This is a genomic window from Pseudomonas sp. M5 (assembly GCF_016907075.1).
GTDB classification, from domain to species: Bacteria; Pseudomonadota; Gammaproteobacteria; order Pseudomonadales; family Pseudomonadaceae; genus Aquipseudomonas; species Aquipseudomonas putida_E.
The window spans coordinates 3,142,501-3,257,843 of the sequence record NZ_JAFBBH010000001.1; the positions used below are offsets into that span (position 1 = coordinate 3,142,501).

The following is a 115,343-nucleotide window of genomic DNA, read 5'->3' on the forward strand; positions in this document are numbered from 1 at the left end:
TTTCACATCCAACTTAACAAACCACCTACGCGCGCTTTACGCCCAGTAATTCCGATTAACGCTTGCACCCTCTGTATTACCGCGGCTGCTGGCACAGAGTTAGCCGGTGCTTATTCTGTCGGTAACGTCAAAACACTAACGTATTAGGTTAATGCCCTTCCTCCCAACTTAAAGTGCTTTACAATCCGAAGACCTTCTTCACACACGCGGCATGGCTGGATCAGGCTTTCGCCCATTGTCCAATATTCCCCACTGCTGCCTCCCGTAGGAGTCTGGACCGTGTCTCAGTTCCAGTGTGACTGATCATCCTCTCAGACCAGTTACGGATCGTTGCCTTGGTGAGCCATTACCTCACCAACTAGCTAATCCGACCTAGGCTCATCTGATAGCGCAAGGCCCGAAGGTCCCCTGCTTTCTCCCGTAGGACGTATGCGGTATTAGCGTTCCTTTCGAAACGTTGTCCCCCACTACCAGGCAGATTCCTAGGCATTACTCACCCGTCCGCCGCTGAATCAAGGAGCAAGCTCCCGTCATCCGCTCGACTTGCATGTGTTAGGCCTGCCGCCAGCGTTCAATCTGAGCCATGATCAAACTCTTCAGTTCAATACTGCTTGGGTTTTTAAGAAACCCTAAACTTGGCTCAGCAATCTCAAATGACTATGTGATTTCTCGCATGGCCACTTGTGATGCTGATAATCTTCCTGACTATCAGTCCATACTCACAAGCACCCACACGAATTGCTTGATTCGATTTGTTAAAGAGCGTTTGGTTAAGAGCTTTTCGTCTCAACCGAGGCGCGCATTCTACGCTTTCCTCAGAGCCTGTCAAGCGTTTATTTTGAAGTTTTTTGCGAGAAACTCGTTCAACTTCAAACACTTGGCTCGCTGCGATCTCTCGTAGCGGGAGGCGAATCATACAGCGTTTAGAAGCGCTGTCAACCACCATTTCAACCGCTATCGATCAGACGACCGAAGCACCACCAGCACTACCTGGATTAAGCAACTCTTTGAATTTCAAGGAGTTTCTCGTTCCGACTACGCTGGAAGTGGGGCGCATTATAAGGGGATTAGAACGCCCGTCAAGGCTTAATTTCAATAAACCTTGATATCGCCTAAAACAAAGCGGGGAGGCCTGTAGGCCTCCCCGCTTCTATATATAGCTACGCCACCAGACACTCACTCCGCCTTGAGCGTAACCCGGGCAAACGCCTTCTTGCCCGCCTGACACACATGAGTGGCGCCAATCGCAAACAAGAAGTCACGCTCGACCACCACGCCATCAACCTTGACCGCACCACCATTGAGCAGATCGCGCGCCATCGCCGAGTTCTTCACCAGGCCAGCACGGTTCAGCACAGCAGCGATCGGCAAGTCTTCAGCCGCGGCCACTTCAATCTCAGGCAGATCTTCCGGCAACTCTCCCTCTTTCATGCGATTACCCGCCGCACGGTGGGCGTTGGCAGCCGCCTCTTCACCATGGAAACGCGCAACGAGCTCTTCCGCCAGCTTGATCTTGATGTCGCGCGGGTTCGCACCATTGGCGACATCAGCACGGTACTGCTCGATCTCCTCCATGGAGCGGAAGCTCAGCAATTCGAAGTAACGCCACATCAGCGTGTCCGGGATCGACACCAGCTTGCTGTACATCACCCCAGGCGCTTCCTGGATACCTACATAGTTGCCCAGCGACTTGGACATTTTCTTAACGCCGTCCAGCCCTTCGAGCAGCGGCATGGTCACGATGCTCTGCGCTTCCTGGCCGTAGGCGCGCTGCAGCTCGCGCCCCATCAGCAAGTTGAACTTCTGGTCGGTACCACCCAGCTCCACATCAGCCTTGAGGGCTACCGAGTCGTACCCCTGCACCAGCGGGTAAAGGAACTCATGGATGGCGATCGGCTGATTGGTGGTATAGCGCTTGTCGAAGTCGTCGCGCTCAAGCATGCGCGCCACCGTGTACTGCGACGCCAGGCGAATGAAGTCCGCCGGTGTCAGCTTGTCCATCCAGGTGGAGTTGAACGCGACCTCGGTCTTGGCCGGGTCGAGAATCTTGAACACCTGCTGCTTGTAGGTCTCGGCATTATCCAGCACCTGCTCACGGGTCAACGGCGGGCGCGTCGCGCTTTTGCCACTCGGATCACCGATCATTCCAGTGAAGTCGCCGATCAGGAAGACGACCTGATGACCCAGCTCCTGGAACTGGCGCAGCTTGTTGATCAGCACGGTGTGCCCCAAGTGCAGGTCGGGCGCAGTCGGATCGAAACCTGCTTTGATACGCAGAGGCTGGCCGCGTTTGAGCTTCTCGACCAGTTCCGACTCGACCAACACTTCTTCCGCACCGCGCTTGATAAGCGCCAGCTGCTCTTCAACCGACTTCATAGACAGACCCGCAAGGCTCAGATTCAAGGGGAGCCAACCATACAAGATCGGCCATCAAATACAAGTTTCGCAACGGGATGTGACCTGACCGCAGCCTCGCGGCGTCTACGCGCCCTTGCGTGAAATTGGATTTGGTTATATTTTATACAGTTATTTCATCTTCATCATGTCATTCATCTTTTCCATATTCACTTTTCTTCAAAAAGCCACCTTACCTATGACCGACGAAACGCCTAAAGCGCCACCGCTTTATCCGAAAAGCCATCTGCTGGCCGCCAGCGGCATCGCCGCCCTGCTCAGCCTGGCTCTGCTGGTATTTCCGTCCAGCGAAGTCGAAGCCAAGAAGACCACCCTCAGCCTCGAGCTGGAAAGCCCGGCAGAGCAACTGAAGGGCGAGCCCGGTGCCGCGCCACTGGTGCAGAGCGAAGCAGATCAAGGCTCACCGTTCGCACAAATCGAAGGTGCCGACTCCAAAACCGAGCAAGCTACTCAAGAACTCCCAGCCCTAGAACAGAAACCAGAGGCCAAGGAGCCTGGGCATCGCGAAGTCACCGTGGCGCGTGGCGATACACTGTCCACCCTGTTCGAAAAAGTCGGCCTGCCAGCCAATGCGGTGCACGACCTGCTGGCCAGCAATAAGCAGGCCAAGCAGTTCAGCCAGCTCAAGCATGGCCAGGTGCTGCAATTCGAACTCGACAAGGACGGCCAACTGGCCAGCCTGCAAAGCAAGGTCAGTACCCTCGAGACCATCCGCCTGACAAAGACCGCCAAGGGCTACAGCTTCGACCGCGAAATCAGCAAGCCGTTGGTACGTACTGCCTACGCCCACGGCGTGATCAAAAGTTCGTTGTCGGCCTCGGCCCAGCGTGCCGGCCTGTCGCACAGCCTGACCATGGACATGGCCAAAGTACTGGGCTACGACATCGATTTCGCTCAGGACATCCGCCAGGGTGACGAATTCGACGTCGTCTACGAGCAGAAAGTCATGGATGGCAAGGTGATCGGTACAGGCAACATCCTGTCCGCCCGCTTCACCAACCGCGGCAAGACCTACACTGCGGTGCGCTACACCAACAAGCAGGGCAACACCAGCTACTACACAGCCGACGGCAACAGCCTGCGCAAGGCGTTCATCCGTACCCCCGTGGACTTTGCCCGTATCAGCTCGCGGTTTTCCGCTGGCCGCAAGCACCCGATTCTGAACAAGATCCGCGCACACAAGGGCGTCGACTATGCCGCGCCACGCGGCACACCAATCAAGGCAGCCGGTGACGGTCGCATCGAGCTGGCCGGCCGTCGCGGTGGGTACGGCAACACAGTGATCATCGCCCACGGCAACCGGTACAAAACTCTCTACGGGCACATGCAGGGCTTTGCCAAAGGCATCAAGACCGGCAGCAGTGTGAAGCAGGGGCAGATCATCGGTTATATCGGTACCACCGGCCTGTCTACAGGGCCGCACCTGCACTATGAGTTCCAGGTCAATGGCGTCCACGTCGACCCGCTGAGCCAGAAGGTACCGATGTCCGATCCGATCGCCAAGGCCGAACGTCAGCGGTTCTTGCAGCAGAGCAAGCCACTGATCGCGCGCATGGATCAGGAAAAGGCCACCATGCTCGCAGCGAACAAGCGCTGAGCTATGGCGCTCTACCTGGGAGTAATGTCTGGCACCAGCCTCGACGGCCTGGACATTGCACTGATCGAGCAAGGCGAGCAGCTGAAGCTGCTCGCCACCCACTACCTGCCAATGCCCGCCGACCTGCGTCAGCAACTGCTAGCCCTGTGCGCCAGCGGCCCTGACGAAATCGCACGTGCAGCGTTGGCGGAAAACCGCTGGGCCAGCCTGGCCGCGGAAGGTATACAGCAGCTACTGAAAACACAGGGGCTGCAGCCTGACGCCATCCGCGCCATCGGCAGCCATGGCCAGACCATCCGCCACGAGCCTGCCCGTGGCTTTACCGTGCAGATCGGCAACCCGGCATTACTCGCCGAGCTGACCGGGATCACAGTGGTAGCCGACTTCCGCCGGCGCGATGTGGCTGCTGGCGGCCAAGGCGCTCCGTTGGTGCCCGCGTTTCATGAAACCCTGTTCGGCCGTCTTGGCCAGCGGCTGGCAGTGCTCAACGTAGGCGGTTTCAGCAACCTCAGCCTGATCGAGCACGACAAGCCGGTCCACGGTTTCGACTGCGGCCCCGGCAATGTATTGCTGGATGCCTGGGTCGAGCGTAAACGCGGCCAGGCTTATGACGCAGACGGCGCCTGGGCAGCTACTGGAGTGGTCCAGACCGATTTGCTGGACGCGTTGCTGAGCGACCCTTTCTTCGCCGGCAGCGGCCCTAAGAGTACTGGCCGCGAAGTGTTCAACCTGCCTTGGCTGGATGGCCATCTCGCTCGCATGCCGCATTATCGTGACGAAGATGTTCAGGCCACGCTGCTTGAGCTGACGGCGCGCAGCATCATCGAGTCCTTGCGCGATGCACAGCAAGGCACAGAAGCGCTGCTTGTATGTGGCGGCGGTGCACGCAACGGTGCATTGATGGCTCGCCTTGACGCGCTGCTACCCGATGCCCGGGTCACCAGCACCCAGGCATATGGCGTAGACCCCGACTGGGTCGAGGGCATGGCATTTGCCTGGCTGGCCCACTGCTGCCTGGAAGGCATCGCCGCCAACCGCCCCAGCGTGACGGCAGCCAAGGGGCTGCGGGTTCTCGGCGCGATCTACCCGGCCTGACCTTGCGATCGCAACGAAAACGCCGCGCAAATGCGCGGCGTTTTTTGTACCACCGGGCTTCAGATCGAGAAGGAAGAGCCGCAGCCACAAGTGGTAGCGGCATTCGGGTTCTTGATCACGAAGCGCGAGCCCTCAAGGCCTTCCTGGTAATCCACCTCCGCGCCCGCCAGATACTGGAAGCTCATAGGATCTACCACCAGAGATACACCTTCGCGCTCGACGATGGTGTCATCTTCGGCCACATCTTCATCGAAGGTGAAGCCGTACTGGAAACCCGAGCAGCCGCCACCGGTCACGAAAACCCTCAGCTTCAGGCGATCATTGCCTTCCTCGCAAACCAGGGTCTTCACCTTTTGCGCGGCGCCGTGAGTAAATTCCAAAGCCGTGGGGGTGAAGGTTTCGACGCTCATGTTGATTCTCCCGGCGCAGTAGCCGCCATAAAACTCGATGACGCGCATTATCCGCTTCTCCGAGAAAATCGGTCAACAATACGTAAGCAGCAAGTGACAAGCTCCAAGCTGAACGCAATACGCTCACTTGCAGCTTAGAGCTTGCCGCTTGCCGCTTGTGGCTGCTGTCAGGGCAGCAGGCCCGCATGGGACAGGCCCATGCGCTCGTCCAGGCCGAACAGGATGTTCAGGTTCTGCACCGCCTGGCCTGACGCGCCCTTGACCAGGTTATCGATGACCGACAGCACTACCACCAGGTCACCACCTTGCGGGCGATGAACGGCGATACGGCAGACGTTGGCACCGCGCACGCTACGGGTTTCCGGGTGGCTGCCCGCTGGCATCACGTCGACGAACGGCTCGTCTGCGTAGCGCTTCTCGAACAGTGCCTGCAAGTCGACCGACTTATCGGCCACTGTCGCGTACAGGGTCGAGTGAATGCCGCGGATCATCGGGGTCAGATGCGGCACGAAGGTCAGGCCGATGTCCGTGCCTGCAGCCAGGCGTAGGCCTTGGCTGATTTCCGGCAAGTGACGGTGGCCCTTGACCGCGTAGGCCTTCATGCTCTCGCCAGCTTCGCAGAACAGCGAACCCACGGCGGCGCCACGACCGGCGCCGCTGACACCCGACTTGCAGTCGGCGATCAGGCGCAACGGGTCGGCCAGGCCAGCTTCAAGCAGCGGCAGGAAGCCCAACTGGGTAGCGGTCGGGTAGCAGCCCGGCACAGCGATCAGGCGCGCCTGGCGAATTTTCTCACGGTTGACTTCAGGCAGGCCGTAGACCGCATCCTTGAGCAACTCCGGCGCGCCGTGCGGCTGCCCGTACCATTTTGCCCACTCGGCAGCGTCCTGCAGGCGGAAGTCGGCGGACAGGTCAATGACCTTGGTCCCGGCAGCCAGCAACTCACCGGCCAAAGCGTGGGCGACACCGTGCGGGGTGGCGAAGAAGACCACGTCGCAGGCTGACAGAGCCTTGCTGTCCGGCACGCTGAAAGCCAGGCCGTCATAGTGGCCGCGCAGGTTCGGATACATGTCGGCGACCGCTACGCCCGCCTCGGAGCGCGAAGTGATGACCGCCACCTCGGCCTGTGGATGCTGTGCCAGCAGACGCAACAGTTCGACGCCGGTGTAACCCGTGCCGCCGACGATACCGACCTTGATCATAACGCTTGCCCCTTATCAACGAGCCGTCTGGAAAGCGCACGATGATAGGGGCGCAAGGCGCCTGTAACAACTCTTCGGGTGACCCTTCGGGCGCTTGGCCTCTACTATCTGACGACCGTGAATACCTGAAGGAACTCTCTCCATGCTTTACCTATGGATAAAAGCGCTGCACATCGTCAGCGTCGTCTGCTGGTTCGCCGGTCTGTTCTACCTGCCCCGGCTATTCGTCTACCACGCCCAAAGCCAGGACAGCATCAGCCAGGACCGCTTCGTGACCATGGAGCGCAAGCTGTACCGCGGCATCATGAACCCGGCGATGATTGCCACCTACGTGTTCGGCGCCTGGATGCTCTATCTCACGCCAGGCTGGCTGAGCCAGGGCTGGCTGCACGCCAAGCTGACACTGGTGCTCCTGCTCACCGGCTACCATCACATGTGCGGCGCCCAGCGCAAACGCTTTGCCACCGGTGCCAACACCCGCAGCCACGTTTACTACCGCTGGTTCAACGAGGTACCCGTGCTGTTCCTGCTGGCCATCGTGATTCTTGTGGTGGTCAAACCGTTCTGACGACAATCGCACTGTACAGGAGCCCCGCCCATGTCATTGCCTGCTTCGCTCGAACAACGCCTGCGCTTGCCCGTGGTGGCGGCGCCGATGTTCCTGATCTCCAACCCCCAGCTGGTCCTGGCCTGCTGCGGCAACGGCGTGGTCGGCAGTTTCCCCGCCCTGAACCAGCGCGACAGTGCCGGTTTCAAGGGCTGGCTCGAGGAGATCGAAGCGGGCCTTGGGCAGCTGCAGGCGCCAGCCCCTTATGCGGTCAATCTGATCGTCCACCCATCCAACCCGCGCCTGCAGGCTGACCTTGCCCTGTGTGTCGAGCATCAGGTGCCTATAGTCATCACCAGTCTTGGCGCGGTGAAGGAAGTCGTCGATGCCGTACACGGCTATGGCGGCCTGGTGTTCCATGATGTGACCACCCGGCGTCACGCTGAGAAAGCTGCACAGGCCGGCGTCGATGGCCTGATCGCGGTGGCGGCAGGTGCAGGCGGGCATGCTGGCACCTGGAGCCCGTTCGCCCTTGCGGCCGAAATCCGCCAGTTTTTCGACAAGACCCTGCTATTGGCCGGCTGCATCAACCACGGCCATGAAATACTCGCCGCCCAGTTGCTTGGCGCGGACCTGGCCTACATGGGGACTCGCTTCATTGCCACCCAGGAGAGCCATGCCCAAGAGGCGTATAAAGAGATGCTGCTCGGCGCCCATGCAGCGGACATCGTCCATACCTCAGCGGTTTCGGGCATACCGGCAAGCTTTTTGCGCCAGAGCCTTGAACAGGCTGGGTTTGACATGGCCGCACTGAAGGCCGGCCAGGAACAGGGCAAACTCAAGCCAATCGATGATGAAGCCAAGGCCTGGAAGACAGTATGGTCTGCCGGGCAAGGCGTCGGAGATATCCATGACCTGCCCGGCGCCGCAGCACTGATCGAGCGCCTGCACGGCGAATACAGAGCAGCCCTGGAGCGCAGCCAGGCGTTACGCGCCAAGGCCTTGTAGCAAAAGGCAACACCTGGCCTGGCCACGCTGTACACTAGGCGCCCTCTTTAGCCCTCAGGAGCCTTGCATGACCCGTTACGCCATGATCACTGGTGCTTCCAGCGGCCTGGGCTTGGCCCTGGCGGAAGCTCTGGCGCGGCGCGGGCGCAATCTGATCCTGGTGGCACGCCACCGTGAAACCCTTGAGCCGGTAGCCATCGAGCTGACCCAGCGCTTCGGCGTCGAAGTACTGCTACGCGCCTGCGACCTCAGCCAACCGCTGCGCCTGTCCGGTTTCGTACTCGAGCTGGAAGAGGGCGAGCGGCGCATCGACCTGTTGGTCAACTGCGCCGGCCAACGTACCTATGGCCCGTTTCTCGCCCACGAGTGGGCAGACGAGCAAGACCTGCTGGAGGTGAACATTCTCGCCATGAGCCGCCTGTGCCATGCCATCGGCAACCTCATGGCAGTACAGGGTGGTGGGCAGATCCTCAATGTCGCCGGCCTGGCCGCCGTAGCGCCAGGCCCCTGGATGGCCACCTATGCCGCCAGCAAGGCCTATGTGCTGCATTTCACCGAAGCCCTGCGCGAAGAGCTCAAGCCCACGGGCATCAAGGTTTCGGTCCTTTGCCCCGGCCCGGTGCGCTCTTCGCGCCGGCGTACTCCCAGGCTCGAAGGCAGCCGCCGCTGCCTCAGCCCCGAAGAGGTGGCGCTGTACACCGTGCGCGCATTGGCGAAAAACCGGGCGCTGATCATTCCGGTTCGCCGCAACCGCTGGCTGGCATTCGCCCCGCGCCTGTTGCCCCGCTGGTTGGCGCGCAAGCTTGCAGGCTTCATCCACCGCCGTTACTGCCCGGTCGGAATGGAATAGCCCACTGGGCGAGCGGCGCCTGGCTAAGTACACTCGGCCAGGACACTCACCTTGGAGCAAGTGCTGTGGACGATTTATTCATCAAGATCATCAACCGGGAAATCCCGGCGAAGATCATCTACGAGGACGACCAGGTTCTGGCCTTCCACGACATCGCGCCCCAGGCGCCGGTGCACTTTCTGGTCATCCCGAAAAAACACATCCGTACGCTCAATGACCTGACCGAAGAGGACAAGGGCCTGGCCGGCCACATCCTGTTCACCGCCCAGCGCCTGGCCAAGGAGCTTGGCTGCGACGATGGCTTCCGCGTGGTCATGAACTGTAACGAGCAAGGCGGCCAGACCGTCTACCACATCCACATGCACGTGCTCGGCCAGCGCCAGATGCACTGGCCACCGGGCTGACCCAAGGCAAGCCCACCCCGGGCGATTGAGGTAAACTGTCGGGCATCACTTCAGCGGAGGTGCCCGATGGCTACCGAACGTCACTATTCGCCGCTCGACCGCTTGTTGCTGCAGGCCGATACCGCCATGCGCACCTTGCTGCCCTTCAGCGGCCAACCCTCCCGGCCGTCTCCGGCCATTGTCCAGCCCGACGTCGAGCTCGACGAAAGCCAGACCCGCCACATCGCCGGGCTCATGCGCATCAACCATACCGGCGAGGTCTGCGCCCAGGCGCTGTACCAAGGCCAGGCCCTGACCGCCAAGCTGCCCCAGGTGCGCAAGGCAATGGAGCATGCGGCCGAGGAAGAAATCGACCACCTGGCCTGGTGCGAACAGCGCATCCGTCAATTGGGCAGCCACCCCAGCGTGCTCAATCCGCTGTTCTACGGCATGTCGTTCGGCATCGGCGCGCTCGCCGGCATGGTCAGCGACAAGGTCAGCCTGGGCTTCGTCGCTGCCACCGAGCATCAGGTGTGCAAACACCTGGACGAACACCTGGAGCAGATCCCCCATGAGGACGAAAAGTCCCGTGCCATTCTCGAGCAGATGCGCGTCGACGAAGAGCAACACGCCGATTCGGCCCTTGAAGCAGGTGGATATCGCTTCCCCGCGCCGGTACGTTTCGGTATGAGCATGCTGGCCAAGGTCATGACCAAAAGCACTTACCGCATCTAAGGGCACGCCAATGACGGACCGTATCGACGCCAAGGACCTGGCGCGCGCCGTACAAGCAGGAGTTCTCCAGCCGGGCCAGGACAAGGCCCTGCTGGACTTTCTGCGCCAGCAGCCAGCAGCTCGTGGCAGTTTCCAGCTGGCACACGTCGCCTTCTATTTCGGCGCCCTACTGATCATGGGGGCGATGGGCTGGCTGCTGACCGAAGCCTGGATGCGAATCGGTGATTGGGCGCTGCTGGCCATCGCCGTTCTTTACATCGGTCTTCTCACCCTGTTCGCCCTCAACCTGCAAAAACGCCAGCAACCCATCGCAGCTGGCGTCTTGGCGGCGGTCGCGGTAAGCATCGTGCCCCTGGCTGTCTTTGCCATCGAACGCCTGGCCGGGTGGTGGCCACTGGACGATCGGCAAACGGACTATCACCAGTACTACACCTATGTGCAGGGCGGATGGCTGATGATGGAGGCGGCCACGGTGGTCGCCGGTTTGTTGATGCTGCGCCTGATCCCCTACCCGTTTATCGTGATGCCGATTGCCGTGGCCTTATGGTTCATGTCGATGGACCTTAGCGAGTGGGTGTTCGGCTCGCCGTTCAGCTGGGAACAGCGGCGCACGGTTTCGCTGTGGTTCGGGCTCGGGCTGCTCATGGTGTTTCTGGTGGTCGACGGGCGCACGCGTGAGGATTACGCCCACTGGGGTTACCTGGCAGGGCTGGCAGCGTTCTGGGGTGGGCTGACGATGATCGAAAGCGACAGCGAGCTGGGTAAGGCGCTGTACTGTCTGATCAACCTGGGTCTGATGGCAATGGCGGTGCTGCTGCGCCGGCCGGTGTTCATGGTGTTCGGGGCGCTGGGGGTGGCGGCTTATCTTGGCTACCTGTCTTACGAGGTATTTGCCGAGTCGCTGCTGTTCCCGGTGGTGCTGACCTTGATCGGGTTGGGGGTAATCGGGCTGGGGCTGGGTTATCAGAAGCGCCGGGAGCACCTCAGCCAGTCATTGAGGCGTTGCGTACCCCGTTGGCTGGTAGTGGCTCTCCCAGCCTTGCGCAACTGAAGAGCGTCGGGGCCGCCTTGCGGCCCTTTCGCGACGCAAGGCCGCTCCTACAGACCGCGAACCTTCGAGCGGCCTTGTGTCGCGAAAGGGCTGTGCAGCAGCCCACAAGTCTCAACCCAGCTCAACGATCTCGTAGCCGTGGGTGATTTCCACGCCCGCGCGCTCCAGCATGATCGACGCCGAGCAATATTTCTCTGCCGACAGCTCCACCGCACGCTTGACCTGAGCCTCTTTCAGCCCGCGCCCTTTGACCACGAAGTTCATATGAATCTTGGTAAACACCTTCGGGTCTTCGCTGGCGCGCTCGGCCTCCAGGAAGGCTTCGCAGCTTTCCACCGCTTGGCGCGATTTCTTCAGGATACTCACTACGTCGAAGCTGCTGCAGCCACCCAGGCCGAGCAGGAGCATTTCCATCGGGCGCACGCCCAGATTGCGGCCCCCAGCCTCGGGTGGGCCGTCCATCACCACGACGTGCCCGCTCCCCGATTCGCCAAGGAACATCGCTTCACCGGCCCATTGGATGCGTGCCTTCATCTGTCCGTACTCCTGAATCTCGCAAAAGGGTGTCAGCTTAAGCCTTGTGTGGCTGTCGGAAAAGCTCCACACGTTTGGCATTTGTGCCGAAACATCCTGCAGTGTCTGATAAGCTGGCGCCAATTGACTGACGCGTCGCGTTAGCCGACTCCCCACCAGAGCCTATGGGTCGTATCGAACAGGATTTCGTGATGGTTGCCTCAGCCCTACCCGCCAAGATCAAGAACATCGACAAGCTGCTGATGCACTGCCAGCGCCGCCGCTACACCGCCAAGAGCAACATCATCTGCGCGGGTGACCGGGCCGAAACGCTGTCGTTCATCATCAAGGGTTCAGTCACCATCCTCATTGAGGATGACGAAGGCCACGAGATGATCATCGCCTACCTCAACAGTGGCGATTTCTTCGGCGAACTGGGTTTGTTCGAACCCGCCGGCAGCGATCAGCAGCGCAGCGCCTGGGTGCGCGCCAAGACCGAGTGCGAGGTGGCGGAGATCAGCTATGACAAGTTTCGCGACCTGGCCCGCCAGGACCCGGAGATTCTCTACGCCCTCGGCAGCCAGATGGCCCAGCGCCTGCGCAACACCACGCGCAAGGTGGGCGACCTGGCCTTCTTCGACGTTACCGGCCGGGTCGCCCGTTGCCTGCTGGACCTGTGCAAGCAGCCAGACGCCATGACCCACCCGGACGGCATGCAAATCAAGATCACCCGCCAGGAAATTGGCCGTATCGTCGGGTGCTCGCGAGAAATGGTCGGCCGCGTGCTCAAGGACCTCGAGGAACGCAGCCTGGTCCAGGTCAAGGGCAAGACCATGGTGGTTTACGGTACCCGTTAGTCCTTGGGCAGCGCTGCAAGCACTTCGCTGTAAGCCTTCGACAGGCGCTCGAACCATGGTACAGCGGGCGCCACTTCGTGCAGGGCAATATGACTATCGGCCCGGCAGCGCTGCTCGAGCCCGCAACATTCATTGAAATGATTGACCGCCGCGACCATCGACTCGCGCTCGTTATCCAGCAACAACGCACCATGCACCAGCACCACCGGCCGTTTTCCACCCAGCCCCTGGCGCCAGCGCTGGGCAGTCCCCACCAGCTTGCGGCCATTGAGGTTGACGTTATAGCGGCCGTCGCAGAAGGCCCCGTCGATCTCGCCCACCGAAGCCACACCGCCCCATTCGCGCAGCACATCGCACAACGGCAGGCAGAGGCGTTCATACGCGTTCTCGATACGGCCATGGTCGCCTTCGCTGCGTGGAGCGACATACACCAGCGCCACATTCACTGTCGAATGCGACTGAGGTACCGGCTCACCACCGGTTTCACGCAACAGCACTGGCCAGCCAGCGATCGCCAACTCCGAGCAGGCTGCCTCGAAGTTGTCCAGGCGGCTCATGCGCCGTGGCATGACCAGCGCATGATCCGTCGGGCGCCAGAACAGCACACCACTTTCGTTTTCGCCACGGCAGACCGCAGCCAAAAGATCTTGCTCGGCGTGCAGGCCCTGCTCGACGGTGAGGGCCAGGGGTTGATCGGTCATTGATCCACCTTCGATAAAGCCGGCGATTGCCGGCTTCAACGTTGCTTAGTCCAGTTGCTGCACAGTCTTCTTCACCTGTTCAGGGAAGAACAACCGCTGCAGTTCCAACCCCGGCTGCTCGGCCCGCATGAACGCCTCACCCACCAGGAACGAGTAAACGTCATTGATTTCCATCAACTCGACATCGGCACGGTTGAGAATGCCACTCTCGGTGATGGCCAGGCGATCCCGGGGGATGCGTGGCAGCAGGTCAAGAGTGGTCTCCAGGCTGACTTCGAAAGTATGCAGGTTACGGTTGTTGACCCCCACCAGCGGTGTATCAAGCGTTTTCAACGCACGCTCCAGCTCGTCACCGTCATGTACTTCGACCAGCACGTCGAGACCGACGTCCTTGGCGGTAGCGGCCAACTCGGCCATCTTGACGTCATCGAGCGCCGACACGATCAGCAGCACGCAGTCTGCGCCCAAGGCGCGTGCTTCGATGATCTGATAAGGGTCGACCATGAAATCTTTGCGGATCACCGGCAGCGAAACAGCGGCGCGCGCCTGCTGCAGGTACTCATCGGCACCCTGGAAGTAGTCCACATCGGTCAACACCGACAGGCAAGTCGCCCCGCCCTTTTCGTAACTGACGGCAATTTCCGACGGCACGAAGTTCTCGCGGATGACACCCTTGCTCGGCGAGGCCTTCTTGATTTCGGCGATCACCGCTGGCTGCTTGCGCTTGGCTTGCTCGATCAGGGCATTAGCAAACCCGCGCGGGGCATCCGCCCCCTTGGCTAGGTGCTCCATTTCGGCGAGGCTGACGCGCGCGCTGCGCTCAGCCACTTCCTGGAACTTGCGGGCAACTATCCTTTCCAGCACCGTCGGGACACTCATGCTTCGTTCTCCACCTTGAATACCGCTGTAAAGGCACCCAGCTCCTGCAGCTTTTCCCAAGCCAGCCCGGTGTGCAGCACATCGTGGGCCAGATCCACACCAGCCTTCAGGCTCATGGCGTGATCAGCGGCGTACAACGCAGCGCCCGCGTTGAGCACTATCATCTCGGCAGCCTTCTGGCCATTCTCGGTCTTGCGCCGGCCCAGTGCATCACGGATCAACTCCAACGACGCCTGTGGGTTTTCGACTGCCAAGCCATGCAGGCTCTGGCTCTTCATGCCAAGGTCTTCAGGCTCAACCCAGTATTCGCTGATCTGGTCGTTCTTCAGTTCGGCGACAAAGGTAGGCGCGGCCAGGCTGAACTCATCCAGGCCATCCTTGGAATGCACGACCAGCACATGCTTGCTACCCAGGCGTTGCAGCACTTGCGCCAGCGGGCGGCACAAGGCCTGGCTAAATACACCAACCACCTGGTGTTTCACCCCAGCCGGATTCGTAAGCGGGCCGAGCATGTTGAACAGGGTACGCAGGCCCAGGTCGCGGCGCGGGCCTGCGGCATGTTTCATGGCCGAGTGATGGCTCTGGGCGAACATGAAGCCGATACCGAGGCTGTCAATGCAGCGCCCCACTTGGGTAGGTGTCAGGTTCAGGTAGATGCCGGCAGCTTCCAGCAAGTCAGCGCTGCCGCTCTTACCGGAAACTGCGCGATTGCCATGTTTGGCCACGGTGCAGCCTGCCGCCGCCAGGACGAACGAGGAGGCGGTGGAAACGTTGAAGATGTTGGCGCCATCACCGCCCGTACCGACGATGTCGACTACGCCATCAAGGCTTTTCAGCTCGACCTTGTCAGCCAGCTCACGCATGACCGAAACCGCGCCAACGATCTCGTCGATGCTCTCGCTCTTCATGCGCATGCCCATCAGGAAGGCGCCGATCTGCGCCTCACTGCATTGGCCGGTCATGATCTGGCGCATCACATCGCGCATTTCTTCGGTGGAAAGGTCCAGGTGGCCGACAATACGGCTCAACGCGCTTTTGATATCCATGCTCGGTCCTTAGCGGCGGCCGCCGGTCTGCTTGAGGAAGTTGGCGAACAGCTCGTGGCCCTGCTCGGTCAGGATGGACTCGGGGTGGAACTGCACCCCTTCAATGTTCAGTGTCTTGTGGCGCAGGCCCATGATCTCGTCGACCGAACCATCGTCATGTGCAGTCCAGGCAGTCACTTCCAGGCACTCTGGCAGGGTCTGGCGCTTGACCACCAGGGAATGGTAGCGGGTTACGGTGAGCGGGTTGTTGAGCCCGGCGAACACGCCCAGGTCGCGGTGATATACCGGGCTGGTCTTGCCGTGCATGACCTGGCGGGCACGCACTACATCGCCGCCAAACGCCTGGCCGATTGATTGGTGGCCCAGGCAGACCCCAAGGATCGGCAGCTTGCCGGCGAAATGCATAATGGCCTCGATGGACACACCGGCTTCGCTCGGCGTGCAAGGGCCAGGGGAGACGACGATGCGCTCAGGGTTGAGGGCTTCTATCTCGGCAACGGTGATTTCGTCGTTGCGAATGACTTTGACCTCGGCACCCAACTCGCCAAGGTATTGAACGACGTTGTAAGTGAATGAGTCGTAATTGTCGATCATCAGTAACATCGGGCTAAACCTCTAGAATCTACTGACTTTAAAAGTCGAACCTTCCTACACCAAAAACAGACACGGCGTTGCCACTAGGGGCGCTCGGAAACGGACAGGAAGGCAAACGGGGGCGGGCCGGACAGGCCGGCAAGAGATAAAGTCAGGCGCGCCAACGCCAACGGGCGTGGGCCTTGATAACGCGCATCAAGAGTTTGCTGACGATCAACACGGGATAGGTCTCGCTCATACTTGCAGGCACAGTAGCCTACCGGCGCGGCGGGCGCAATATGCCCGTAAATACGGGAAACGAATGGACTTGGAAGGCATGCCCCGCGATTTGCTAAGGTCGATCGGGTTGTCCTCATAAAAACAATGAAAAGGATGTTCCCAGATGCGAAAAGCACCTTTGCTACGTTTCACCTTGGCTACGTTGGCGCTCGCCTGCAGCCAGGCTTTCGCAGCCCCCTCGCCTTACTCGACAATGATCGTCTTCGGCGACAGCCTCAGCGATGCCGGGCAATTTCCTGACCTGACCGGCGGTACTGCCGGTATGCGTTTTACCAACCGTGATGAGAATGGCAACTTTGCACCTGTCTCGCCGATGATCCTCGGCGCACGCCTGGGTGTGAGCGCGGAAGATCTCAATCCGTCCACGTCCCTCGGCATACGCCCCGACGGCAACAACTGGGCCGTTGGCGGCTACACCACGCAGCAGATCCTGGATTCGATCACCACCACTTCCGAGACAGTCATTCCGCCAGGCCAACCTTTTGCCGGCCTGGTACTACGCGACAAGCCCGGGTATCTGGCCAATGGCTTGCGCGCAGACCCCAATGCCCTCTACTACCTGACCGGTGGCGGCAACGACTTTCTGCAAGGCCTGGTGAGCAGCCCTGCCGATGCCGCCGTCGCAGGATCGCGCCTGGCCGCCAGCGCCCAGGCCCTGCAACAAGGCGGTGCCCGCTACATCATGGTCTGGCTGCTACCCGACCTCGGCCAAACGCCGAATTTCAGCGGCACGCCGCAGCAAAACGCCCTGTCGCAACTGTCCAGCGTGTTCAACCAGTCACTGGTCAGCCAACTGGGCCAGATCGATGCCGAAATCATTCCACTGAACATTCCCGTACTGCTGAACGAAGCACTGGCCAGCCCGACGCAATTCGGCCTGGCCAGCGGGCAGAATCTGGTCGGCACCTGCTACAGCGGCAACAGTTGCGTGGAAAACCCGCTGTACGGCATCAATGGCACCACGCCCGACCCCACCAAGCTGCTGTTCAACGACTCGGTACACCCAACCATCGCCGGCCAGCAACTGATTGCCGACTACGGCTACTCGATCCTTTCCGCACCCTGGGAGCTGACGCTGCTGCCGGAAATGGCCCACGCCAGCCTGCGCGCGCATCAGGACGAACTACGTAATCAATGGCAGGCGCCCTGGCAGGCGGCTGGCCAATGGCAGGCCTTTGTTGCCACTGGCGCGCAAGATCTGGACTTCGACGGCGAGCGCAGTTCTGCCAACGCTGACGGGCGCGGCTACAACCTCACCCTGGGTGGCAGCTACCGGCTGAACGACGCTTGGCGCTTAGGGCTTGCCGGCGGGGTCTATCGCCAGAAACTGGAGGCAGGCGAACAAGACTCGGACTACAAGCTCGACAGCTACCTGGCCAGTGCCTTCGCCCAGTTTCGTGAGGACCGCTGGTGGGCCGACGCAGTGCTGAGCGCAGGGCACCTGGACTATCACGACCTCAAACGCACCTTCGCCCTAGGCGTGAATGACCGAAGCGAGAAAGGTGATACCGACGGCGAAGCCTGGGCTGTGACCGGTCGACTGGGATACAACCTGGCAGCCGATAGCAGTGACTGGCAGCTGGCGCCGTTCATCAGCGCCGACTACGCGCGAGTGAAGGTGGATGGTTATGACGAGAAGAGCGGACGTTCGACGGCCCTGGGCTTCGATGACCAGGAACGCACTTCGCGTCGCCTGGGCGTAGGGTTGCTGGGCAGCGTGCAGGTACTGGCCAGCACCAGGCTGTTTGCCGAGGTGGCGCAAGAACATGAGTTCGAGGATGACCAGCAGGATGTGACGATGCACCTGACGACACTGCCAGCCAATGACTTCACGCTGACCGGGTACACACCGCAGAGCGACCTGACTCGTGCCAGCCTTGGGGTCAGCCATGAGCTGGTGGCGGGGGTGCACCTGCGCGGGAACTACAACTGGCGCAAGAGCGACGAGTTGACCCAGCAAGGAATAAGCTTGGGCGTCAGCGTCGACTTTTAACCGGATGGGGCCGCCATGCGGCCCCACGCCTGAGAATTACTCGGCAGGACGTTGCTCAGCCAACGCCACCGCACGGAACATCGCCCGGCGCTTGTTGATGGTTTCTTCCCACTCCAGCGCCGGCACCGAGTCGGCGACAATGCCGCCACCTGCCTGCACATGCAGTTCGCCGTCCTTGATCACGGCCGTGCGAATGGCAATCGCGGTATCCATGTTGCCATTCCAGGCAAAGTAGCCCACCGCACCACCGTAGACGCCACGCTTGACCGGCTCCAGTTCGTCGATGATCTCCATCGCGCGGATCTTCGGTGCACCCGACAAGGTACCTGCCGGCAGAATCGCCCGCAGTGCATCCATCGCGGTCAAGCCTTCGGCCAGTTGCCCGGTCACGTTGGAAACGATGTGCATGACATTGGAGTAGCGCTCGATCACCATCTTTTCGGTCAAGCGCACGCTACCGGTGGAGGACACACGGCCCACATCGTTGCGGCCCAGGTCGATGAGCATCAGGTGCTCGGCGATCTCCTTGTCGTCCGAAAGCAGGTCATCTTCCAGCGCTCGGTCGGCCTCCTCGTTGGCCCCCCTTGGACGGGTACCGGCAATCGGGCGCACGGTGACCAGATTGTCTTCCACCCGCACCAGCACTTCCGGCGAACTGCCAACAACGTGGAAGTCCCCGAAGTTGAAGAAGTACATGTATGGCGTCGGGTTGAAGCAGCGCAGCGCACGGTACAAGTCTATGGGCGCTGCCTTGAAGTCGATCGACATGCGCTGGGACGGCACCACTTGCATGCAGTCACCGGCCAGGATGTACTCCTTCACGGTGTCCACAGCGCGCTCGTAATCCTCTTGGGTGAAGGAGGAGCGGAACGCCGGCTCTGCCGCCATGGGGCCGCTCAGGTCCAGGCCGCGTCGCGGCGTGATAGGTTCGCGCAGCTTGGCCAGCAGCCCTTGCAGGCGCGCCTGGCCTTGCTCGAAAGCCTGCTCTTCGGACGGATCGACCAGTACGATCGCATGCATCTTGCCGGCCAGGTTGTCGAACACCACCACGGCATCCGAAACCATCAGCAGGATATCCGGCACGCCCAGAGGGTCAGGGTTGGGGCAAGCGCCCAGGCGCTTTTCCACGTAGCGAACGCAGTCATAGCCAAAGTAACCGACCAGGCCACCGTTGAAACGCGGCAGGCCGGCAATGTCAGCGACCTTGTAGCGGTCCTTGAAAGTTTCGACGAATGCCAGCGGGTCTTCGACATCATGGCTTTCGACCTGCACGCCATCGTGCAGAATGCTCACGTGATAGCCATGCACACGCATCACCGTACGCGACGGCAGGCCGATCATCGAATAACGGCCCCACTTCTCACCGCCCTGCACCGACTCGAGCAGGTACGAGTTGGCCTGGTCTGCCAGCTTCAGGTAGATAGAAAGCGGGGTATCGAAGTCGGCCAGGGTTTCACAGGCCAATGGAATGCGGTTGTAGCCGGCAGCGGCCAGGCACAGGAATTCTTCGCGGGTCATGAGTAGCCTCGGAGCAACAATGAGAGTCGGGCAAACGGACGGGCCGGCAAAGGCCGGCGGGCAGAAGTCAGGCGCGCCAACGCCAACGGGCCAGGGCCTTGATGACTTTCATCCACAATTTGCCGGTAACCACCACGGTGGGCTCTCTGTCTTGTGAGGCTTGAAGGTCCGCCAACGTTATCCCAGTGTCGGTGACTACGCAACCAGGCAGCAGCAGGCGCAGGTCGCCTATGACCAGGCTGGGCGCTTCCTCATCGATCGGCCGGCCGTGGTTATAGCCATAGCTCAGCCCAACGCACTGCACGCCGGCAGCCTTGGCCGCCAGCACATCACTGCGCGAGTCCCCCACAAACAGCGCCTGGCCGGGCTCGACGCCGGCCATTTTCATGACGAACAGCAACGCAGCAGGGTCGGGCTTCTTCTGTGGCAGGGTATCGCCGCCGATGATCCAGCGGAAATAACGGCCGATCTTCATCTGGTCGAGCAACGGTGCGACGAAGCGTTCAGGCTTGTTGGTGATCAGTGCCATTTCCACGCCCTGCTTGCGCAGCCAGCGCAAGGTGTCGTGCACACCAGGGTAGACAACCGTCAGATCATGGCTTTCGGCGTACGCCTCCATGAACAGTGCAAGGCCGCGCTCGGCCAGTTCATCGTCTACGGTCGCGTGGTCAAGGCCGCCGGCAAGTGCGCGGCGCACCAGCACCGGTGCGCCGTTGCCGACCCAGTGCCGCACGGCGTCAAGGCCAGCGGCCGGACGGCCAAGTTCGAGCAGCATACGGTCAACGGCTGCGGCCAGGTCGGGGACTGAATCGATCAGGGTACCGTCCAGATCGAACATCACCAGCCTGGGCAGCGTCCCGGGGAACAGCTGCTCGAAACCGCTCATGGGCGGGCCTGAGCCAGTTCGGCGCGCATCTTGGCGATCACTTCCTGATAATCCGGCGCGTTGAAGATCGCCGAGCCGGCGACGAAGGTATCTGCGCCAGCGGCAGCGATTTCGCGGATGTTGTTGACGTTCACCCCACCGTCGATTTCCAGGCGAATATCACGGCCACTGGCGTCGATCAGCGCACGGGCTTCGCGCAGCTTGTCCAAGGTGCCAGGGATGAACTTCTGTCCGCCAAAGCCTGGGTTGACGCTCATCAGCAGCACCATGTCGACCTTGTCCATCACGTACTTCAGCGCGTCCAGGCTGGTAGCCGGGTTGAACACCAGGCCGGCCTTGCAGCCACCGTCACGGATCAGCTGCAGCGAGCGGTCGATGTGCTGCGAGGCTTCCGGGTGGAAGGTGATGTAGCTGGCACCGGCTTCGATGAAGTCACCGATGATGCGGTCTACCGGGCTGACCATCAGATGCACATCGATCGGCGCGGTCACACCGTACTTGCGCAAGGCGGTGCAGACCATCGGGCCAATGGTCAGGTTGGGTACGTAGTGGTTGTCCATCACGTCGAAGTGGACGATGTCGGCACCCGCGGCCAGTACCTTGTCGACATCCTCGCCCAGACGGGCGAAATCGGCGGAGAGAATGGAGGGGGCAATAGCGTAGGGCTGCATGGCGCACCTGTTGGCAGAATCTAGGTGGCGCGCATTGTAACTCAGGGAACTGGATAGGGGCTGATTGGCATCAATCCGTGTGAAGGGGTCACTGGGACGCCAGCATCGGCCTTTTCGCAGGCAGTCCTGCGAAAAGGCCGATCAATCACGCAGGCTGCTGAGTCCTCAGCTTCTCACTGCGCCCGCGCAACCACTCCAGGGTCAGCAGCAGCACCACCGAAAAACCGATCAGCAAGGTCGCCGCCGCTGCAATCGTCGGGCTCAAGTTCTCGCGAATGCCGCTGAACATCTGCCGCGGCAGGGTGGCCTGTTCTGGCCCGGCGAGGAACAGCGTCACCACCACCTCATCGAACGAGGTCGCGAAGGCGAACAGCGCCCCAGAGATCACTCCGGGGGCGATCAGCGGCAAGGTGACCCTGCGAAACGCAACCACCGGTGAGGCCCCCAGGCTGGCAGCCGCACGCACCAGGTTGTAATTGAAGCCTTGCAAGGTCGCCGACACGGTAATGATGACGAACGGCACACCCAGCACCGCGTGCACCAGGATCAGCGAAATGAAGCTGTTACCCATCCCCAACGGGGCAAAGAACAGGTAGCTGGCTACACCAATGATCACCACCGGCACCACCATCGGCGAAATCACCAGCGCCATGACCAGCGACTTGCCCGGAAAATCGGCGCGGGTAAGCCCGATCGCTGCCAGCGTACCGAACACCATGGCCAGCAGCGTGGCCGCCGGGGCGACGATGACGCTGTTCCTCAGGGCGCGCATCCACTCGGCCGAGGCGAAGAAATCGTGATACCACTGCAGGGAAAAGCCTTGCAGTGGGTACACCAGGAAGCTGCCACTGTTGAACGACAGCGGCACGATCACCAGTACCGGCAACACCAGAAACAGCAATATCAGGCCACAAAGGATACGCAGGCTGTAGAACCACACCCGTTCCACGGGCGACATGTATGGGCTAAGCATCACTAGGCTCCTCAGCTCAGGCGCAGGCGGCTGGCACCGACCAGCCAGCTATAGATCAGGTACAGCAGCACGGTCGCCAGCAGCAACAGCCCGCCCAGCGCGGTAGCCATGCCCCAGTTGATGCTGGTGTTGGTATAGAAGGCCACGAAGTAGCTGACCATCTGGTCGTTCGGGCTGCCGAGCAGCGCCGGGGTGATGTAGTAACCGATGGCCAGGATGAACACCAGCAGGCAACCGGCGCCCACGCCCGCGTAGGTCTGCGGGAAGTACACCCGCCAGAAGCTGGCGAACGGGTGGCAACCCAAGGAGATCGCTGCACGCATGTAGCTCGGCGAAATGCCCTTCATCACGCTGTATAGCGGCAGGATCATGAACGGCAAGAGGATGTGGACCATCGAGATGTACACGCCGGTGCGGTTGAACACCAGCTCCAGCGGCTGATCGATGATGCCCATGGCCATCAATGCACTGTTGATCAGGCCGCCTGACTGCAGCAGTACGATCCATGCAGCCACCCGCACCAGAATCGACGTCCAGAACGGCAGCAACACCAATATCATCAGCAGGTTGCCCTGGCGGGTCGGCAGGTTGGCCAGCAGGTAAGCCAGCGGATACGCCAGCACCAGGCAGATGGCCGTGATCACCACACCCATCCACAGGGTGCGGGCAAAGATGTCCAGGTAGATGGACTGGTCGGGGGTGGCCTTGGCCAACTCGCCGAGGTCATCGATACGGTGGTCGACCGATGCCAGCAGGTAATAAGAAGTCACGCTGCTGGTGTTGCGGCGGATCGCCTGCCAGTAAGCCGGGTCGCCCCAACGTTCATCGAGGGCCTGCAAGGCCTCTTTGTAAGAGGCAGGTTCGGCCTTGAACGGCAGCGCCCGAGCGGTCTTGGAGAGCAGGCTGCGGTAGCCGGCCAGCTCCATGTTCAGGCGTTTGGACAGGTCGCCCAAGGTCTGGTTCTTGCGCGATTCGGCCAGGTCCTGGCTCAGGGCCTTGTAAACCTCCTCGCCAGGCAGGCTCTTGCCATCCCACTGCGACACAGCCTGGACCGTGCGCGGCAGGCCGCCGACCACTTCCGGGTTGTCGACGCTCTTGAACAGCAGCGCCGCGATGGGCACCAGGAACACCAGCAGGAGAAACAGCGCCAGCGGCGCGATGAGCGCCTGCGCCTTCCAGCGGTTGACCCGCTCGGCGTGCTTGAGGCGCTGCTTGAGACTTGGACCTGCGCCTTCGTTGAGGGGCACTGCAATGGCCATGGCGAACTCCGCAAAAACAGGGGAACAGGGAGCGCCAGCCAACGGGCCGGCGCTCCTTCGAGGCGCCTTACTTCTTCGCCGCCCAGGCGTTGAAGCGTTGCTCCAGTTGCTCGCTGTTGTCGGCCCAGAAGGCCACATCGATCTGCACCTGGTTGGCGATGTTTTCAGGCGTGGTCGGCATGTCCTTCTTCACCGCGTCCGCCAGCAGCGGCACGGCTTTGGAGTTGGCCGGGCCGTAGGCGATGTTCTCGGAGTAGGTCTTCTGCTGCTCGGGCTGAACGGTATAAGCGATGAATTGCTTCGCTTCCTCGACATTCTTGGCCCCTTTCGGGATGGCCCAAGCGTCGAAGTCGTAGATGCCACCGTTCCACACCACCTTGAGGTTGCTCTCTTTCTGCACCGCAGCAATGCGCCCGTTGTAGGCCGAGCTCATGACCACATCACCCGAGGCCAGGTACTGCGGCGGCTGGGCGCCCGCTTCCCACCACTGGATGCTCGGCTTGAGTTCGTCGAGTTTCTTGAAGGCGCGGTCCACGCCGCCCTTGGTGGCCAGCACCTGGTACACATCCTTGGGCGCAACGCCGTCGGCCATCAGGGCGAACTCGAGCGTGTACTTCGCGCCCTTGCGCAGGCCGCGCTTGCCCGGGAATTTCTTCGTGTCCCAGAAATCGGCCCAGCTGGTCGGGGCTGTCTTGAGCTTGTCAGCGTTGTAGGCCAGCACCGTGGACCAAACGAAGAAGCCCACGCCGCACGGCTGGATGGCGCCCTTCACATAATCGCTTTCGTTGCCGAACAGAGCCGGGTCGAGCTCCTCGAACATGCCTTCATCGCAACCACGGGCCAGTTCTGGCGACTCCACCTCCACCAGGTTCCAAGACACGCTGTTGGTGTCGACCATGGCTTTGATCTTGGCCATTTCACCGTTGTACTCGCCAGCGACGATCTTGCCCTTGCCGGCCTTCTCCCATGGCTCGTAGAACGCCTTGACCTGGGCCGCCTTGTTGGCGCCGCCGAAGGACACTACGGTCAGGTCTGCCGCCATGGCCTGGCCGGCGGCGAACAGGCCAAGGGCCAGGGCGGTCAGTTTCAGCTGCTTGCGCATTATTATTCTCTCCACAGTACAGGGTTGGTGAAGCAATCCATCAGTGGGCTTCGGCAATCGGATCGAGCGCGCGCGCGTGCTCCACCTCCCAGCCCAGCGGTACCACATCGCCCACGGCCAAGGCCGGGTCGAGCTCGGCAATCGGCTGTTTCACGAAAAAGTCAGCCTTGCCACAGACTTCCAGACGTACCCGTACATGGTCGCCCAGGTAGATGAACTCGGCCACGCGGCCGGAGAAGCGATTGACGCAGCTTTGGCTGTGGCCATTGAGGCGCACGCGCTCCGGGCGTACCGACAGGGTCACCGGCTCCCCAGCCTGGCCGACGTTCACCGCCAGCGCCTCGACCCGCTCGCCGCGGGCCAGCTGCACCTGGCAACGATGACCGTCACTGGCCAGCAGCGTGCCGTTGATGCGGTTGTTCTCGCCGATGAAGTTGGCGACGAAGGTGTTGCGCGGCTCCTCATAAAGAGTGCGCGGGTCGGCGATCTGCTGGATCTCGCCCTCATGGAACACGGCCACACGGTCGGACATGGTCAACGCCTCGCCCTGGTCGTGGGTTACGTAGACCACGGTTACACCCAGGCGCTGGTGGATATGCTTGATCTCCATCTGCATGTGTTCACGCAGCTGCTTGTCCAGCGCGCCGAGCGGCTCGTCCATCAGCACCAGCTGCGGCTCGAACACCAACGCCCTGGCCAAGGCCACGCGCTGCTGCTGGCCACCGGAAAGCTGGCCAGGGTAGCGTTTGGCGAAGGCATCGAGCTGCACCATGTTCAGTACCCGCTTGACCCGCTCACTGATGTCGGTCTTGCTCAGGTTGCGCACGCTCAGCGGAAAAGCGAGGTTTTCCGCCACGGTCATGTGGGGGAACAGTGCGTAGTTCTGGAACACCATGCCAATGTCACGTTTGTGCGGCGGCACGTTATTGATGGAGCGCCCGGCCAACTGGATTTCACCGGCGGTCGGGGTCTCGAAACCCGCCAGCATCATCAGGCTGGTGGTCTTGCCCGAGCCGGAAGGGCCGAGCAAGGTGAGGAATTCACCCTTGCGAATGTCCAGGTTGAGGTCTTTGACGATCAGCGATTCGCCGTCGTAGCTCTTCTGCACACCACGGAAACTGACCAGCGTCTCACCGGTGGTCGCGTTCGAATTCGCCTCGCTCATGCCTGCACCTTCTTGTTGGAATGACTGCGTAGGCAAAGACTAAAGAAGACGCAAGCGCCCGGAAATCGGGGGCGCTGAGAGAATGCCATCATCCGGCTGGAAGAATTTGTGTAGGGATTGCCCTACACCGATGGCGGGATTGGAATGCAAGTCTCAGCCAGCCAGCGGGAAAGCGGTGCCTGGCAGATAACCTATGTCGCAAACAGAACGGTCATACCAGCTTGTGCTCCATGGCGTACTTCACCAGTTCAGCCAGCGAGTTGACCTTGAGTTTCTGCATCAACCTCGCCTTGTGGGTGCTGATGGTCTTGCTGGAGAGCGCCAGCTGCTGAGCGATATCGTTGACGTTGGCACCTTGAGCCAAGCGTTCGAACACCGAGAACTCGCGCTCCGACAGCAGAGTATGCAGCGGCCGAGTTTCGGTCAGGCCAACCTCGAAGACCATGCGGTCGGCCAACGCCGGATCGATGTAGCGCCCGCCGCCGGCCACTCGGCGGATTGCGGTCAGCAGCAAAGCAGGGTCACTGTCCTTGGTGGCATAGCCGGCAGCGCCGGCCTTGAGCGCGCGCGCGGCCATCTGCGCTTCGTCGTGCATCGACAGCATCAGGATCGCCGGCGGGTTGTGCAGCGCGCGGATCCGCGCAATCGCCTCCAACCCACTGACACCGGGCATCGAGATATCCAGCAACACCACTTCGCAGGCGGTGTGGCGCAGGGTTTCCAGCAGCTGTTCACCATTACCGGCCTCCCCCACCACCTGCATGTCCTTGGCCAGGCCGATCAACTGCTTGATGCCTTCGCGGACAATGGTGTGGTCTTCGGCCACCAGCACTCGAATCACGATCGTTCTCCTAATCCAACGCTATGGTCACGCTCAGGCTGGTGCCTTCACCTGGCTCGCTATTCAACACCATGCTGCCACCGAGCATCAGTACCCGCTCACGCACCCCCACAAGGCCGAACGAGGTTGGCCGTGGCTGGTCCAGGCAGAACCCGCTACCGTCATCACTGACCGTCATACGCAGTTTTTCGCCCTCGCGCACCAGCTCTACCTCGACACTGTGCGCCTTTGCATGGCGCATGACGTTGGTCAGAGCCTCCTGCAGGATACGGAACAAGCCGATAGCTTTGGCATCGCTCAATGCTGGCAGATTATCCGGTACCTGCACCAGGCAGGGGATCTGCGTGCGCGCTTCGAAGCGCCGTGCCTGCCATTCGATGGCCGAGGCGATACCGGCGTCCAGGATCGGCGGGCGCAACGCCGTTGCCACATCGCGCACCAGCTGGAACAGCTGAGCGATCAGGCGCTTCATGCTGGCCAGGCGCTCGTTCAGCGCAGGGTCAAGCTCGGCAAAAGCCAGTTCGCACATCGACACTTCAAGCTTGAGCACGGTCAGCATCTGCCCCAGTTCATCGTGCACTTCGCGGGCGATACGGGCCTTTTCTTCCTCGCGCACGCTCTCCAGGTGTGCCGACAGTTCACGCAGTTGCTCCTGGGACCTCGCAAGCGCCAGCTCCGCGCGCTTGCTCTGGGTAATGTCCCAGACAATACCGTCCCAGACCACCCGGCCGTTGGCCAGGCGGCGGGTACTGGCCTTGATGTCGGCCCACCGCTGCTCACCTTCACGGGTGAGGATTCGCCCTTGCCAGGACCAGTCCTGATCGCTGGCAATGGCCAAGTCCTGCACCTGGTGGTAGTCAGCACGATCTTGCGGGTGGACCAGATTGCGCAAGCCCATCTGCGGGTGCTGGATCTGCGCGGGCGTATAACCCACCAACGCCTCACTGCCCTCGCTGATGTAGGGGAACTCCGGGTCCCCTTCCGCTGGTGCGGGTTCCAAACGGAACACCAGCCCCGGCACATTGCCAGCAATACCCTTGAGCCGCGCCTCGCTTTCACGCAGCGCCGCCAGGGCGCGGTGGCGTTCGGTGACATCGGCAAGGTACACCACCAGGTACTCGGCATCGCGAAAGCGCAGGAAGCTCAACGACAACTCAACAGGCAACAGACTGCCGTCGGCGCACAGGCATTGGGTTTCGAACTGCCGAGCCCCGGCCTCCCCGGCTCGCGCGGCCCGCCACAACTGCAGCCAGCGGTCCATGCTCAGGTTCGGCTCGAAGTCGCTCAGCGGACGCTCCAGCAACGCCGCCTCGGCATAACCCAGCATGCGCCCCACCGCGTGGTTGGCGTAACGCACGTGACTGTCCCAGTTGACCCAGAGGATGCCCACCGTACTCTGGTCGATGGCGAACTGGCTCAGGCGCAGTGCCTCCTCGCGCACCTGCCGCTCAGCCAGGTGCTCCCGCGCCGCCAGCAGGCTACGCTCGAGCTTGCGCTGCTGGCGGCGCTGCCACACCAGGGTGGCCCCGGCACACAGCAGCAACATGCCGAACAGCAACGCAAGGTTTTGCCAGAAACCGGTGGATTCGCTCAGACGCGGGTATTTGGGCTGCAACCAACGCTGATGCAGTTGCTCCAGCTCTTTGGCGGGCATGGCCTGCAGGCCCCGTTCAAGCACATCGGCCAGCAACGGCCAGTCACGCCGCGAACCCACGCGCAATAATTGCGGCAGGCCGATATCGCCGAGCACTGCCAGGTCACCGAACTCGCTTTCACGGGACAACCGGCTGAGCTGGGCTTCATCCAGCACCGCGTAGCTGGCCTGGCCCCCTACCACCAGTTGCAAGGCCTGGCGCTCGTTGGGCACACCTTGCAGGTTGAGATTGGCGTAATTGCCCCGCAGGTAATCGGCCAGCACGCTGGGCATGCGTACAGCCACACGCTCGTTGGCTTCAAGCTTTTCCAGCTCGACGGCCAACGCACCGGTCCGCGGCCCCACCACAAGTTGCGGCACACGCATATAGGGGTCGCTGAACAACCACAGACGCAAGCTGGCCGGTGTTTGTGTAAGGCCCGGGGCAAAGTCGATTTCACCCGCCTGCAGGGCGTGTTCGAGGCTGGCCTGGTCAGTGAAGTTACGCCAGGTGAGGTCCAGCTTGAGCGCCTGCGCCAGCCAGTTCACCAGCTCGACATTGGCCCCGTAGAGTTGCTGCAGACGGCGGTCGAATTGGGCATAGGGCGCCTGCAGCACCAGGCCGACCCGCAGGCTGCGATGGGTGTCCAGCCATTGCTGCTGGGCAGGTTCGAGTACCACCGCAGGTGCTGCCTCAGGCCTTGCCAAGGCAATCAAGGGTAGCCACAAGCAGCCGATAACCAACAGGCGACGCAATCGCTTCATCTACACGCTCGTCTTGGCAAGGGCGGCCATGCAGCATGGCCGTCGCGGGCAAATACTATTAGGCTGCCGGTATCATTCTGGCCTTGGGTTGATTCATGTTCACACTTTATCGCACGACGCTGGCAATGTGCTGCCTTGCCTCGCTCCTACCACTTGGTGCCCTGGCCGCCGACGCCGAAAAACCAGCAACCGCAGAGGCTGCCGCCGCACCTGCGCCACGCCCACCGCTGCTGGAGCGTAGCCAGGAAGATGCGCAGGCCCTTGAACGCCTGTTGCCCAAAGCCGAGCAGCAAACGCTGGAAGCCGGGTCCGACAGCTTCCTGGCCCTGTGGAAACCAGCCAACGACAGCGACCCGCAAGGCACGGTGATCATCGTCCCTGGCGCCGGAGAAACCGCCGACTGGCCCAATGCGGTCGGCCCATTGCGACGCAAGTTCCCTGACGCCGGCTGGAACAGCCTCAGCATGAGCCTGCCCGACCTGCTCGCCGATAGCCCACAGGCACGGGTCCAGGCCACGCCAGCTGCCGCACCGCAGCCAGAGCAGGGCGAGAGCGCACCGGCAAAGGAAACCCCCGTCGATGCCAACGCCAACGTGGCCCAGGCTACTGCGGCGGATGCCGACACGGCAGAAAGCACCGATGCCGAACAGGCCAGCGAACAGAACGATCAGGCTGATGCCGAACGCATCTTCGCGCGCCTGGATGCTGCGGTGGCGTACGCTCAGCAACAGAACTCACGCAGCATCGTGCTGATCGGCCATGGCAGCGGCGCCTACTGGGCAGCCCGCTACCTGGGCGAAAAGCAACCACCGCAGGTACAGAAGCTGGTGATGATCGCCGCGCAGACCCCGGCAAGGGTCGAGCACGACCTGGAAAGCCTGACACCTACCCTCAAAGTGCCGACTGCCGATATCTACTACGCAACCCGCACCGGCGACCGCAATGCCGCCATGCAACGCCTGCAGGCCAGCAAGCGCCAGAAAGACAGCCAGTACAAGCAGCTTTCGCTGATTGCGATGCCGGGGAACAAGAGCGCGGAACAGGAACAGTTGTTCCGCCGGGCCAGGGGGTGGATGAGCCCGCAGGAATGAAGTGACGGGCCAGCTCCGGCCGTTGCACCAGCAGGCTGGCTGCCACAGGTACAGCGCCGCTTGCCGGTGACAGGGGCCTTAGAGCCCCCGCCGTTTACGGATCAACGCATAAGCCTGGTGCAGCTCTCGAGTGCGTTCGGTCGCCTCCCTGAGCTGCGCTTCACTGGCACCGCTCCCGGCCAGCTTGTCCGGATGGTGCCGGCTGACCAGCCGGCGATAGGCCTGCTTGACCCGGTCGCCTTCCGTATCGGCATCTATCCCCAGCAAGCGCAGCGCAGCCGCATAGGTCATGACGCTACTGGCCGTGCTCATTTTGCGTGGCTCATATTCCAGCGACATGGCCTGCACCTGGCGCCGGCTGAGCCCCAGCTTCTGCCCCCAGTCCAGCAGCAGTTCCCGCTCATGATCCCCGGCCTTGCCGTCAGCCCAGGCCATACGCCAACACGCCCGCAACGTGCCCTCGGCCGCATGTGGCTGCAAGCGAATGCGACGCAGGTGGTGGGCCAATCGGTCCTTGCCCGCCTTGCCGCGGTTGAAGGCGGCAATCGCGCGCATCCTGGCGGCCTCGGCCAGGCCCAGCCGGACCATCTCCTGGCGCGCCTGCTGAATATGCTGTTCACCCACTCGCCCATCGCTTTTGGCCAGCCGCCCAAGCAGGACGAACAACAACTCCTCGTCACGCAGGGCCGGCCGGCCTCCCAACCGTTCGCGCATGTCTTCCCAGCTCTGCACACGCAGGCGCCGATCCATGGCTTGGCCAAGCAATGCCCCCAGCAGCGCGCCAGGGATGCTGGCGACAGCGAAACCCGCGCCTAGCCCGATTACCGTGCCTGGCCACCACATCTCAGGCACGCTCGCGTATAAGGCGTTCGGCCTCGGCCAGGCGCTCCTGGGTACCGACATCGACCCAGGCGCCACGGTAGTGCTCGCCGGTCACCTTGCCTGCCGACATGGCTTGGCGCAGAAGTGGCGCCAGTTTGAAGGCCCCCGCCTGGCAACCTGCGAACAAGGCTGGATGCAGCACTGAAAGGCCGCTGAAGGTCAGGGTGCCAGGGGTCTCGTCACCGTCCACCACCTGCCCACCTTGCAGGCGGAAGTCGCCCCGCCCGTGATGGCCAGGGTTATCGACCAGCACCAGATGCGCCAGGCCCTGCAGCGGTGCACGCAAGCGCGCGAACGGGTAATCGGTCCAGACATCGCCATTGACCAGCAGGAACGGGGCGTCGCCCAGCAAAGGCAATGCCTGGAATATGCCGCCCCCCGTCTCCAGCGGCTCGCCCTCAGGGGAGTAGCGAATGCTCAGGCCGAAGCGGCTGCCATCGCCGAGGTGATCTTCGATCTGCTGGCCAAGCCAGGCGTGGTTGATCACCACGTCGGTAAAACCGGCTGTCGCCAGCGCACGCAGGTGGTATTCGATCAACGGCTGGTCGGCCACGGGCAGCAACGGCTTTGGCGTGTGCAGGGTCAGCGGGCGCATGCGCTCGCCCTTGCCTGCGGCGAGAATCATCGCTTTCATCCACGCGCTCCGGCCTTGAGTTCGGCGATCAACTGGCCGAGCTCGGCCAGTTCAGGGCGACGGCCGACCACTTCGTCTATATAGGCGAAGAAACGCGGCACATCAGCCAGGTAGCGCGGCTTGCCGTCACGGTGGCAGATACGCGCGAAGATGCCGATCACCTTCAGATGGCGCTGCACACCCATCAGGTCGCTGGCGCGCTGGAAATCTTCGAACGACGGCTGAACCGGGATCCCGGCGGCTTGCGCTTTGTCCCAGTAGTTGCGCAACCAGCCTTCGACTCGCGCTTGTGGCCAACTGAGGAAAGCGTCCTTGAACAGGCAGGTAATGTCATAGGTGACCGGACCGTACACCGCGTCCTGGAAGTCGAGCACGCCCGGGTTCGGTTCGCTCTGCATCAGGTTGCGCGGCATGTAGTCGCGGTGCACCAGCACCTTGGGTTGGGCAAGGGCACTGTCGATCAGCAACTGGCTGATGCGCTGCCAACTGGCCTGCTGCGCCTCGTTGAAGGCCAGGCCGAGCTCACGCCCGACATACCACTCGGGGAACAGCTCGACCTCACGGCGCAGCAAGGCGTCGTCATAGCTCGGCAACGGCGCTTCCATCGGCAGGCGCTGGAACGCCAGCAGGGCGTCGATCGCGTCGGCAAACAATGCATCGGCGTTATCCGGGTTAATGATGTCGAGGTATGTCTGATGGCCCAGATCCCCCAGCAACAGGAAACCACGGTCCAGATCTTGGGCATGAATCACCGGTACATGCACGCCCGCACTGGCCAGCAGATGGTCGATGGCAACGAACGGGCGGCAGTTTTCCTGTGGCGGCGGCGCATCCATGATCACAAAACTGTGGCCTGCGCCCTGCCAGCGGAAGTAACGGCGAAAGCTCGCATCGCTGCTGGCGGCGGTCAGGCTGCCTTCGGGCACCTCGCCCCAGGCGTTGTTGCGGAAAAGAACATTGAGCTGCTCGGCGAGCCAGACAGTCAGTTGTTGCAGGCGTACATCGTGGTCAGGCATTACAAGGGTCTCCGACGGCCCTAGCCGTCAAGCGGGTCATGCTTTATTATCCAGCATCTTTTTCAGACCATCGAGAGGCGTGCGGCCCCACACGCGGGCAGATGGCACGCAGGAAGCCCGGACTAATAAGATGGCATTGAAATCCCCCGCGTTTCGTAGAAAGTTTCCGTTGCTGGTCACCGGCGGTCTGCTGGCCCTGCAATCTTTTGCCACCTCGTACGTGGTAGCAGCCGAGCAGTTCGACTGCCAAGTGTCCGCCTCCGGTGGTTGGGACTGCAAGCCCAAGAGCCCAGTCAACAACTTGCCACCGCGCCCAGTGCATGACGGCGCTGCGCTCACTTCCGGCACCGAGGCCCCATCGGCCGAGGCCGAAAGTGCTGACAAGCCGGTGCTGGTCACCGAGAGCAAAGGCCGTGGCCTGAAGTCGCGCAGCGAGGATTACAGCCATCTCGATTGGGTCCCGCGCGAAAAGCTCACCGCTGCCCAGCTGGCCGAAACCGGCCCGTACTGCGGTGGCGCGTACATCGAGCCGACTCGCCCAGGCATGGCCGACACCACGCCCAAGGACGAATCGCCGACCTACATCAACGCCAAGGTCTCCAAGTACCAGCAGGAGCAGCAGATCGCTACCCTCGCCGGTGACGTGGTCATGCGCCAAGGCAGCATGCAGGCCGAAGCCGATGAGGCCAACCTGTACCAGGCCGAGAACCGTGGCGAGCTCAAGGGCAACGTCAGGATTCGCGACAACGGCTCGCTGGTCGTGGGCGACGAGGCGCAGATCCAGCTCGACACGGGCGAAGCCCAGGTCGACAACGCCGAATACGTGATGCACAAGTCGCACATCCGCGGCAACGCCCTGTACGCCAAGCGTAGCGAGAACGCCATCATCCGCCTCAAGGATGGTACCTACACCACGTGCGAACCGGGCAGCAACGCCTGGCAGCTCAAGGGCAACAACATCACCCTGAACCCGGCCACCGGCTTCGGTACCGCGACCAACGTCACCCTGCGGGTCAAGGATTTCCCGGTGTTCTACACACCGTACATCTATTTCCCGATCGACGACCGTCGCCAATCCGGCTTCCTGCCACCGTCGTTCAGCAGCACCAGCGACACCGGCTTCATGCTGGTCACGCCGTACTACTTCAACCTGGCGCCCAACTACGACGCCACGTTGTACCCGCGTTACATGACCAAGCGTGGCTTGCTGATGGAAGGCGAATTCCGCTACCTGACCAAGTCCAGCGAAGGCCAGCTCGGCGGCGCGTACCTGAATGACAAGAACGACGATCGCAAAGAGCAGACTGATTACGAAGATCAGCGCTGGATGGTCAACTGGCAGCACAAAGGTGGCCTGGACGAGCGCCTGTTGGCCGAGGTGGACTACACCGACATCAGCGACCCGTTCTACTTCCAGGACCTGGAGTCTGACCAGATCGGCGTCGAGAGCAAAGATGCGCTGAACCAGCAAGGCGCACTGACCTATCGCGGCGACAGCTACCAGGCTCGCCTGAACTTGCAGGCCTACGAGATGGCCACCATCTCGAAGATCACCCCATATAACAAGCTGCCTCAAATCACCCTGAACGGCATGCTGCCGTACCACCCGGGTGGCTTCGACTTCAGCTACAAGACCGAAGCCGTGCGCTTTGATCGCGACCTGAAGAACGGCCCCGTCTTCAACGAAGATGGCCAGCTGGACACTACTGCCGGTCGCGACGGCCAGCGTCTTGACGAGAACATCTTCGGCCTGGCAAGGGCCAACGGTAACCGCCTGAACATCGCGCCGGCCATCAGCCTGCCGATGGAGGCCAGCTACGGCTACGTGAAGCCGAAGCTGACCTACATGTACACCAACTACGATCTGGACCTGGACAGCGAAGGTAAAAGTGACCTTGCCGATGCCGAGCAAGCCACACGCGACCTGCGCGGTGACTTCTCGAGCAGCCAGAGCCGCGACATCCCGATTTTCAGCGTAGACAGCGGCCTGTACTTCGACCGCGACACCTCGCTGTTCGGCACCAACTACCGTCAAACCCTCGAACCGCGTCTGTTCTATCTCTACGTCCCGTACAAAGACCAGATGGACATCCCGCTGTTCGACACGGGTGAAACGCTGTTCAGTTACGACTCCCTGTTCCGTGAAAACCGCTTCAGCGGCACCGACCGCATCGGTGACGAGAACAAGCTGTCGCTGGGGCTGACCACGCGGTGGATCGAAGAAAACGGCTTCGAACGCCAGTTCCTGAGCGTTGGCCAGGCTTACTACTTCAAGGACCGCAAGGTCCAGCTGCCAGGCATCGACTATCGTACCCGCACCGACTCGCAGGCAGATGTGTCGCCTTACGCCCTGCTGTACGGCTACCGCTTCAACCGCGACTGGCGCTTCAACGCCAACTACAACTGGGACCCGGAAACCAGCAGCCCACGCTCGGGTGCCGCGATGTTCCATTACCAGCCGGAAGACAACCCGAACAAGGTCGTCAACCTGGGCTATCGCTACCGCAACGACACCATCGCCTACGACTCCACCACCGGTACCTGGAAAGTGGGCGGCGGCGACTATGGCACGCCGGGCAGCGCGAACTACATCAAGGATTACTACAAGATCCAGCAGCACGACTTCTCGGTCATCTGGCCGATCGTGCCGCAATGGAGCGTGATCGCCCGCTGGCAGCACGATTACAACCGCAACCGCACCCTGGAAGCCATGGGCGGTTTCGAGTATGACAACTGCTGCTGGAAACTGCGTCTGATCAACCGCTACTGGATCGACTACGACGACTTCAGCCAGGCTACCCCACAGAACGAGAAAGGCGACCACGGCATCTTCCTTCAGATCGTGCTCAAAGGTCTCGGTGGTGTGGTAGGCAACAAGGTCGAATCGTTCCTCGACGAAGGCATTCAAGGTTACCGTACACGTGAAGACCAAGCTTATTGATCGTCTGCGCCCAGTGTTGCTGGGCGCTGTATTGCTGAGTGGCGCGGTGCATGCCGCGGTGCAACCCCTGGATCGTGTGGTGGCCATCGTCGACAACGACGTGGTCATGCAAAGCCAACTGGACCAGCGCGTCCAGGAGGTTCAGCAAACCATCGCCAAGCGCGGCGGCGGCGTACCGCCGACCAGCGCGCTGGAGCAGCAGGTACTGGAACGCCTGATCGTCGAGAACCTGCAGCTGCAGATCGGTGAACGTTCGGGCATCCGCATCACCGACGAGGAACTCAACCAGGCCATCGGCACCATTGCCCAGCGCAATGGCATGTCGCTGGACCAGTTCCGCGCCGCGCTGGCCCGCGACGGCCTGTCGTTCGACGACGCCCGCGAGCAGGTCAAACGCGAGATGATCATCAGCCGCGTGCGCCAGCGCCGTGTGGCCGAGCGCATCCAGGTTTCCGAGCAGGAAGTGAAAAACTTCCTCGCCTCGGACCTGGGCAAGATGCAGATGTCCGAAGACTACCGTCTGGCCAACATCCTCATCCCAACCCCGGAAGGCGCCAACTCGGACGACATCCAGAAGGCTGCGCGCAAGGTCGGTGACGTGTACCAGCAACTGCGCCAGGGCGCTGACTTTGGCCAGATGGCGATTGCCAACTCGGCCAGCGAGAACGCCCTTGAAGGTGGCGAGATGGGCTGGCGTAAAGCTGGCCAGTTGCCGCCGGAATTTGCCAAGCTGCTCAGCAGCATGGCCACGGGCGACATCACCCAGCCACTGCGCATCCCTAGCGGCTTCATCATCATCAAGCTCGAAGAGAAGCGCGGCGGCAGCGAAAACGTGCTGCGTGACGAAGTGCATGTACGCCACATCCTGATCAAGCCAAGCGAAATCCGCAGCGAAGCCGCCACCGAGCAGCTGGCTGAGCGCCTGTACGAACGGATCAAGGACGGCGAAGACTTCGCCGAGCTGGCGAAAAGCTTCTCGGAAGACCCGGGTTCAGCGCTTAACGGCGGTGACCTCAACTGGGTCGATCCGAACAGCCTGGTACCGGAGTTCCGCGAGCAGATGGCCAACGCCCAGCAGGGTGTCGTGACCAAACCGTTCAAGACCCAGTACGGCTGGCATGTCCTGGAAGTGCTGGGCCGTCGTGCCACCGACAGCACCGAACAGGCACGCGAGCAGCAGGCAATGAACGTACTGCGTAACCGCAAGTACGACGAAGAGCTGCAGACCTGGCTGCGCCAGATCCGCGACGAAGCCTACGTTGAAATCAAGCTGCCTGGCGCTGACCAGGCCGCACAGTGAAGCCCCTGCGCTTCGCCATCACTCCCGGCGAACCGGCTGGCATAGGCCCCGACCTGTGCCTGCTGCTCGCCGCCGAGCCCCAGCCTCACCCCCTGATCGCCATCACCAGCCGTGACCTGCTCGCCGAGCGGGCCACGCAGCTGGGGCTGGCCGTCAACCTGCTTGCGGTAGCGCCGGGCCAGTGGCCTGACCAGCCGGCGCCGGCAGGTAGCCTCTACGTCTGGGATACTCCCCTGGCCGCCCCCGTGGTGCCGGGCATGCTGGACAAGGCCAACGCGGCTTTTGTCCTGCAGACCCTGACGCGGGCCGGGCAAGGCTGCCTTGAGGGGCATTTCGCAGGGATGATCACGGCCCCTGTGCACAAGGGTGTGATCAACGAAAGCGGCATCGCCTTTTCCGGCCATACCGAATTCCTGGCAGAGCTGACCCACACCGCCCAGGTCGTGATGATGCTGGCGACCCATGGCCTGCGCGTGGCGCTGGTAACCACGCACCTGCCACTGCGCGACATCGCGGACGCTATCACCCCTGAGCGCCTGGAGCGGGTTACCCGCATCCTGCATGCCGACATGCGCGACAAGTTCGGCATCGCCAACCCACGCATCCTGGTCTGCGGGCTCAACCCGCATGCCGGCGAAGGCGGCCACCTGGGCCGCGAAGAAATCGACATCATCGAACCGGCACTGGCCCGCCTGCGCACCGAAGGCATGGACCTGCGCGGCCCGCTGCCGGCCGATACCCTGTTTACCCCCAAATATCTGGAGCACTGCGACGCGGTGCTGGCGATGTACCACGACCAAGGCCTGCCTGTACTCAAGTACAAAGGTTTCGGCGCTGCAGTCAACGTGACCCTGGGCCTGCCGATCATCCGCACGTCGGTCGATCACGGCACCGCCCTGGACCTTGCCGGTACCGGCAACGTCGACACCGGCAGCCTGCGCGTCGCCCTGGAAACCGCCTACCAGATGGCCGAGAACCGACCATGAACGAGCATTATCAACACCGGGCGCGTAAGCGCTTCGGTCAGAACTTCCTGCATGACGCTGGCATCATCGACCGCATCCTGCGCGCCATCAATGCCAAAGCCGGCGAACACCTGCTGGAGATCGGCCCGGGCCAGGGCGCCCTGACCGAGGGCCTGCTGGGCAGCGGCGCACAGCTGGACGTCGTGGAGCTGGACAAAGACCTGGTGCCGATCCTGCAGCACAAGTTTGCCGGACGCGACAACTTCCGCCTGCACCAGGGCGATGCCCTGAAGTTCGATTTCAACCAGCTGGGCGTGCCGGCACGCAGCCTCAAAGTCGTAGGTAACCTGCCCTACAACATCTCCACGCCGTTGATTTTTCACCTGCTCAGCCACGCCGGGCTGATTCGCGACATGCACTTCATGCTGCAGAAGGAAGTGGTCGAGCGCATGGCCGCAGGGCCTGGCGGCGGTGACTGGGGCCGGCTGTCGATCATGGTGCAGTACCACTGCCGGGTCGAGCACCTGTTCAACGTAGGCCCAGGTGCGTTCAACCCGCCGCCGAAGGTGGACTCGGCCATCGTACGCCTGGTACCGCATGAGGTGCTGCCGCACCCGGCCAAGGACCACCTGCTGCTGGAACGCGTCGTGCGCGAAGCCTTCAACCAGCGCCGCAAGACGCTGCGCAATACCCTCAAAGGCCTGCTCGACAGCCAGGCCATCGAGGCCGCTGGCGTGGATGGCAGCCTGCGCCCCGAGCAGCTGGACCTGGCCGCATTCGTACGCCTGGCAGACCAGCTGGCAGACCAGCAAGCCTGACAGCGCTGGCACCGGCGTCTTCGCGGGCAACCTGCGAAGACGCTGCCACAGCCCAAGACTTTAAAGCCCCCTCCCTCCCCGACACCACTGGCCCTCCCCCCCGCCAATGGCCTAGACTGCATGTATCGCCGTATTCGCTTGTTTGACCAAGGCCCATGCATGTCCGATCCCCGTTACCAGATCGACGTCAGCGTCGTGACCCGCTATCTGAAAGACCAATCCGACCCCGAAAGCGATCGCTTTGCATTCGCGTACACCATAACAGTGCAGAACAATGGCTCGATCAAAGCCAAGCTGATGTCTCGACACTGGCTGATCACCAACGGTGATGGTGAAGTGGAGGAGGTACGCGGCGCAGGTGTGATCGGCCAACAACCGACCATCGAGCCGGGCCAGAGCCACACGTACAGCAGCGGTGCAGTGATCAGCACCCGCGTGGGCACCATGCAGGGCAGCTACCAGATGTTCGCCGAGGACGGCAAACGCTTCGAGGCCGACATTGCCCCCTTCCGCCTGGCGGTGCCGGGGGCCCTGCACTGATGGCTACCTACGCCGTCGGTGACCTGCAAGGCTGCCTGCAACCCCTCAAGTGCCTGCTGGAGCGCGTCAAGTTCGACCCGGCTGTGGATCGCCTGTGGCTGGTCGGTGACCTGGTCAACCGCGGGCCTGAATCGCTGCAGACACTGCGCTACCTCTACTCGATCCGCCACTCGCTGACCTGCGTGCTGGGCAACCATGACCTGCACCTGCTGGCTGCATGGCAAAATGTCGAACGCCTGAAGAAAAGCGATACCCTGCGCGAAATCATCGAGGCGCCAGATGCCGATCAACTGCTCGACTGGCTGCGCCAACAGAAGCTGCTCCACTATGACGAGCCGCGCGGCATTGCCTTGGTGCACGCTGGCATCCCCCCCCAGTGGACACTGGGCAAAGCCCTGGAGCTGGCTGGCGAAGTCGAGGAGGTGCTGCGCGATGACGAGCGCCTGAAGCTGTACCTCGATGGCATGTACGGCAACGAGCCGAACAAGTGGAGCAAGAACCTCAGCGGCGTCGAGCGCCTTCGGGTGATCACCAACTACCTGACCCGCATGCGCTTCTGCACTGGCACAGGCAAGCTCGACCTCAAGAGCAAGGAAGGGCTGGGCACGGCACCGAAAGGTTACAAGCCCTGGTTCGCGCACAAGGACCGCCGCTCGCGGCATGTGAAGATCATCTTTGGCCACTGGGCCGCACTCGAAGGGCGCGTCGAGGAGCCCGGCATCATCGCCCTCGATACGGGCTGTGTATGGGGTGGCACCATGACCCTCTACAATGTCGACAGCGGTGAATACCTGCGCTGCGACTGCGCCGACGACGGCACCCTGCGCCCGCCGGCACAACCGACTAAACTTAACGATCAGCCCTGAAGGAAAGCCCTACCCATGAGCGAATTCAAACGCATCCCTCCCGAGCAGGCCCTGGCCTTGCGCGCGCAAGGTGCGGTCGTCGTCGACATTCGCGACCCGCAGGCCTATGCCGCCGGCCACATCGCCGGCGCCCGGCACCTGGACAATCATTCGGTTGCCGACTTCATCCGCAATGCCGACCTGGATGCCCCGACCCTGGTGGTCTGCTACCACGGCAACTCCAGCCAGAGCGCGGCCGCGTACCTGGTCGGCCAAGGTTTTTCCGACGTTTACAGCGTCGATGGCGGCTTCGAGCTGTGGCGCACCACCTACCCGGACGAGACCGCGCAAGGCACCCCAGAATAATTTTTTAATTCCACTCCAGCCCGCGCCCCACGCGGGCTCGCGCCTCACCTGACGAACGGTCGCCGACAACTTCTGCGCCGCTTGCCCTTGACCTTGCGGATAACCAACTATTCTTAAGCGCAGGCCATCCAAAAAAGGGGAGAGCCGGTACACCGGCGTGCGGGTCATCGGTAGCGTTACAGGGTGTTCTGGGGGGTATACAGCAATCGGCAAGCCCGGTTGCATGCCAGCATCAGCTGACTGATCCGGCGTCGTCTCCACGTATCGAGCGAGGTGACGTCATGAGTATTTTTAGCCACTTCCAACAACGTTTCGAGTCTACGCGCCAGGAAGAACTCTCGCTGCAGGAGTACCTCGAGCTGTGCAAAGAGGATCGCAGTGCCTACGCATCGGCGGCTGAACGGCTGTTGCTGGCCATCGGCGAGCCGGAACTGATCGACACCTCAAGCAACTCCAGACTGTCGCGCATTTTCTCCAACAAGGTGATCCGCCGGTATCCGGCCTTTGCCGACTTCCATGGCATGGAAGAGTGCATCGACCAGATCGTTTCCTACTTCCGCCACGCCGCCCAAGGCCTTGAAGAGAAGAAACAGATCCTCTATCTGCTGGGCCCGGTGGGTGGCGGCAAATCGTCGCTGGCCGAAAAGCTCAAGCAGCTGATGGAAAAGGTCCCTTTCTACGCGATCAAGGACTCGCCGGTTTTCGAGTCGCCGCTGGGCCTGTTCAACGCCACTGAAGATGGCGCCATCCTCGAAGAAGAGTACGGCATCTCGCGGCGCTACCTGAACACCATCATGTCGCCATGGGCCACCAAGCGCCTGCAGGAGTTCGGTGGCGACATCAGCAAGTTCAGGGTGGTCAAGCTGTACCCCTCGATCCTCAACCAGATCGCTATCGCCAAGACCGAACCAGGCGACGAAAACAACCAGGACATCTCGGCCCTGGTCGGTAAGGTGGATATCCGCAAGCTCGAGGAATTCCCGCAGAACGATGCCGACGCCTACAGTTACTCGGGCGCGCTTTGCCGGGCCAACCAGGGCCTGATGGAATTCGTCGAGATGTTCAAGGCGCCCATCAAAGTCCTGCACCCGCTGCTGACCGCCACCCAGGAAGGCAACTACAACAGTACCGAAGGCCTGGGCGCGATCCCTTATTCCGGGATCCTGCTGGCCCACTCCAACGAATCGGAGTGGCACACCTTCCGCAACAACAAGAACAACGAGGCGTTCATCGACCGGATCTACATCGTCAAGGTGCCGTACTGCCTGCGCGTCAGCGACGAGATCAAGATCTACGACAAACTGCTGGTCAACAGTTCGCTGGCCAAGGCCCATTGCGCACCCGATACGCTCAAGATGCTCGCCCAGTTCACGGTGCTCTCACGCCTGAAGGAGCCGGAAAACTCCAACATCTACTCCAAGATGCGTGTCTACGATGGCGAAAACCTCAAGGATACCGACCCGAAAGCCAAATCGATCCAGGAGTACCGCGATTCTGCGGGTGTCGATGAAGGGATGAACGGCCTGTCCACGCGTTTTGCCTTCAAGATTCTCTCCAAGGTGTTCAACTTCGACCCGCACGAAGTGGCGGCCAACCCCGTGCACCTGCTCTATGTGCTGGAACAGCAGATCGAACAGGAGCAATTCCCGGCGGAAGTGCGTGAACGCTACCTGCGCTACCTGAAGGAATACCTGGCGCCACGCTACATCGAGTTCATCGGCAAGGAAATCCAGACCGCCTACCTCGAGTCCTACAGCGAATACGGTCAGAACATCTTCGACCGCTACGTGCTGTACGCCGACTTCTGGATCCAGGATCAGGAATACCGCGACCCGGAAACTGGCGAGATCCTCAACCGCATTGCCCTGAACGAAGAGCTGGAAAAGATCGAAAAACCGGCTGGCATCAGCAATCCGAAGGATTTCCGCAACGAGATCGTCAACTTCGTACTGCGTGCCCGTGCCAACAACAACGGCAAGAACCCAAGCTGGCTCAGCTACGAGAAGCTGCGGGTGGTGATCGAGAAGAAAATGTTCTCCAACACCGAAGACTTGCTGCCAGTCATCAGCTTCAACGCCAAGGCCAGCAAAGAAGATCAACAGAAACACAACGACTTCGTCACGCGGATGGTGGAGCGTGGCTACACCGATAAACAGGTGCGCCTGCTGTCGGAATGGTACCTGCGGGTCAGGAAATCGCAATAAAGCGGCAAGCTGCCCCTGCAGCAAGCTCCAAGCCGCCAGCAGCAAGCTGCAAGTTGTGCGCGCTCGGTTCAAACCCGACGCCACAGCCTGCAGCAGCGCTGGCTGCTCTTTCTTGAAGCTTGTGGCTTGAAGCTTGTGGCTTGCAGTTGCAGCTGCATCCAGTCACCGGAGGGACCATGAGCTACGTTATCGACCGACGCCTGAACGGCAAGAACAAGAGCACGGTCAACCGCCAGCGTTTCTTGCGGCGCTACCGTGAACACATCAAGAAAGCCGTCGAAGAGGCCGTAAGCCGTCGCTCCATCATGGACATGGAGCACGGCGAGCAGATCAGCATCCCGGGACGTGATATCGACGAACCGGTGCTGCACCATGGCCGCGGCGGCAAGCAGACCATCGTGCATCCGGGCAACAAGGAATTCACTGCTGGCGAACATATCGCCCGGCCGCAGGGCGGTGGCGGCGGTGGTGGCCGCGGCAAGGCAGGCAACTCCGGCGAGGGCATGGACGACTTCGTCTTCCAGATCACCCAGGAAGAGTTCCTCGAGTTCATGTTCGAAGACCTCGAGCTGCCCAACCTGGTCAAACGCCACCTGACCGGTGCCGACACCTTCAAGACCGTGCGCGCCGGTATCGCCAACGAAGGCAACCCGTCGCGCATCAATATCGTGCGCACCCTGCGCTCGGCCCATGCCCGGCGTATCGCCTTGACCGGCAGCAGCCGCGCACTGCTGCGCGAGGCGCAGAAGGAACTGGCCCGGTTGAAAGTCGAGGAGCCCGACAACTTCACCGACATCCAGGAGGTCGAGCAAGAGATCGAGCGGCTCAAGGCCCGTATCAACCGCCTGCCGTTCCTGGATACCTTCGACCTCAAGTACAACCTGCTGGTCAAGCAGCCCAACCCCAGTTCCAAGGCCGTGATGTTCTGCCTGATGGACGTGTCCGGCTCGATGACCCAGGCCACCAAGGACATCGCCAAGCGGTTCTTCATCCTGTTGTACCTGTTCCTCAAGCGCAACTATGACCGCATCGAGGTGGTGTTCATCCGCCACCACACCAGTGCCCGCGAAGTGGACGAAGAAGAGTTCTTCTATTCCCGCGAGACCGGCGGCACCATCGTTTCCAGTGCACTCAAGATGATGCAGGAGATCATGGCCGAACGTTACCCGGCCAGTGACTGGAACATTTATGCCGCCCAGGCTTCCGACGGCGACAACTGGAACGACGACTCGCCCATCTGCCGTGAGATCCTTTCCAAACAGATCATGCCGCACGTGCAGTACTACACTTACGTGGAGATCACCCCCCGCGAGCATCAGGCGCTGTGGTACGAATACGAGCGTATCGGCGAGGCTTTCCCCGACACGTTCGCCCAGCAGCAGTTGGTTTCGGCCGGTGACATTTACCCGGTCTTCCGTGAACTCTTCCAGCGCAGGTTAGCCACATGAGCGCCAGAGAACAGAGACGCCAACCCATTTCCACCGGGTCCGAGTGGACGTTCGAGCTGATCCAGACCTACGATCGGGAAATCGGCCGTTTGGCCGAACGTTATGCCCTGGACACCTACCCCAATCAGATCGAAGTGATCACAGCCGAGCAGATGATGGACGCGTATGCCTCCGTCGGCATGCCGCTGGGCTATCACCACTGGTCCTACGGTAAACAGTTCCTCAGCACCGAGAAGTCCTATAGCCGCGGCCAGATGGGCCTGGCCTACGAGATCGTGATCAACTCCGACCCCTGCATCGCCTACCTGATGGAAGAAAACACCATGTGCATGCAGGCACTGGTGATTGCCCACGCCTGCTATGGCCACAACAGTTTCTTCAAAGGCAATTACCTGTTCCGCACATGGACCGATGCCAGTTCGATCATCGACTACCTGGTGTTCGCCAAGCAGTACATCGCCCAGTGCGAAGAGCGCCACGGCATCGATGCTGTCGAAGACCTGATCGACTCCTGCCACGCCTTGATGAACTACGGCGTGGACCGCTACAAACGCCCCTACCCGATCTCCGCCGAGGAGGAGCGGCGCCGCCAGAAGGAGCGCGAGGAGCACCTGCAACGCCAGATCAACGACCTGTGGCGCACCATTCCCAAAGGCGCAGAGAAAGGCGGCGACCGCGATGATGCGCGCTTCCCCGCCGAACCGCAGGAAAACATCCTTTACTTCATCGAAAAACACGCCCCGCTACTCGAGCCTTGGCAGCGCGAAGTGGTGCGTATCGTGCGTAAGATCGCGCAGTACTTCTACCCCCAACGCCAGACGCAGGTCATGAACGAAGGCTGGGCGACCTTCTGGCACTACACCCTGATGAACGACCTGTACGACGAGGGCCTGGTTACCGACGGCTTCATCATGGAATTTCTTCAGTCGCACACCAGTGTGGTGTTCCAGCCCGGCTTCGACAGCCCTTATTACAGCGGCATCAACCCTTATGCCCTGGGTTTCGCCATGTACACCGACATCCGCCGCATGTGCGAAAACCCTACCGAGGAAGATCGCCGCTGGTTCCCGGACATCGCCGGCAGTGATTGGCTGTCGACCATCAAGTTCGCCATGAGCAGCTTCAAGGATGAGAGCTTCATCCTGCAGTACCTGTCTCCCAAAGTGATCCGCGACCTCAAGCTGTTCAGCATCCTGGATGACGACCAGCGCGACGACCTGCTGGTGCCTGCGATCCATGACGAAGCTGGCTACCGGGCGATACGCGAGCAACTCGCGGCCCAGTACAACCTGGGCAACCGCGAACCCAACGTACAGATCTGGAGCATCGACCGCCGCGGCGACCGCTCCCTGACCTTGCGCCACCAGCAACACAACCGCAAACCGCTGGGTGACTCCACCGAGGAGGTGCTCAAGCACCTGCACCGCCTTTGGGGCTTCGACATCCACCTGGAAACCGTGCAAGGCGATCAAGTGGTCAAGACCCACCACATGCCACCGCGTGGCGAGCATGGCGAAGCCGGCGACTACGGCCGCATGGACCTGGCCGTCATCCATCACCTCTAGCCTGCACACCACCATTGCTGCCGACAGGGTATCCTGTGGGCAGTAATGGAGGCTGCACATGCAAATCTACAAAGTCGGCGGCGCCGTACGCGACCGCCTGCTCGGGCGCCCGGTCAGTGACATCGATTGGCTGGTGGTGGGTGCCAGCGTCGAAGAAATGCACGCCAAGGGCTTTCGCCCAGTTGGCGCTGACTTCCCGGTTTTCCTGCACCCCAAGACGGGCGAGGAATATGCCCTGGCGCGTACCGAGCGCAAGAGCGGGCGCGGGTATGGCGGTTTCACCTTCCACGCCAGCCCCGAGGTGACCCTCGAAGAAGACCTGATCCGTCGCGACCTCACCATCAATGCCATGGCCGAGGATGATCAGGGGAACGTTCTGGACCCCTTTCACGGTCGGGCCGATCTTGAGCAACGCCTTCTGCGCCATGTGTCCCCGGCATTCGCCGAAGACCCCTTGCGCGTACTGCGTGTTGCCCGCTTTGCCGCACGCTATGCGCCGTTGGGGTTCAGGGTCGCCGATGAAACACTGGAGCTGATGAAGCAGATCGCGACTTCTGGCGAACTGCAGGCGCTGACGGCTGAACGCAGCTGGAAAGAGATCGAGCGAGCGCTGATGGAAGATGAGCCACAGGTGTTCATCAACGTGCTGAGCGACTGTGCAGCTCTGAAACAACTGATGCCTGAGCTTGAGGGAGATGCAGCTGCGCTGGCGGCACTCACGCAAGCAGCCAAACATCATCAGCCACTGCACATTCGCTGGGCCTGCCTGCTGCATAGCCTGGAGCCAGCTTCGATCAAAGCGCTCAACCAGCGCTTCAAGGCGCCGCGTGAATGCCAGGAACTGGCCATGCTGGTGGGTGAATGCGCCAGCAACGGCCACAGGGCCTTGCAGCTGGAGCCAGAAGACATGCTGGCATTGCTTCAGAAGTTCGACGTGTATCGGCGACCACAACGCTTCGAGGATTTCATTTCCGTGTGCCAGATGGTTGCCCAAGGAAGCGCACAGGCTTATCCACAGGCGGATTACCTGCGCGCAGCGGCAGCGGCCGCCAGGGCGGTAGAGGCGAAGCCCCTGGTGGAAGCAGGGCTGACCGGGCAGGCATTGGGGGAGGCGCTGAAGCATCAGCGCCTGGAGGCACTGAAGGCCTACAAGGCCAATGCCGAAAACTGATCCAACTGCTCGTACCTACCCGTGAAGGGGCCAGTACGAGCAGCGATCACCCCGGCTCAGACGCTGGTAAGCTGCAAACCGCGCCATTCAAACGCGACCGGCGCCAACACCTGGTCGATATTGGCCTCCTGCCACAACCGGGCCATGCTCTTACCCTCTCCCGGATGCACCAGCTCAGGCGCCAGCAGCGCCAACGGCCATAGCACGAAAGCGTTCTTCAGAATCTCGGCCCTGGGCAACACCAGCCCATCGAACGTGCCATGCAGATCGTCATACATCAGCACATCGATATCCAGCGGCAGGCCCTTGCGGTCGGGCGCGTAGCGGCCATTGTCAGCCTCGATGAACTTGAGCCGGCGGTCCAGCTCCATCAACCCAAGGTCGGTCTTGCCCGTCACCACGAAATTGATGAATGGGCCGCTCTTGATCCCCACAGCCTGGCTTTCGAACGCCGGAGAACAACGCATGTCACAGAGGATCGCCGCCAATGCATCGAGCCCTGCGCACAGGTGCGCATGGCGATCGATGTTGCTGCCCAGGCCCAGGTAAACCGTGCTCAGAGACATCCGCGCTCGATCTCCACGCCAACACCGCCTCGGGCCGCAGGGACCGCACCCGGCTTGGTCAGCTTGAGCCGCACCCAAGGGATGTGGAACTCTTCCATCAGGGCCGCGACCAGCCGCTCGGCGAACGTCTCCACCAGCTCGAAACGCGCCTGCTCGGCAAAGGCCTGGATACGCGCCGAAACACTGGCATAGTCCAACGCCAGGTTCAGATCATCGCCAGCCGCTGCCGGGCGATTGTCCCAGGCGAAACTCAGGTCCAGGCGCAGGCACTGGCGAATATCCCGTTCCCAGTCATAGGCACCGATGACGGTATCGACTTCCAGGCCTTCGATGAACACTCTGTCCAAGCACTTCTCTCCACAGCACGACAAGGGCGACTGGCGCCGTTAGAATCAGGGCGTCCTCGCCCGGAATAGTTAGCATGTTTTGGTTACTGGCGCTGCTCGCCTACCTGCTCGGCTCGCTGTCCTTCGCCATCGTCCTCAGCCGCCTTTCGGGCAGCCCGGACCCGCGCTCCTGCGGTTCGGGCAATGCCGGCGCCACCAACATGCTACGCCTGGCGGGCCGCAAAATGGCGATCCTGACCCTGCTTGGCGACCTGTGCAAGGGCTTGCTGCCCGTAATGCTGGCACGCCTGGCCGGGCTCGACCTGCAAGAGCAGGCCTGGGTAGGCGTCTGCGCGGTGCTCGGCCACCTGTTCCCAGTGTACTTCCGTTTCCAGGGCGGCAAGGGCGTGGCCACGGCGGCCGGCATGCTCATGGGCCTGTACTTCCCCGCCGCGCTACTGGCCATCGCCGCCTGGCTGCTGACGTTCTACCTTACCCGCACCAGCTCGCTGGCCGCGCTGATCGCCACACCGCTGACCCTGCCACTGCTGGCCTGGCGCGAGCCAGCGGCCCTGCTGCCGATCAGCGTGCTGACCGTGATGATCGTCTGGCGCCACCGCAATAACCTGCGCGACCTGTTCGCCGGGCGCGAACGCCACTTCTGACGCACACGCAAGCGGCTTACAACGGTGGCAACTGCTCCATCGGCCAGCGCGCCTGCACGCTGATCGCCAGGTCCTGCTGCTGCCCGGCCAACAGCCGCTGGCAACCGGCATAGGCGATCATCGCGCCGTTGTCGGTACAGAATTGGGGACGCGCGTAGTACACGTTGCCTTTGATACTGCCGAGCATGTCCTCGAGGGAGGCACGCAATGCCTTGTTGGCGCTCACGCCACCGGCAATCACCAGACGCTTGAGGCCGGTCTGCTTCAGTGCGCGCTTGCACTTGATGGTCAGAGTCTCCACCACAGCCTGCTGGAACGCCAGGGACACGTCGCAACGGGTTTGCTCGTTGTCGTCACCAGCATCGCGGCACTGCTGCCAAGTGTTCAGGGCAAAGGTCTTCAGGCCACTGAAGCTGAACGCCAGGCCCGGACGGTCGGTCATCGGCCGCGGGAACACAAAACGCCCCGGTACGCCCCGTTCTGCCAGGCGAGCGATTTCCGGGCCACCCGGGTAATTGAGGCCGATCAGCTTGGCAGTCTTGTCGAACGCTTCGCCAGCAGCATCATCCAGGCTCTCGCCCAGCAACTCGTACTGGCCGATGCCATCGACCCGAACCAGCTGGGTATGCCCCCCAGACACCAACAAAGCGACGAACGGAAACTGCGGAGGATTTTCCTCAAGCATGGGCGCCAACAGATGGCCTTCCATATGGTGCACGCCGATCGCCGGAATATCCCATGCGAAAGCCAGAGCCTGGGCGCAGGACGCACCCACCAGCAGCGCTCCGACCAGGCCAGGGCCTGCGGTGTAGGCAATGGCGTCGATCTCGGTGGCCACGCAGCCCGCCTCGTCCAGCACCTGGCGGATCAGGGGCAGCATGCGCTTGACGTGGTCCCGTGAGGCAAGCTCGGGTACCACCCCGCCAAACACGCGGTGCAGGTCGATCTGGCTGAACAGCGCGTCGGCCAACAAACCGCGTTCGCTGTCGTATAATGCGACGCCGGTTTCGTCGCAGGATGTTTCCAATCCCAGTACTAGCATGGGCTCGTCCCTTGTGGGGGCTGATTTCGAAGCCGCGCATGATAGTCCCCGTGCCGGGTGCCGACCAGCGGTTTTCGATCAGAGGCTTTGCATTCCGGCTTGCTAAGGGTTAACATCCGCAACCCTTGAAAACCGACGTTCTCCAGCACACCTTTGTTTTGCCAGGAGCACGTCTACCCCGGTAATGAATTAAGGTAGCCCTGGATGCCAGCCGTCAAAGTTAAAGAGAACGAACCCTTCGACGTAGCTCTGCGTCGTTTCAAGCGCTCCTGCGAAAAAGCCGGTGTACTGGCTGAAGTTCGTAGCCGCGAGTTTTACGAGAAGCCGACCGCCGAGCGTAAGCGTAAAGCAGCTGCTGCTGTTAAGCGTCACGCCAAGAAAGTTCAGCGCGAACAGCGCCGCGCCGTTCGTCTGTACTAATACAGTACAGCCGTTCTACGCAAAGCTTCTGCCCTGCCCGGCTCACCGCCGGGCCGATGGCAGCGGTTTGTTTCAACCTTGAGCAGCTAGTTCAAGGCGTCCATCGCAACCTGCAATGGGCAAAGCGCATCAAAACGTCAGAGCTGGTTTCGACCAGTCGTGCACGTCCTCACTGACGAGCCCCTGGTTACCTGGAGGCTACCGACGAGCACACATTCCCTCGCACATCCCCTAGCAGCTCTTGCCCCTAACGGCGCGCTAGCGTTTAGACTTGCCAGTTGCCAGATGACGAGACTGCCATGGCCGGGCTGATTCCCCAAAGCTTCATTGACGACCTGATCAACCGCCTCGACATCGTCGACGTGGTGAGTTCGCGCGTCCAGCTGAAAAAGGCCGGCAAGAACTACTCTGCCTGTTGCCCGTTCCACAAAGAGAAAACCCCGTCCTTCACGGTCAGCCCGGACAAGCAGTTCTATTACTGCTTCGGTTGCGGCGCAGGCGGCAACGCCCTGGGCTTCGTCATGGACCACGACAACCTGGACTTCCCCCAGGCCGTCGAGGAACTGGCCCGTGCCGCAGGCATGGAAGTGCCCCGCGAGGAAGGCCGTCGCGGCCAGAAGCCGCGACAGCCTACAGACTCGCCGCTTTACCCGCTGCTGGATGCAGCCTCGGAATTCTACCGCCAGGCCCTGCGCAGCCACCCGACCCGAAAAGCCGCAGTGGACTACCTCAAGGGCCGCGGCCTGTCGGGCGAAATTGCCCGCGACTTCGGCCTTGGGTTCGCACCACCCGGCTGGGACAACCTGCTCAAGCACCTCGGCGCGGACACCCTGCAACAGAAGGTGATGATCGACGCCGGCCTGCTGATCGAAAACGCCGAAAGCGGCAAACGCTACGACCGCTTCCGCGACCGGGTGATGTTCCCGATACGCGACAGCCGCGGGCGCATCATCGCCTTTGGCGGCCGCGTTCTGGGCGACGACAAGCCCAAGTACCTCAACTCCCCGGAGACCCCGGTATTCCATAAGGGCCAGGAACTTTACGGGCTGTATGAGGCACGCAAGCACAACCGCAACCTCGACGAGATCATCGTCGTCGAGGGTTACATGGATGTCATCGCCCTGGCCCAGCAGGGCCTGCGTAATGCCGTAGCGACACTCGGCACCGCCACCAGCGAAGAACACCTCAAGCGTCTGTTTCGCGTGGTGCCCAGCGTACTGTTCTGCTTCGACGGCGACCAGGCCGGGCGCAAGGCCGCCTGGCGCGCCCTGGAGTCGACCCTCTCGGCACTGCAGGACGGGCGCCGTGCGCGCTTCCTGTTCCTGCCCGAAGGCGAAGACCCGGACAGCCTGGTACGCGCAGAGGGCACCGATGCCTTCATGGCGCGCATCAACCAGCACGCCCAGCCGCTGGCCGACTATTTCTTCGAGCAACTGAGCGTCGAGGCCGACCCGCGCTCGCTTGAAGGCAAGGCGCACATGGCGACCCTGGCTGCACCGTTGATCGAAAAAATCCCCGGCGCCAACCTGCGCCAGCTGATGCGCAATCGCCTGAAGGAAATTACCGGCCTCGATCCACAGCAGGTCGAGCAGTTGGCCCAGCAGGCGCCTGCCGCCAACAGCGTGCCGGACTATGACCCTGGCTACGACTACGACGCCATGGCCAGTTACACCCCCGACTATGGCGACATGCCGCAACACGACTACGCCCCGGCGCAGCAGGAGCAGCAGTGGAAGCCGAATAAGGGGGGCGGCAAGAAGCCGTGGAGCGACAAGCCCTGGGACAAGAACCGCAAGGGAGGCAAGCCGTGGCAGCAGCGCGATGAAGCGCCGCCACGCACGCCGGCACCGGTGGAACCCCCGACCCTGGCGGCCTTGCGCACGCTGCTGCACCACCCGTTGCTGGCCGGCAAAGTCGAGGACGCCAGCCACTTTGCCGACGAAGAGCATCTCTACAGCCAGTTGCTGGTGGCGCTGATCGAGGCCGCGCAGAAAAATCCTGGGCTAAGCTCAATGCAGCTGATCGCACGCTGGCACGGCACTGAACAGGGCCGCTTGCTGCGGGCCCTGGCAGAAAAGGAATGGCTGATCGTGGCCGACAACCTTGAACAACAGTTTTTCGACACTATAACTAGCTTGTCCGCCCGCCAACGCGAGCGCAGCCTGGAACATCTGCTCAGGAAAGCACGTCAAAGCGAGTTGAGCAGCGAGGAAAAATCTCAGCTTCTCGCCCTGCTGAGCCGGAATGTTCCCGCACAAACGCCGACCTCATCTGGCGCGTGAGGCCCATGCTCGGGTATAATCCTCGGCTTGTTTTTTGCCCGCCAAGACCTTCAGTGGATAGGGTGTTATGTCCGGAAAAGCGCAACAGCAGTCTCGTATCAAAGAATTGATCACCCGCGGTCGTGAGCAGGGCTACCTGACTTACGCGGAGGTCAACGACCACCTGCCTGAGGATATTTCAGATCCTGAACAGGTGGAAGACATCATCCGCATGATCAACGACATGGGGATCAACGTATTCGAGAGTGCTCCGGATGCGGATGCCCTTCTGTTGGCGGAAGCCGACACCGACGAAGCCGCGGCCGAAGAAGCCGCTGCTGCGTTGGCGGCCGTTGAAACCGATATCGGCCGCACGACCGACCCAGTGCGCATGTACATGCGCGAAATGGGTACGGTCGAGCTCCTGACCCGCGAAGGCGAAATCGAAATCGCCAAGCGTATCGAGGAAGGCATCCGTGAAGTGATGGGCGCTATTGCCCACTTCCCGGGCACAGTTGACTACATCCTCGGTGAATACGACCGCGTCACCACCGAAGGTGGCCGTCTGTCCGATGTTCTCAGCGGTTACATCGACCCTGACGACAATATCGCCGCTCCGACCGAAGAAGTGCCGATCCCTGGCGCCAAGGCCGCTGCCACGAAGGAAGAGGCCGAGGACGAGGAAGAAAGCGACGATAGCAGTGACGATGAGGAAGAGACCGAGAGCGGTCCGGACCCAGTCGTTGCAGCCCAGCGTTTCGGCGCGGTATCGGATCAGCTCGCCATCACCCTCAAGGTGCTGAAAAAGCATGGCCGCAGCCACGCCGAGAGCATCGGTGCAATGCAGGCCCTGGCCGATCTGTTCATGCCGATCAAGCTGGTGCCCAAGCAGTTCGAGGTACTGGTCGAGCGCGTTCGTGATGCCCTGGCCCGCCTGCGCCAGCAAGAGCGTGCCATCATGCAACTGTGCGTACGTGATGCGCGCATGCCGCGTGCCGACTTCCTGCGCCTGTTCCCGAGCAACGAGACCGACCAGACCTGGAGCGGTGACCTGGCCAAGCGCAACACCAAATGGGCTGCTGCCCTGGGTGAAAAGGACGCCGCCATCGTCGCCTGTCAGCAAAAGTTGATCGACCTTGAGACCGAGACCGGCCTGACCGTTGCCGAGATCAAGGACATCAACCGCCGCATGTCCATCGGTGAGGCCAAGGCTCGCCGCGCCAAGAAAGAAATGGTCGAGGCGAACCTGCGTCTGGTGATTTCCATCGCCAAGAAGTACACCAACCGCGGCCTGCAGTTCCTCGACCTGATTCAGGAAGGCAACATCGGCCTGATGAAAGCGGTGGACAAGTTCGAATACCGTCGCGGTTACAAGTTCTCGACCTACGCCACCTGGTGGATTCGTCAGGCGATTACCCGCTCGATCGCCGACCAGGCACGCACCATCCGTATCCCGGTGCACATGATCGAGACGATCAACAAGCTCAACCGTATTTCCCGGCAGATGCTGCAGGAAATGGGTCGCGAACCGACCCCGGAAGAGCTCGGTGAGCGCATGGAGATGCCTGAGGACAAGATCCGCAAGGTCTTGAAGATCGCCAAAGAGCCGATCTCCATGGAAACCCCGATCGGTGACGATGAAGATTCGCACCTGGGCGACTTCATCGAGGACTCGACCATGCAGTCCCCGATCGACGTGGCCACGGTCGAAAGCCTCAAGGAAGCGACTCGCGACGTGCTTTCGGGCCTGACCGCACGCGAAGCCAAGGTGCTGCGCATGCGTTTCGGTATCGACATGAACACCGACCACACCCTCGAAGAAGTGGGCAAGCAGTTCGACGTGACCCGTGAACGGATCCGTCAGATCGAAGCGAAGGCGTTGCGCAAATTGCGCCACCCGACGCGCAGCGAGCACCTGCGATCCTTCCTCGACGAGTGATGACGAACCCCGGCCCAGGCCGGGGTTTTTCTTATGTGACAAAAGGTCGTGGCAAGTAGCTACCCTTCGCGGCGATTGCCCGTCTACACTCGAATTCAGACCACCTGAATGCGAGGCTGCCATGCCGCCAATGCCGGCCATTCTGTTGCTGCTCCTGATCCTGTGGAACACAACGGCCGGCGCCCTGACCCTGACAGACGAGGAAAAAACCTGGCTCGCTGCCCACCCGCAGTTGAAGCTGGGCGTCGACGCCTCCTGGCCACCGTTCGAATTTCGTGACCAGCAAGGCCGGTACCAGGGATTGGCCGCCGATTACATCGCCATGCTCCAGGACCGTCTGGGCGTGGCATTCAAGCCGGTCGAACCCAGCACCTGGACCGAGGTACTTGAACAGGCGCGCGAAAGCCGCATCGACCTTTTACCCGGCGTCATGTCAACCCCCGAACGCCAGGGCTTCCTGGCTTTCACACGCCCTTATCTGGATTTCCCCATCGTCATCCTGGCCCATGAAGGCGGCCAGCAACCCCGCACACTGAAGGACCTGTACGGCCTGAAAATCGCTGTGGTGGAGAATTACGCTCCACACGAACTGCTGCGTACCCACCATCCAGATCTCAACCTGGTCGCCATGCCCAATGTCAGCTCGACCTTGCAGGCACTGGCCACCGATGAGGTGGATGCTGTGGTCGGTGACCTCGCCTCGAGCATCTGGAGCCTGCGTCAGCTCAAGCTGGACGGCCTTTATGTCAGCGGCGAAACGCCCTATCGCTATCAGCTGGCCATGGCCGCACCGCGCGACAAGAAGGTCCTGGTCGGCATCCTCGACAAGGTCATGGCCGACATGTCGAGTGACGAGATCAGGCAGATCCAGCAACGCTGGGTCGGCAATGTGGTCGATCAACGCACGTTCTGGAATGACATGCTCATGTACGGGCTGCCCGGCGTCCTTTTGCTGATCGCCATCCTGGCCGTGGTGATCCGCATCAACCGCCGCCTCAGCTCGGAAATATCCAGGCGCATTGCCCTGGAACAGGAACTGCGCAGCAGCGAGTACCACTACCGCGGGCTGATCGAAAGCCTCTCAGCCATCGCCTGGGAAGCTGACGCCAATGACTTCACCTATAGCTACGTCTCACCCCATGCCGAAGACCTGCTTGGCTACCCTTTGCATGAATGGCTCAAACCAGGCTTCTGGCGCAGCATCCTGCACCCGGAGGACGCACTCTGGGCCCAGGCCTACTGCGAAAGTGAAACAGCAGCCGGGCGCGACCACAGCCTCGATTACAGGGTGATGCGTGCCGATGGCCATTCACTCTGGGTGCGCAACATCGTCAGCATGATCGAGCACGGCCACCGGCCTGTGATGCGCGGGCTGATGATCGACATCAGCGAAACCAAGCGCACTGAAGACGCCCTGCGCCTGTCGGAGCAGAAGTTCGCTTCGGTATTCCAGCAATGCCCCGACATCCTGTTGATTGCGCGCCACAGTGATGGGTGCCTGCTGGAGGTCAACGAAGCTTTCGAGGAGCAGATCGGCCTGACCCCAGGTCAGGTGGTCGGCCGCACCGCTACAGAGCTGAACCTGTGGGGTGCGCAAGGTGCCGGGCCATTGCTGCTCGAGCGCCTGCACCAGGGAGGTATCCGCAACCTGGAAATGAGCTTCCGTCGCAGCAATGGCCAATTGTTCACGGGCCTGACCTCTGCCGAAACCTTCGAGCTGGATGGCACCCTGGCTTTCGTCGTGGCGGTTCGCGACATCAGCCAACTGAAAGAAACCCAGCAGCAACTGCAAACCTCCGAAGAGAAATTCGCCAAGGCCTTCCACGCGTCTCCGGACGGCCTGCTGCTGTCGCGCCAGAGCGATGGCCTGCTGATCGAGGTCAACGAGGGCTTCTGCCGGCTGACCGGCTATGACCTCGATCCTGCCCTGGACCAGACGTCTTTCGACCTGGGCATCTGGGTCGACCTCAACGAACGTAAACGCCTGATCGCTCAACTCTCCCACGATGGTTTTGTGCGCGACTTCAGCTGCCATATCCGCCGCAGCGACGGGCAGATACGCCTTTGCGAGCTGTCCGCACGGCCACTGCCGATTGCCGGCGTCGACTGCATGCTGACCATCGCCCGCGACATCACCGAGCGCCACCTGATGCAGGAAAAACTGCAACTGGCCGCCACCGTGTTCGAAAACACCGCCGAAGGCGTGCTGATCACCGATATCGACCAGCGCATCAGCGCGGTAAACCGTGCGTTCAGCGAAATCACCGGCTACAACGAGACCGAAGCCCTGGGCCAGACTCCGCGCCTGCTTGCCTCCGGTCAGCATGACAGCGCCTTTTACGCCGCCATGTGGCATCAGCTCACAGCCGAAGGCCATTGGCAGGGCGAGATCTACAACAAACGCAAAAATGGCGAACTTTACCCGGGCTGGCTGACCATCAGCGCGGTGCGCAATAGCGACCGCGAGATCACCCACTTTGTCGCCGTGTTTGCCGACATCTCCAGCCTCAAGCACGCTCAGGCCAAGCTCGACTACCAGGCTCACCACGACCCGCTCACCGGCCTGCCCAACCGCGCGCTGTTCGAAAACCGCCTGCAGGCCGCGCTCACCTGCCCGCAAGCCTCCAACCGCCAGGGCGCTGTGCTGTTCCTTGACCTTGATCGCTTCAAGCACATCAACGACAGCCTCGGCCATCCGGTCGGCGACCTGCTGCTCAAGGGCATCGCCCAGCGTCTCAAGGAGCAAGTGCGCGACGTCGACACCGTGGCGCGCCTGGGTGGTGACGAGTTCATCATCCTGCTGCCCGGCCTGCACAAACCCAGTGACGCCAGCGCCATCGCCAACAAACTGCTGTCCTGCTTCAGCGCCCCCTTCCAGGCCGGCGAACACGAGTTTTTCACCAGCGCCAGTATCGGCATCAGCCTCTATCCCCAGGACGGCACCGACGTCGCCACGCTGATCCGCAACGCCGACGCCGCCATGTACCGCTCCAAGGCCAAAGGCCGCAACCGTGTCGAAGCCTACACCCGTGACCTCACAGCCCAGGCCAGCGAACGTATTGCCCTGGAGCACGAGCTGCGCCGCGCCATAGAACGCAACGAAATGAGCCTGTGCTACCAGCCCAAGTTCAGCCTCAAGACCCAGACCCTGGTTGGCGCCGAAGCGCTGATCCGCTGGAGCCACCCCAGCTTAGGCGAGGTGCCGCCAGAGCACTTCATCCACCTCGCCGAAGAGAATGGCACCATCCTGCAGCTCGGCGACTGGGTGCTGGAGCAGGCCTGCCGGCAGATGCACCATTGGAAGAAGCATTACCAGGCCTTCGGCCCGCTGTCGATAAACCTCGCCGGGGCGCAGCTGCGCCACCATGGCCTGGCCAAGCGCATCGAGCAGTTGCTCAAGACCTACCAACTGAAGGCAGGCGACCTGCAGCTGGAAATTACCGAAAACTTCATCATGAGCCAGGCCGAAGAAGCCCTGGCCGTGCTGCACCAGCTAAAGCAGCTGGGTGTGCAATTGGCAATCGATGATTTCGGCACCGGTTACTCATCCCTGAGCTACCTCAAGCGCCTGCCACTGGACATCCTCAAGATCGACAAGTCGTTCATCCGCGGCTTGCCGGACGACCCGCACGATGCAGCCATCGCCCGCGCCATCATCGCGCTGGGGCGTAGCATGCAGTTGACCATCATTGCCGAAGGCGTGGAGAACCAGGCGCAGCAACGGTTCCTGGCCGCCGAAGGTTGTGAACAGATCCAGGGCTATATCGTCAGCCTGCCGCTGCCACCAGATGATTTTGCAGCGGCGTTTCTTCGCATAGCACTAACCGATCTTTCGGATGGCACGCTTTCGAAACCCTCGTTATAATCCGGGCACTTACTGAGGGCCTATAGCTCAGTTGGTTAGAGCAGAGGACTCATAATCCTTTGGTCCACGGTTCGAGTCCGTGTGGGCCCACCATGTAATTCAAGGGCTGCAGCGCTGCTGCAGTTTCGAGAGGGTGTTTTGGAATGTCTCCGAGGTACAGTTTCGGTACAGTCTGTACCGATGTCCTTCGGAGAACAGCATGGCAACTCTCGTAAAAACCTCTTCCGGTACCTGGAAAGCGGTAATCCGTAAAACCGGATGGCCTACAGCTTCGAAAACCTTCCGAACCAAGCGTGACGCTGAAGACTGGTCACGGCGAACCGAAGACGAAATGGTTCGCGGGGTCTACATCCAACGAAGCGGTTCCGAGCGGATGACGCTCGAGATGGCTCTCAAGCGGTATCTCGCAGAAGTCACTCCTACGAAGAAAGCCACCACCCAACGAGGCGAGATCAGCAAATCGAAATCGCTGATCGCAGATCTGGGCAAATATTCTCTAGCCGCGCTTTCGAGTGAAATTATCGCTGGCTATCGAGACAAGCGCATCGCAGCAAAAATCAGCAATAACACCATTCGGCTCGAGCTCGCCTTACTCAGTCATCTCTACTCGACTGCGATCAAGGAATGGGGAGTGGGCCTGACCTTCAACCCAGTCATGAACGTGCGGAAGCCAAGCCCAGGCGAAGGCAGGGACCGCCGCCTCTCTAAAGACGAGGAGGCTGCGCTTTTCAAGGCTGTCGACGCGCACAGTAATCCTATGCTCGGTTGGATTGCACGTATTGCACTTGAGACCAGCATGCGCTCTGGCGAGATAACCTCACTACGCCTGAACCAGGTCGATCTCGCCAAGCGGGTCGTTCGCCTAGCTGACACAAAAAATGAATCTGCTCGCACCGTCCCTCTCAATAAGAGAGCGACTCAAGCATTCCGTGCAGCGCTGGATAACGGAGTAAGACCATCAGGCTGCGCCCTAGTCTTTTTTGGCGAGCCGGGGAAAGACGGGAAGCGTAGACCCTACGCTTTTACCAAGGTATGGGGAGAGCTAAAGAAAAAGCTGGGCATGGCCGACCTGCGTTTCCACGATCTTCGTCATGAGGCAGTGAGCCGCCTAGTCGAGGGAGGCCTATCCGACCAGGAGGTCTCTGCGATCAGCGGCCATAAATCTATGCAGATGCTAAAGCGCTATACACATCTCAGAGCGGAAGACCTCGTGGGTAAGCTGGATGAGATGCAGTAGTTAGCCCGCCCATTGGCTCATAAAGTTTTCGCATGCGAAAACTTCCTTAGCCTAGATCAACCTCCACCGGTCCACCTCACGTTCCTCATCCCATCTGATGATCAGGCCGTAGCCATCGTGGCACGGCCTTCACATCGAACAGCACGCTTAGGTGAGCTTATCTCTCACAATCTCCGGGGGTGATTTGGCCACACATACAGACAGCAAAGCTCTCCGCGCCCTGCGCCCCTTCTGAGATTTCTAAGAACCATGAAATTTTTCTGGCTCTAGACTCGCAAAAACTCCGATTTTGGGGCAGTGCCTTCTCACTATTTAGGTTATTAGCCGACACGAAAGGATGTCGAAATGACCGCCAACCTAAATCACATTGAGAAGCAGCTCCTAGACCGATACGGCCCTCTCCTCACGAAGAAACAGCTCGCCGAGCTTCTTCACCGTAGTGAAAAAGGGCTGGATTACACCCTATCCCATCCTTCTGAGAGTGTTTTCGCTGCATCGCTGCACGCAATGAAGCTCCGTCTCGGTCGGCTCGTTTACTTCCGCGCTTCAGACGTAGCAGGGCTTATAGCAGGAATTGAATGATGCATATCAGCTCAAAACCCGAGTCCGGTGAAATGAGGCGAGACAGTGACTTTCCCCATTCGGCAGAGACCACTCCATCTTGCGGAAACTTGAAACGCGTTGAGAAGCTTCATCAGAGAGCTAAACAAAGAGCTAAACAGAAACGACCGAATGCGGCACTACCAAATCAGGGGAACGAACAGCGCGACGGCCGCCTACGACAAGCGGCAGAGGTGAATCATCCCTCCGCTCCCAAGCAGCTTTCCAAGCTGATTCCAGTGACGGAGGACGGTGCGCCAATTGACTCAATCGATCCTGCGCTGGACTGCAGTCGTGCACGCGACAGTCAAACCGTAATGGATGTAGCCCCCTTTCGCCTGTCAAAAACGCAGAAGCGCATCGGTGAGATCCATCGATATCAGCTAAGTGATGGCTACGTAGAGGTTTCTGCGGCGGCACACGGGATGGCCACGGTCTGGGACTACGATATTGTGCTCATGATGGTGTCACACTTGACGGACGCGATGAATCGCTACCGAAAAGGAAAGGGTGTAAAACCAAGTGAATGGTTCCGAGCGAACCTTAACGACATTCTTAAATTTACACGGCGTGGCGACGGCAGTCGTCAAGCTGTGGAGGTCGAGGCAGCGTTAGACCGGCTGCTGACTACCACCCTCAAAATTGTCCGAGAGAAAGGCAAAAATCGTAGAGCTGAGGCAGAGGGCTTGATTGCCAAGTATCGCGTGGTCTCTCGAACAGACACCGATAAGATCAATTCCGTAGAGATCAAGGCCCCAGAGTGGTTGTATAACGAGGTCATAAATCTCAAGGTTCCATTGGTGCTTGCCGTGCACCCAGATTATTTTCTGGTCAAATCAGGCATTGCCAGGTTTATCTACCGACAGGCCCGTCGAGCTGCCGGGAAGAAAACATGGACATCATCGTTCCAATTGCTCTATGAGCGCAGCGGAAGCTTAGGGACACAGAAAAAATTCTTTCAGAACCTCCGGTGCATCGTACGAAGCGACAATTTACCCGAGTACGCCCTCACTGAGGAGGAAGGTAAGAGTGGCCCGCTGCTAGTGATGAGGTATCGCAACTACCTGCCTCCCTCCCCTTGCAGGAAAGATGCATGACCAATACTACCCCGTTCGATGGCTCTATCAATGAGGTCGCCTAAACGGCAGCGCATACCTCGCTATCAGATACCGTCTATCAGGTACCTTCTGGCTGGATAATTTCCGTCTATTGGGTACCGGATACCGTCTATCAGGTACTTCTTCCCGTCTATCAGGTACCTCCGTCCGTCTATCAGGTACCTAGATAAAGCATAAGCCTCTGAATTTATTGAAAAAAAAATGGATTTTTCATCCTAAAACACTATTCAACTGACTAAACACAAGCCGCTGTGGCTTGAAAATCCACTGCAGTTATCCACAGACTGGATTGCTAGCTATCGAAAGCTCTCGCACCCAAGATTGGTCAGCGAAGGTAGGTATCAGTGATTTCCGGGCGAAAATGCCCGAGCTCCTGCGAGACGACCAGTCGCGCCTGGCTAGGATTGCCACTCAGCGCTTGTACCTCACGGTGACGCTCCTGTGCGTAAGTGTGTCTTAATCCATGGGCACCATTGCTAAACCCTAGAGCTGCCTGACTTGCCCGTGAGAACGATTGGGACCAGCTCTGTCCACCAGCGAGATCGTAGTAAGACTTGTAGTGTATTTGACGGTCCTTACGATCGACCGGAACTTGAAGCCGCATGCTTTCTAAGCGATTCGCAAGATGCTGAGGCAGACTGACCTCCCTGATAAGCCCGCCCTTCCCGATCACTGTGTACCGAACTCCTTCTCTAAATTTCTCTCGGGCCGCTGGCCGATTATCCATAGCACGCTCAGTGGCCAGTCTAATAGTCAACAGTTCATGGGCTCTTAGACCTGCTGCGGCTGCAAGCTCGGTACTAAAAGCATTACGATCGGACTGATGTGCGAGAATACGCCCCAATTGTTCGGCTGTATAATTACGGCTTTTCAGTTGCTGCTGTTTTTCTGCCTTAATGACCACCAGTCGTTGCTTATCACTGAACGTACCATTCTGCCTCAAAACTGCCTGGAGAGCTTGGCGATCACGATCCAAAGTTTTCTGTCCTACAGCTTTCGCACGCTCATAAAGATACGCCTTCGCAGCTCTCGGAGTTAATTGATGAAGCGCGCCCCTACCCGTGGTACGGAACCAGTCGGCTGCAAGTCTCAAGCTACTCTCATAGCTTAGGGAAGTTCCCAGCCCGGAGATACGCCCGGAGTTGAACATCGCTTTGCTTAGTCCCTTTGCTTGACTGGCTCCTTTTGCAAATGTTCTGCGCACCTTGGTAGAGTTTGGCTTGATTTTTTTGCTCACGTATCACCCTGATAATTCTATAAACGGAGCTAAGGGAGGTTTCGATGCCCTGCGATTGCAGCTCGACTAAAATTTCTCGTGGCTTCAATTGGGACTGAAAATAGTAGTACTGGATGACTCCCATGTATCGGTCCAAGTTTCGAGAATATGACCGACACTGCAACCTTAAAGTCACCTCCTTTTTATGGCGGGCGTAATCACTACCTGAGACGGATCTTGAGTGCTCGAGGTTTGCTGCTAAAGAACGCTTATAGGATCTAGCAATTGTAGCCATGGAGGCTTTTACCTGATATTTCTCCATAAGCCAGAGCTGAATCATTGAGAGCGTATAGCGCTGAATGCGCAACGAAAGAATTTCTGCGCTATAGCTTGCGATTTTACTACGCATAGATAAAGTGCCTTGCTGTAAGTTACAGCAACCACTTTAAGCCTTTGAATTCCAGCTGCAACCCAAAAGGGGCGCTCGAAATTCTCTGCCGTGGTTCCGATATCCAATGGATACCTAGCCCCTGTTTTTCAGTGTCGGACTTATCAGGCATCAGATGGATATACCACCGTGCCGATGCGCTTACGCACTCTCACTGTTGCTTCGCTGTCTAAACGACAGAGTTCGAAAGGAAAATCCTTTGCCAGGTTTACGCGCCTGGTACAACTCAATTTTCATGTCAGAGTTAGACAGTAGATCTCCAAGCGCTGAATCGAAGCAGTTCAGCGCCTAGCCGGTGGAACACCTTTAATCCTTGGCCAGTCAGATCAAGGTTTACCAGACAGCATCAAACGCATTAGCGGCATCAATGTCTGGTAGGCGAGGCAATGGGCAGCAATGGCTGCCGCGTCGCCCCGCACCACTCACTTAGAATTGAAATGCAATCCATTACAAGAAGCACGAAATAGCGGCCTCTCTGTGAGCTGAGTTTGCGTAGCAAGCTCGGGGTGCAGTTCGATATTGCTAGCTTGAGCCATGAGGGTCAACACCATTTATGAATTGTCACTTCGATTTTGCATTTAACCGCGGGACGCGGCTCTGTCTGGAGTGTTGAGCGAAGCGAATCACCCTGACAGAGCCGCGTGCTTCGCACGCTGCAGCGCGTAGAGCGCTGCACGTTCAGCCTAAGCTGAACGGATATCGAGCGGTGAGCTAGCTGGCAAAGGTGGGTGAAATCCGATGGGGTGTTTTGGCTTGCGGTTTATTTCCTTTGCTGCAAAGTGGAGCTTGATTCGTTTACAACCTAAGGAAGCTTGAGTGAAGGTGTTCAATTCTGAGATTAGTAGAACGAGACTGGCGACACTGGTCATTTTGGTTGTAGGGTTCACTGTCCTAGAAAACTACGCTTATGCGGAGCACGGCCTAGCGTGGGCAGGAGTGTTTTTCATTGCCGGCGTGACTGCAATAGTTACGGTTATACCTAAAAAAGACCATTCCACTACCGAGGTTTGACTTATGGGGGATGTCGGCAATTTTGGATGGCTATTCCAAAGCGGCTTAGATGCGATGATTTCTTCGCTTCTATCAATGGGCGCAAAACATGCGGAACTGGCAGAGAGTGTCCGCCAGCTCGCGCGCTCGGTACCTTATCTTTCGTTAACCTGGATCCTTTGGAATTTGGTCCGCGGTAAGCCTACCAGCATACCAGTAGGGGTTTTCATCACGTCGCTCTTCGTGTTTATTGCATTGCAAAAGCAGACCGTGACCTTTCCTGGCCGCGCTAGCATAGAGATGACAAAAGGCCAATCATTCGCGCTAGAAATTGTTCTCCCAACCTATGAGAAGCTCGTTCAAGTTTATCGAACAAAAGATAATGGACAATCTGCACTGATGATCGCCGATCTTACAGAGCGCGAAATCAGCCCGTTTATGGGAAGCGATTTAGCGAAGCTCATGAAGGACTATAAGCAAAACTGCGAACCAGGCCCTAATGACTCAGCTCAAGTCCCTGATACGACATGGCAAGCTGTCGGTTTACGAGGCGGCGGTGCACTTGGGGTTCCAGATTCTCAAGTCTCAATATTCAGCAGTTCCACTGCCGACAAGCTAGCTGGTCTGAATTTTTCATGGTTCCCTCAAATACGACAAGCAATGGCGCTAATTGATACATATAAAGCGGGCGATCGTAGAGAGGCTGGCAAAGCCGCGCTTCAAAAATTCAATAAAGACAAGTGGGTTACCGGAAATAGGTATTTATTACCTAGCGAAGCAGGATGGAAATCGCGATTATCAGGAGGTGTTGATGAACCTACTGGCTACCTTAACCCTTGGAAGGTAGAAAATGGATCACTAGCTGACCCAGCATTGTTATCAGAGCCACCGAATGTAACAAATCGATATTTCGTTCCAGAGAACTGCTATGAAGCTTATCAAGCGGCGCAAGCAGGTGCTGAAGAGGGATATCGGGCAGTGGGAGAGCGTATCCGCCCTTCTAATTTAGCTCCCAACGCCGAACCATCGATTGTAGCTGGCGTCCGAGCTTGGTCGAACATTGTCAATAAAAGCCTAAGCTCAATTTATCCAGGCTCTGAGAGCTCAAAATTTGCAGGAAAAGTCCTTGAGAACTCCTCAGAGGCAGTAGGTGCACTCAATGAAACTAAAGGTGTCCTCGCGACAGTGGATCTAGCTGCAAAGCTTCCGTGGTTTGTCTATCTAACAGCGATGGGCCAGGCCGCACTTATTCATATATTTCCTCTAGTGGCTCTATTAGCGTGTGTTTTTGGCATAGAGATACTACTCTACTGGATAAGACTGCTGGTATTTACTTACTTATCGCTTCTATTCGCCGAGGGCATTCTATATATAGTAGCTAGCCAGTTGGCCAAAATAAGTTTCATACAAGCCGCAACCGCTATTAGCAGTTCCGGTACGCCTCTGGATATCGATGGCATGAGAGGAGTATTAGCGGGAGGTGCAGGTTTCGTGATCTTGGTGGCAACCTGGGCAGCGGGAGCGGTTCTTAGGGTTCAAACGCTGCCAAAGACCGACGGTGCTAGCAGCTTCACTCAGCTAGGAAGCATAGCTGCGTCTGTTGTTGGCTCAGTAACAGGTGGATTGGCAAAAATGGCTGCACTCAAGACCACTGGTTTAAAGCAAGAGCTACTCCGGGCCAAAATTCAAAAAATACAGAGCTCTGGAGGATCACCTGGATCTTCAGCCGGCGGCTCCCCAACTAGTAAGCCAACCAACACGCCGGCGGCTTCTCGCCAGAGTCGTGAGTCAGTTGGTCAACGACTGGCTCGGCCAACTACTGCCGGTCGATCAGAAGATCAGCAGAAGAATCGCACGACTCGGGCCGATCGCGCTGAAAAGCGTCGTTCGCTCCTCAGTCCCTCGGACAGACCGTCATGAGAACCGCCACATCATTTCGGGGAAAGAGGTTCTGGCACACAAAACCCCGTGATTCGATGCAGGCTCGCCCAGTATGAGAGCATCCTCCATGAGCTTTACATTCGATTACTACCTCACCGCTACCTGCTGCGAAACCTGGGATAACCCCATCGACCTGAGGTATCTGTTCGACGGTCTCGCCCCGTGGCCGGGATTGGTGTGGGTCATACGTGGGGGCGAGTATTTCCTGTCTCCGCAGCTGACCGGGATCGGTGCTTATGAAAGGGATGAATTCGTTCCAATCGAAATTCGGCTTTTTGAGACGCCATCACTGGACACTTTGACCTTGTACCTAGTGACGGCAGAGCTGAATCGGCGAAACGGCTTCGATGACCGGGCCGCTGAAATCCACGAGGTACAGCTGCAAAGTTTGATCAATAAGCTACCCGCAGCGACGGTGTCCTACGTTGGGAGAGCATGAAATGACCTCTTCCCGAGCTGTCGTGGCATGGCTTTTTTCTATCGTCCTTTCGCATCCCCTAGCGGAAGCGCTGTCCCCTTACATCCCGTTGTTCACTCCTCACAAGCTTTACCTGGCCCTCCTGATGCTGATGACACTGCTCACTATCTACGCGCAACGCAGGCAGCAAAAAGGGCTCAGAGATGAGTTCTGGTGGGTGTTTTTGGGGCTCACAGTCGCCTTTCTTTTGTCTTGGTACTAATTGGTAGGAGCTGACCTTGCAGCAACGTCAGAAAATTTTTTGGGTATTGGTGGGCTGTGCCCTTGTGTTAACGCCTTGGGGAAAGGTGCTGGAACTCGCTTCTACAGATGTGAGCGGTTACTACATCGGTAGCAGCACCGTGAGCTCTGGCTACAAAGTGCTTAGGTTAGACAGCTCGGGGCAAGGGAGGCTGTACTCCTACGATCCCATGAAGTTTGGAATCCTAAATTCTTACCCTTTTACGTATTCGTCCAGCTTGCTGAGCATTACCGTCGAATTCGATGACGGAAACCAGACGACTCTCTCCCAAGGCTTATGGGGGCTGGAAGGGCAGCTCCATTGTACGAAAGGCGATTGTGGAGGAATGGCTAATGTCAGTCGCATAGGTGAGAGCGTCGCGGATCTTCCTGCGGGGTTTCAGCGCGCTCTATCAAAAAGAAATTATTGATTGATCAATACTTACCTATTGACGATTTCAGGTAAAACGATATCATCAATCTCGCAGCGCTTCAGAGTAGTAGAAGGGTAAAATCCAAAAAACTCTGCTGCTGGTGACAGGGGGAAGACCTACGGGCTGCCCCCTGCTCCAATTCTGATGTGTGACCTATGTCCTTAATTTTTGAAGCTGACCTTCGCCGATACCTAGCTGCTGGGCTTGTTCGAGGTATTTCAGCCCTTCGTACCAGCGAAGGGTGGTCGCTACGTATCCAATTGGGCTCCGAATTGACGTCGTTGCGCCTGCAGCGCGGTGGCCAGCGCACATTCAAGAGCCTCGACAAGCTGGCAGCCTTCCTTACCGGCCTCGGGCTTGAGCAATTAAATGTCCAGCTCATGAATTCAGTTGACAAGGGCTGAGCGAGCTTCTGCCACGCAACCTGACCACAGAGAATGAGCGGCGAGATCATGTCCCTGGAGATAGCGTGATGTTAGGAAAACTAGGTTGCCTCTTCGGCCTCTGTGTAGGGCTAAGCGGTTGCGGCAATGCTTTTGAGGGTAGCTATCGAGCTATGGAAGGCGTAATTGGGCCACTGGTAGCGATCGACGTGAAGGGCAATAAAGCCACAGTGGTTAAGGTCGACCCCTTTCGCAAACTGATCCTAAGCGAACAAACCTGGGTAGCAGAAAGAAAAGGTGAAAAGCTTCTGCTTACGGACCTCAAAGGAAAGACATTTGCCTTCAACCGCTCGGTTGATGAGAAAGGTTTGGAGTGCCTGAATTGCGGACTCGGCACAGGCATGCCTGGCTCATGGCAGCAGTTTGATCCAAACAAGTAAATTCATCAGCAAGCTGAGACATCAATGAACGACGGTTCGCTGTTCTATCGCGGTCAGGCTCACCTCCGATCGCTGACTGGACATCCTAGGAACACCAGGCCACGGAAAATGCGCCAAGCATTACTCTGGAGCACTGCGTACGACTCTGAACGTCGATCCTTTGCTGTAAAAAGATGAAGGGGTGCTAGACTCCTCGCGAGGTCTAGCACCCCGGCCTTGCACCACCATAGCCCTGACCAGTCAAGACTCGACCCTCAGCTGGTCCAGGGCTTTTCATTCTGAGGGCACCGAGGTGGGTGGATCAGCACTCGATGCCCATGACTCTTCTCCTGGCGATCCGCATACGGCCTCCTCTAATCAGGTCTTCGCCTTAGCCTTGCACCACCACGGCCCCAGCCGGTCAAGACTCGACCCTCAGCCGGTCCGGGGCTTTCATTTTGAGGGCATCGAGGTGGTGGATTAGCACTCGATGCCCATGACTCTTCTCCTGGCGATCCGCATACGGCCTCCCCTTGCAGGTAATCACCTTAGCCTTGCACCACCACAGCCCCAACTAGTCAAGACTCGACCCTCAGCCGGTCCGGGACTTTTATTTTGAGGGCATCGAGGTGGGTGGATTAGCACTCGATGCCCATGACTCTTCTCCTGGCGATCCGCATACGGCCTCCCCTTGCAGGTCTCTACCTTAGCCTTGCACCACCACGGCCCCAGCCAGTCAAGACTCGACCCCCAACCGGTCCGGAGCTTTCATTTTGAGGGCATCGACGTGGGTGGATTAGCATTCGATGCCCATGACTCTCCTAAGCACTAGCCTTAGACCTCCCCGTACGTTTGGGCTTGGTGGATGGCGCTGGCGGCGGTGGAGCTGGTATGGATGTGTTCGACGCTTGTGTGGAAGCTGCAGCAGCGGCCGCCGCTGCTACCTTCTCTGCTTCCTTGAGTGCCGCCCAATAGGTGCGTGCTGCCTCAACATCGCCAAAGGCACCGATCTCGGGAAGCCGCTCGATGAAGCGGCTATACAACCCATCCTGAACCTTGCCGTGGCTGCGCATCCATTCGACCGCCACGTTTGGGTTGGTGAGCATCACGTAGTGGAATTCACCTGACGCGCCTGGCTTAGTAGTAATGAACTGCAGCTCTCGTAGCTTTTTCATCCGCCGGCGCCAGGTATCCACAGCCCGCTCTCCGAGAAAGCCCGCTTCAGCAGCAAATGTGCTGGGATTCTCAATGGTGATGACCGGATGATCGGGCATACGCGCCCATAGACAAAACAGCACGTGGCCGGCAGGCTGTCCTTTCGAATCAGCATCGATGACTTGCATGGCAATCGGCAACGTCCGGGGAATCGTGCTAAAACCATCGTGGGTTTTGCGCGTCCATTTCCACGCTTCAGGCATGTCGGGGAAGTGCACCTGCATTAATTGCTGGGCACGCTCCGCCATGGTTAAGCGGCGTTTAGCTGACTGTTTTGCGTTGGCCATTTTGCAGCCCTCATTCGATTTCTGTTGGGCTCAGTTTCCCGACATCGGCTGATGATGGCAAACCGTCATTGAGCGCTAATATCACGCATCTCCAAGCACATGAATGAACGATACAAGCTACTCAAATGCATGATATGAGCCTAGCTCAGACAATCGAATTGCGCGATATCGCGCATAAAATGCTTACAACCTACTGAATTTCATAATTTTATTTTTGGTTTTCGGTGCTCGGCGTGCTGAATGTACTCGGCGTGCTCAGTGTCCTCGCCGTGCTGCAGGGTGTAGGGTGTGGGAAGAGGGGCTTCACGATATGGGGTCGGCCTCGATTTTCTTGCTTATGGGTACTCCTAGTAGCGCACTTTGAAGGTTGGGGAGTCTTCTGGCCGCTGCTGACGGCGGTCGTAGATCCGGGTAGTGCTGATATTGGCATGGCCCAGCCAAGCCTGGACCTTAGCAATGTCGGCTTCATGCTCCAGGGCATTTGTGGCCGCGGTCGCACGCAGACCATGCACACCCAAACCCGCGACCTCGATCCCGGCGCATTTCGCATATTTTCCTACCAAGGTGTAGATGCCATTGGCTGTAATGCCGGTGCCGGTTGAGCGTCCCCGCAACGGTACAAACAGCGGCCCCTGGGGCTCGAGCAAGTGATGACCGGACTTTTCTAAATAAGCATGGATTCGCTCGGCGGCCACAGGATGCAGCGGCAAGAAACGCAGCTTTCCACCTTTGCCCAAAATCCGCAGGTGCTTGATACCTCTCCGCTCCTGCAGATCGCTCAGCTGCAGCTGTGCACATTCCTCACGACGCAGGCCGTGATACAGCAGAACAGCGAGAATGGCCCTATCGCGTAGCCCCTTGAGCGAGTCCGCCGATGGCGCATCCAGCAGCGCTTTCGCCTGGTGGTCCCCCAGAGCCGGTGTCTTCCCTTCATTCGTTTCAATCCTGGGCCGCTTGACCCCATGCACTGGATTGCCACCGGCGACAGCATTGCACTCCAGCAGGTGATCGAAAAGGCTGGCCAGCGCGGCTAGCTTGCGACGGATGGTCGCTCCGGCCAGTCCACGCTGCTCGAGCTGAGCACGCCAGGCTAAGACATGCGCCCTGGTGACGACGCGGAACTCATCAGCTTCGGCTAAGCCAACGAAGCGGCAGAAGTCTGCAAGATCACCCTGGTAGGCACGACGCGTACGAGGATTATCGATGTTGGCGAACCACTCGACCGCCGCCGGCACTTCAGCCAGATGCTGGAATTCCGCGGCGGTTAAACGGCGGGCTTGCCGGGTGACAAGTCTCGTCACGTCAAACCCCTCCCCAGTTATTCCGATGAACCTCGCGGCACCGATGCACAACCTGCTCTACAAACGGATTGCGTGAGTTGGCGTGAATCCAACCTTTCTCAAAAGGAGGAAGCGGCCCATCGGTCTCCAGAACGGCGTTCAATTCCAACGAGAGCAAAATCAGCGTTTTGAATGCATTAGGCACCTGATCTGCTTCGAAGGATACCCACCGCTGCCTCATGGCTTTTTCAGCCTTCCCAGCACGGTCCCATTCTGTGGTTTTGTGATGAACAAGCGCGTTACGTGCCGCTACCAGTCCTTTAAGCCCATTAATGGCCGGACCATCTTCGCGAAGGGCTCGACCACACACCAGTCGCGGGATGACGAGCCATTTGCCAACCACATCCAGCTTATCCAGCGTTTTCGCCAGAGTTTCGCCCAGCTGAATGAGCGCAAATTCGTAGGCCGCCGCTTCGAGGGCCATCGCAGAAAACACGATGGTTTTGATCCCGGCCACATTTTTCCTGGCTTCCTGTTGGTCGTAGGCAGTCGAATCGCTAGGCCATTGTGGCTTAGGTATCGGATTACCCTTCTCGTATAAAAAACAGCCGAAAGCCTCTTCCGCAATTTCTGCGTAGGTCTCCACCATGGAATCGACAATGACCCAGCTATCGCGAACCTGGAACGGTTCCCTTGAAGTCATCGATCACGTCCCTCTAATAATTGTTGATAACGTATTTTATCACCAATTTCCGCATCCTATGGATCACATGTGATTTTCCAGCGACATCAACCCAAGAGATAAATCATCGCTTATTCATTTAGCAGTAGACGCCGTGTTCTATACGATACAAATGCTCCATCACCAGCTCATATCCTCGTGGCTCCTCTAGGAGACTGCATGGGGAACGACGACCAAGCCCGATGGCCTTCTCTATGAACCATCTCTCAGAAAGGCGGCGGCTGCCCAGTACCTGTTCCGCATAGAGCAAGACCTCGGCACGCCTACTGATGAATAGCTGGTGCGCTAGACTCCAGCACATACCAGAAACCAGTCTGACAAGCTCAATAACTAGGGGTTTAGCGTTAGATCTAGCTGCCATCCTCATACCCTCGCTCCCCGACCCATGGGACGTCTCCATCCGCTTTATGCGGCAATAGATTAATGCGCGAATATCCTAGGATTTGTCTCCTGGCTCTCAGCCACATACACATCGAGCTCATCACAGAGGCCCTTGCGCTTGACTCCTAATCTAGCTCATTCAGAGCCACCGCAAATCGACTGATTGGTAACCGTCCGGCCAACTCACCTTCCTGACCCCGACGCCAAAGGCGATGGTGTCCACCTAATTTAAGTGGACACCATTTCTAGCCTTTTAAGCGGGTCTTTCCATGCAGTCACAACGCCGTTCCTATTCAAAATACTTCAAGGCCCAAGTTGTCCAAGAGTGCGCCCAGCCCGGCGCATCGATTGGCGGAGCAGGCGCTTCACTCGATTGGCGGGTTGTATGAAGTCGAGCGACACGCCAAGGAAATGAGCGACGAAGACCGCTGGCGATTACGTCAGGAAGCAGCGGTGCCCATCGCTGAAAAACTGTATGAGTGGATGTTGGCCCAACGCGAACTTGTGCCCGAGGGTTCGGCCACGGCCAAGGCCCTGGATTACAGCCTTAAACGCTGGGTAGCGCTGACGCGCTACCTGGAAGATGGTGCTGTGCCCATCGACAATAACCAGATCGAGAATTTGATCCGACCCTGGGCGCTTGGGCGCTCGAACTGGTTATTTGCCGGGTCGCTGCGCAGTGGAAAAAGGGCAGCGGCAATCATGAGCCTGATCCAGTCGGCGCGTATGAATGGGCACGATCCATATGCCTATCTCAAGGATGTGCTGATGCGGCTGCCGACACAGCGGGCGAGCGAAATCACGCAATTACTCCCGCAGCATTGGGTGCTTGCCTGAGACAGACTAAGTGGACTTCGCCAAATAGTCAGCTCAAATGCTGATGGGAATCAACAATTCGGAAGCGACTTTTCTCAGCATGTAGGTTTCGCGCAGAATTGATTGCCCCATCGAAGACTCGTGACGCTGCATGACGGCTTCATTGTGCGTGATGGCTTCATGCAGGTTGATCCAGACAGGCCGCATACCATTAGCGATTTCGTGGCTTTCCATTCTCACGGGCTCTAGCTGGGGCGCTACTTCGCATTGATAAAAATGCGAGGTCATGTGCATCAGGTCGTACTGTGGTTTCCAGTAGGGCCGGTACTCCTCGATGTAACCGTAATGCTGGAGCACCTGTATCTCACGAGCACCAGTCTCTTCCTCAAGCTCACGCTTCAGGCCTGTGACAATGTCCTCATCACCATCAAGGCCGCCTCCAGGAAAGCTGAAGTCGTTATAGCGTTCGGTGAACAGCAACAGGATCTGTTCACCCCGCATCACGATGCCACGTGCTGCATGTCGACGGAATACTCTGCCCTGCTTGGATTTCAGCTCGGGGTGAACAATTTCAGTTATGAGTTGCATGTGGTCTCGTTACGGCAAGATCAGTTGGTCATCGTCCAGGGTGGCCACGGCATTTCCGCAGTTCTGGAAATACTGTGGCCAGAGGAACTGGCTCAGCGAAGCAGCAATACGGGTACGGTGGATGTACGCAGCATCGTCGTGGTCGTGCTGCCTATCAGAAACTGCCTGATGCGTGAGTGCCCGTACGCTCCCATGACCAAAAGGTCAATGCCGTGCTCTGCCTGATACGCATGCAGTGTCGACTCTACTTCGCCTGGGCGGATCTCGGTATGAACCCGCGAGCCAGAAGAGGCAAGCGTGGTTCGTGCTTTCTCCAGCGCGTTCTGGTTGTCTTCAGAATCCGTTCCAACCATGACGATATGAATTGGCAGGCCTTCGCACAGCGGGCTTGAAGCAAGGGTCTGCACAGTCTTGCGGCCTGTCGCGCTGCCGTCAAATGCCACCATGACCGTTTCTGGCTTCTTGAAGTGGCTGGTTGTAATCAAGATGGGACGGTGGATGGTTCGGACTACCGCTTCAATCTGGCTGCCAAGGCTTTGGGCTCTGCGCGTGCTGTCCTCACCGACTCTCCCAATCACCAGTAATCGAATATCCTCTTGCAGGTCGCTCAGGCTCTCGACGAGATGGCCATGGCGCTGCTTCAGATCAGGTGACATGGCGCCAGAGATGACTGTACGCTCGCGAGCTTTTTCAAGCATGTGCTGCCCATGCTCCAAGGCCAGTTTTGCCCGCTGCGCATCCAGCTTAGCCAACTCTTCCAGTAGATGTTCTCTGCTACCGAGACCGATATTGCCACTGAGGTCAGCGGATGCAGGAAATTTCTCCCTATCCAGTACATGAAGCAGGGTCAGGGGAGCGCTGAGTTGTTGCGAGGCCCATGCTGCGTAATCGCAGACCGCCAATGAGGATTGTGAGTTATCAATGCATGCCATTACGTGGGTCATTGTCGTTCTCCTTAGTGGCTCATGAGCTTGTCGATGGCACCGGGTTTGTCATGCACGCCGAAGCGGTCAACGATTGTTGCGCTGGCTTCATTAAGACCGAGCACTTCAACCTCAGCGCCTTCACGGCGGAACTTGATCACGACCTTATCCAGCGCTGCGACGGCGGTGATATCCCAGAAATGCGCCTGTGTGAGATCGATGGTGACCTTGTTGAGCGCTTCCTTGAAGTCAAAAACCTCAGTGAACTTGTCTGCAGAGCTAAAGAACACTTGGCCCACGACGTGGTAAGTCCGATGCGATTTTGACTCTTCCAGAGTGCTCTTGATATCCAGGTAGTGCCCGACCTTGTTTGCGAAGAACAGGGAGGCCAGCAGCACACCTACCAGTACGCCGTAGGCCAGGTTATGAGTGGCCACGACGACCACGACGGTCGCCACCATGACGAGGTTGGTCGACAGCGGATGCTCTTTCAGATTACGCAAAGAATCCCAGCTAAAGGTGCCGATGGACACCATGATCATCACAGCCACGAGTGCCGCCATAGGGATTTTGGAGAGCCATTCGCCAAGAAATACCACCATCAGCAGCAGGAAAACCCCGGCACACAATGTCGAGAGACGGGTGCGGCCACCAGATTTCACGTTGATGATCGACTGGCCGATCATGGCGCAACCTGCCATGCCGCCAAGCATGCCGGCAGCGATGTTGGCCACCCCCTGGCCTTTGCACTCGCGGTTTTTGTTGCTGGTGGTATCGGTAAGGTCGTCGACGATGGTCGCGGTCATCATTGATTCGAGTAGACCCACTACTGCCAACGCAGCCGAATACGGGAAAATGATGCGCAGGGTTTCAAAATTCAGCGGAACTTCAGGCCAGAGGAAGATCGGGAGCGTATCAGGCAGTTGGCCCATGTCACCGACGGTGCGGATATCCAAACCGAGGTAAATGGCGATGGCAGTCAGCGTCAGAATGCACACCAATGGAGAGGGAATCAGCTTGCCGATTTTCGGTACATACGGAAACAGGTAGATGATTCCCAGACCCGCAGCGGTCATGGCATAGACATGCCAGGTGACATTGGTCAGCTCAGGCAATTGCGCCATAAAAATCAGAATCGCCAATGCGTTTACGAAGCCGGTGACTACCGAGCGTGAAACAAAGCGCATCAACGAGCCAAGCTTCAGGTAGCCGGCAAGGATTTGAAGTACGCCACATAGTAGAGTCGCGGCCAGCAGGTACTGGAGTCCATGCTCTCTTACCAGCGTAACCATCAACAGTGCCATGGCGCCTGTCGCCGCCGAGATCATTCCGGGGCGTCCGCCGACAAAGGCGATGACAGCACAGATACAGAAGGAGGCGTAGAGACCGACTTTGGGATCTACCCCGGCGATGATGGAAAAGGCGATGGCTTCCGGGATCAGCGCGAGTGCGACCACCAGTCCCGCAAGCACGTCGCCACGGACGTTGGAAAACCACGTTTGTCTAAGTTTTTGCAGCATAGAAAATATCCAAGGCAAAGCATCGCGCACGCCAAGGGAATGGCGAGCGAATCGATACAAATTCAAATTTTGAGGATTTTTTGCTGTGTGCTTAAGGTGTAAAACCAGGCGTACAGCAGTGCGCACCCGCGAGCGAGGCTAGCGGAAGCAGGGTGTTGCGAGGGGGCGTAGCGCTAAGGCGGCGTAGGCTGCCAGTAGATCGTTTGGAGTACAGTCATACTGATGTTCCTGTAGCTCAAGGGGTATGCGGAGCAGAAGTATACAACGAAGCCATCGTCTATTGCGACCCGCTGCCAAGCTCAGCATGGGCTACGTCAGATACAGGCTTATTCAATGGGTATACCTGCGGCCAAGGCTTTTTTTCCACTCGCTCTTGTTTGAGCTGGCCTGTGTGCTGAGGGGTGAGTTGGCCAGACGGTTACACTGATTGCTCACTCAAGCATGGGTAGCAGGAATTTACGTAGATTTATCTCTCGGCACCCACGCGAAATTTGTACTCACTTCGCTCGTTGCTGCCTGCGCTGCGACAGGCTGATCTATGACTCATGAGCAGCCGGTACCAGTAGCAGCTACATCTCATCCCGTGTCCATCACCGGTCATCTGCCACTAGCGCTGGCTTGAGCTCGAGATGGTACGATTACGGCAATCGAACCGGCAAAACTAATTGAGAAATCTTCTAAAACCCCTTTTAAAAAGGGCTATAGACGAGGGAGCCAACCGGCAAATGGCATTTACACCGTTCATTCGTCAAGACAAAGCCCCAGAGGAGCTGCAGGACCAGGTCGTCCAAATCATGCGGCTCGATGCGGCTCTTCACGCGAAGATTCCTGGCCCATTGCGCGTGCCTATGATGAATCTCCTGCGGGTAGTTAACTCGTACTACAGCAATAAAATCGAGGGGAACTCAACAGTACCGGCAGACATTTTGCGCGCCGAGGACTCCCTACAGGAGCTCAACGGCGCGAAAGACTTACAGGAGATTAAGCGCCACATCGAAGCTCAGCGCCGGCTAAACGATGAACCGATCGACAAGATTGAAGTATGTACGAAAGGTGCAATCTCTCGTTTACACCGCGAATTCTACAACGGCGTACCCAACGAAATGCTGGATATTCAGCTCAACGATCAAGGCGAAACCATCCGTATGGTTCCCGGTGAATTCCGAGAGATTGGGGTTCGCGTTGGCCAGCACATACCACCAACCGTCGAGCAGATGCACTCACACCTCAATGACTTTGAGCGCGTGTACCGTCTGGACTGGATTCATGGCCTTTCACGCTTCTTTGCCGCTGCAGCTTCACACCACCGATTGATGTGGATTCACCCGTTCATGGATGGCAACGGTCGGACCGGCCGGCTATTCACAGACCAGTACCTCAAAGCCGCCGGCCTTGGTGGATACGGGCTATGGTCAATGAGCCGCGGATTCGCCCGCAACGTCGCCGCCTATTACGAGATGCTCAACGCGGCTGACCACCCTCGCAAGGGCGAGCTGGATGGTCGTGGCGAACTCTCGGACAGTGGTCTGTTGCGCTGGACTACTTTCTTCGTCGAGACGGCATTTGATCAGGTGCAGTACTTCAACACACTACTCGAACCGGAAAGGCTCAGCGAACGGATAGACGTATATTTCGAGATGCGGAGTCGTCGCGCGCTTTCTGACAGCAAGGGTGAAGCATTACCTGAATTGCGTATTGAGGCCCGGGATGTCTACAAGACGCTGCTCTACCTAGGCGATCAGCAACGCGCCGATATTCAGGCTCGGTTGGGAGTCGGCGAGCGCACTACACGCAGCCTACTGAGCCAAATGGCAAAAGAGGGTTTGATCACGTTGGACGGTCGCAAGCCGGTATCTCTAAGCCTCTCCCGACATTCGATCGAGTTCCTGTTTCCATATCTGTGGTGAACCAGGCCTGCCTCTATACATCATCCTCCAAGAGATAGCCATGCCGTTAAGTAGCCGAGATAGGAAAAGCGATATCCTCGCTAAGGGCAAGGCCAGAATCCTAGACACGGGAGATTTTCTGACGCCTGAACAGCTAGCCATGCGTTTTTCCAGCCAGTCAACGTTCCCCCCATTAGTCCTAGAAGAATGGAAGAATGAGCATCGTATTTTTTCGATCGAGCAGGATGGCCAGAGCCTGTATCCGGGCTACGCATTTTCCTCCAATGGTGAGCTGCTTATAGGCTTGAAGGATGTACTCACTGTATTGGGTACTACCAAGGAAGGTTGGGTGTTGGCTCTCTGGTTAGGAAGCTCCAACAGCTATCTTGGAGGCGCTCTTCCTCGCGACGAATTGAGCTTAAATCCAGACAGTGTGCTTTCCGCGGCTGTTAACGAGCTTCAGGGCGCTCAACATGGGTAGTCCGCAGCGTTTTTAGTGCGGCCATTCAGACCTAGCTACACGCGTTGCCCACGCTCTTGATACCACCGGATTTTTTGCGGCCGATCTCCCAAGGAAACATCTCCGCAATGGCTGATGCTGATCGTCTGGCGAACTCACCTTCCGAGTCCTCCAGTCAACAAGGAGTGCAGTCTCGCTAGGGTATCGTTGCTGACAAAGAAGGCCTGTAAAGGTGGGCCGTTCCCGCGTCAGTGGAATCCGGCCGTGCCCGCGCAAGGTGTGTTCAGCGTCCACTTGCATGTTAGGCCCATACTCACACGTACCTATGGGCCCGGCCCGCCAGCGATGGGGTGAGCGCGACTAACCTCATCGCTGACGCAACACGGCAATCAAACAGCCGGCTTGACCTGTGCCACCGACGCATCAGTTTGATGTGAATTGACTACCGGGGGAGTTCCCAGCAAAGAACGCAGCCCTGGATAGGAGTAAGCCCAGTTCTTCTTGGCACCCAAGATGCCCATGATCGTCAATACAATCAACGCAATCAGGACAATCGAGTGGGCTATCACCACAGCAAAGTAGCCGGTCATAGACAGGACAAGAAGGTCGGCGAGAAAGAGAACGTTGAAAAACGCCTGTAGGGTGAATGCTTGCTTGCAAGCCCATACTTTCTTTGGGTCTTTAGCATTGAGCGCCCAGCGAATAGCAATAGCTACGGTGCCTATGGGGATGAGGGGATAGAAAAAACTCATCAAGCCAAGCAAGCCAAGCAAGTGAGTGCCAACTGCATGATCCCACTTGCCTAGCTTGCCAAGAAGCCAGGCAGCGCCGCCGATGATCAGTACTGAACCCATGTAACCAGCTACGGCAACAAAAAGGTGGCCGAGGATGTGATCGCCGAAATCGTACCAGAAATGTTGGCTCGAACCATGGGCTTCAACTAGCACTGCCGCGAGGATGCTAGTGAGCAGGCCCCCAAGTATGATGCCTACACGCCCACCCGTAGATTTGACGAAGTAGAGTGCTATCAGGACGATGAGTGCGATTACGCCTGCGCACAACAGGGTAATATTTCCGTATGGTGGCATAACAGTTCCAAACTATTAGTGAGAATGTGAAGGCTGGTGAGGCTAGCCTTGGCTCATTTGCTCCGTGCCTGCAAATGACTCGCCTTTCATCGTCATTCGGAGTGCGGAGGTTACGGTTTCCCAGTGTCCCGTGAGTGGGCAAGGGGAACCGAAGCGCCAAAACAAAAGCGTCATTTTGCCATCATTGACTTGTGGTCGCCATTGATCTCCCTAACTATCCACTCCGCGCGAACCGAATCCGGCCACAGCAGCGGTAGCGGCATCCAGTCGACACTGGACACGGTTGATGGCAACACTGGATACCGTAGCGCCAGGTTGTAGGCATTCCTGAACGACTTGGGCTTTGAACGCTTTCGGATAAGAGCTCCGTTGGCGCATGGAAATCCTGGCGATAAGGGTGATCGCGTCCTCTTAAAAATATGCGGACACCATCGCCCTTAAAGCTGGAATTCGTAAGGTGGGTTCGCCGGTCGCTTAAGCTGATGCGCTCTACCGGTATGTTGTGACCGCAGGGACATCATCATCCCTACCCCGCTTGAAGCTTTCCATCAGAAAATGCAAAGTTCGAGCCGCTGCGGTTCATGAGTACCCGTTTCGCGCAGCGGTTGCTGTTCCCATCTGAGAGGAAAAGATGCGTAAAGTTTTCGTGCTGTCCGTTATGGCAGGGATGCTCGGCGGTTGCGCCCTGCCCCCCAAACCCCCATCACCTTACGAGGCCTACCTGAAACGCGAGACGGCAGTCGTTCCGCTACGACCTTACGTGGCATCGACCAAGGTTCCGATTTACAGCGACTCCTCAAAGCTGCTGGATTTCGCTGACAAGCTAGGCGGGGGCCAAGGCAAATATGAGACGGATGCGGCGTACCAGCAGCGCGTCTCGGCGCTCAACCTGTTTTCAGTTATTTCTACGATCCCCGAGCACAACATCGAATTTGATAAGCAGACCGGTGCCATCAAATTCTCGATGATGCTTCTGCCCAGCGATTGCCCTGGTGCCAAGAATTACAGCTACATGGCCCCAGTATGCTATGGGTTGTGGTTACCTGAAGTCCGCAAGGTAATGGATCACTATGAGGGCCAAAACGGTTACGGTGCCAAGGCAGGCGTAGACGTTATCAAAGTGAAGCGGCCGATGCTGGTCCTGCCCCCAGTCAAACCGCCTTCGGCGGTGCCTATCGCCCGCCTCAACGGTTCTTTGCACATCACTCCGGAGCAACTGGCCAATGAGAGAGACAACCTACGACTCGCTATCAACCTCGAATCGGTCCCCCAGCATCTACGGATGACTACCAATTACTCGCAGGCGACAGTCCAAAACCAGCGCGAGCTTCTGATCGACAACTACATTTTCGACATTAAGATCGCGGGCGTGAGCGTGGTGAACATTAAGACCAATCAGGTCTATTCCGACAAATTCGATATCAGCATCCGCTGACCCTCCCAACCCCGTCCGGTCATGACGCCAGTCTAGCGTCATGACCTCTCCTCGGCTAAAGGTCACCAACGGGTTGTCCCGCTGTTCAAGACCAAAATTGCCCACCTGACAGACTACTGCCTGCAGCAGGAGCGCTGGTTTTCCATCCATTAGGACAAACCGGTGCTAAAAGCACTCGCGGCCGCGGAGGTCTTCGCAAAATCAGCATCCATCGATTCAGTAAGCTCCTTTTTTGCACCATTAAGCTGGCTATGGTGCAAACGGATAGTGATTTTGCCTCATTGCTGCAACCAGTGCTTTTAGGGTGCCCCATTGGGAAATGACAGGGAGATTTTGGGCAGTTTGGAGGTGGCTTATGGGTAGGTTCCAGGCACTCTGTATCAATAGAGCGAGAATCTATTACGCTCTGGGAGGGGTCATGATCGGGCTAATTCAGGCATCTTTGAGGGCTATAGGGGGTGTTTGGGGTGATGTAGGGGTGCTTTGCGGGAATTAGAGGTGTATTCGAAACCCCTGCTTGGGTCAAAAACAGCAAAAATGCTCCCCGAAGCTTGGAAGTGTCTTAAGTAGCGTCGCCCCAAGCATGGAATGGCTATTGGCCACTTGGATCCTGGCACTCCAAAGTCGTGCGCACTGGCTTGCTCATGGGCATTTCTCCGATTAGGTAAGCCCGTCAGGCGGCAATGGAGCACCAACCCCTAACGCTCGAAGCAAAGCGGGTAAAAACACCCCGGCGGCTCCAGTCAGCATTATTTCGTCTGCCGCATCCAATCCAACGTCTTCAAGATTTACATGGATTACGGTAGCCCCGGCAGCGAGGGCCATGTTCGGAATATCAGCAGCCGGCATGACGACGCCGGAGGTACCAACTGAAATCAGCAAGTCACAGTTTTTCACGAGTCGTACCGCTGACCGCCACGCGCCCTCCGGTAGGTTCTCCCGGAACCAGACCACTCCAGGACGAAGTTTTCCATTGCATCGGACACAACGAGGCGGCTCGATCAATTGTCCTTCTTCAGGAATCCCCAGCTGGGCTGGCGTTAGCTTCCCGGGTCGGTGGCAGGCGAAGCACTTGACGTCCATCAGACTGCCATGAAGATGAACAACCTGACTTGAGCCAGCGCGTTCATGCAAGTCATCAATGTTCTGGGTGACAACGGATACCTCCCACCCGGCATTGCTTAGCTGGGGAATGGCAAGATGGGCCGCATTGGGTTTTGCTTGTCCAACCTGGTGTCGTCGCCATAGATACCAGCTCCATATGAGAGCTGGGTTTTCTCGAAAAGCAGCCGCTGTTTCGAGACGCTCAGGGTCGTGCTTGGTCCAAAGTCCCGTCAATTTGTCGCGGAACGTAGGTATTCCGCTTTCTGCGGAGATGCCGGCACCCGTGAAAAAAACAACCTTCTTGGACGCGCGCAAGGCTTCGGTAGCTCTCTGCATGTTGCTCATCTGCGCACCTTGCTTCCACTGGAATCACTCGCTTCCAAGCGTCGGTTTTGAATAGAGGTACTCGTAGGGAGAAAATCGCCCAGCAGCGCCGAATAAGAGACTGGCAGTGAAAAGCTCCATAAACGCTATGGCTTCCTTTTGAGCATAACGCTCGTAATAAGCACGCTGTGTTAAAGGCACCCTAGCGCGATTCTCGAGGCATACCCTGACCATCTGGGCCAGGATGTAGCCGCGGACGTCATATCGGGCGTCCACTGCTTTGAGCACTGTTGCAAAGCATGAGTGGTACACGAGCCTCGGGCCTTCGGGAATTCCAGGTGTCTGCCGGTCTGTCATTTTCACCTCCTGAAATGCCCTTCAGCGGTACGTTACGTTTGGAGGTAGCTGCAGGCAAGCCCGCTTGATCGCCAGATGCCTCCACGTTAAAGGTACGCTGGCGGTACAGTCCCCAGCCTTACCTAATTTGCCTAATCTAGCAAAAACTCCGTATTAACAAGGGCTTAGCCCTGTTGTACCCTGACAGTCCCTAGCCTAGACTTATAAGGCCTCGGGGTGTCATTCGGTGACTCATAATCCTTTGGTCCACGGTTCGAGTCCGTGTGGGCCCACCACCTTCAAAGCCGCGCATTGCGCGGCTTTTTCATGTCCGCTGTGCGCAGAAGGAAATAGCACGCCAGGGCTGTGAGGTAGGGCGCGCAAAAGCTAACAGCACGGGAAACCGATGCAGATGCTGAGCAATACCTGTGTCCTTGTAGCCCCTGAGCCACAAAATCACACTGACCCACGCACTATGTAGCCTATGAGCTACAAAATTTGTCCCGGCGACACTTGTTCGAATGTAGCTTACGGGCTACATTTTACAGCATTACACCTATTTTTGATGCCCAAGGGCTACAAATGACTTCTCTCTACGATGTCTCCGAAATGCTGAAACAGGCGCGTGGTGAGGCGAAGCTGAGCCAGGAAGCGCTGGCCGGACGTGCCGGCGTCTCGCGCACGACCGTGGCACGTATGGAAACACTGGCCAAAGGCGATATGAGTGTTTCAGTGCTGGTTCGCCTGCTGGAAGCGGCCGGCTACGACCTGAAGCTAGTCAAAGCCGGACACCAGCGCACTGTTGAAGACATCCTCAGCGAGCAGCGGTCAGGGAGCGCGTGAGCATGATTCTCGATGTCCACGTCAGCTCAAGGCTGGTGGCCAAGCTCTATCGGGAGCGCGATGAATACGTGCTGAAATACCTGCCAGGCAGCGCAGCGGAAGACTTTGTCAGCCTGACTATGCCGGTTCGCGAAGAAGCATGGCGCTGGCCCCGTGACCTGTTCCCGTTTTTCCGCCAGAACCTGCCCGAAGGGTATTTACTGGGCGTTATCCGCGAAGAGTTCGGCCCGCTGCTTGATGGCACCGACCTGTCGCTGCTGGGCGTGGTGGGTGGCACCGGCATCGGCAGAGTCTCAGTGACGCCTGAAGGCGTCCAGCCTGGCGTCGAGATCGCCCCGCTCGAGATAGAACACCTACTCAAGGCAGAAAACACCAACGAACGCTTTGCCGCACTGGTGCGGCAATACGCGCGGGTAGCCGTGTCGGGGGTCGTGCCAAAGTTCATCTCCAGCGACGCCGCCGAACCTCGGGAGCCGCTGGGTAAACCGACACTGCGCACCGGTTCGCACATCATCAAGGGATCCGACGACACGACCCCTTTTCTAGGCTTCAACGAGTTCTACACCATGCGCGTACTGGCCCGGCTGAATGTCGTGCCTGTCGCCACCTGTCGTATGTCAGAAGACGGCAAAGTCCTGGTAGTGGATCGTTTCGACGTGGACGCGCACGGCATCCCCCGCTACGGAGTCGAAGACGCCTGTGGGCTGCTTGGTTTACCACCACATGAAAAGTACGCCCCCACCACCGAGCGGGTGTGGAAGGCCACGCGGGCCTATATCCCCGCTGATCGTCTGCAGACGCAACGCGAGCATCTAGGCTGGCAGCTGCTGACCAACTACGTGGTACGCAATGCTGATTGCCACGCGAAGAACATCGCGCTGTTTTACACCTCGCGTGCTGACGTGGCCTTTACTCCGGCCTATGACCTGGTGACCACTCAGGCCTACCCGCGCTTCGCCAGCAAGCCACCTGGCCTGTCCGTAAGCGGCAGACAAACCTGGACACCGGGCCGTTCGCTGGAAACCTTTTTCAAAGCCGTCCTAGGTATTCCACCGCGCCAGTATGCCACCATGGTCGAGCAACTCTGCGAGTCCGCCGTAGCGGTCGGTAGAGAAGTGATCGAAGCCGCGAAAAACGAGCCTGCCTGGCGCGATGTGGCCAAACACATGGTGCATGCCTGGAACGAGGGAATGGAGACATTGCGCAGCCCCAAAGCCGCCCCGCACTTTCGCGGCTTGGATACCGCCATTGAAGACGCCGGCTTCTCCGGGCCGCGCAAACCACAATGCAGCCGAGAGGTGATTGGCCGCTCTGAGTTGCTGGCAAAGAAGCGCTGAATTCATGGCGCAGGGCCAATGGCTGCAGATCCCCCCGAAGCTGTGCGCTAAGACGCCACAGTGAGCTGATTGGCCTTAACTATTCGACTCACTAAATGAGCCGAATACGGCCAATAAATATCATCGCGCCTTTACGCCAGATTTCGGTACTATTTGGTTAACTCAGGATTGCTGAAGGTTGGAAAATGGAATTCACCCCCGTCATTGCGCAAGTCTAAGGCATGCTGATCTGGTTTACTCCAGCAGCACTGTTGATCGGTCTACTCAAATCGCCCTGGAACAAGGGCCATATTGGCGAACTCCTGGTGCGACTGTTTACCCATTGGCAGCTCGATCAGCAGACCCACCGCCGCCTGCACAACGTCACCCTGAGCACACCCGACGGCATCACACAGATCGACCACATATTCCTTTCGCCCTACGGCATCTCGTGCTGGAAACGAAGAACATGAGCGGCTGGATCTTCGGCAGCGAAAATCAGGCACAGTGGACGCAAAAATTCCCCAAGCACACCTTCAGATTCCAGAACCCGCTGCGACAGAACTAGCATCAGGAGAGCTCCACGGTGATCCCCATAATCAAAAAAATAAAAAACGCTATATACACCTTAACATCTACGTTTGTGGGCTGCTGGGCTGGAACGCTGTATGCTGTACAAGTTTCTCTTTCCAGCATGGATTCAGTAAAAATAAAGAGCCGCGAAGACCAACTATCAACAATTAGATCAACATTAAATAATATAGAAGATGTACTTTATTTGATTCCGACATTCTTACTAGCATCAGGGGCACTACACATCCTTCATCTTTTCTTAATAAGTAGAAGTCGCATTCTTAACAGCCAAAACAAAGCCCTCCACCTCAAAGATGAAAGACTAAGCTTTATTTCATGGGTCACATTCACACTAGCAGGAGCAGCGCTATCCTCTTACTTTTCTGCAAGCTCAACCAATATAGAGCTAATAAAACAAGCAGCCATGACAGGCATATTTTTTATATGCGCCATCATTGCTGCAGCACTCACAATTGGACAGTATTTCGTTGACTTAGCCAGCGCAAAAAAACAAGCAACGGAACCTAGTAAAAACAACTGAAATACTTGTCATCCTCCCTGCGCCTGGAGTCGCAATGTTCGTCGCTACTGACGACCAGTTTAATGAGCCGATCCTGCGCTACCTGTCCGCCACGACCGAAGGCGCGACAGCACGTGTCGCCCATGAAGCAGCTGCTGATGCGCTGAACCTGTCGGAAGCAAAGCGCCAAGAGCTATCTGGTGCTCTTCGGCGAGCCAGGCAAAAACTGCGAACGCGGTCCTACTATCGGCTCATCAAATGAGCGGAATAAGCTAGTTAATCGGCTCAAAGAAAGCAGCTGCCATGAACGACCCCGGTCTGGATCTAAACGAGAATTGGCAATGACCCCACATTTCTTGGTACTCAAGCCCACCCGAATTCACTGGTTCTGACGTTTCTAGATGCACCATAATCCCGGTTCCAGCCCGTCTGGCCCGCCCAATTCAACAAAGCCGCGCGATTGCGCGGCTTTCTTCATTTTCAGGCTCTCAAGAATCCTGCCGTGGCTGTAGATTCCGCTGGCGCGGGTTGTAGAAGGTGCTATCGGGAGGAATGTCTCGGGTCACCAGAGACATGGCCCCAATGACCACGTTGTTGCCGATGCTGATGTGGTCAGCAACGATGCAGCTATTGGCACCGAGGCTGACGTTCTCGCCTATGCACAGCGAGTAATGGTCCAGGCCAAGGGTCTTGATCCCGACCGAGCAATTCTGCCGTATGAAAAAGTTACGCCCGATGCTTGCGTGGCGAGTGATCACCACGCCTGGCAGATGGGCGATACGAAGGCCGGGAGCTATTTGCGCGCCGATGTCGATGTCCACGGCGTACTTGAGATTGAGCCGCTGCTGCATGCCGCGGGCGTATCGCCTGCTCAGGCCGCCGCGGGCATCAAGGTACTGCGCCAGGCGGTAGGCGAAAAGAAAGCGCAGCTTGTTGTCCTTGCGCGCACGTCGCAGCACGTTGAAGAACAGGCTGGTACGGCGCCCGGGCTTTTTCTTGTTGGAGACTTCCTGCCGCCAGCATTCCAGCAAAGTTTCGAAGTTCACACGGTGAGTCCACTAAAGTCTGCCAATTATCATGCCGCAATTAAGTCAGCCACGCAGCAGCACTTTGCCTTGCCCTGATTGCCGCTGCGTGGCTAGGCTAGCAAGCCCACTGTAGAGACTCGCCATGTCGAATCCCCGCCCAATCGCCCTCGATGAAATCGATCACCAACTGATCGCCCTGCTGCAGATCAATGCCCGCGAAAGCGTCGCCACCCTTGCCCGCCATCTGGGTATCGCTCGCACCACCGTCAACTCGCGCCTGGCGCGGCTGGAGAAGGGAAAAGTCATCACCGGGTACGGCGTGCGACTGGGCCAGCGCCTGGTCGATGGCGGCCTGCAAGCCTATGTCGGGATAAAGGTGCAACCGCGCTCCGGCAAGGACGTGGTGCGGCGCCTGGCTGCCATGGGGCAAGTGCAGCAATTGTGCGCGGTCAGCGGTGAGTTCGATTACGTAGCGTGGCTGCGCAGCGATTCGCCAGAACAACTGGACCAGCTGCTGGACCAGATCGGCAGCGTCGAGGGCGTGGAGAAGACCACCACCTCGATCATCCTCAGCAGCAAAGTGGACCGCGGCCAGCCCTTCTAGATGACAGCGGTACAGTTGCCGAGCAAAAAACGTCACAAGTATTTATAGTCATGTCGTTATGACGAAAAAAAAGCCAATACGACGGCGTTTTGCATCTTAATTACGAACACCCCGCTCCCTAAAATGACCACCAGGCATCTCCTATACTCAGGCTCCGCCCCTGCGCAGCCGCTCTGGCAAGGTCACAGCAATGAACAAGAAAAACCGCCACCCGGCCGACGGCAAGAAACCCATCACCATCTTCGGCCCGGACTTCCCGTTCGGCTTCGACGACTGGCTGGAGCACCCGGCTGGGCTGGGCAGTATTCCGGCTGATCGCCACGGTGCGGAAGTCGCTATCGTCGGTGCCGGCATCGCAGGCCTGGTGGCGGCCTACGAGCTGATGAAGCTGGGGCTCAAGCCTGTGGTGTATGAGGCCTCGAAAATGGGTGGCCGACTGCGCTCGCAGGCCTTCAACGGCACCGACGGGGTCATCGCCGAGCTCGGCGGCATGCGCTTTCCGGTGTCCTCCACCGCCTTCTACCACTATGTGGACAAGCTGGGCCTGGAAACCAAGCCCTTCCCCAACCCGCTGACACCGGCATCCGGCAGCACGGTGATCGACCTGGAAGGCCAGACCTACTACGCCGAAAAAGTCAGCGATTTGCCCAAACTGTTCCATGAGGTGGCCGATGCCTGGGCCGACGCGCTGGAAAGCGGCGCGCAGTTCGCCGATATCCAGCAGGCGATCCGCGATCGTGATGTTCCGCGCCTCAAAGCGCTGTGGAACAAGCTGGTACCGCTGTGGGACGACCGCACCTTCTACGACTTCGTCGCCACCTCGCGCTCGTTCGCCCAACTGAGCTTCCAGCACCGTGAGGTGTTCGGCCAGGTCGGCTTCGGCACAGGCGGCTGGGACTCGGACTTCCCCAACTCGATGCTGGAAATCTTCCGTGTGGTGATGACCAACTGCGACGACCACCAGCACCTGATCGTCGGCGGTGTGGAGCAGGTACCGCAGGGCATCTGGCGCCATGTACCTGAGCGCTGCGCCCACTGGCCCGAGGGCACCAGCCTGAGCGCGCTGCATGGCGGCGCACCACGCACCGGGGTAAAGCGCATCGCCCGCGCAGCCGACGGGCGCCTGGCCGTCACCGACAACTGGGGCGACACCCGCCACTACGGCGCCGTGCTCGCCACCTGCCAGAGCTGGCTGCTGACCACCCAGATCGATTGTGAAGAATCACTGTTCTCGCAAAAGATGTGGATGGCCCTGGACCGTACCCGATACATGCAGTCGTCGAAAACCTTCGTCATGGTCGATCGCCCGTTCTGGAAGGACAAAGACCCGCAAACCGGCCGCGACCTGATGAGCATGACCCTCACTGATCGGCTGACCCGCGGCACCTACCTGTTCGATAACGGCGACGACAAGCCCGGCGTGATCTGCCTGTCCTACGCCTGGATGAGCGACGCCCTGAAGATGCTCCCGCACCCAGTGGAAAAACGCGTGCAACTGGCCCTGGATGCACTGAAGAAGATCTACCCCAAGACCGATATCGCCGGGCATATCATCGGCGACCCGATCACCATTTCCTGGGAGGCCGACCCGCACTTCCTCGGTGCCTTCAAGGGCGCACTGCCTGGCCACTATCGCTACAACCAACGGATGTACGCGCACTTCATGCAGCAGGACATGCCAATGGAGCAGCGCGGGATGTTCATTGCCGGCGATGACGTGTCGTGGACCCCGGCCTGGGTCGAGGGGGCAGTGCAGACTTCGCTGAATGCGGTGTGGGGTATCATGAACCACTTCGGTGGCCAGACCCATCCGGACAATCCAGGCCCAGGCGACGTGTTCGACGAGATCGGGCCGATCGCCCTGGCAGACTGAGACAAGGAGGCAGCATGCGCATCGCTCTGTTCCAGGGCACGCCCAACCCGCTGGACGTGCCCGGCAACCTGCAACGGCTGCGCCACCAGGCGCAGTTGGCGGCCGAGCGCGGCGCGCAGTTGCTGGTGTGTCCGGAGATGTTCCTGAGCGGCTACAACATCGGGTTGGCACAGGTAGAACGCCTGGCAGAGGCCGATGATGGCCCGTCGGCCATGGAGGTGGTGGAGATCGCCCAGGCGCATCGCATCGCCATCGTCTACGGCTACCCCGAGCGCACTGACGATGGCGCGATCTACAACAGCGTGCAACTGATCGACGCCCATGGCCGCAGCCTGTGCAATTACCGCAAGACGCACCTGTTCGGTGAGCTGGACCGCGCCATGTTCAGCCCCGGTGCCGACCACTTTCCGGTGGTCGAGCTGGAGGGCTGGAAGGTGGGGCTGCTGATCTGCTACGACATCGAGTTTCCGGAGAATGCCCGGCGCCTGGCGCTGGATGGCGCTGAGCTGATCCTGGTGCCGACCGCAAACATGACCCCGTATGATTTTGTCTGTCAGGTGACCGTGCGCTCCCGGGCCCAGGAAAACCAGTGCTACCTGGTGTATGCCAACTATTGCGGGGCCGAGGGCGAGATCCAGTACTGCGGCCAGAGCAGCATCATCGGGCCGGATGGCAGCCTGCTGGCCATGGCCGGTCGGGATGAGTGCCAGTTGCTGGCACAACTGGAACATGAACAGGTGGTGCAGGGGCGCAAAGCGTTTCCTTACCTCGCAGATCTGCGCCAGGAATTGCATCTGCGGCGGGGCTGAGAACAGCCTTTGCCGGCGGTCAGGCCAACTTATTTGTTAGCATGAGTGCTTACCCCGGAGCCCCCATGCCTGATGCCACTCGCCACCTCGTATTAGCCAACGGCCTGCAGCTCACCCTGCGCCATGCCCCGCGGCTCAAGCGCTCGGCTGCTGCGCTGAGGGTCCACGCGGGCAGCCACGATGCCCCGGCAAAATGGCCTGGGCTCGCGCACTTTCTCGAGCATCTGTTCTTCCTCGGCACTCCTCGATTCGCCTTGGATGACGGCCTGATGCGCTACGTCCAGACCCTCGGCGGGCAGGTCAACGCCAGCACCCGCGAACGCACCACAGATTTCTTCTTTGAAGTCCCGCCCGCAGCCTTGGCCGGCGGGCTGGAGCGCCTTTGCCAGATGCTCGCCGAACCCGACCTGGGTAGCGAACGCCAGCGCCGCGAGCGTGAAGTGATCCATGCCGAATTCATCGCCTGGTCGCGCAACCCTAAGGCCCAGAAGGATTTTGCCCTGCTGCAATCAGTGTCGGCTGGCCATCCGCTAGGCGGTTTTCATGCAGGCAACCGGTATACCCTGGCGTTGCAGGATCCTGCCTTTCAGCGGGCCCTCACAGATTTCCATCAACGCTACTACCACGGTGGCCAGATCACCTTGAGCCTGTGTGGGCCGCAACCGCTGGATGAGCTCGAACAGCTTGGCAGGCACTACGCTGGTTTGTTTGCCTTCGGCGAACGCACGCCACAAACACCGCCACCTGCCCTGTCGAACACGAACACAGCCCTGGTATTCACCCATGAAAACCTGCCCCCTGGTGGCGAACGAGCATTGGAGTTGCTGATTGCCGGTTTGAGCGACAGCAGGCCGGGCACCTGGCTGGATGCACTGCGCCAGCGCAGCTGGCTGCAAACTTTCAAGGCAGAAATGCTGTACGCCTTCGCCGGGCAGATGCTCTGGCACATCGAGCTCGAACTCAGCGCAGACGCCTGTGCAGAGGAAGTACACGCCCTGCTGCACGGATGGTTCGGCTTTATCCGGCAATCCGGCCCGGCGCACCTGAACGCCGAATTCGGCCTTCTGCAACAGAGCCGCGAACGCAACGCCAGCCCCCTCGAGTTGGCCCGCCGTGACAGCGCAGGCCAGCCATTGGCGGCACTTGATGCACAAGCACTCTGCGCACTTCAGGCACTGCTCGAAGGCCTGCCATCGCGCAAGCATGGGCAATGGCAGCTGCCAGCACCCGAGCCTTTGCTGTTTACCGGCTTGCCCCCCACGCAGGCGCCTCAATTGCCTGCAGCGCTGACGGTCAGTGAGCAACTGCCGGCGGCACGCCAATACGGGGCATTTCACCTGCGCTGGCAAGTGCCTTCGGCCCTGCGCCAGGGCTTGCACGCCGTGCTCGAACGCGCCCTGCAGCCGCTACAGGCGCGGTGCGAGCGTGCCGCGTTGCAACTGCAGTTCAGTGCCGCAGGCGAAAATTGGCAGCTGCGTTGCACTGGCCTGCCCGCAGCGGTCACGAGGGCCGTCGAACTCGCGATGGCGTGCTTGCGTTCGCCCGCTGACTGGGAGCCTGCGACACAACAGCCCCCCTTGCTGATCCCGATCAGGGCCCTGCTCAACCAACTGCCAGATGCACTCACCGGCGCAGCACCAAAGCCCGAACCAACCCGCGCGCTCAATCAACAGGCACTCGACGATGCATGGCAGCACAGCCGATGGCATGGCCTGGCTGTGGGGTTCGACGCAACCGCCCTGCAGGCCCTGAGCGCAGCATTGCAAGGCTGCCCCGGGCAGTTTGGCATGCCGGTACCTCCGCCCGACTGGCACGGCCGCCGCTGGCATCACGCCAAGGTGCCGGGCAGCGAACCCGCACTGTTGCTTTTTTGCCCCGTGCCTGACCATCAGCAAGCCTGCGGCCGGCTTCTCGCCCAGTTGCTGCAAGGGCCCGTGTACCAAAGGCTACGGGTGGAATTGCAGCTGGGTTACGCCGTATTCAGTACCTTTCGTCAGGTCGAGGGCATCGGCGGGCTGCTGTTCGGCGTGCAATCGCCCCGTGCCACCCACGCCGAGATCCTCGGTCACCTGCTCACCCTCCTGCGCCAAGGTGTATGTCTCGACGCTGCTGCACGGCAAAGGTTGGCGGCGCAGTTCGACGAGCCAGCCATGGCCAACGCGGAGCTTGCCGATTGGGCATGGCAGACACACTTGGCTACACTACCCGACGATCTGCCCGCGTTACGCGTGGCTATCCTGAAGACGCAACAGGCGCATCTGGACGATTTGCTGGGCCGCTTGCTCGCAGCCGATTCACCCTTGCTCTGCCTGGCCAATGGGCCTGCGCCAGCGGGGGCCTGGCACTGATCCGGGGTCAATTGTTACGTATACCGCAAGGGCGCTTTTCGAAGAATTAACCTTTCGGTACAAGATTTTCTTGTAAGATAACGCTATCTCAGCCGCCGGAACCTTCGGCGCGAGGCGACGCCAAACAAATAGCTGAACCCTCTACCCTAACCCGGAAGGAGCAAAAACCATGTGGACCAAACCTGCATACACTGACCTGCGTATCGGCTTCGAAGTGACCATGTACTTCGCAAGCCGCTAAGCACTGCCTGCGTTTCAACGCCTCGGCCAGCCGGGGCGTTGTCGTTTTTTCGGCTACGGTTCTTCGGACAGTTCGGATAGAGAGCAACCATGTACATCCAGATTCTCGGTTCCGCCGCCGGCGGTGGCTTCCCGCAGTGGAACTGCAACTGCGCCAACTGCAAGGGCTATCGCGATGGCAGCCTGCGCGCCACGGCACGCACCCAGTCGTCGATTGCCCTGTCCGACGACGGTGTGCACTGGATCCTGTGCAACGCCTCACCCGACATCCGTGCCCAACTGCAGGCCTTCGCGCCAATGCAGCCGGCCCGTGCCCTGCGCGACACCGGCATCAATGCCATCGTCCTGCTCGACAGCCAGATCGACCACACCACCGGCCTGCTCAGCCTGCGCGAAGGCTGCCCGCATCAGGTCTGGTGCACCGACATGGTCCATCAGGATCTCACCACCGGCTTCCCGCTGTTCAACATGCTCAGCCACTGGAACGGTGGCCTGCAGTGGAACCGCATCGAGCTCGAGGGCAGCTTTGTCATCCCGGCCTGCCCCAACCTCAGGTTCACTCCGTTCCCGCTGCGCAGCGCCGCACCGCCTTACTCCCCGCACCGCTTCGACCCACATCCGGGCGACAACCTGGGGCTGCTGGTGGAAGACACCCGCACCGGCGGCAAGCTGTTCTACGCGCCCGGCCTGGGCCAGGTCGACGACAAGCTGCTGGCAATGATGCACGGCGCTGACTGCCTGCTGGTCGACGGCACGCTGTGGGAGGATGATGAAATGCAGCGCCGCGGCGTCGGCACCCGCACTGGCCGCGAAATGGGTCACCTGGCGCAGAACGGCCCCGGCGGCATGCTCGAGGTGCTGGACGGTTTCCCACGCCAGCGCAAGGTACTTATCCACATCAACAACACCAACCCGATTCTGGACGAAGACTCCCCCGAACGCGCCGAGGTCCAGCGCCGCGGTGTGGAAGTCGCCTTCGACGGCATGAGCATCGAGTTGTAAGGAGGCCCGATGAGCGAGGCACTGCCACTGTCGCCTGCCGAATTCGAGCAGGCCCTGCGCGCCAAGGGCGCCTACTACCACATTCATCACCCCTATCACGTGGCGATGTACGAAGGGCGCGCTACCCGCGAACAGATCCAGGGCTGGGTAGCCAACCGCTTCTACTACCAGGTGAACATCCCGATGAAGGATGCCGCGATCCTGGCCAACTGCCCGGACCGCGAAGTGCGCCGCGAGTGGATCCAGCGCCTGCTCGACCACGACGGAGCCCCGGGCGAAGACGGTGGTATCGAAGCCTGGCTGCGCCTGGGCCAGGCCGTGGGGCTCGACCCGGACCAGCTGCGTTCCCAAGAGCTGGTGCTGCCAGGTGTGCGCTTCGCCGTCGATGCCTACGTGAACTTCGCTCGCCGTGCCAGCTGGCAGGAAGCGGCCAGCAGCTCGCTGACCGAACTGTTCGCCCCACAGATCCACCAGTCGCGCCTGGACAGCTGGCCGCAACACTACCCGTGGATCGATCCTGCCGGCTACGAGTACTTCCGCACCCGCCTGGGCCAGGCCCGGCGCGATGTCGAGCACGGCCTGACGATCACCTTGCAGCACTACACCACCCGGGCGGGCCAGGAGCGTATGCTGGAAATCCTGCAGTTCAAGCTGGATATCCTCTGGAGCATGCTCGACGCCATGAGCATGGCCTACGAGCTGCACCGCCCGCCGTATCACACCGTCACCCAGCAACGGGTATGGCACAAGGGGATTGCCCTATGAGTTTCGACCGCAAGCAAGTGCCGAACTGGCGCCCCGGTTACCGGTTCCAGTACGAACCGGCGCAGAAAGGCCACGTGCTGCTCTACCCTGAGGGCATGATCAAGCTCAACGACAGCGCCTCCCTCATAGGCGGCCTGATCGACGGCAAACGTGATGTGAACGCGATCATCACCGAGCTCGAACAGCAATTCCCTGGTGTGCCCGAAGTCGCTGATGACATCGAGCAATTCATGGAGGTGGCCCGTGGCGAACACTGGATCACACTCGCCTGAGGTACCGGTCGGCCTGCCGCTGTGGCTGCTGGCCGAACTGACCTATCGCTGCCCGCTGCAGTGCCCGTACTGCTCCAACCCCCTCGACTTCGCCGAACAGGGCAAGGAGCTGTCGACCGCGCAGTGGTTCAAGGTGATGGCCGAGGCCCGTGAAATGGGTGCCGCGCAGATCGGCTTTTCCGGCGGTGAGCCGCTGGTGCGCCAGGACCTCGCCGAGCTGATCGGCGAAGCGCGCCGGTTGGGTTACTACACCAACCTGATCACCTCCGGCATCGGCCTGACCGAGGCACGTATCGCCAACTTCAAGGACGCCGGCCTGGACCACATCCAGATCAGTTTCCAGGCCAGCGACGAGCAGGTGAACAACCTGCTGGCGGGGTCGAAAAAGGCCTTCGCACAGAAGCTGGAGATGGCCCGGGCAGTGAAAGCCCATGGCTATCCGATGGTGCTCAACTTCGTCACCCACCGGCACAACATCGACAAGATCGACCGCATCATCGAGCTGTGCGTGGCGCTTGAAGCCGACTTCGTCGAACTTGCAACCTGCCAGTTCTATGGCTGGGCGCACCTCAACCGCCTGGGCCTGCTGCCGACCCGTGAGCAGCTTGAACGCGCTGAACGCATCACCAACGAGTACCGTGCAAAGCTCAAGGCCGAAGGCAACCCGTGCAAGCTGATCTTCGTCACGCCGGACTACTACGAGGAGCGCCCCAAGGCCTGCATGAATGGCTGGGGCAGCCTGTTTTTGACCATCACGCCGGACGGCACTGCCCTGCCCTGTCATGGCGCACGTCAGCTGCCGGTGCAGTTCCCGAATGTCCGCGATCACGACCTCAAGCACATCTGGTACGACTCGTTCGGCTTCAACCGTTTCCGTGGTTATGACTGGATGCCCGAGCCCTGCCGCTCGTGCGACGAGAAAGAAAAGGACTTCGGCGGCTGCCGCTGCCAGGCCTTCATGCTCACCGGCGATGCCAGCAACGCCGACCCGGTGTGCGCCAAGTCGAGCGACCACGGCATCATCCTCAAGGCCCGCGAGGAGGCAGAAACAGCCGACCTCGCCATTGAACAGATGACCTTCCGTAATGAGCGCAACTCACGTGTCATTGCCCGCGGGTGAATTCAGTGCCGCGCAGGCTGTCGCCGCCGGCACCGATTTCGCCGAACTCAAAGCCAGCCCCCAAGGCCTGTTCTGGAATGAATTTCGCCCGGCCGACGGTGCTTGCCGCATCTGGTGCTGGCGTGACCAGCAGGCACGCTGCCTCACGCCTGACGGCTTCAGCGTGCGCAGCCGGGTCTATGAATACGGTGGAGGCAGTTTCTGCCTGAGCGATGACGCATTGCTGTTCGTCAACGAGAAGGACCAGCAGATCTATCAACAGGGACTTGATGGCGCGCCACCGCATGCGTTGACCCAGAATGCCCAATGCCGTTACGGCGACCTGCAATGGCACGACGGCCAAGTGCTGGCGGTCGAGGAGTGCCATGGCGAGAGTGTGGAACATCGCCTGGTGGCATTGGGTGAGACCGCCGTTGAAGAGCTCGGCGCAGGCGCTGATTTCTATGCATCCCCCACGATCAGCGCCGATGGCACACGCCTGGCCTGGATCGAATGGGACCGGCCGGCGCAGCCATGGACAGTCACACGGCTGATGTGTCGCGAACGGCAAAGTGACGGTAGCTGGGGCGCGGCGCGCTGCATCGCGGCGAATGACGAGTCCCTCCAGCAACCTCGCTTCGACGCGCAAGGGCGCTTGTACTGCCTGTCCGACCGTAATGGTTTCTGGCAGCCCTGGGGCGAGTTGGGCGGGCTATGGCAAGCCTTGCCCGCCGAGCCTGCAGACCACGCTGCCGCACCCTGGCAACTGGGCAACAGCACCTGGCTGGCAATCGGACCACAAAGCTACCTGGCCAGCTGGTTCGAAGGTGGCGTTGGGCAACTCGGGCTACGCACCGTCGACGGCCAGATGGAGCGTTTCGCCAGTGCCTATAGCCGTTTTCGTAGCCTGGCCATCGACGCCGGGCATCTCTACGCAATCGCTGCCTCGCCGATCAGCCCGCCAGCCGTCATTGCCATTGACCGGGCAAGCCACGAAGTACGGGTTCTGGCAGGCGGCGCCGAGTTACTGCCAGCCGATTGCATCAGCCAGCCGCAATCCATCCTCTACGACAGTGGCGGCGAGGTTTCCCATGGTTTCTTTTACCCGGCAGCCGGCGCCAAAGGGCCTTCCCCGCTGGTGGTGTTCATCCATGGTGGGCCAACCTCAGCCTGCTATCCGGTGCTGGACCCACGGGTTCAGTACTGGACCCAGCGTGGCTTCGCCGTTGCCGACCTGAACTATCGGGGCAGTACTGGTTATGGTCGCGAATATCGCCAGGCCCTGCACTTGCGCTGGGGCCAGAGCGATGTACAGGATGCCTGCGCGGCAGTCGAACACCTGGCCGAACGCGGTTTGATCGACCACCGCAAAGCCTTCATACGTGGTGGCAGTGCCGGCGGTTATACCACCCTGTGCGCCCTGGCGTTCCATGACGTATTCCGTGCCGGTGCCAGCCTCTACGGGGTAAGTGACCCGGTTGCGCTGGGCCGCGCCACGCACAAGTTCGAAGGCGATTACCTCGACTGGCTGATCGGTGACCCGCAACAGGATGCCGAGCGCTATCGCCAACGCACCCCACTGTTGCATGCCGAGCAGATCAATGTACCGGTGATTTTCTTTCAGGGTGAACTGGATGCTGTGGTGGTGCCGGAGCAGACGCGCTCGATGCTTGAGGCGTTGAAGGCCAATGGCATCGAGGCCGAGGGGCACTTCTACGCGGGCGAACGGCATGGCTTTCGAAAGGCCGAAAACCTTGCACATGCCCTCGAGGAGGAATGGAAGTTCTATTGTCGGGTGCTGGCCCAGTGAAACCTGGGGCCGCCCTGCGGCCCCAGCAGATTCAGCGCTTGGCGATGATGTACACCGCATGCACGATACCCGGAATGTACCCCAGCAAGGTCAGCAGGATATTCAGCCAGAACGCCCCGCCGAACCCGACCTGCAGAAACACACCCAGCGGCGGCAGGATGATGGCGATGATGATGCGAATGATGTCCATGCAAGTTTCTCCTCAAAGGGTCTAAACAGAGACTAGCTGGGCATCGCAGAGGTTCCACCGGTGCATGCCGTGGTTTTTTTGCAGCGCTCAGGCACCTTGCCAAGGGCCTGCCCCCCACAAAAAAAACGCCCCGGGCCAAATGAATCAGGCTAGGGGCGATGCGCAGAAACGCCAGACGGTTCGTAGAATTCGTATCAGGCCGAAACTTCACGGCGGGCATGCTGCTGCGCGTGCAGGCGGGCGAAGGCCCGGGCCAGGCGCAGGAGCATTTCATCGATGTTGCCTTTGCTCACCGTCAACGCCGGTGTAAAACGCACCACATCGGCCTGCGGGGCATTCAAAAGCAGGCCCTCGTGCAAAGCCGCCTGCACCAGGTCCTTGGCCAGGTGTTCCTGTAGCTGAAGCGCCCAGAGCAGGCCTTGGCCGCGTACTTCGCCCTGGCCATAGCGGCCGGCCAGGCGGCTCAGGCCATCGCGCAGATGGCGGCCACTGTCCTGGACATGCTCGAAAAAGCCCGGCTCCAGTACGGTATCCAGTACCGCAAGGCCTGCAGCGCACATCAGCGCATTACCATGGTGGCTGCCCTCCAGCTCGCCGGGGGCCGCGCAGCAAGCGGTACCACGAGCAAGCAAGGCCGCCAGCGGCACGCCGGCTCCCAGGCCTTTGCCCAAGGTAATGATGTCAGCGCGCACCCCGTAGGTTTCCTCGGCCAGCAATGCTCCGCAGCGGCCAATGCCGGTCTGCACCTCGTCAAGGATCAGCAGGATGCCCAGCTCACGGCACAACCGCTCGACGCCTTTGAGGTATTCCCTTGTCGCGGGAATCACGCCTGCCTCGCCCTGGACCGGCTCGAGCATGATTGCCACAGTTCGCGAGTCGACTTCTGCATGCAGCGCCGCCAAGTCATTGAATGGCACTTTGCTGAAACCCGGCAGGCCGGGTTCACAGCGGTTGCACGGCAGCGGATCGGATGCCGACAGGGCCCCCAGGCTGCGGCCATGGCAGCCCTGGCTGGCAGTGATGATGTGATAAGCGCCATTGCGGTGCAGCTGGCCCCATTTGCGCGCCAGCTTGATCGCCCCCTCGCAGGCCTCGGCGCCACTGTTGAGCAGGTACGCCTGATCGCTACCGGTGCTCTGGCACAAGCGGTTGGCCAGCGTCAGCAAACCACGGCTATGGAAACCGGCCCCTGGGTTGATCAACGCCTGGGCCTGATTGCCCAGCGCCTTGACCAACACGCTGGGGCTGTGGCCCAGGCTGTTTACCGCGCCGCCCTGGGTAAAATCCAGGTAAGCATGCCCTTGGTTGTCCCACAACCAGGAGCCTTGGCCACGCACGAACACTTGTGGCGCACGTTCGGCGCCGGGCATCAGGCGCTCGCGGGACAACGCCGATGCGTCTGGCACGCTTACCGGCGCACGCTTGGGCACGACAGCCGCGGCGGGGGCCGATCGGCGCAGGTTGAACAGGTTCATCGGGGGCTCCGGCCAGTCACGGCAAAGGGCAACGTCCGGTCTTGGCGCCGGCGCTTGATAATTTTGCCTTTCCTATCAAAAGTGTTTCTCAAACGGGGTAACAATGCGCGAATTGATCGCTGTAACCCGCTGGAATACGGCGATAGACTAGGCCTCGGCGGCGCTTGCGGCCATTCCGTTTTTTCAGCTTTTTCGATAAGTAATACTTATGGATTTTCGCCAACTGCGTTATTTCGTCGCGGTGTATGAAGAAGGCCATGTCGGCCGCGCTGCTGAACGCCTGTCACTGTCTCAGCCGGCCCTCTCGCAGCAGATCCGCCAGCTTGAGCACAGCCTTGACCTGAGCCTGTTCGAGCGCAGCAACAAGCGCCTGCTGCCGACCTTGGCGGCCCACACCCTGTACAACCACGCCCTGCCCCTGCTCGATGGGCTGCAGCGCGCCCACGAAGCGATGCGCAACTTCAAGGGCCAGTCCTTGCGCACGCTGGCCATCGGCGTACTACAGACGGTTCGGCCGAGCCTGGTGCCGCAGTTGCTTGAGCGGTTGCGCAAGGCCCAACCGCATCTTGTGGTACAGATCTATGAGCTGTCGGGGCTGGAAATCGAACGACGCCTGCTCAACGGCAACCTGGATATCGGTATCAGCTACCTGCCGCCACGCCAACCTGGGCTACACGGCTTGCTACTGTACGAAGATGAACTGCAGCTGGTGATCCCTGATACCCATCCGTTGAAGGACTTCAAGAAAGTCTCTATCAGACAAGCTGCAGAACTGCCGATGCTGATGCTTGGCGAGGAGTTCCAGATCCGCCAGATCTGGAAGCAACAGTTGGCCAGCCTGGGGCGCAGGCCGCAGGTTCAGGCGGAGATGAACAACATGGGCGGCATTCTCGACAGCCTGGCCCACACCGCACTGGCCACTATCCTGCCTGGCCGCGCCAAAGAGGCTGCCGACGATGACCAAGGGTTGCTGTGGAAACCATTGAGCGAGCCGCGGGTGCCGTTGAAGGTTGGCCTGGTATTTCGCGATGCCCAGCGCCAGCAGGCATCGGTCGAGTTGCTGCGCACGCTGCTCGAGGAAGAAGCCGACGCACGGCAACTGGGGGCTTCACCCCTGGATGTGCTTGGCTGAAATACACGCGCGCAAAGAAAACCCCGCCGAAGCGGGGTTTTCCCAGACTTTTTCCCTGTGACATCCCTATCGCCCCACCGTCCTGGCAGGAAATCCTTCGTTTGTCCCTGTTCTGTCCTTTGCGCTTCCTGCGCAACGTCCATGTAGCAAGATTAGCCGTGGATCCAATCTGACACCAGTGGCGAAAAGTCACCGCGTGATGTAGGAAAATGCTTACAAACAACGTTCATCAACAAACGTCGGGCGTATATCCCAGTCGTCAGAACTGCTCGGCATCCAGCAAGTACAACGACTCGCTCCCCGCCTTGACCGAAGCCACCAGCGAATCCACCCGCGGCAGCAGCCTGGCGAAGTAGAACCGCGCCGTCCCCAGCTTGGCCGAGTAGAACGCCTCATCGCCCTCGCCCGCCTTGGCCGCCCGCGCCATCAACGCCCACATGTAGGCATAGGCGACATAGCCAAAGGCATGCAGGTACTCGACCGACGCAGCACCAATCTCATTCGGGTTGCCCTTGGCCTGCTCCAGTACCCACTCGGTAAGGCCGTCGAGTTGATCGAGGTAGGCACCCAGCGGTTTGGCGAACTCATCCAGGTCGCCACCCGCGCTGGCAATGAACTGGCGAATCTCCTCAGAGAACAGCTTGTAGTAGGCACCACCACTGGCCACCACCTTGCGGCCCATCAGGTCCAGGGCCTGAATACCGTTGGTGCCTTCATAGATCTGGGTAATGCGCACATCGCGTACCAGTTGCTCCTGGCCCCACTCGCGAATGTAGCCATGGCCACCGAACACCTGCTGGCCATGCACCGCACACTCCAGGCCCAGGTCGGTGAGGAACGCCTTGGCTACCGGCGTCAACAGCGCCACCAGCTCTTCACTGCGTTTGCGCGTACCCGGCTCTTCGCTGTACTTGGCGCTGTCCAGCTGCATTGCCACGTACGTGGAGAAGGCGCGGCCACCTTCGATCAGCGCTTTCATGGTCAGCAGCATGCGGCGCACATCCGGGTGGACGATGATCGGGTCGGCCGCCTTTTCCTTGGCCTGCGGGCCGGTGGGCGCACGGCTCTGCAAACGGTCGCGGGCATACTCGACGGCATTCTGGTAGGAGCGTTCGGCCGTGGCCAACCCCTGAATGCCCACGCCCAGGCGCTCGTAGTTCATCATGGTGAACATCGCCGCCAGGCCCTTGTTCGGCTCGCCAACGATGTAACCTACAGCTTCATCGAAGTTCATCACACACGTTGCCGAAGCCTGGATACCCATTTTGTGCTCGATCGAGCCACAGGTAGCCGGGTTACGTGCCCCAAGGCTGCCGTCATCGTTGACCAGGAACTTGGGCACCAGGAACAGCGAGATGCCCTTTGGCCCGGCCGGTGCGTCAGGCAGCTTGGCCAGCACCAGGTGGATGATGTTTTCGGTCAGGTCGTGTTCGCCGCCAGTGATGAAAATCTTGGTGCCGCTGACCTTGTAGCTGCCATCGGCCTGGGGCTCGGCCTTGGTACGGATGATGCCAAGGTCGGTACCGGCATGCGGCTCGGTCAGGCACATGGAACCTGCCCACACGCCGGAATACATGTTCGGCAGGTACTTTTCCCTGAGCGCTTCGCTGGCGTGGGCGTTGATCGACAGGCAGGCACCCGCAGTCAGCATCGGGTACAGGCCGAACGCCAGGCTCGACGCGTTGACCATTTCTTCAACCTGGGCCGAAATCGCCTTGGGCATGCCCATGCCACCGTACTGGGGATCGCCGCCCACACCCACCCAGCCGCCCTCGGCGTAAGTGTTGTAGGCCTCGATGAAGCCAGCCGGGGTGCTTACCGCACCGTCTTCCCAGTGACAGCCCTCTTCGTCAGCCGCTCGGCTGAGCGGGGCGATGGACTTGCTTGTGACCTTGCCTGCTTCTTCCAGCACGGCAAGTGCGGTTTGCGCATCGACCGTTTCGGCCAGCTCAGGCAATTGCGCCCACAGCTCTGCCACGTTGAAGACTTCATTCAGAACGAAGCGCATGTCGCGCAGCGGCGCTTTATATTCAGCCATGACAACCTCTCGCTGGTGGGGTCGGGGCGGTCTCGAAGGACCGCAGCACGGGGTTGAATCCAGTGTAACCGAACAACTTTTGCGAGACATAGGGTCATCACGCGACCATATAGTCAATTATGGTCACGCAGTGCGAACGGCTCCGCGCCGTGATTGTTGGCCGTAAACCATGACACAGTTACGGCCGGCACCTTTGGCGCTGTAAAGCGCCTGGTCGGCTGACTTGAGCACTTCTTCGGGGTTGCGGTGTTCGATAAGGCGTTCAGCGACGCCGATACTGATGGTCACCGATACCGTGCCAGCACCACTGCCGCTGCGGCGCTGGCGCCCGGCGGAATCGTCCTGTGGCCGGTTGTTCTGGTCACGCAGTTGCATCGTGTAGTTGGCGATCATCTCGCGCACGGCTTCCACATGCGGCACGCATTCCTCGGCGGTCTTGCCGGCGAAGACCAGGGCAAACTCCTCGCCACCGTAGCGGTAGGCGCGCCCACCACCGGTGACCTTCGACAGCCGGCTGGCGACCAGGCGCAATACCTGGTCACCGACATCGTGGCCATGGGTGTCGTTGAATTTCTTGAAGTGATCGACGTCGGTCATGGCAATCACGTAGTTGCGCCCCAGGCGCTGCATGCGTTCGTTCAGCGCGCGCCGCCCAGGCAGGCCGGTCAGTTCGTCACGGAAGGCCATCTGGTAGGCCTCGTGGGAGACCGCCGCAGCGATCATCAACATCACCTGGCTGCACATGATGTTCAGCGTGAACGGCAGGATGAACGTCTTGGGCAGCATCCAGAAGATACCGATCAGCCCGATGATCTGGGCCGCATGCAAGGGCCTTGGCTCACGCAGGTACTGCACCACCAGCAGCATGAAGACACCGATGAACAACGGGTAGACCATCTGGATCAGGCTCATCCACTGCCCATGCAGCGACGGCCAACGGATTTCCGCCAACCAGGCCAGCAGTGCCTGGGGAAAACTTTGCTCCAGTGCCACTGCCACGCTACCCACAGCGAACAGCACAGCAAACCGGGCAAGCAGGTCCTGGGCCAGGTGGGTGCGCTCCTGCCAGGCGCCAAATAGCCCGAACAATGCAGGCAGCAGCAGGCACACCAGATGGAAAATCACCGCTGCGTCCTCGCGCACACGCCCATGGTCACGGTAGTAGTCGGTCTGGGTATCGAGCAGAAAGTAGGCGATGTACACCGTGACCATCAAGAACAGCTCACGCTGGCGACGGTAGACCGCGCAGTAGGCGCCACCCAGCAGCAGGACCAAGGTGGGCAGGACATTGAACAGTGATGTGAAGAAGACGCTGAGGTCTCTCACGTATGCCGCCGCAAGCCCTGCCAGCAAGAGGAACAGCGAAGGCAGGAAGTGGCTTGCGCGTACAGCGTTTAAACGAAACAAGGGTAATCTCCGACCCGGCAGATCAATAATGGCATTGTGCCTTTACTTCATCGGCAGCGCACATGAATAGATGAATGCACGGGGGGTTAACGGCAGCAGGGGCGGAGGGCTTGAGCTTTTCTTGTAACCGGATCTTGGGGCGTAGCGGCCCCAAAAATACGAAAACCCGCCTGCCGGTGAAGGCAAGCGGGTTTCAGTGACGCCTTGCGGCTTAGTAGGACAGGCCGAAGTGCTCTTCGTCCATCGCCATCAGGTTGCTGGCACCGGACAGCATGGTCGCCACGTGCGTGCGGGTACGCGGCAGGATACGCTGGAAGTAGAAGCGCGCCGTCTGCAGCTTGGCGGTGTAAAAGGCTTCTTCCGAAGTGCCGGCAGCCAGCTTCTCGGCAGCCAGGCGTGCCATGTCGGCCCAGAAGTACGCCAGGCACGCATAACCGGAGTACATCAGGTAATCCACCGATGCAGCGCCTACTTCTTCGCGGTCCTTCATGGCGGCCATGCCCACTTTCATGGTCAGTTCGCCCCATTCCTTGTTGATTGCAGCCAGCGGCTCGACGAACTCCCTGACCGCCTCATTGCCTTCCTGCGCCTGGCAGAACTTGTGCACGATCTTGGTGAAGCCCTTGAGCGCTTCGCCCTGGGTCATCAGCACTTTGCGGCCCAGCAGGTCGAGGGCCTGAATGCCGGTAGTGCCTTCGTACAGCATGGAGATACGGCTGTCGCGCACGTTCTGCTCCATGCCCCACTCGGCGATGAAGCCGTGGCCGCCGTAGATCTGCACGCCGTGGTTGGCCGCCTCGAAGCCGACTTCGGTCATGAAGGCCTTGGCGATCGGGGTCAGGAAGGCCAGCAGGGCGTCGGCCTTCTTGCGCTCTTCCTCGTCCTGGCTGTATTTGACGATGTCCACCTGCTTGGCGGTGAAGTAGACCATGGCGCGGTTGCCTTCGGCGAAGGCCTTCATGGTCAGCAGCATGCGGCGAACGTCCGGGTGCACGATGATCGGGTCAGCAGCCTTGTCAGGCGCTTTGGGGCCGGTCAGCGAACGCATCTGCAGGCGGTCACGGGCGTACTTCAGGCCACCCTGGAAGGCCACCTCGGCATGTGCCAGGCCCTGCAGCGCGGTGCCCAGGCGGGCGGTGTTCATGAACGTGAACATGCAGTTCAGGCCCTTGTTGGCTGGGCCGATCAGGTAGCCGGTGGCGCTGTCGAAGTTCATCACGCAGGTAGCGTTGCCGTGGATGCCCATCTTGTGCTCGAGCGAGCCGCAGCTCACGCCGTTGCGCTCACCCACGCCGCCTTCGGCGTTGGGCAGGAACTTCGGCACGATGAACAGCGAGATACCTTTGGTGCCGGCCGGGGCATCCGGCAGGCGGGCCAGCACGATGTGGACGATGTTATCGGCCATGTCGTGTTCGCCGGCAGAAATGAAGATCTTGGTGCCGGAAATGCTGTAGGAGCCGTCAGCTTGCGGCTCGGCCTTGGTGCGCAGCATGCCCAGGTCGGTGCCGCAGTGCGGTTCGGTCAGGCACATGGTGCCTGTCCATTCGCCCGATACCAGTTTGGTCAGGTAGGTTTCCTGCTGCTCTTCAGTACCGTGCGCAGAAATGGTGTTCATCGCACCATGGGACAGGCCCGGGTACATGCCCCACGACCAGTTCGACTCACCCACCATCTCGCTCAACGCCAGGCCCAGCGACTCTGGCAGGCCCTGGCCGCCATGGGCGACATCATGGGCAAGGCTTGGCCAGCCGCCTTCGACGAACTGCTCGTAGGCCTGCTTGAAACCGGTCGGGGTCTTCACGCCGGACTCGCTCCAGGTGCAGCCTTCCAGGTCACCGACACGGTTCAGCGGGGCCAGCACCTGCTCACAGAATTTCGCGCCTTCTTCGAGGATCGCGTCGACCATGTCGGGCGTTGCGTCCTGGCAACCCGGCAGGCTCTGATAGTGCGCCTCATAGCCAAGCAGCTCGTCGCGAACGAAGCGAATATCACGCAAGGGGGCTTTGTAATCAGGCATTGCGATGAACCTCTGTGATGAGTCCGGTAGGGAGACCGCTGATACCGACCAGCTCTTGCCGGCTTTCGGTCAAACAGTTGTTTGAAACTTACGTTTAGGACTGACCGATGTCAAGGAGGGACTATGGTGCCATTTATGCCGCGAAACATGGCGTTTATGCCATCGCCTGAAAAGACGCCCACGACAATGGCAGCGGGCCTGCCCACGAAGGCGTTGGCTCAGGCAAAAAATCTAGCCTGATCAAACGCATCCGCAGGCAGGCCCGCTTCCACAGAGCACTGTGCAGGTTTGTGAAAGTGCCGCGCCTTCAGGCGTAGGTATCGATGAACCGACCGAGCATTTCGTCGGAAGCCTTGGCGACTTTCGCGCCCAGTTCGACCTCGGTTTTGCCCAGCGCCAGCTGTACAGTGCTGGTGGCAAGGTCCATCTGCTGGCTGCGGTCAACCGCACGCAGGCGCTCGGCCTGAAAATCGCTGGACTGGCTGGTGGCGGCGCGTTCGACAGTGTTGCTGGCGATCTGGCTGGCCGCCTGGTCGACGCGGTTCTGCCCGCTCTGGATGGCGCTGAGGCCCGCGTAGTAGGCGGAGCTACCGGTGATTTCCATGTCAAAACTCCAATGACGCTGGATGTGAACAGGCCTGATTAAAACAGGCCCGGGCCATAAAGGCCCGTTTAAATCGCTAATGGCCCCGTGCCATCTGATAGACGTGAGGCATGGCGCTTCAGTCCAGCAAGTCCAGCTGCAGATGTTCCGCGACTGCATCGGCAGTCGCTTGCTTGAGCTTGGGCACCCGCCCCAGGCAAGGCGCTGGCAAGCGCTCGGCCAGGCTGGCGAGGTTCTCCTCCAACCGCGACGTACGCGGGTCGATGACATTGGCCACCCAGCCTGCCAGTTGCAACCCGTCCCTGGCGATCGCTTCGGCGCTGAGCAATGCGTGGTTGATGCAGCCAAGACGCACCCCTACCACCAGAATCACTGGCAACTTGAGGGCGATTGCCAGGTCGGACAGGTTGGCATGACCAGACAGCGGCACGCGCCAGCCACCGGCACCTTCGACCAGGGTGAAATCCGCGCCCTGATCCAACACGTGACGCATGGCCTGGAGCAGGGCCGGCACCTCCAACGTCACACCCGCTTCACGCGCCGCCACGTGCGGCGCGATGGCAGGTTCAAATGCAAAAGGGTTGATCGCTGCATAAGGCAGTTTGAGCGTGCTCTCGTCGATCAATGCCTGGGCGTCAGCGTTGCGCAGCCCCTTTGTGGTAACTGTGCAGCCGGACGCCACCGGCTTTGCACCCAGCGTACTCAGGCCCTGCAGACGTGCGGCATGCAACAGCCCGGCTGCGATGGTGGTCTTGCCGACATCGGTATCGGTACCCGCGATGAAATAGGCCTGGCTCATTTCGCTCCTCTCACGCCTTTGGCTTGCGCAACACACCATAGACCACCTGATAGGTGGCGGGCAGCCCTTGCGGCTGGCGGAATGCTTCATACGCCTGCAGCAGCCCCTGCATGCGGGCACGGCCAGTCAGGCCCGACGGCCGCCCAGGGTTGAGGTTGTGAGCGCCAAGTGCCTTGAGCTCATGGGTCAGGCCGCGCACATGCGGGTAGTGCAGCACATGCGCCTGCTGACTCAGGCCAAGCTGCTCCAGGCCACTCGCCAAGCACAGTCGCTGATAGTCCTCGAACCGGCGGAAGCGGTTGACATGCACCATGCCATCCACGGCCTGCCAACTGGCGCGCAATTCATCCAGGGTACCGACACACAGGCTGCTGAAGGCCAGCACACCGCCCGGACGCAATACCCGCCGTGCTTCTTCCAGCACGCTGGAGAACTGCGCGCACCATTGCACCGCCAGGCTGGAGAAAACCAGGTCGACGCTGTGATCGCGCAGCGGCAGCCGCTCGGCGTCGCCTGCCACATGGTAGCGGGCCCCGCCCTGCTCGCCTCGGGCATGGCGCAACATGCCTTCGGCGATGTCCACGGCCACGCCCGTCGCCGGCGTGAAGCGCTCGGCCAGCACCCGGCTGAAATGCCCCGTGCCACTGCCCAGGTCGAGCCAGCGCGATGGCGTCAGTGCGTCCGGCAACTGCTCCAGCAGGGTCACGCCCACCGCGCGCTGCAAGGCCGCCACGCTGTCGTAGCTGGCTGCTGCGCGGGAGAACGAGGCCGCTACCTGGCGCTTGTCCGGCAGCGCGCCGGGCAGGGTTGGACGGGAAAGGTCAGTCATCGCCACTCTCATGCAGGAAACTCTTGATGCCCGCCGCCAGCTCCTGCGGGTACTCCAGCAGGAAAGCGTGGGAACTCTCTTCAACCAGGCCGACTTCAACGTCGGGCAACAACTCGCTCAGCGCTTTGGCCGCCTCGGGGGGCACCAACGCATCGCTGCCGGCGAACAGGTGCAGTTGCGGGCCGCCATACGCCTGCAGCGCTTCGCGGGTATCCAACTGAGCCAGCACCTCAAGCCCGGTGGCCAGGTACAGTGGGTCGGTGTCCGGTACCCCTACGCCTAGCTGGCGCAGCAACGTGCGCGGCTGCAGGGCGCCGTCACTGCACAAGGTACGGAAACGCTTGAGGGTAACGCAGGTGTGGCTGCGGCAACCGTCGAGGAAGGTCCCGAAGGTGTCATCGGCCATGCCATGCGGCCAATCCGCCCGTGCCACGAAGCAGGGGTTGCTGGCCAAGGTCAGCAGCCCGCAACAATGGTCGCCACGCTTGCGAGCCAGCTCACTGGCGAGCATGCCGCCAAGCGACCAGCCGCCCAGCCAGGTATCACTGGGCAGTTTGCGGTCAAGGTAGTCGACCCACGCCTGTACATCGGCGTCTGCCAGCTCCGGCAGGGGCGCCAGCTCAACCTGCAGGCGCGAGTCCTGCGCTCGCAGGCTGGCGGCCAGCGGCTCCAGGGCCGCGGTACCCAGGCCCCAGCCGGGTAGAAGGATCAGTCGGTTACGCATCGGCGGCCTCCAGCTGTGGATAACAATCGGCCAATGCATTCAACAATAGCTGTACCTGCGCCTCACTGTGCGCAGCGCTCAAGGTTACCCTTAGCCGTGCACTGCCAGCAGGTACGGTAGGCGGGCGGATGGCGGTGACCAACAGGCCTCGTTCGCGCAGCATCTGCGACAGGCGCAGTGCCTGTGCGCTGTCGCCGATCAGGATCGGCTGGATCGGGGTAGGGCTGTCCATCAGCTGCAGGCCGATCTGCACGGCACCCTCGCGGAACTGCCGGATCAACCCGGCCAGGTGCTCACGGCGCCAGGTTTCGCGGCGCAGCAGCTCAAGGCTCTTGAGCGTGGCGCAGGCCAGTGCCGGCGGCTGGCTGGTGGTATAGATGTAAGGCCGGGCGAACTGCACCAGTGCCTCGATCAAATCATCGCTGCCCGCAACAAAGGCCCCCGCTGTGCCGCAAGCCTTGCCCAGCGTACCGATCAGCACGGGCACGTCATCGATGCCCAGGCCAAAGTGTTCGACGATTCCGCCGCCCTGTGCACCCAAGGTACCCAGGCCGTGAGCGTCGTCGACCATCAACCAGGCACCACGCGCACGCGCGACTTCGGCCAGTGCAGGCAGGTCGGCCAGGTCACCGTCCATGCTGAACACACCGTCGGTGACCACCAAGGTATTGCCGCAGGCCTTGCCCAGGCGGTTGGCCAGGCTGACTGCATCGTTGTGCAGGTAACGGTTGAAGCGGGCACCACTGAGCAAGCCGCCATCGAGCAGCGAGGCATGGTTGAGGCGGTCCTGCAACACCGTATCGCCCTGCCCCACCAGCGCGGTAATGGCCCCGAGGTTGGCCATGTAGCCGGTAGAAAACAGCAAGGCACGCGGGCGACCGGTCAATTCGGCCAGCGCCTCTTCGACCTGATGATGCGGCGTGCTGTGGCCGACCACCAGATGCGAGGCTCCGCCACCGACACCCCAACGCTCGGCGCCGGCCTGCCAAGCGGCAATCACCTCAGGGTGGTTGGCCAGACCCAGGTAGTCATTACTGCAGAAAGCCAGCAACGGCTGGCCGTCGACCACTACGTTCGGCCCTTGCGGGCTCTGTAGCAGCGGCCGCTGCCGATACAGGTCTGCAGCGCGCCGTTCGGCAAGACGCGCTGCAAGATCGAAGGCCATCTCAGGCAGACGCGGCGTTATAGAACAGCTCGCTGCTGCGTTGCTCGACCAGCGCCTGTTCGATGGCGGCCTGGTGCACTTCGTCGGCATGCTCTTCACGCGCTTCAGGCTTGATGCCCAGGCGGGTGAACAGCTGCATGTCCTTGTCGGCCTGTGGGTTGGCAGTGGTCAGCAGCTTCTCGCCATAGAAGATCGAATTGGCGCCGGCCATGAAGGCCAGCGCTTGCATCTGCTCGTTCATCTGCTCGCGCCCGGCGGACAGGCGCACGTGCGACTTGGGCATCAGCAGCCGCGCGACCGCCAGCATGCGGATGAAGTCGAACGGGTCGACATCTTCTTCTTCGGCCAGGGGGGTGCCGGCCACTTTCACCAGCATGTTGATCGGCACCGACTCGGGATGCTCGGGGAGGTTGGCCAACTGGATCAACAGGCCTGCACGATCGTCGAGCGACTCGCCCATCCCGAGGATGCCACCGGAGCAGATTTTCATCCCGGCATCGCGTACGTAGGCCAAGGTCTGCAGACGCTCGCTGTAAGTACGGGTGGTGATGATGCTGGCGTAGAACTCCGGCGAGGTATCGAGGTTGTGGTTGTAGTAATCCAGGCCTGCCTGGGCAAGCGCCTGGGTCTGGTCCTGATCGAGCTTGCCGAGGGTCATGCAGGTTTCCAGCCCCATGGCCTTGACCCCTTTGACCATTTCCAGCACGTAGGGCATGTCCTTGGCCGAGGGGTGCTTCCAGGCGGCGCCCATGCAGAAGCGGGTAGAACCGATGGCCTTGGCCCGCGCCGCTTCTTCCAGCACCTTCTGCACTTCCATCAGCTTCTGTTTTTCCAGCCCGGTGTTGTAGTGGCCGGACTGTGGACAATATTTGCAATCTTCCGGGCAGGCGCCGGTCTTGATCGACAGCAGCGTGGAAACCTGTACGCGGTTAGGGTCGAAATGCGCCCGATGCACGGTTTGCGCCTGGAACAGCAGGTCGTTGAACGGTTGCTGGAACAGGGCCTTCACCTCGGCCAGGGACCAGTCGTGACGTGTTGTTGCAGTTGTGCTGGCGCTCATCGGCGTTTCCTTGTTTAGGCTGTAGCTGGCGCCGGGACAGGAATGCCCGCCAGCGCATCACGGATAGCTCGCATAGTCATGGAAGGCCTATGAACTGTCAACCTTGGTTAAAAGCACTGGTTTACAAGTGTACAAATATTGAACATACCTGTTTGCTGTGCGGCACTTCTGCCGAGCAGCCCCACCCCATCTGTATTGCGTGCGAGGAGGACCTGCCCTGGCTGAGTGAGTACTGCATGCATTGCGCGCTACCGCTGCCAATGGCCGGCCTGACCTGCGCCCAGTGCAGTCGCCGTGCCCCGGCCTTCGAACAAGTGGTGGCGCCGTGGTATTACGGCTTTCCCGTGGACACACTGATCAGCCGCTTCAAACACAATCGCCAGTGGCCATTGGGGCGCTTGATGGCCGAAATGCTCAGCCTGGATTTGCGCCACCGCTTTGCCGATGGCCTGGCCAGGCCATCGCTGCTGTTGCCTGTGCCACTGGCAAAGCGTCGACAGCGCGAGCGTGGCTTCAACCAGGCAGGCATGCTGGCAAAGTGGTTGGCCAAGGCCCTGGCAATCGACTGCAACGAGCGATTGCTGCGGCGCACCCGCGAAACTCCGGCGCAGCAAAGCCTGGATGCCAAGGCCAGACGGCGTAATCTGCAGCAGGCCTTTGCGGTGGTTGATGAAGGCGCATTGCACGGCCTGCATGTGGCCGTGGTCGATGACGTGCTGACCACCGGTGCCACGGCGCAAAGCATCGCCGCCCTGCTGCGCGGCGCCGGCGCACGCCGCGTTGATGTGTATTGCCTGGCACGCACGGCAAAACCGGGGCAAGCTTGACCGGTCAGTCCCAGATAGGCGCCATCATGACCCTGCCCGCCCTGCTCACCCAGCACATCGCTCGCCGCCCACAGCGCATCGCTTTGCTTCAGCATATCGCTGAGCAAGGTTCGATCACCCGCGCAGCCAAGGCCGCAGGCATAAGCTACAAAGCCGCATGGGACGCCATAGACGAACTCAACAACCTGGCCAGCCAGCCGTTGGTCGAGCGTAGCACCGGCGGGCGCGGTGGCGGTGGCGCCCGCCTGTCGGGCGAAGGCGAGCGGGTACTGCGCCTGTACCAGCGCCTACAGGCCTTGCAGGCCCAGATTCTTGAGGCTGCCGAAGATTCCAGCGACCTTGACCTTCTTGGGCGCCTGATGTTGCGCACCAGTGCCCGCAACCAGCTGCAAGGTCAGGTCAGCGGCTTGCGCCGCGAGGGGCGGCACGACCGCGTGAGCCTGGCGCTGGGTGGCGGGCTGGAAATCGAGGCACTGATCACACACGACAGCACTTCACGCCTGGAGCTGACGCTCGGAACCATGGTGGTGGCGTTGCTCAAGGCCGGGTGGGTGCGGTTATCGAGCGCCGCAGATGAAGCCGAAGCGGGCAGCAATGTGCTCAAGGCCACCGTGGAAGAGGTGATAGCGGATGGGCATGACACCAGTGAAGTGAGGCTGGCGCTGGGTAATGGCCAGACACTCTGCGCGTTTGCCGATGCGCACTGGCTGGCACAAGAGGCAGTGACAACAGGTAGCCAGGTCCGGGTGCAGTTTCATCCCTCCCATGTATTGCTGGGGGTACCGGTGTAGGTTGGTCGCGCCACCCCGCCAGAGGGCCGGCACTGATACCATGAGCCCTTGCAGCCCACCCCGGAGCCACCATGTCTCACCCCTTCGCGACCCTCACCCCCGACCTGGTACTGGACGCCGTGGAGAGCCTCGGCTTTCTCAGCGACGCCCGCGTACTGGCCTTGAACAGCTACGAGAACCGCGTCTACCAAGTGGGTATCGAAGGCGAGCAACCACTGATCGCCAAGTTCTATCGACCCGGCCGGTGGAGCAATGAAGCGATTCTTGAAGAACACCGCTTCACCGCCGAGCTTGCTGAGTGCGAAGTGCCGGTGGTCGCCCCGCTGCAACACAATGAACAGACCCTGTTCGAGCACCAGGGCTTTCGCTTCACACTATTTCCCCGCCGCGGCGGCCACGCACCGGAGCCAGGCAACCTCGACCAGCTCTACCGTCTGGGCCAGTTGCTGGGCCGCCTGCATGCCGTGGCGGCAACACGCCCGTTCGAGCATCGCGAAGCCTTGACTGTGGATAACTTTGGCCACGCCTCCCTGCAAACCCTGCTTGATGGCAACTTCGTACCTCGGGAATTGCTGCCCGCGTTCGAGTCTGTAGCGCGCGAGCTGCTCAAACGGGTCGAAGACATCTACGCACGCACCCCACATCAGGTCATGCGCCTGCACGGCGACTTGCACCCCGGCAACCTGATGCATCGCGACGACGTCTACCACGTCGTCGACCTCGATGACTGCAGGATGGGCCCGGCCGTGCAAGACCTGTGGATGATGCTGGCCGGCAGCCGTGAAGAACGCCTGGGCCAACTGGCAGAGCTGATCGACGGCTACAACGAGTTTCACGATTTCGACCCGCGCGAGCTGCCCCTGATCGAACCGCTGCGCGCCTTGCGCCAGCTGCACCATAGCGCCTGGCTGGCACGGCGCTGGGACGACCCGGCATTCCCGCGCAGCTTCCCCTGGTTTGGCCAACCGCGTTACTGGGGCGATCAGATCCTGGCCCTGCGCGAGCAAACAGCGGCACTCGACGAGCAACCCCTGAAATTGTTCTAAATGCCTGCAAAGGTCTGTCTACAATAGGCGTCGCTGTATTTAGCTACCTAAGCAAGGATTCTGCATGCACGCCGCAAACCCGCGTCGCGGGTACATTCTTGGCCTCTCGGCCTACATCATCTGGGGCTTGTTCCCCCTCTATTTCAAAGCCATACAAAGTGTCCCGGCGGTTGAGATCATCGTGCACCGGGTGCTCTGGTCTGCTTTGTTCGGTTCGCTGCTGCTGTTGGTGTGGAAGCACCCAGGGTGGTGGCGCGAGCTGCGCGACAACCCCCGCCGCCTGGCCATTCTTGCCCTCAGTGGCGCCCTGATTGCCGGCAACTGGCTGACCTACGTATGGTCGGTCAACAACGGGCGCATGCTCGAGGCCAGCCTGGGCTACTACATCAACCCGCTGGTGAACGTGCTGCTGGGCATGCTTTTGCTGGGTGAGCGCCTGCGCCGCCTGCAATGGCTGGCAGTGGGCATGGCCGCAGTAGGTGTGGCGCAACAGGTGTGGCAAGTCGGTAGCCTGCCTTGGGTGTCATTGGTACTGGCGCTGACGTTTGGCTTCTACGGCCTGATCCGCAAGCAGGCACCGGTGGCGGCGCTGCCCGGCCTGGTGGTGGAAACCTGGATGCTGGTGCCCCTGGCGCTTGGCTGGCTGCTGCTGCACCCTGCCGCGATGAGTGCACAAGGCGGTTTCTATACCAGCAGCGAAGCGCTATGGCTGATCGCAGCCGGGCCGGTAACGCTGATACCGCTGGTGTGCTTCAACGCCGCTGCGCGGCACTTGCCCTACACCACCCTGGGCTTCCTGCAGTATCTGGCGCCGACCCTGGTGCTGCTGCAAGCGGTACTGCTATTTGACGAGCACCTGTCTTCCAGCAGCCTGATGGCTTTCTTGTGCATCTGGGCTGGCCTGGCGCTCTACAGCGTCGATGCCTGGCTGAACCTGCGCAAGCGCGCCTGATCAAAAAACGATCAAAACTCTGCAGGCCACGCCGGCCGTGGCCTGGCAGAACATCTCCAGAGGTTATCCACACCCTCGTCCCCGTGCTTTGTGCACAAGCCATTGATTAGTGGCTGTTTTTTGACCAAACAGCGGGAGAGCTCGCCGTCTCTGGGCTAGCGAGGAGCGCCCCCAGGTTATCCACAGGGCCGTCCCCGGTTAATCGGGATAACCTGCTACCGCCTCGGCTCAATCCTGGGGCCGCAATTTCAACTCCACCATCAAGTCATCCGCGAGGCTCTCCAGCTTTTGCTGCAGATCATCCAGCGACAAGGTCAATGGCAGCGCCAGCAAGGCATCGGCATGGAACAACGGCTCGCTGCTCATCGGCGCCGGGCGCACTTCGGTGGTGAAGCGCTCAAGGTTCACCCCTTGGTCAGCGAGCAAGCGGGTGATATCACGTACGATGCCTGGGCGATCATTACCCACCAACTCCATCGCGATCGGCTTCCAGGTACAGGAAGGCTCGATGCCGCTTTCTGCGATCAGCACACGGATATCGTACTGCCCCAGGGCCTGAAGTGATTTCACCAGCTCATCGTAGCTCTCTGCCGGCACCGCGACCCGCAGGATGCCGGCGAACTGCCCGGCCATACGCGACATACGGCTCTCCAGCCAGTTACCGTTGTGGTCGGCGATGCACTGGGCAATCCGTTCGACCTGGCCGGCCTTGTCAGGAGCAATCACGGTCAGTACAAGATGATCCACAGGGCTTCCTCTGCGTCGTGCCGCCTGCAGCGGCGAGAATACGGGGGGATTGGTTCAGTATAGGCAAGGCGCGGCAACCTGCCGCAGGACGGTCTGCCGAACTAATCGTGTACTGTTTCAAGATTTATCTGGAACAATCCACCGGTTTTTTGCGAACATAGCCACTCCCAGCGTGACCCTCCGCGACCAATCGGTCGCGGAGCGACGCTTTTAGTCTGATGTTCACCGGCCTGCTGCTTCATGTAGTATGCCTCGGCGCGGACTACAAAACGTCGTTACGATGTCTGCCAAGGCGCCTGTGAAAATACGCCAACCGCCCGCCAGCCTTTCTGGCGAGCCGCACCCAGCCGCTCTCGTGAGTGGTGAGAGCATGTACTGGTGCCGTGTTTAGAGAAGCGCTACAGGCTTAATACAGAAGAGCGAAAGCGAAATAGCTGAGCAAAGGTGAGGCAAGCAATGACTGGATACGTTCAAGTCGGTGGCCTTCAGGTCGCCAAGGCCCTGTACGACTTCGTCAACAACGAAGCGATCCCTGGAACCGGCGTCAAGGCCGATGCGTTCTGGGCCGGGGCAGAAAAGATCATCAACGACCTCGCCCCAAAGAACAAAGCCCTGCTCGCCAAGCGCGACGAGCTGCAAGCCAAGATCGACGCCTGGCACCAGGCACGCAAAGGCCAGGCACACGACGCCGTCGCCTATAAAAGCTTCCTTCAGGAAATCGGCTATCTGCTG

General features: G+C 59.9%; 102 protein-coding genes, 1 tRNA gene, 1 rRNA gene and 2 pseudogenes (2 of these 106 only partly in view). 60 read left to right on the top strand and 46 right to left on the bottom strand.

Features of this window, described 5'->3' with window-relative positions; all coding sequences use genetic code 11:
- Both JOE27_RS14390 and tyrS read right to left on the bottom strand, forming a co-directional pair.
- Positions 1-603 (bottom strand): 16S ribosomal RNA (locus tag JOE27_RS14390); it reaches 934 nt to the left of the window's first position.
- 573 nt (positions 604-1,176) lie between these two features.
- On the bottom strand, positions 1,177-2,376 hold the full coding sequence (gene tyrS, locus JOE27_RS14395; protein ID WP_046787598.1) for a tyrosine--tRNA ligase: 1,200 nt from the start codon (positions 2,374-2,376) through the stop codon (positions 1,177-1,179).
- A 217-nt stretch (positions 2,377-2,593) separates the two neighbouring features.
- Between tyrS and JOE27_RS14400 the strand changes: the two genes are divergently transcribed.
- Together JOE27_RS14400 and JOE27_RS14405 are read left to right on the top strand one after the other, a co-directional pair.
- On the top strand, positions 2,594-4,012 hold the full coding sequence (locus JOE27_RS14400) for a peptidoglycan DD-metalloendopeptidase family protein (RefSeq protein WP_115273015.1): 1,419 nt from the start codon (positions 2,594-2,596) through the stop codon (positions 4,010-4,012).
- A 3-nt stretch (positions 4,013-4,015) separates the two neighbouring features.
- Positions 4,016-5,107 (top strand): anhydro-N-acetylmuramic acid kinase, encoded by a 1,092-nt coding sequence (locus JOE27_RS14405; protein WP_115273016.1) that lies wholly within the window; start codon positions 4,016-4,018, stop codon positions 5,105-5,107.
- 59 nt (positions 5,108-5,166) lie between these two features.
- On the opposite strand, the gene erpA is transcribed toward JOE27_RS14405, so the two are convergent.
- Both erpA and argC read right to left on the bottom strand, forming a co-directional pair.
- Entirely contained in the window at positions 5,167-5,517 is a 351-nt protein-coding gene (gene erpA, locus JOE27_RS14410) for an iron-sulfur cluster insertion protein ErpA (RefSeq protein WP_046787605.1), read from the bottom strand.
- Between the two features lie 167 nt (positions 5,518-5,684).
- The gene (gene argC / locus JOE27_RS14415) at positions 5,685-6,719 is read right to left on the bottom strand and encodes an N-acetyl-gamma-glutamyl-phosphate reductase (RefSeq protein WP_046787595.1); all 1,035 of its coding nucleotides are present in this window, start codon (positions 6,717-6,719) and stop codon (positions 5,685-5,687) included.
- A 142-nt stretch (positions 6,720-6,861) separates the two neighbouring features.
- On the opposite strand from argC, the gene hemJ reads away from it, so the two are divergent.
- From hemJ to JOE27_RS14445, 6 genes are all read left to right on the top strand, one after another.
- Positions 6,862-7,287 carry a protoporphyrinogen oxidase HemJ gene (gene hemJ, locus JOE27_RS14420; protein ID WP_046787594.1) on the top strand — a complete coding sequence of 142 codons (426 nt, stop codon included), beginning with the start codon at positions 6,862-6,864 and terminating at the stop codon, positions 7,285-7,287.
- A gap of 30 nt (positions 7,288-7,317) precedes the next feature.
- Complete coding sequence (locus JOE27_RS14425) at positions 7,318-8,274, top strand: nitronate monooxygenase family protein (RefSeq protein ID WP_119687855.1); 957 nt, start codon at positions 7,318-7,320, stop codon at positions 8,272-8,274.
- 67 nt (positions 8,275-8,341) lie between these two features.
- Positions 8,342-9,124, top strand: a complete 783-nt coding sequence (locus JOE27_RS14430; protein WP_204919012.1) for an SDR family oxidoreductase — start codon at positions 8,342-8,344, stop codon at positions 9,122-9,124.
- A 65-nt stretch (positions 9,125-9,189) separates the two neighbouring features.
- A complete protein-coding gene (locus JOE27_RS14435; RefSeq protein WP_115273019.1) occupies positions 9,190-9,528 on the top strand; it encodes a histidine triad nucleotide-binding protein in 339 nt (112 codons plus the stop codon).
- 66 nt (positions 9,529-9,594) lie between these two features.
- Complete coding sequence (coq7, locus tag JOE27_RS14440) at positions 9,595-10,242, top strand: 2-polyprenyl-3-methyl-6-methoxy-1,4-benzoquinone monooxygenase (protein ID WP_012316538.1); 648 nt, start codon at positions 9,595-9,597, stop codon at positions 10,240-10,242.
- 10 nt (positions 10,243-10,252) lie between these two features.
- A complete protein-coding gene (locus JOE27_RS14445) occupies positions 10,253-11,293 on the top strand; it encodes a DUF2157 domain-containing protein (protein ID WP_204919015.1) in 1,041 nt (346 codons plus the stop codon).
- 111 nt (positions 11,294-11,404) lie between these two features.
- On the opposite strand, the gene JOE27_RS14450 is transcribed toward JOE27_RS14445, so the two are convergent.
- A complete protein-coding gene (locus tag JOE27_RS14450) occupies positions 11,405-11,827 on the bottom strand; it encodes an OsmC family protein (protein WP_004376171.1) in 423 nt (140 codons plus the stop codon).
- Between the two features lie 191 nt (positions 11,828-12,018).
- On the opposite strand from JOE27_RS14450, the gene crp reads away from it, so the two are divergent.
- Entirely contained in the window at positions 12,019-12,663 is a 645-nt protein-coding gene (gene crp / locus JOE27_RS14455; protein ID WP_046787604.1) for a cAMP-activated global transcriptional regulator CRP, read from the top strand.
- Here the strand turns inward: crp and JOE27_RS14460 are convergent.
- From JOE27_RS14460 to JOE27_RS14475, 4 genes are read right to left on the bottom strand one after another with little or no spacing between them, the layout of a single operon-like run.
- On the bottom strand, positions 12,660-13,364 hold the full coding sequence (locus JOE27_RS14460) for a lipoate--protein ligase family protein (RefSeq protein WP_119687858.1): 705 nt from the start codon (positions 13,362-13,364) through the stop codon (positions 12,660-12,662). The genes crp and JOE27_RS14460 overlap by 4 nt on opposite strands.
- Positions 13,365-13,409: 45 nt before the next feature.
- Positions 13,410-14,243, bottom strand: coding sequence for an indole-3-glycerol phosphate synthase TrpC (gene trpC, locus JOE27_RS14465; protein ID WP_204919018.1), 834 nt, complete (start codon positions 14,241-14,243; stop codon positions 13,410-13,412).
- A complete protein-coding gene (trpD, locus tag JOE27_RS14470) occupies positions 14,240-15,289 on the bottom strand; it encodes an anthranilate phosphoribosyltransferase (RefSeq protein ID WP_125924638.1) in 1,050 nt (349 codons plus the stop codon). The genes trpC and trpD overlap by 4 nt, the downstream gene beginning before the upstream one ends.
- Positions 15,290-15,298: 9 nt before the next feature.
- Positions 15,299-15,892, bottom strand: a complete 594-nt coding sequence (locus JOE27_RS14475; RefSeq protein ID WP_046787586.1) for an aminodeoxychorismate/anthranilate synthase component II — start codon at positions 15,890-15,892, stop codon at positions 15,299-15,301.
- Positions 15,893-16,265: 373 nt separating this feature from the next.
- On the opposite strand from JOE27_RS14475, the gene estP reads away from it, so the two are divergent.
- Positions 16,266-18,155: an esterase EstP gene (estP, locus tag JOE27_RS14480; RefSeq protein WP_119687860.1), complete on the top strand. Its 1,890-nt coding sequence runs from the start codon at positions 16,266-16,268 to the stop codon at positions 18,153-18,155.
- Positions 18,156-18,191: 36 nt separating this feature from the next.
- Here estP and trpE read toward each other — a convergent pair whose 3' ends face one another.
- The 9 genes from trpE to JOE27_RS14525 form a co-directional block, all read right to left on the bottom strand.
- A complete protein-coding gene (gene trpE / locus JOE27_RS14485) occupies positions 18,192-19,673 on the bottom strand; it encodes an anthranilate synthase component I (protein WP_174142583.1) in 1,482 nt (493 codons plus the stop codon).
- Positions 19,674-19,740: 67 nt separating this feature from the next.
- The gene (locus JOE27_RS14490; RefSeq protein WP_119687861.1) at positions 19,741-20,559 is read right to left on the bottom strand and encodes a phosphoglycolate phosphatase; all 819 of its coding nucleotides are present in this window, start codon (positions 20,557-20,559) and stop codon (positions 19,741-19,743) included.
- Complete coding sequence (rpe, locus tag JOE27_RS14495) at positions 20,556-21,230, bottom strand: ribulose-phosphate 3-epimerase (protein WP_012316548.1); 675 nt, start codon at positions 21,228-21,230, stop codon at positions 20,556-20,558. The genes JOE27_RS14490 and rpe overlap by 4 nt, the downstream gene beginning before the upstream one ends.
- 145 nt (positions 21,231-21,375) lie before the next feature.
- Positions 21,376-22,203, bottom strand: a complete 828-nt coding sequence (locus JOE27_RS14500) for an ABC transporter permease (RefSeq protein WP_012316549.1) — start codon at positions 22,201-22,203, stop codon at positions 21,376-21,378.
- Positions 22,204-22,214: 11 nt separating this feature from the next.
- Positions 22,215-23,462: an ABC transporter permease gene (locus tag JOE27_RS14505; RefSeq protein WP_046787582.1), complete on the bottom strand. Its 1,248-nt coding sequence runs from the start codon at positions 23,460-23,462 to the stop codon at positions 22,215-22,217.
- A gap of 67 nt (positions 23,463-23,529) precedes the next feature.
- Positions 23,530-24,564, bottom strand: coding sequence for an ABC transporter substrate-binding protein (locus tag JOE27_RS14510; protein ID WP_115273027.1), 1,035 nt, complete (start codon positions 24,562-24,564; stop codon positions 23,530-23,532).
- Between the two features lie 40 nt (positions 24,565-24,604).
- Entirely contained in the window at positions 24,605-25,729 is a 1,125-nt protein-coding gene (locus tag JOE27_RS14515; RefSeq protein ID WP_039601666.1) for an ABC transporter ATP-binding protein, read from the bottom strand.
- Positions 25,730-25,940: 211 nt separating this feature from the next.
- Positions 25,941-26,573: a response regulator transcription factor gene (locus tag JOE27_RS14520; RefSeq protein ID WP_174142587.1), complete on the bottom strand. Its 633-nt coding sequence runs from the start codon at positions 26,571-26,573 to the stop codon at positions 25,941-25,943.
- Positions 26,574-26,580: 7 nt separating this feature from the next.
- Positions 26,581-28,968, bottom strand: a complete 2,388-nt coding sequence (locus tag JOE27_RS14525; RefSeq protein ID WP_204919020.1) for a sensor histidine kinase — start codon at positions 28,966-28,968, stop codon at positions 26,581-26,583.
- A 95-nt stretch (positions 28,969-29,063) separates the two neighbouring features.
- Between JOE27_RS14525 and JOE27_RS14530 the strand changes: the two genes are divergently transcribed.
- Positions 29,064-30,059 carry an alpha/beta hydrolase family protein gene (locus JOE27_RS14530; RefSeq protein ID WP_125924634.1) on the top strand — a complete coding sequence of 332 codons (996 nt, stop codon included), beginning with the start codon at positions 29,064-29,066 and terminating at the stop codon, positions 30,057-30,059.
- A gap of 78 nt (positions 30,060-30,137) precedes the next feature.
- Here JOE27_RS14530 and JOE27_RS14535 read toward each other — a convergent pair whose 3' ends face one another.
- The 3 genes from JOE27_RS14535 to JOE27_RS14545 are packed head-to-tail and all read right to left on the bottom strand — an operon-like array spanning position 30,138 to position 32,591.
- Positions 30,138-30,902: a TerB family tellurite resistance protein gene (locus JOE27_RS14535; protein ID WP_204919022.1), complete on the bottom strand. Its 765-nt coding sequence runs from the start codon at positions 30,900-30,902 to the stop codon at positions 30,138-30,140.
- A gap of 1 nt (position 30,903) precedes the next feature.
- Positions 30,904-31,575: an N-acetylmuramate alpha-1-phosphate uridylyltransferase MurU gene (gene murU / locus JOE27_RS14540; protein ID WP_204919026.1), complete on the bottom strand. Its 672-nt coding sequence runs from the start codon at positions 31,573-31,575 to the stop codon at positions 30,904-30,906.
- On the bottom strand, positions 31,572-32,591 hold the full coding sequence (locus JOE27_RS14545) for a phosphotransferase (RefSeq protein ID WP_115273031.1): 1,020 nt from the start codon (positions 32,589-32,591) through the stop codon (positions 31,572-31,574). Before JOE27_RS14545 ends, murU begins: the two co-directional genes overlap by 4 nt.
- 130 nt (positions 32,592-32,721) lie before the next feature.
- Here JOE27_RS14545 and JOE27_RS14550 point away from each other — a divergent pair, with 130 nt between their 5' ends.
- The 11 genes from JOE27_RS14550 to JOE27_RS14600 all read left to right on the top strand — a co-directional run bounded on the left by JOE27_RS14550 (position 32,722) and on the right by JOE27_RS14600 (position 46,754).
- Positions 32,722-35,532 (top strand): LPS-assembly protein LptD, encoded by a 2,811-nt coding sequence (locus tag JOE27_RS14550; RefSeq protein WP_204919030.1) that lies wholly within the window; start codon positions 32,722-32,724, stop codon positions 35,530-35,532.
- Positions 35,513-36,832, top strand: a complete 1,320-nt coding sequence (gene surA, locus JOE27_RS14555; protein ID WP_046787602.1) for a peptidylprolyl isomerase SurA — start codon at positions 35,513-35,515, stop codon at positions 36,830-36,832. The genes JOE27_RS14550 and surA overlap by 20 nt, the downstream gene beginning before the upstream one ends.
- Positions 36,829-37,818 (top strand): 4-hydroxythreonine-4-phosphate dehydrogenase PdxA, encoded by a 990-nt coding sequence (gene pdxA / locus JOE27_RS14560; RefSeq protein WP_115273033.1) that lies wholly within the window; start codon positions 36,829-36,831, stop codon positions 37,816-37,818. The genes surA and pdxA overlap by 4 nt, the downstream gene beginning before the upstream one ends.
- Positions 37,815-38,615, top strand: coding sequence for a 16S rRNA (adenine(1518)-N(6)/adenine(1519)-N(6))-dimethyltransferase RsmA (gene rsmA, locus JOE27_RS14565; protein WP_046787573.1), 801 nt, complete (start codon positions 37,815-37,817; stop codon positions 38,613-38,615). Before pdxA ends, rsmA begins: the two co-directional genes overlap by 4 nt.
- Positions 38,616-38,774: 159 nt before the next feature.
- Positions 38,775-39,155, top strand: coding sequence for a Co2+/Mg2+ efflux protein ApaG (gene apaG / locus JOE27_RS14570; protein WP_012316563.1), 381 nt, complete (start codon positions 38,775-38,777; stop codon positions 39,153-39,155).
- Positions 39,155-40,021: a symmetrical bis(5'-nucleosyl)-tetraphosphatase gene (locus JOE27_RS14575; RefSeq protein WP_115273034.1), complete on the top strand. Its 867-nt coding sequence runs from the start codon at positions 39,155-39,157 to the stop codon at positions 40,019-40,021. The genes apaG and JOE27_RS14575 overlap by 1 nt, the downstream gene beginning before the upstream one ends.
- Positions 40,022-40,036: 15 nt before the next feature.
- On the top strand, positions 40,037-40,366 hold the full coding sequence (glpE, locus tag JOE27_RS14580; protein WP_046787571.1) for a thiosulfate sulfurtransferase GlpE: 330 nt from the start codon (positions 40,037-40,039) through the stop codon (positions 40,364-40,366).
- Positions 40,367-40,647: 281 nt separating this feature from the next.
- Positions 40,648-42,570, top strand: a complete 1,923-nt coding sequence (locus JOE27_RS14585) for a PrkA family serine protein kinase (protein WP_012316566.1) — start codon at positions 40,648-40,650, stop codon at positions 42,568-42,570.
- Between the two features lie 176 nt (positions 42,571-42,746).
- Positions 42,747-44,018, top strand: coding sequence for a YeaH/YhbH family protein (locus JOE27_RS14590; RefSeq protein ID WP_012316567.1), 1,272 nt, complete (start codon positions 42,747-42,749; stop codon positions 44,016-44,018).
- Positions 44,015-45,583 (top strand): SpoVR family protein, encoded by a 1,569-nt coding sequence (locus tag JOE27_RS14595; protein WP_204919032.1) that lies wholly within the window; start codon positions 44,015-44,017, stop codon positions 45,581-45,583. Before JOE27_RS14590 ends, JOE27_RS14595 begins: the two co-directional genes overlap by 4 nt.
- Before the next feature lie 58 nt (positions 45,584-45,641).
- On the top strand, positions 45,642-46,754 hold the full coding sequence (locus JOE27_RS14600) for a multifunctional CCA addition/repair protein (protein WP_204919034.1): 1,113 nt from the start codon (positions 45,642-45,644) through the stop codon (positions 46,752-46,754).
- A gap of 56 nt (positions 46,755-46,810) precedes the next feature.
- On the opposite strand, the gene folK is transcribed toward JOE27_RS14600, so the two are convergent.
- Positions 46,811-47,320: a 2-amino-4-hydroxy-6-hydroxymethyldihydropteridine diphosphokinase gene (gene folK / locus JOE27_RS14605; RefSeq protein WP_039602169.1), complete on the bottom strand. Its 510-nt coding sequence runs from the start codon at positions 47,318-47,320 to the stop codon at positions 46,811-46,813.
- On the bottom strand, positions 47,311-47,667 hold the full coding sequence (folB, locus tag JOE27_RS14610; RefSeq protein WP_009682799.1) for a dihydroneopterin aldolase: 357 nt from the start codon (positions 47,665-47,667) through the stop codon (positions 47,311-47,313). Before folB ends, folK begins: the two co-directional genes overlap by 10 nt.
- Positions 47,668-47,741: 74 nt before the next feature.
- On the opposite strand from folB, the gene plsY reads away from it, so the two are divergent.
- Complete coding sequence (plsY, locus tag JOE27_RS14615) at positions 47,742-48,311, top strand: glycerol-3-phosphate 1-O-acyltransferase PlsY (RefSeq protein ID WP_012316571.1); 570 nt, start codon at positions 47,742-47,744, stop codon at positions 48,309-48,311.
- Positions 48,312-48,327: 16 nt separating this feature from the next.
- On the opposite strand, the gene tsaD is transcribed toward plsY, so the two are convergent.
- Positions 48,328-49,353 carry a tRNA (adenosine(37)-N6)-threonylcarbamoyltransferase complex transferase subunit TsaD gene (gene tsaD / locus JOE27_RS14620; protein WP_012316572.1) on the bottom strand — a complete coding sequence of 342 codons (1,026 nt, stop codon included), beginning with the start codon at positions 49,351-49,353 and terminating at the stop codon, positions 48,328-48,330.
- A gap of 204 nt (positions 49,354-49,557) precedes the next feature.
- Between tsaD and rpsU the strand changes: the two genes are divergently transcribed.
- From rpsU to JOE27_RS14660, 8 genes are all read left to right on the top strand, one after another.
- The gene (gene rpsU, locus JOE27_RS14625; protein ID WP_003255575.1) at positions 49,558-49,773 is read left to right on the top strand and encodes a 30S ribosomal protein S21; all 216 of its coding nucleotides are present in this window, start codon (positions 49,558-49,560) and stop codon (positions 49,771-49,773) included.
- Between the two features lie 299 nt (positions 49,774-50,072).
- Entirely contained in the window at positions 50,073-52,055 is a 1,983-nt protein-coding gene (dnaG, locus tag JOE27_RS14630; protein ID WP_046787567.1) for a DNA primase, read from the top strand.
- 67 nt (positions 52,056-52,122) lie between these two features.
- Positions 52,123-53,973 carry an RNA polymerase sigma factor RpoD gene (rpoD, locus tag JOE27_RS14635; RefSeq protein WP_119687869.1) on the top strand — a complete coding sequence of 617 codons (1,851 nt, stop codon included), beginning with the start codon at positions 52,123-52,125 and terminating at the stop codon, positions 53,971-53,973.
- A 121-nt stretch (positions 53,974-54,094) separates the two neighbouring features.
- Positions 54,095-57,838 (top strand): EAL domain-containing protein, encoded by a 3,744-nt coding sequence (locus JOE27_RS14640; protein WP_204919036.1) that lies wholly within the window; start codon positions 54,095-54,097, stop codon positions 57,836-57,838.
- 16 nt (positions 57,839-57,854) lie between these two features.
- Positions 57,855-57,931: transfer RNA gene (locus JOE27_RS14645), tRNA-Ile, on the top strand.
- Positions 57,932-58,037: 106 nt separating this feature from the next.
- Complete coding sequence (locus JOE27_RS14650) at positions 58,038-59,075, top strand: site-specific integrase (protein ID WP_204919039.1); 1,038 nt, start codon at positions 58,038-58,040, stop codon at positions 59,073-59,075.
- Positions 59,076-59,420: 345 nt separating this feature from the next.
- Entirely contained in the window at positions 59,421-59,657 is a 237-nt protein-coding gene (locus JOE27_RS14655; RefSeq protein WP_204919041.1) for a hypothetical protein, read from the top strand.
- Positions 59,654-60,772, top strand: coding sequence for a replication initiator protein A (locus tag JOE27_RS14660; RefSeq protein WP_239539332.1), 1,119 nt, complete (start codon positions 59,654-59,656; stop codon positions 60,770-60,772). The genes JOE27_RS14655 and JOE27_RS14660 overlap by 4 nt, the downstream gene beginning before the upstream one ends.
- 346 nt (positions 60,773-61,118) lie before the next feature.
- Here JOE27_RS14660 and JOE27_RS14665 read toward each other — a convergent pair whose 3' ends face one another.
- Positions 61,119-62,030 carry a site-specific integrase gene (locus JOE27_RS14665; RefSeq protein ID WP_204919043.1) on the bottom strand — a complete coding sequence of 304 codons (912 nt, stop codon included), beginning with the start codon at positions 62,028-62,030 and terminating at the stop codon, positions 61,119-61,121.
- Between the two features lie 1,441 nt (positions 62,031-63,471).
- On the opposite strand from JOE27_RS14665, the gene JOE27_RS14670 reads away from it, so the two are divergent.
- From JOE27_RS14670 to JOE27_RS14685, 4 genes are all read left to right on the top strand, one after another.
- Positions 63,472-65,367, top strand: coding sequence for a hypothetical protein (locus JOE27_RS14670; protein ID WP_204919045.1), 1,896 nt, complete (start codon positions 63,472-63,474; stop codon positions 65,365-65,367).
- 88 nt (positions 65,368-65,455) lie between these two features.
- Positions 65,456-65,827 (top strand): hypothetical protein, encoded by a 372-nt coding sequence (locus JOE27_RS14675; RefSeq protein WP_204919049.1) that lies wholly within the window; start codon positions 65,456-65,458, stop codon positions 65,825-65,827.
- 847 nt (positions 65,828-66,674) lie between these two features.
- Positions 66,675-66,923 carry a hypothetical protein gene (locus tag JOE27_RS14680; protein ID WP_204919050.1) on the top strand — a complete coding sequence of 83 codons (249 nt, stop codon included), beginning with the start codon at positions 66,675-66,677 and terminating at the stop codon, positions 66,921-66,923.
- A 68-nt stretch (positions 66,924-66,991) separates the two neighbouring features.
- Entirely contained in the window at positions 66,992-67,342 is a 351-nt protein-coding gene (locus JOE27_RS14685; protein ID WP_204919052.1) for a hypothetical protein, read from the top strand.
- Positions 67,343-68,142: 800 nt separating this feature from the next.
- On the opposite strand, the gene JOE27_RS14690 is transcribed toward JOE27_RS14685, so the two are convergent.
- The 3 genes from JOE27_RS14690 to JOE27_RS14700 all read right to left on the bottom strand — a co-directional run bounded on the left by JOE27_RS14690 (position 68,143) and on the right by JOE27_RS14700 (position 70,806).
- Complete coding sequence (locus JOE27_RS14690) at positions 68,143-68,823, bottom strand: hypothetical protein (RefSeq protein WP_204919054.1); 681 nt, start codon at positions 68,821-68,823, stop codon at positions 68,143-68,145.
- Between the two features lie 347 nt (positions 68,824-69,170).
- The gene (locus tag JOE27_RS14695) at positions 69,171-70,124 is read right to left on the bottom strand and encodes a tyrosine-type recombinase/integrase (RefSeq protein ID WP_204919058.1); all 954 of its coding nucleotides are present in this window, start codon (positions 70,122-70,124) and stop codon (positions 69,171-69,173) included.
- 1 nt (position 70,125) lies between these two features.
- Positions 70,126-70,806, bottom strand: coding sequence for a hypothetical protein (locus JOE27_RS14700; protein ID WP_204919060.1), 681 nt, complete (start codon positions 70,804-70,806; stop codon positions 70,126-70,128).
- Between the two features lie 765 nt (positions 70,807-71,571).
- On the opposite strand from JOE27_RS14700, the pseudogene JOE27_RS14710 reads away from it, so the two are divergent.
- Positions 71,572-72,063: pseudogene (locus tag JOE27_RS14710) on the top strand (transposase); the annotation flags it as partial.
- Between the two features lie 33 nt (positions 72,064-72,096).
- On the opposite strand, the gene JOE27_RS14715 reads toward JOE27_RS14710, so the two are convergent.
- From JOE27_RS14715 to JOE27_RS14725, 3 genes are all read right to left on the bottom strand, one after another.
- Positions 72,097-72,630, bottom strand: a complete 534-nt coding sequence (locus JOE27_RS14715; protein WP_204919064.1) for an NUDIX domain-containing protein — start codon at positions 72,628-72,630, stop codon at positions 72,097-72,099.
- A 92-nt stretch (positions 72,631-72,722) separates the two neighbouring features.
- Positions 72,723-73,574, bottom strand: coding sequence for a universal stress protein (locus JOE27_RS14720; protein WP_103470043.1), 852 nt, complete (start codon positions 73,572-73,574; stop codon positions 72,723-72,725).
- 11 nt (positions 73,575-73,585) lie between these two features.
- Complete coding sequence (locus tag JOE27_RS14725) at positions 73,586-75,073, bottom strand: SulP family inorganic anion transporter (RefSeq protein WP_034133707.1); 1,488 nt, start codon at positions 75,071-75,073, stop codon at positions 73,586-73,588.
- Between the two features lie 725 nt (positions 75,074-75,798).
- Between JOE27_RS14725 and JOE27_RS14730 the strand changes: the two genes are divergently transcribed.
- Together JOE27_RS14730 and JOE27_RS14735 are read left to right on the top strand one after the other, a co-directional pair.
- A complete protein-coding gene (locus JOE27_RS14730) occupies positions 75,799-76,980 on the top strand; it encodes a Fic family protein (RefSeq protein WP_197888805.1) in 1,182 nt (393 codons plus the stop codon).
- A 40-nt stretch (positions 76,981-77,020) separates the two neighbouring features.
- Positions 77,021-77,440, top strand: coding sequence for a hypothetical protein (locus JOE27_RS14735; protein ID WP_204919067.1), 420 nt, complete (start codon positions 77,021-77,023; stop codon positions 77,438-77,440).
- 368 nt (positions 77,441-77,808) lie between these two features.
- Here the strand turns inward: JOE27_RS14735 and JOE27_RS14740 are convergent, their stop codons facing one another.
- Positions 77,809-78,507, bottom strand: coding sequence for a hypothetical protein (locus tag JOE27_RS14740; protein ID WP_204919069.1), 699 nt, complete (start codon positions 78,505-78,507; stop codon positions 77,809-77,811).
- A gap of 631 nt (positions 78,508-79,138) precedes the next feature.
- Here JOE27_RS14740 and JOE27_RS14750 point away from each other — a divergent pair.
- Positions 79,139-79,942: a hypothetical protein gene (locus JOE27_RS14750; RefSeq protein ID WP_204919073.1), complete on the top strand. Its 804-nt coding sequence runs from the start codon at positions 79,139-79,141 to the stop codon at positions 79,940-79,942.
- Between the two features lie 660 nt (positions 79,943-80,602).
- Here the strand turns inward: JOE27_RS14750 and JOE27_RS14755 are convergent.
- Positions 80,603-81,391, bottom strand: coding sequence for an NAD-dependent deacylase (locus JOE27_RS14755; protein ID WP_204919075.1), 789 nt, complete (start codon positions 81,389-81,391; stop codon positions 80,603-80,605).
- 897 nt (positions 81,392-82,288) lie between these two features.
- On the opposite strand from JOE27_RS14755, the gene JOE27_RS14760 reads away from it, so the two are divergent.
- The 5 genes and pseudogenes from JOE27_RS14760 (at position 82,289) to JOE27_RS14785 (ending at position 85,220) form a co-directional block, all read left to right on the top strand.
- Positions 82,289-82,549 carry a helix-turn-helix transcriptional regulator gene (locus tag JOE27_RS14760; protein WP_115273038.1) on the top strand — a complete coding sequence of 87 codons (261 nt, stop codon included), beginning with the start codon at positions 82,289-82,291 and terminating at the stop codon, positions 82,547-82,549.
- 2 nt (positions 82,550-82,551) lie between these two features.
- Complete coding sequence (locus tag JOE27_RS14765; protein ID WP_204919077.1) at positions 82,552-83,886, top strand: type II toxin-antitoxin system HipA family toxin; 1,335 nt, start codon at positions 82,552-82,554, stop codon at positions 83,884-83,886.
- Between the two features lie 221 nt (positions 83,887-84,107).
- A pseudogene (locus JOE27_RS14770) lies at positions 84,108-84,430 on the top strand (nuclease-related domain-containing protein); the annotation flags it as partial.
- Between the two features lie 21 nt (positions 84,431-84,451).
- Complete coding sequence (locus tag JOE27_RS14780; protein WP_147405229.1) at positions 84,452-84,979, top strand: hypothetical protein; 528 nt, start codon at positions 84,452-84,454, stop codon at positions 84,977-84,979.
- Between the two features lie 34 nt (positions 84,980-85,013).
- On the top strand, positions 85,014-85,220 hold the full coding sequence (locus tag JOE27_RS14785) for a hypothetical protein (RefSeq protein WP_182445226.1): 207 nt from the start codon (positions 85,014-85,016) through the stop codon (positions 85,218-85,220).
- 226 nt (positions 85,221-85,446) lie between these two features.
- On the opposite strand, the gene JOE27_RS14790 is transcribed toward JOE27_RS14785, so the two are convergent.
- Positions 85,447-86,004: a serine acetyltransferase gene (locus tag JOE27_RS14790; protein ID WP_046787563.1), complete on the bottom strand. Its 558-nt coding sequence runs from the start codon at positions 86,002-86,004 to the stop codon at positions 85,447-85,449.
- A 124-nt stretch (positions 86,005-86,128) separates the two neighbouring features.
- Between JOE27_RS14790 and JOE27_RS14795 the strand changes: the two genes are divergently transcribed.
- The 10 genes from JOE27_RS14795 (at position 86,129) to JOE27_RS14840 (ending at position 96,808) form a co-directional block, all read left to right on the top strand.
- Entirely contained in the window at positions 86,129-86,590 is a 462-nt protein-coding gene (locus tag JOE27_RS14795) for an Lrp/AsnC family transcriptional regulator (protein WP_115273044.1), read from the top strand.
- A gap of 190 nt (positions 86,591-86,780) precedes the next feature.
- Positions 86,781-88,463, top strand: coding sequence for an NAD(P)/FAD-dependent oxidoreductase (locus JOE27_RS14800; RefSeq protein WP_125924622.1), 1,683 nt, complete (start codon positions 86,781-86,783; stop codon positions 88,461-88,463).
- Between the two features lie 14 nt (positions 88,464-88,477).
- Positions 88,478-89,272 carry a carbon-nitrogen hydrolase family protein gene (locus tag JOE27_RS14805; protein WP_046787561.1) on the top strand — a complete coding sequence of 265 codons (795 nt, stop codon included), beginning with the start codon at positions 88,478-88,480 and terminating at the stop codon, positions 89,270-89,272.
- A gap of 65 nt (positions 89,273-89,337) precedes the next feature.
- Entirely contained in the window at positions 89,338-91,620 is a 2,283-nt protein-coding gene (pqqF, locus tag JOE27_RS14810; protein WP_115273045.1) for a pyrroloquinoline quinone biosynthesis protein PqqF, read from the top strand.
- Positions 91,621-91,789: 169 nt separating this feature from the next.
- Positions 91,790-91,861, top strand: coding sequence for a pyrroloquinoline quinone precursor peptide PqqA (gene pqqA / locus JOE27_RS14815; protein WP_008365141.1), 72 nt, complete (start codon positions 91,790-91,792; stop codon positions 91,859-91,861).
- 89 nt (positions 91,862-91,950) lie between these two features.
- Entirely contained in the window at positions 91,951-92,862 is a 912-nt protein-coding gene (gene pqqB / locus JOE27_RS14820; protein WP_046787559.1) for a pyrroloquinoline quinone biosynthesis protein PqqB, read from the top strand.
- Between the two features lie 9 nt (positions 92,863-92,871).
- The gene (pqqC, locus tag JOE27_RS14825; protein ID WP_046787558.1) at positions 92,872-93,627 is read left to right on the top strand and encodes a pyrroloquinoline-quinone synthase PqqC; all 756 of its coding nucleotides are present in this window, start codon (positions 92,872-92,874) and stop codon (positions 93,625-93,627) included.
- On the top strand, positions 93,624-93,899 hold the full coding sequence (gene pqqD / locus JOE27_RS14830; protein WP_012316584.1) for a pyrroloquinoline quinone biosynthesis peptide chaperone PqqD: 276 nt from the start codon (positions 93,624-93,626) through the stop codon (positions 93,897-93,899). Before pqqC ends, pqqD begins: the two co-directional genes overlap by 4 nt.
- Entirely contained in the window at positions 93,871-95,019 is a 1,149-nt protein-coding gene (gene pqqE / locus JOE27_RS14835; RefSeq protein ID WP_119687876.1) for a pyrroloquinoline quinone biosynthesis protein PqqE, read from the top strand. The genes pqqD and pqqE overlap by 29 nt, the downstream gene beginning before the upstream one ends.
- A complete protein-coding gene (locus JOE27_RS14840) occupies positions 94,985-96,808 on the top strand; it encodes a S9 family peptidase (protein ID WP_204919080.1) in 1,824 nt (607 codons plus the stop codon). Before pqqE ends, JOE27_RS14840 begins: the two co-directional genes overlap by 35 nt.
- A gap of 31 nt (positions 96,809-96,839) precedes the next feature.
- Here JOE27_RS14840 and JOE27_RS14845 read toward each other — a convergent pair whose 3' ends face one another.
- Both JOE27_RS14845 and JOE27_RS14850 read right to left on the bottom strand, forming a co-directional pair.
- Positions 96,840-96,998: a YqaE/Pmp3 family membrane protein gene (locus JOE27_RS14845; RefSeq protein ID WP_012316587.1), complete on the bottom strand. Its 159-nt coding sequence runs from the start codon at positions 96,996-96,998 to the stop codon at positions 96,840-96,842.
- Positions 96,999-97,192: 194 nt separating this feature from the next.
- A complete protein-coding gene (locus JOE27_RS14850) occupies positions 97,193-98,473 on the bottom strand; it encodes an aminotransferase class III-fold pyridoxal phosphate-dependent enzyme (RefSeq protein WP_115273048.1) in 1,281 nt (426 codons plus the stop codon).
- Between the two features lie 208 nt (positions 98,474-98,681).
- Between JOE27_RS14850 and JOE27_RS14855 the strand changes: the two genes are divergently transcribed.
- The gene (locus tag JOE27_RS14855; protein ID WP_046787554.1) at positions 98,682-99,605 is read left to right on the top strand and encodes a LysR family transcriptional regulator; all 924 of its coding nucleotides are present in this window, start codon (positions 98,682-98,684) and stop codon (positions 99,603-99,605) included.
- Positions 99,606-99,864: 259 nt separating this feature from the next.
- Here JOE27_RS14855 and JOE27_RS14860 read toward each other — a convergent pair whose 3' ends face one another.
- The 9 genes from JOE27_RS14860 to bioB all read right to left on the bottom strand — a co-directional run bounded on the left by JOE27_RS14860 (position 99,865) and on the right by bioB (position 110,248).
- Positions 99,865-101,643, bottom strand: coding sequence for an acyl-CoA dehydrogenase C-terminal domain-containing protein (locus tag JOE27_RS14860; protein WP_119687880.1), 1,779 nt, complete (start codon positions 101,641-101,643; stop codon positions 99,865-99,867).
- A gap of 123 nt (positions 101,644-101,766) precedes the next feature.
- Positions 101,767-103,050 carry a GGDEF domain-containing protein gene (locus tag JOE27_RS14865; RefSeq protein ID WP_115273049.1) on the bottom strand — a complete coding sequence of 428 codons (1,284 nt, stop codon included), beginning with the start codon at positions 103,048-103,050 and terminating at the stop codon, positions 101,767-101,769.
- 211 nt (positions 103,051-103,261) lie between these two features.
- Entirely contained in the window at positions 103,262-105,067 is a 1,806-nt protein-coding gene (locus JOE27_RS14870) for a phenylacyl-CoA dehydrogenase (RefSeq protein ID WP_204919083.1), read from the bottom strand.
- A gap of 307 nt (positions 105,068-105,374) precedes the next feature.
- Entirely contained in the window at positions 105,375-105,671 is a 297-nt protein-coding gene (locus JOE27_RS14875; protein WP_012316593.1) for a hypothetical protein, read from the bottom strand.
- Between the two features lie 118 nt (positions 105,672-105,789).
- Complete coding sequence (gene bioD, locus JOE27_RS14880) at positions 105,790-106,470, bottom strand: dethiobiotin synthase (protein WP_115273051.1); 681 nt, start codon at positions 106,468-106,470, stop codon at positions 105,790-105,792.
- A 10-nt stretch (positions 106,471-106,480) separates the two neighbouring features.
- Positions 106,481-107,299 (bottom strand): malonyl-ACP O-methyltransferase BioC, encoded by an 819-nt coding sequence (gene bioC, locus JOE27_RS14885; protein WP_115273052.1) that lies wholly within the window; start codon positions 107,297-107,299, stop codon positions 106,481-106,483.
- Positions 107,292-108,023 (bottom strand): alpha/beta fold hydrolase, encoded by a 732-nt coding sequence (locus JOE27_RS14890; protein WP_119687882.1) that lies wholly within the window; start codon positions 108,021-108,023, stop codon positions 107,292-107,294. The genes bioC and JOE27_RS14890 overlap by 8 nt, the downstream gene beginning before the upstream one ends.
- Entirely contained in the window at positions 108,016-109,188 is a 1,173-nt protein-coding gene (bioF, locus tag JOE27_RS14895; protein ID WP_119687883.1) for an 8-amino-7-oxononanoate synthase, read from the bottom strand. Before bioF ends, JOE27_RS14890 begins: the two co-directional genes overlap by 8 nt.
- Position 109,189: 1 nt before the next feature.
- A complete protein-coding gene (bioB, locus tag JOE27_RS14900; RefSeq protein WP_204919087.1) occupies positions 109,190-110,248 on the bottom strand; it encodes a biotin synthase BioB in 1,059 nt (352 codons plus the stop codon).
- Positions 110,249-110,337: 89 nt separating this feature from the next.
- Between bioB and JOE27_RS14905 the strand changes: the two genes are divergently transcribed.
- From JOE27_RS14905 to rarD, 4 genes are all read left to right on the top strand, one after another.
- Positions 110,338-111,075 carry a ComF family protein gene (locus JOE27_RS14905; RefSeq protein ID WP_115273055.1) on the top strand — a complete coding sequence of 246 codons (738 nt, stop codon included), beginning with the start codon at positions 110,338-110,340 and terminating at the stop codon, positions 111,073-111,075.
- 26 nt (positions 111,076-111,101) lie between these two features.
- Positions 111,102-111,866: a TOBE domain-containing protein gene (locus JOE27_RS14910; protein ID WP_115273056.1), complete on the top strand. Its 765-nt coding sequence runs from the start codon at positions 111,102-111,104 to the stop codon at positions 111,864-111,866.
- 71 nt (positions 111,867-111,937) lie between these two features.
- Positions 111,938-112,912 (top strand): serine/threonine protein kinase, encoded by a 975-nt coding sequence (locus tag JOE27_RS14915; RefSeq protein ID WP_039602860.1) that lies wholly within the window; start codon positions 111,938-111,940, stop codon positions 112,910-112,912.
- 64 nt (positions 112,913-112,976) lie between these two features.
- Complete coding sequence (gene rarD, locus JOE27_RS14920) at positions 112,977-113,864, top strand: EamA family transporter RarD (protein WP_204919090.1); 888 nt, start codon at positions 112,977-112,979, stop codon at positions 113,862-113,864.
- A gap of 228 nt (positions 113,865-114,092) precedes the next feature.
- Here rarD and JOE27_RS14925 read toward each other — a convergent pair whose 3' ends face one another.
- Positions 114,093-114,611 carry an ACT domain-containing protein gene (locus JOE27_RS14925; RefSeq protein WP_012316603.1) on the bottom strand — a complete coding sequence of 173 codons (519 nt, stop codon included), beginning with the start codon at positions 114,609-114,611 and terminating at the stop codon, positions 114,093-114,095.
- Positions 114,612-115,067: 456 nt separating this feature from the next.
- Between JOE27_RS14925 and JOE27_RS14930 the strand changes: the two genes are divergently transcribed.
- Positions 115,068-115,343 carry the 5' end (the start) of a malate synthase G gene (locus JOE27_RS14930; RefSeq protein WP_115273057.1) on the top strand. 1,902 nt of this gene lie beyond the right edge of the window, so 276 of the gene's 2,178 nt are visible here — the first part of the coding sequence; its start codon is at positions 115,068-115,070; its stop codon lies off the right edge, out of view.

What these genes read in the sequence shown, in the direction of transcription:
- tyrS (WP_046787598.1), bottom strand. Translation starts at nt 2,376, where the DNA reads ATGAAGTCGGTTGAAGAGCAGCTGGCGCTTATCAAGCGCGGTGCGGAA.
- JOE27_RS14400 (WP_115273015.1), top strand. Translation starts at nt 2,594, where the DNA reads ATGACCGACGAAACGCCTAAAGCGCCACCGCTTTATCCGAAAAGCCAT.
- JOE27_RS14405 (WP_115273016.1), top strand. Translation starts at nt 4,016, where the DNA reads ATGGCGCTCTACCTGGGAGTAATGTCTGGCACCAGCCTCGACGGCCTG.
- erpA (WP_046787605.1), bottom strand. Translation starts at nt 5,517, where the DNA reads ATGAGCGTCGAAACCTTCACCCCCACGGCTTTGGAATTTACTCACGGC.
- argC (WP_046787595.1), bottom strand. Translation starts at nt 6,719, where the DNA reads ATGATCAAGGTCGGTATCGTCGGCGGCACGGGTTACACCGGCGTCGAA.
- hemJ (WP_046787594.1), top strand. Translation starts at nt 6,862, where the DNA reads ATGCTTTACCTATGGATAAAAGCGCTGCACATCGTCAGCGTCGTCTGC.
- JOE27_RS14425 (WP_119687855.1), top strand. Translation starts at nt 7,318, where the DNA reads ATGTCATTGCCTGCTTCGCTCGAACAACGCCTGCGCTTGCCCGTGGTG.
- JOE27_RS14430 (WP_204919012.1), top strand. Translation starts at nt 8,342, where the DNA reads ATGACCCGTTACGCCATGATCACTGGTGCTTCCAGCGGCCTGGGCTTG.
- coq7 (WP_012316538.1), top strand. Translation starts at nt 9,595, where the DNA reads ATGGCTACCGAACGTCACTATTCGCCGCTCGACCGCTTGTTGCTGCAG.
- JOE27_RS14445 (WP_204919015.1), top strand. Translation starts at nt 10,253, where the DNA reads ATGACGGACCGTATCGACGCCAAGGACCTGGCGCGCGCCGTACAAGCA.
- JOE27_RS14450 (WP_004376171.1), bottom strand. Translation starts at nt 11,827, where the DNA reads ATGAAGGCACGCATCCAATGGGCCGGTGAAGCGATGTTCCTTGGCGAA.
- crp (WP_046787604.1), top strand. Translation starts at nt 12,019, where the DNA reads ATGGTTGCCTCAGCCCTACCCGCCAAGATCAAGAACATCGACAAGCTG.
- JOE27_RS14460 (WP_119687858.1), bottom strand. Translation starts at nt 13,364, where the DNA reads ATGACCGATCAACCCCTGGCCCTCACCGTCGAGCAGGGCCTGCACGCC.
- trpC (WP_204919018.1), bottom strand. Translation starts at nt 14,243, where the DNA reads ATGAGTGTCCCGACGGTGCTGGAAAGGATAGTTGCCCGCAAGTTCCAG.
- trpD (WP_125924638.1), bottom strand. Translation starts at nt 15,289, where the DNA reads ATGGATATCAAAAGCGCGTTGAGCCGTATTGTCGGCCACCTGGACCTT.
- JOE27_RS14475 (WP_046787586.1), bottom strand. Translation starts at nt 15,892, where the DNA reads ATGTTACTGATGATCGACAATTACGACTCATTCACTTACAACGTCGTT.
- estP (WP_119687860.1), top strand. Translation starts at nt 16,266, where the DNA reads ATGCGAAAAGCACCTTTGCTACGTTTCACCTTGGCTACGTTGGCGCTC.
- trpE (WP_174142583.1), bottom strand. Translation starts at nt 19,673, where the DNA reads ATGACCCGCGAAGAATTCCTGTGCCTGGCCGCTGCCGGCTACAACCGC.
- JOE27_RS14490 (WP_119687861.1), bottom strand. Translation starts at nt 20,559, where the DNA reads ATGAGCGGTTTCGAGCAGCTGTTCCCCGGGACGCTGCCCAGGCTGGTG.
- rpe (WP_012316548.1), bottom strand. Translation starts at nt 21,230, where the DNA reads ATGCAGCCCTACGCTATTGCCCCCTCCATTCTCTCCGCCGATTTCGCC.
- JOE27_RS14500 (WP_012316549.1), bottom strand. Translation starts at nt 22,203, where the DNA reads ATGCTTAGCCCATACATGTCGCCCGTGGAACGGGTGTGGTTCTACAGC.
- JOE27_RS14505 (WP_046787582.1), bottom strand. Translation starts at nt 23,462, where the DNA reads ATGGCCATTGCAGTGCCCCTCAACGAAGGCGCAGGTCCAAGTCTCAAG.
- JOE27_RS14510 (WP_115273027.1), bottom strand. Translation starts at nt 24,564, where the DNA reads ATGCGCAAGCAGCTGAAACTGACCGCCCTGGCCCTTGGCCTGTTCGCC.
- JOE27_RS14515 (WP_039601666.1), bottom strand. Translation starts at nt 25,729, where the DNA reads ATGAGCGAGGCGAATTCGAACGCGACCACCGGTGAGACGCTGGTCAGT.
- JOE27_RS14525 (WP_204919020.1), bottom strand. Translation starts at nt 28,968, where the DNA reads ATGAAGCGATTGCGTCGCCTGTTGGTTATCGGCTGCTTGTGGCTACCC.
- JOE27_RS14530 (WP_125924634.1), top strand. Translation starts at nt 29,064, where the DNA reads ATGTTCACACTTTATCGCACGACGCTGGCAATGTGCTGCCTTGCCTCG.
- JOE27_RS14535 (WP_204919022.1), bottom strand. Translation starts at nt 30,902, where the DNA reads ATGTGGTGGCCAGGCACGGTAATCGGGCTAGGCGCGGGTTTCGCTGTC.
- murU (WP_204919026.1), bottom strand. Translation starts at nt 31,575, where the DNA reads ATGAAAGCGATGATTCTCGCCGCAGGCAAGGGCGAGCGCATGCGCCCG.
- JOE27_RS14545 (WP_115273031.1), bottom strand. Translation starts at nt 32,591, where the DNA reads ATGCCTGACCACGATGTACGCCTGCAACAACTGACTGTCTGGCTCGCC.
- JOE27_RS14550 (WP_204919030.1), top strand. Translation starts at nt 32,722, where the DNA reads ATGGCATTGAAATCCCCCGCGTTTCGTAGAAAGTTTCCGTTGCTGGTC.
- rsmA (WP_046787573.1), top strand. Translation starts at nt 37,815, where the DNA reads ATGAACGAGCATTATCAACACCGGGCGCGTAAGCGCTTCGGTCAGAAC.
- apaG (WP_012316563.1), top strand. Translation starts at nt 38,775, where the DNA reads ATGTCCGATCCCCGTTACCAGATCGACGTCAGCGTCGTGACCCGCTAT.
- JOE27_RS14575 (WP_115273034.1), top strand. Translation starts at nt 39,155, where the DNA reads ATGGCTACCTACGCCGTCGGTGACCTGCAAGGCTGCCTGCAACCCCTC.
- glpE (WP_046787571.1), top strand. Translation starts at nt 40,037, where the DNA reads ATGAGCGAATTCAAACGCATCCCTCCCGAGCAGGCCCTGGCCTTGCGC.
- JOE27_RS14585 (WP_012316566.1), top strand. Translation starts at nt 40,648, where the DNA reads ATGAGTATTTTTAGCCACTTCCAACAACGTTTCGAGTCTACGCGCCAG.
- JOE27_RS14590 (WP_012316567.1), top strand. Translation starts at nt 42,747, where the DNA reads ATGAGCTACGTTATCGACCGACGCCTGAACGGCAAGAACAAGAGCACG.
- JOE27_RS14595 (WP_204919032.1), top strand. Translation starts at nt 44,015, where the DNA reads ATGAGCGCCAGAGAACAGAGACGCCAACCCATTTCCACCGGGTCCGAG.
- JOE27_RS14600 (WP_204919034.1), top strand. Translation starts at nt 45,642, where the DNA reads ATGCAAATCTACAAAGTCGGCGGCGCCGTACGCGACCGCCTGCTCGGG.
- folK (WP_039602169.1), bottom strand. Translation starts at nt 47,320, where the DNA reads ATGTCTCTGAGCACGGTTTACCTGGGCCTGGGCAGCAACATCGATCGC.
- plsY (WP_012316571.1), top strand. Translation starts at nt 47,742, where the DNA reads ATGTTTTGGTTACTGGCGCTGCTCGCCTACCTGCTCGGCTCGCTGTCC.
- tsaD (WP_012316572.1), bottom strand. Translation starts at nt 49,353, where the DNA reads ATGCTAGTACTGGGATTGGAAACATCCTGCGACGAAACCGGCGTCGCA.
- rpsU (WP_003255575.1), top strand. Translation starts at nt 49,558, where the DNA reads ATGCCAGCCGTCAAAGTTAAAGAGAACGAACCCTTCGACGTAGCTCTG.
- dnaG (WP_046787567.1), top strand. Translation starts at nt 50,073, where the DNA reads ATGGCCGGGCTGATTCCCCAAAGCTTCATTGACGACCTGATCAACCGC.
- rpoD (WP_119687869.1), top strand. Translation starts at nt 52,123, where the DNA reads ATGTCCGGAAAAGCGCAACAGCAGTCTCGTATCAAAGAATTGATCACC.
- JOE27_RS14640 (WP_204919036.1), top strand. Translation starts at nt 54,095, where the DNA reads ATGCCGCCAATGCCGGCCATTCTGTTGCTGCTCCTGATCCTGTGGAAC.
- JOE27_RS14650 (WP_204919039.1), top strand. Translation starts at nt 58,038, where the DNA reads ATGGCAACTCTCGTAAAAACCTCTTCCGGTACCTGGAAAGCGGTAATC.
- JOE27_RS14655 (WP_204919041.1), top strand. Translation starts at nt 59,421, where the DNA reads ATGACCGCCAACCTAAATCACATTGAGAAGCAGCTCCTAGACCGATAC.
- JOE27_RS14660 (WP_239539332.1), top strand. Translation starts at nt 59,654, where the DNA reads ATGATGCATATCAGCTCAAAACCCGAGTCCGGTGAAATGAGGCGAGAC.
- JOE27_RS14670 (WP_204919045.1), top strand. Translation starts at nt 63,472, where the DNA reads ATGGGGGATGTCGGCAATTTTGGATGGCTATTCCAAAGCGGCTTAGAT.
- JOE27_RS14675 (WP_204919049.1), top strand. Translation starts at nt 65,456, where the DNA reads ATGAGCTTTACATTCGATTACTACCTCACCGCTACCTGCTGCGAAACC.
- JOE27_RS14680 (WP_204919050.1), top strand. Translation starts at nt 66,675, where the DNA reads ATGTCCTTAATTTTTGAAGCTGACCTTCGCCGATACCTAGCTGCTGGG.
- JOE27_RS14685 (WP_204919052.1), top strand. Translation starts at nt 66,992, where the DNA reads ATGTTAGGAAAACTAGGTTGCCTCTTCGGCCTCTGTGTAGGGCTAAGC.
- JOE27_RS14690 (WP_204919054.1), bottom strand. Translation starts at nt 68,823, where the DNA reads ATGGCCAACGCAAAACAGTCAGCTAAACGCCGCTTAACCATGGCGGAG.
- JOE27_RS14700 (WP_204919060.1), bottom strand. Translation starts at nt 70,806, where the DNA reads ATGACTTCAAGGGAACCGTTCCAGGTTCGCGATAGCTGGGTCATTGTC.
- JOE27_RS14715 (WP_204919064.1), bottom strand. Translation starts at nt 72,630, where the DNA reads ATGCAACTCATAACTGAAATTGTTCACCCCGAGCTGAAATCCAAGCAG.
- JOE27_RS14720 (WP_103470043.1), bottom strand. Translation starts at nt 73,574, where the DNA reads ATGACCCACGTAATGGCATGCATTGATAACTCACAATCCTCATTGGCG.
- JOE27_RS14725 (WP_034133707.1), bottom strand. Translation starts at nt 75,073, where the DNA reads ATGCTGCAAAAACTTAGACAAACGTGGTTTTCCAACGTCCGTGGCGAC.
- JOE27_RS14730 (WP_197888805.1), top strand. Translation starts at nt 75,799, where the DNA reads ATGGCATTTACACCGTTCATTCGTCAAGACAAAGCCCCAGAGGAGCTG.
- JOE27_RS14735 (WP_204919067.1), top strand. Translation starts at nt 77,021, where the DNA reads ATGCCGTTAAGTAGCCGAGATAGGAAAAGCGATATCCTCGCTAAGGGC.
- JOE27_RS14740 (WP_204919069.1), bottom strand. Translation starts at nt 78,507, where the DNA reads ATGCCACCATACGGAAATATTACCCTGTTGTGCGCAGGCGTAATCGCA.
- JOE27_RS14750 (WP_204919073.1), top strand. Translation starts at nt 79,139, where the DNA reads ATGCGTAAAGTTTTCGTGCTGTCCGTTATGGCAGGGATGCTCGGCGGT.
- JOE27_RS14755 (WP_204919075.1), bottom strand. Translation starts at nt 81,391, where the DNA reads ATGAGCAACATGCAGAGAGCTACCGAAGCCTTGCGCGCGTCCAAGAAG.
- JOE27_RS14760 (WP_115273038.1), top strand. Translation starts at nt 82,289, where the DNA reads ATGACTTCTCTCTACGATGTCTCCGAAATGCTGAAACAGGCGCGTGGT.
- JOE27_RS14765 (WP_204919077.1), top strand. Translation starts at nt 82,552, where the DNA reads ATGATTCTCGATGTCCACGTCAGCTCAAGGCTGGTGGCCAAGCTCTAT.
- JOE27_RS14785 (WP_182445226.1), top strand. Translation starts at nt 85,014, where the DNA reads ATGTTCGTCGCTACTGACGACCAGTTTAATGAGCCGATCCTGCGCTAC.
- JOE27_RS14795 (WP_115273044.1), top strand. Translation starts at nt 86,129, where the DNA reads ATGTCGAATCCCCGCCCAATCGCCCTCGATGAAATCGATCACCAACTG.
- JOE27_RS14800 (WP_125924622.1), top strand. Translation starts at nt 86,781, where the DNA reads ATGAACAAGAAAAACCGCCACCCGGCCGACGGCAAGAAACCCATCACC.
- JOE27_RS14805 (WP_046787561.1), top strand. Translation starts at nt 88,478, where the DNA reads ATGCGCATCGCTCTGTTCCAGGGCACGCCCAACCCGCTGGACGTGCCC.
- pqqF (WP_115273045.1), top strand. Translation starts at nt 89,338, where the DNA reads ATGCCTGATGCCACTCGCCACCTCGTATTAGCCAACGGCCTGCAGCTC.
- pqqB (WP_046787559.1), top strand. Translation starts at nt 91,951, where the DNA reads ATGTACATCCAGATTCTCGGTTCCGCCGCCGGCGGTGGCTTCCCGCAG.
- pqqC (WP_046787558.1), top strand. Translation starts at nt 92,872, where the DNA reads ATGAGCGAGGCACTGCCACTGTCGCCTGCCGAATTCGAGCAGGCCCTG.
- pqqD (WP_012316584.1), top strand. Translation starts at nt 93,624, where the DNA reads ATGAGTTTCGACCGCAAGCAAGTGCCGAACTGGCGCCCCGGTTACCGG.
- JOE27_RS14840 (WP_204919080.1), top strand. Translation starts at nt 94,985, where the DNA reads ATGAGCGCAACTCACGTGTCATTGCCCGCGGGTGAATTCAGTGCCGCG.
- JOE27_RS14845 (WP_012316587.1), bottom strand. Translation starts at nt 96,998, where the DNA reads ATGGACATCATTCGCATCATCATCGCCATCATCCTGCCGCCGCTGGGT.
- JOE27_RS14850 (WP_115273048.1), bottom strand. Translation starts at nt 98,473, where the DNA reads ATGAACCTGTTCAACCTGCGCCGATCGGCCCCCGCCGCGGCTGTCGTG.
- JOE27_RS14855 (WP_046787554.1), top strand. Translation starts at nt 98,682, where the DNA reads ATGGATTTTCGCCAACTGCGTTATTTCGTCGCGGTGTATGAAGAAGGC.
- JOE27_RS14860 (WP_119687880.1), bottom strand. Translation starts at nt 101,643, where the DNA reads ATGGCTGAATATAAAGCGCCGCTGCGCGACATGCGCTTCGTTCTGAAT.
- JOE27_RS14870 (WP_204919083.1), bottom strand. Translation starts at nt 105,067, where the DNA reads ATGCCTGATTACAAAGCCCCCTTGCGTGATATTCGCTTCGTTCGCGAC.
- JOE27_RS14875 (WP_012316593.1), bottom strand. Translation starts at nt 105,671, where the DNA reads ATGGAAATCACCGGTAGCTCCGCCTACTACGCGGGCCTCAGCGCCATC.
- bioD (WP_115273051.1), bottom strand. Translation starts at nt 106,470, where the DNA reads ATGAGCCAGGCCTATTTCATCGCGGGTACCGATACCGATGTCGGCAAG.
- bioC (WP_115273052.1), bottom strand. Translation starts at nt 107,299, where the DNA reads ATGACTGACCTTTCCCGTCCAACCCTGCCCGGCGCGCTGCCGGACAAG.
- JOE27_RS14890 (WP_119687882.1), bottom strand. Translation starts at nt 108,023, where the DNA reads ATGCGTAACCGACTGATCCTTCTACCCGGCTGGGGCCTGGGTACCGCG.
- bioF (WP_119687883.1), bottom strand. Translation starts at nt 109,188, where the DNA reads ATGGCCTTCGATCTTGCAGCGCGTCTTGCCGAACGGCGCGCTGCAGAC.
- bioB (WP_204919087.1), bottom strand. Translation starts at nt 110,248, where the DNA reads ATGAGCGCCAGCACAACTGCAACAACACGTCACGACTGGTCCCTGGCC.
- JOE27_RS14905 (WP_115273055.1), top strand. Translation starts at nt 110,338, where the DNA reads ATGAACTGTCAACCTTGGTTAAAAGCACTGGTTTACAAGTGTACAAAT.
- JOE27_RS14910 (WP_115273056.1), top strand. Translation starts at nt 111,102, where the DNA reads ATGACCCTGCCCGCCCTGCTCACCCAGCACATCGCTCGCCGCCCACAG.
- JOE27_RS14915 (WP_039602860.1), top strand. Translation starts at nt 111,938, where the DNA reads ATGTCTCACCCCTTCGCGACCCTCACCCCCGACCTGGTACTGGACGCC.
- rarD (WP_204919090.1), top strand. Translation starts at nt 112,977, where the DNA reads ATGCACGCCGCAAACCCGCGTCGCGGGTACATTCTTGGCCTCTCGGCC.